Annotated in this window: 109 protein-coding genes and 1 tRNA gene (2 of these 110 only partly in view); 48 read left to right on the top strand and 62 right to left on the bottom strand. The window is 68.0% G+C overall.

Features of this window, described 5'->3' with window-relative positions; all coding sequences use genetic code 11:
• The 3 genes from EV646_RS20845 to EV646_RS20835 all read left to right on the top strand — a co-directional run.
• On the top strand, positions 1-1,443 hold the 3' portion of the coding sequence (locus EV646_RS20845) for a family 43 glycosylhydrolase (protein ID WP_241996211.1). The gene continues 726 nt to the left of window position 1, outside the view; only the last 1,443 of its 2,169 coding nucleotides appear in the window; its start codon lies beyond the left edge, outside the window; the stop codon is at positions 1,441-1,443.
• Entirely contained in the window at positions 1,444-2,352 is a 909-nt protein-coding gene (locus tag EV646_RS20840; protein WP_241996210.1) for a glycoside hydrolase family 43 protein, read from the top strand.
• A gap of 156 nt (positions 2,353-2,508) precedes the next feature.
• The gene (locus EV646_RS20835) at positions 2,509-2,871 is read left to right on the top strand and encodes a helix-turn-helix domain-containing protein (protein WP_241996209.1); all 363 of its coding nucleotides are present in this window, start codon (positions 2,509-2,511) and stop codon (positions 2,869-2,871) included.
• Between the two features lie 7 nt (positions 2,872-2,878).
• Here the strand turns inward: EV646_RS20835 and pdxR are convergent, their stop codons facing one another.
• On the bottom strand, positions 2,879-4,258 hold the full coding sequence (pdxR, locus tag EV646_RS20830; protein WP_132151043.1) for a MocR-like pyridoxine biosynthesis transcription factor PdxR: 1,380 nt from the start codon (positions 4,256-4,258) through the stop codon (positions 2,879-2,881).
• 68 nt (positions 4,259-4,326) lie between these two features.
• Between pdxR and EV646_RS20825 the strand changes: the two genes are divergently transcribed.
• Positions 4,327-5,025, top strand: a complete 699-nt coding sequence (locus EV646_RS20825; RefSeq protein ID WP_132151041.1) for a pyridoxamine 5'-phosphate oxidase family protein — start codon at positions 4,327-4,329, stop codon at positions 5,023-5,025.
• A 42-nt stretch (positions 5,026-5,067) separates the two neighbouring features.
• On the opposite strand, the gene EV646_RS20820 is transcribed toward EV646_RS20825, so the two are convergent.
• The 5 genes from EV646_RS20820 to EV646_RS20800 all read right to left on the bottom strand — a co-directional run bounded on the left by EV646_RS20820 (position 5,068) and on the right by EV646_RS20800 (position 8,864).
• Entirely contained in the window at positions 5,068-5,862 is a 795-nt protein-coding gene (locus EV646_RS20820; RefSeq protein WP_132151039.1) for an ABC transporter permease, read from the bottom strand.
• Entirely contained in the window at positions 5,859-6,818 is a 960-nt protein-coding gene (locus EV646_RS20815) for an ATP-binding cassette domain-containing protein (RefSeq protein ID WP_132151037.1), read from the bottom strand. The genes EV646_RS20820 and EV646_RS20815 overlap by 4 nt, the downstream gene beginning before the upstream one ends.
• A 164-nt stretch (positions 6,819-6,982) precedes the next feature.
• Positions 6,983-7,507, bottom strand: coding sequence for an EXLDI protein (locus tag EV646_RS20810; protein WP_132151035.1), 525 nt, complete (start codon positions 7,505-7,507; stop codon positions 6,983-6,985).
• A 139-nt stretch (positions 7,508-7,646) separates the two neighbouring features.
• The gene (locus EV646_RS20805; protein WP_132151033.1) at positions 7,647-8,255 is read right to left on the bottom strand and encodes a hypothetical protein; all 609 of its coding nucleotides are present in this window, start codon (positions 8,253-8,255) and stop codon (positions 7,647-7,649) included.
• A gap of 348 nt (positions 8,256-8,603) precedes the next feature.
• On the bottom strand, positions 8,604-8,864 hold the full coding sequence (locus EV646_RS20800; protein ID WP_132151031.1) for a cell division protein CrgA: 261 nt from the start codon (positions 8,862-8,864) through the stop codon (positions 8,604-8,606).
• Positions 8,865-8,978: 114 nt separating this feature from the next.
• Here EV646_RS20800 and EV646_RS20795 point away from each other — a divergent pair, with 114 nt between their 5' ends.
• On the top strand, positions 8,979-9,749 hold the full coding sequence (locus tag EV646_RS20795; protein WP_132151029.1) for a DUF881 domain-containing protein: 771 nt from the start codon (positions 8,979-8,981) through the stop codon (positions 9,747-9,749).
• A gap of 17 nt (positions 9,750-9,766) precedes the next feature.
• A complete protein-coding gene (locus EV646_RS20790; protein ID WP_132151027.1) occupies positions 9,767-10,384 on the top strand; it encodes an aminodeoxychorismate/anthranilate synthase component II in 618 nt (205 codons plus the stop codon).
• A gap of 47 nt (positions 10,385-10,431) precedes the next feature.
• Here the strand turns inward: EV646_RS20790 and pknB are convergent, their stop codons facing one another.
• The 6 genes from pknB to EV646_RS20760 form a co-directional block, all read right to left on the bottom strand.
• Complete coding sequence (pknB, locus tag EV646_RS20785) at positions 10,432-12,261, bottom strand: Stk1 family PASTA domain-containing Ser/Thr kinase (RefSeq protein WP_132151025.1); 1,830 nt, start codon at positions 12,259-12,261, stop codon at positions 10,432-10,434.
• Positions 12,262-12,367: 106 nt separating this feature from the next.
• Entirely contained in the window at positions 12,368-13,819 is a 1,452-nt protein-coding gene (locus EV646_RS20780) for a peptidoglycan D,D-transpeptidase FtsI family protein (RefSeq protein WP_132151023.1), read from the bottom strand.
• Positions 13,816-15,213 carry an FtsW/RodA/SpoVE family cell cycle protein gene (locus EV646_RS20775; protein WP_132151021.1) on the bottom strand — a complete coding sequence of 466 codons (1,398 nt, stop codon included), beginning with the start codon at positions 15,211-15,213 and terminating at the stop codon, positions 13,816-13,818. The genes EV646_RS20780 and EV646_RS20775 overlap by 4 nt, the downstream gene beginning before the upstream one ends.
• On the bottom strand, positions 15,210-16,610 hold the full coding sequence (locus EV646_RS20770; protein WP_132151019.1) for a PP2C family protein-serine/threonine phosphatase: 1,401 nt from the start codon (positions 16,608-16,610) through the stop codon (positions 15,210-15,212). Before EV646_RS20770 ends, EV646_RS20775 begins: the two co-directional genes overlap by 4 nt.
• A 9-nt stretch (positions 16,611-16,619) precedes the next feature.
• Complete coding sequence (locus tag EV646_RS20765) at positions 16,620-17,102, bottom strand: FHA domain-containing protein FhaB/FipA (RefSeq protein ID WP_132151017.1); 483 nt, start codon at positions 17,100-17,102, stop codon at positions 16,620-16,622.
• A gap of 10 nt (positions 17,103-17,112) precedes the next feature.
• Positions 17,113-17,943 (bottom strand): FhaA domain-containing protein, encoded by an 831-nt coding sequence (locus tag EV646_RS20760; protein WP_132151015.1) that lies wholly within the window; start codon positions 17,941-17,943, stop codon positions 17,113-17,115.
• Between the two features lie 212 nt (positions 17,944-18,155).
• Here EV646_RS20760 and EV646_RS20755 point away from each other — a divergent pair.
• A tRNA-Leu gene (locus EV646_RS20755) sits at positions 18,156-18,239 on the top strand.
• Positions 18,240-18,300: 61 nt separating this feature from the next.
• On the opposite strand, the gene EV646_RS38920 is transcribed toward EV646_RS20755, so the two are convergent.
• On the bottom strand, positions 18,301-18,459 hold the full coding sequence (locus EV646_RS38920; protein ID WP_158290992.1) for a hypothetical protein: 159 nt from the start codon (positions 18,457-18,459) through the stop codon (positions 18,301-18,303).
• A 27-nt stretch (positions 18,460-18,486) separates the two neighbouring features.
• Complete coding sequence (locus EV646_RS20750; protein ID WP_132151013.1) at positions 18,487-19,317, bottom strand: carbon-nitrogen hydrolase family protein; 831 nt, start codon at positions 19,315-19,317, stop codon at positions 18,487-18,489.
• A 72-nt stretch (positions 19,318-19,389) separates the two neighbouring features.
• On the opposite strand from EV646_RS20750, the gene EV646_RS20745 reads away from it, so the two are divergent.
• Together EV646_RS20745 and EV646_RS20740 are read left to right on the top strand one after the other, a co-directional pair.
• Complete coding sequence (locus EV646_RS20745; RefSeq protein ID WP_132151011.1) at positions 19,390-19,788, top strand: hypothetical protein; 399 nt, start codon at positions 19,390-19,392, stop codon at positions 19,786-19,788.
• A 27-nt stretch (positions 19,789-19,815) separates the two neighbouring features.
• Positions 19,816-20,703, top strand: coding sequence for a phosphotransferase family protein (locus EV646_RS20740; protein ID WP_132151009.1), 888 nt, complete (start codon positions 19,816-19,818; stop codon positions 20,701-20,703).
• A 4-nt stretch (positions 20,704-20,707) separates the two neighbouring features.
• On the opposite strand, the gene EV646_RS20735 is transcribed toward EV646_RS20740, so the two are convergent.
• Positions 20,708-21,709 (bottom strand): NsdA family TPR-like regulatory protein, encoded by a 1,002-nt coding sequence (locus tag EV646_RS20735; protein WP_132151007.1) that lies wholly within the window; start codon positions 21,707-21,709, stop codon positions 20,708-20,710.
• Positions 21,710-21,837: 128 nt separating this feature from the next.
• Positions 21,838-22,065, bottom strand: a complete 228-nt coding sequence (locus EV646_RS20730) for a hypothetical protein (RefSeq protein ID WP_132151005.1) — start codon at positions 22,063-22,065, stop codon at positions 21,838-21,840.
• 252 nt (positions 22,066-22,317) lie between these two features.
• Here EV646_RS20730 and EV646_RS20725 point away from each other — a divergent pair, with 252 nt between their 5' ends.
• Positions 22,318-22,641, top strand: coding sequence for a hypothetical protein (locus EV646_RS20725; protein WP_132151003.1), 324 nt, complete (start codon positions 22,318-22,320; stop codon positions 22,639-22,641).
• A 1-nt stretch (position 22,642) separates the two neighbouring features.
• On the opposite strand, the gene EV646_RS20720 is transcribed toward EV646_RS20725, so the two are convergent.
• Entirely contained in the window at positions 22,643-22,831 is a 189-nt protein-coding gene (locus EV646_RS20720; RefSeq protein ID WP_132151001.1) for a hypothetical protein, read from the bottom strand.
• A 210-nt stretch (positions 22,832-23,041) separates the two neighbouring features.
• On the opposite strand from EV646_RS20720, the gene EV646_RS20715 reads away from it, so the two are divergent.
• Complete coding sequence (locus EV646_RS20715; RefSeq protein WP_132150999.1) at positions 23,042-24,010, top strand: helix-turn-helix domain-containing protein; 969 nt, start codon at positions 23,042-23,044, stop codon at positions 24,008-24,010.
• A gap of 1 nt (position 24,011) precedes the next feature.
• Here the strand turns inward: EV646_RS20715 and EV646_RS20710 are convergent, their stop codons facing one another.
• Complete coding sequence (locus EV646_RS20710) at positions 24,012-27,638, bottom strand: S8 family serine peptidase (RefSeq protein WP_132150997.1); 3,627 nt, start codon at positions 27,636-27,638, stop codon at positions 24,012-24,014.
• A gap of 194 nt (positions 27,639-27,832) precedes the next feature.
• Between EV646_RS20710 and EV646_RS20705 the strand changes: the two genes are divergently transcribed.
• The 3 genes from EV646_RS20705 (at position 27,833) to EV646_RS20695 (ending at position 31,318) form a co-directional block, all read left to right on the top strand.
• On the top strand, positions 27,833-28,624 hold the full coding sequence (locus EV646_RS20705) for a PrsW family intramembrane metalloprotease (protein WP_132150995.1): 792 nt from the start codon (positions 27,833-27,835) through the stop codon (positions 28,622-28,624).
• Between the two features lie 10 nt (positions 28,625-28,634).
• Positions 28,635-29,756 (top strand): aminotransferase class I/II-fold pyridoxal phosphate-dependent enzyme, encoded by a 1,122-nt coding sequence (locus EV646_RS20700; RefSeq protein ID WP_132150993.1) that lies wholly within the window; start codon positions 28,635-28,637, stop codon positions 29,754-29,756.
• Positions 29,757-30,187: 431 nt separating this feature from the next.
• Positions 30,188-31,318 (top strand): endonuclease, encoded by a 1,131-nt coding sequence (locus tag EV646_RS20695; RefSeq protein WP_199237094.1) that lies wholly within the window; start codon positions 30,188-30,190, stop codon positions 31,316-31,318.
• 326 nt (positions 31,319-31,644) lie between these two features.
• Here EV646_RS20695 and EV646_RS20690 read toward each other — a convergent pair whose 3' ends face one another.
• The gene (locus EV646_RS20690; protein ID WP_132150989.1) at positions 31,645-34,374 is read right to left on the bottom strand and encodes an ATP-binding protein; all 2,730 of its coding nucleotides are present in this window, start codon (positions 34,372-34,374) and stop codon (positions 31,645-31,647) included.
• A 109-nt stretch (positions 34,375-34,483) separates the two neighbouring features.
• Between EV646_RS20690 and EV646_RS20685 the strand changes: the two genes are divergently transcribed.
• Positions 34,484-35,311, top strand: coding sequence for a siderophore-interacting protein (locus EV646_RS20685; protein WP_132150987.1), 828 nt, complete (start codon positions 34,484-34,486; stop codon positions 35,309-35,311).
• Positions 35,312-35,343: 32 nt separating this feature from the next.
• Positions 35,344-36,012, top strand: coding sequence for a class I SAM-dependent methyltransferase (locus tag EV646_RS20680; protein ID WP_132150985.1), 669 nt, complete (start codon positions 35,344-35,346; stop codon positions 36,010-36,012).
• Here EV646_RS20680 and EV646_RS20675 read toward each other — a convergent pair.
• Positions 35,987-36,712, bottom strand: coding sequence for a hypothetical protein (locus tag EV646_RS20675; RefSeq protein WP_132150983.1), 726 nt, complete (start codon positions 36,710-36,712; stop codon positions 35,987-35,989). The two genes, EV646_RS20680 and EV646_RS20675, sit on opposite strands and share 26 nt — an antisense overlap.
• Positions 36,713-36,729: 17 nt before the next feature.
• Here EV646_RS20675 and EV646_RS20670 point away from each other — a divergent pair, with 17 nt between their 5' ends.
• The 5 genes from EV646_RS20670 (at position 36,730) to EV646_RS20650 (ending at position 42,182) form a co-directional block, all read left to right on the top strand.
• Entirely contained in the window at positions 36,730-37,650 is a 921-nt protein-coding gene (locus EV646_RS20670) for an aminoglycoside phosphotransferase family protein (protein ID WP_422386722.1), read from the top strand.
• A gap of 12 nt (positions 37,651-37,662) precedes the next feature.
• Positions 37,663-38,124: a group II truncated hemoglobin gene (locus EV646_RS20665; protein WP_132150980.1), complete on the top strand. Its 462-nt coding sequence runs from the start codon at positions 37,663-37,665 to the stop codon at positions 38,122-38,124.
• A 94-nt stretch (positions 38,125-38,218) separates the two neighbouring features.
• A complete protein-coding gene (locus EV646_RS20660; RefSeq protein ID WP_132150979.1) occupies positions 38,219-39,277 on the top strand; it encodes a quaternary amine ABC transporter ATP-binding protein in 1,059 nt (352 codons plus the stop codon).
• Positions 39,277-41,229, top strand: coding sequence for an ABC transporter permease subunit (locus tag EV646_RS20655; RefSeq protein ID WP_132150978.1), 1,953 nt, complete (start codon positions 39,277-39,279; stop codon positions 41,227-41,229). Before EV646_RS20660 ends, EV646_RS20655 begins: the two co-directional genes overlap by 1 nt.
• Complete coding sequence (locus tag EV646_RS20650) at positions 41,226-42,182, top strand: ABC transporter substrate-binding protein (protein WP_132150977.1); 957 nt, start codon at positions 41,226-41,228, stop codon at positions 42,180-42,182. Before EV646_RS20655 ends, EV646_RS20650 begins: the two co-directional genes overlap by 4 nt.
• A gap of 26 nt (positions 42,183-42,208) precedes the next feature.
• Here EV646_RS20650 and EV646_RS20645 read toward each other — a convergent pair whose 3' ends face one another.
• The gene (locus EV646_RS20645) at positions 42,209-45,031 is read right to left on the bottom strand and encodes an ATP-binding protein (protein ID WP_132150976.1); all 2,823 of its coding nucleotides are present in this window, start codon (positions 45,029-45,031) and stop codon (positions 42,209-42,211) included.
• Between the two features lie 41 nt (positions 45,032-45,072).
• Here EV646_RS20645 and EV646_RS20640 point away from each other — a divergent pair, with 41 nt between their 5' ends.
• Together EV646_RS20640 and EV646_RS20635 are read left to right on the top strand one after the other, a co-directional pair.
• A complete protein-coding gene (locus EV646_RS20640; RefSeq protein ID WP_132150975.1) occupies positions 45,073-45,951 on the top strand; it encodes an NAD(P)-dependent oxidoreductase in 879 nt (292 codons plus the stop codon).
• 121 nt (positions 45,952-46,072) lie between these two features.
• Positions 46,073-46,669, top strand: coding sequence for a ParA family protein (locus tag EV646_RS20635; RefSeq protein ID WP_132150973.1), 597 nt, complete (start codon positions 46,073-46,075; stop codon positions 46,667-46,669).
• A 26-nt stretch (positions 46,670-46,695) separates the two neighbouring features.
• On the opposite strand, the gene EV646_RS20630 is transcribed toward EV646_RS20635, so the two are convergent.
• The 5 genes from EV646_RS20630 to EV646_RS20610 form a co-directional block, all read right to left on the bottom strand.
• Entirely contained in the window at positions 46,696-47,886 is a 1,191-nt protein-coding gene (locus tag EV646_RS20630; RefSeq protein WP_132150971.1) for an ROK family transcriptional regulator, read from the bottom strand.
• Between the two features lie 27 nt (positions 47,887-47,913).
• Positions 47,914-48,798 (bottom strand): oxygenase MpaB family protein, encoded by an 885-nt coding sequence (locus EV646_RS20625; protein WP_132150969.1) that lies wholly within the window; start codon positions 48,796-48,798, stop codon positions 47,914-47,916.
• Positions 48,799-48,813: 15 nt separating this feature from the next.
• On the bottom strand, positions 48,814-50,466 hold the full coding sequence (locus EV646_RS20620) for a PHP domain-containing protein (protein ID WP_132150967.1): 1,653 nt from the start codon (positions 50,464-50,466) through the stop codon (positions 48,814-48,816).
• 71 nt (positions 50,467-50,537) lie between these two features.
• Complete coding sequence (locus EV646_RS20615; protein WP_132150965.1) at positions 50,538-51,071, bottom strand: GNAT family N-acetyltransferase; 534 nt, start codon at positions 51,069-51,071, stop codon at positions 50,538-50,540.
• Positions 51,072-51,080: 9 nt separating this feature from the next.
• The gene (locus tag EV646_RS20610) at positions 51,081-52,376 is read right to left on the bottom strand and encodes an NsdA family TPR-like regulatory protein (RefSeq protein WP_132150963.1); all 1,296 of its coding nucleotides are present in this window, start codon (positions 52,374-52,376) and stop codon (positions 51,081-51,083) included.
• 230 nt (positions 52,377-52,606) lie between these two features.
• On the opposite strand from EV646_RS20610, the gene EV646_RS39400 reads away from it, so the two are divergent.
• Positions 52,607-52,780 carry a hypothetical protein gene (locus EV646_RS39400; protein WP_165553433.1) on the top strand — a complete coding sequence of 58 codons (174 nt, stop codon included), beginning with the start codon at positions 52,607-52,609 and terminating at the stop codon, positions 52,778-52,780.
• A 404-nt stretch (positions 52,781-53,184) separates the two neighbouring features.
• Here the strand turns inward: EV646_RS39400 and EV646_RS20605 are convergent, their stop codons facing one another.
• The gene (locus EV646_RS20605) at positions 53,185-53,580 is read right to left on the bottom strand and encodes a MarR family winged helix-turn-helix transcriptional regulator (protein WP_199237093.1); all 396 of its coding nucleotides are present in this window, start codon (positions 53,578-53,580) and stop codon (positions 53,185-53,187) included.
• A gap of 46 nt (positions 53,581-53,626) precedes the next feature.
• On the opposite strand from EV646_RS20605, the gene EV646_RS20600 reads away from it, so the two are divergent.
• Positions 53,627-54,058, top strand: coding sequence for a MarR family winged helix-turn-helix transcriptional regulator (locus EV646_RS20600; RefSeq protein ID WP_206752043.1), 432 nt, complete (start codon positions 53,627-53,629; stop codon positions 54,056-54,058).
• Here EV646_RS20600 and EV646_RS20595 read toward each other — a convergent pair.
• Together EV646_RS20595 and EV646_RS20590 are read right to left on the bottom strand one after the other, a co-directional pair.
• Positions 54,055-55,077 carry a GNAT family N-acetyltransferase gene (locus tag EV646_RS20595; protein ID WP_132150959.1) on the bottom strand — a complete coding sequence of 341 codons (1,023 nt, stop codon included), beginning with the start codon at positions 55,075-55,077 and terminating at the stop codon, positions 54,055-54,057. The genes EV646_RS20600 and EV646_RS20595 overlap by 4 nt on opposite strands.
• 14 nt (positions 55,078-55,091) lie before the next feature.
• Positions 55,092-56,006 (bottom strand): TolB family protein, encoded by a 915-nt coding sequence (locus EV646_RS20590; RefSeq protein ID WP_132150957.1) that lies wholly within the window; start codon positions 56,004-56,006, stop codon positions 55,092-55,094.
• Positions 56,007-56,107: 101 nt separating this feature from the next.
• On the opposite strand from EV646_RS20590, the gene EV646_RS20585 reads away from it, so the two are divergent.
• Complete coding sequence (locus tag EV646_RS20585; RefSeq protein WP_158290991.1) at positions 56,108-57,136, top strand: LuxR C-terminal-related transcriptional regulator; 1,029 nt, start codon at positions 56,108-56,110, stop codon at positions 57,134-57,136.
• Here EV646_RS20585 and EV646_RS20580 read toward each other — a convergent pair.
• Positions 57,129-58,577, bottom strand: a complete 1,449-nt coding sequence (locus EV646_RS20580) for an MDR family MFS transporter (protein ID WP_132150953.1) — start codon at positions 58,575-58,577, stop codon at positions 57,129-57,131. The genes EV646_RS20585 and EV646_RS20580 overlap by 8 nt on opposite strands.
• A gap of 184 nt (positions 58,578-58,761) precedes the next feature.
• On the opposite strand from EV646_RS20580, the gene EV646_RS20575 reads away from it, so the two are divergent.
• The gene (locus tag EV646_RS20575) at positions 58,762-61,044 is read left to right on the top strand and encodes an NACHT domain-containing protein (RefSeq protein ID WP_241996207.1); all 2,283 of its coding nucleotides are present in this window, start codon (positions 58,762-58,764) and stop codon (positions 61,042-61,044) included.
• Here the strand turns inward: EV646_RS20575 and EV646_RS20570 are convergent.
• A complete protein-coding gene (locus EV646_RS20570; protein WP_241996206.1) occupies positions 61,014-62,141 on the bottom strand; it encodes an MFS transporter in 1,128 nt (375 codons plus the stop codon). The genes EV646_RS20575 and EV646_RS20570 overlap by 31 nt on opposite strands.
• A gap of 55 nt (positions 62,142-62,196) precedes the next feature.
• Here EV646_RS20570 and EV646_RS20565 point away from each other — a divergent pair, with 55 nt between their 5' ends.
• The gene (locus EV646_RS20565) at positions 62,197-62,946 is read left to right on the top strand and encodes an AraC family transcriptional regulator (protein ID WP_132150951.1); all 750 of its coding nucleotides are present in this window, start codon (positions 62,197-62,199) and stop codon (positions 62,944-62,946) included.
• Here the strand turns inward: EV646_RS20565 and EV646_RS20560 are convergent.
• The 8 genes from EV646_RS20560 to EV646_RS20525 all read right to left on the bottom strand — a co-directional run bounded on the left by EV646_RS20560 (position 62,919) and on the right by EV646_RS20525 (position 73,605).
• Positions 62,919-63,530, bottom strand: coding sequence for a TetR/AcrR family transcriptional regulator (locus tag EV646_RS20560; protein ID WP_132150950.1), 612 nt, complete (start codon positions 63,528-63,530; stop codon positions 62,919-62,921). The two genes, EV646_RS20565 and EV646_RS20560, sit on opposite strands and share 28 nt — an antisense overlap.
• Complete coding sequence (locus EV646_RS20555) at positions 63,523-65,079, bottom strand: AMP-binding protein (protein ID WP_132150948.1); 1,557 nt, start codon at positions 65,077-65,079, stop codon at positions 63,523-63,525. The genes EV646_RS20560 and EV646_RS20555 overlap by 8 nt, the downstream gene beginning before the upstream one ends.
• 72 nt (positions 65,080-65,151) lie before the next feature.
• Positions 65,152-66,318: an acyl-CoA dehydrogenase family protein gene (locus EV646_RS20550; protein ID WP_132150946.1), complete on the bottom strand. Its 1,167-nt coding sequence runs from the start codon at positions 66,316-66,318 to the stop codon at positions 65,152-65,154.
• The gene (locus tag EV646_RS20545; RefSeq protein WP_132150944.1) at positions 66,315-68,432 is read right to left on the bottom strand and encodes an ATP-binding protein; all 2,118 of its coding nucleotides are present in this window, start codon (positions 68,430-68,432) and stop codon (positions 66,315-66,317) included. The genes EV646_RS20550 and EV646_RS20545 overlap by 4 nt, the downstream gene beginning before the upstream one ends.
• A 7-nt stretch (positions 68,433-68,439) precedes the next feature.
• Positions 68,440-69,993, bottom strand: a complete 1,554-nt coding sequence (locus tag EV646_RS20540) for an acyl-CoA carboxylase subunit beta (protein WP_132150943.1) — start codon at positions 69,991-69,993, stop codon at positions 68,440-68,442.
• Positions 69,990-71,111 carry an acyl-CoA dehydrogenase family protein gene (locus EV646_RS20535; protein WP_132150941.1) on the bottom strand — a complete coding sequence of 374 codons (1,122 nt, stop codon included), beginning with the start codon at positions 71,109-71,111 and terminating at the stop codon, positions 69,990-69,992. Before EV646_RS20535 ends, EV646_RS20540 begins: the two co-directional genes overlap by 4 nt.
• Entirely contained in the window at positions 71,108-72,820 is a 1,713-nt protein-coding gene (locus EV646_RS20530; protein ID WP_132150939.1) for an acyclic terpene utilization AtuA family protein, read from the bottom strand. The genes EV646_RS20535 and EV646_RS20530 overlap by 4 nt, the downstream gene beginning before the upstream one ends.
• Positions 72,817-73,605 (bottom strand): TIGR03084 family metal-binding protein, encoded by a 789-nt coding sequence (locus tag EV646_RS20525; RefSeq protein WP_132150937.1) that lies wholly within the window; start codon positions 73,603-73,605, stop codon positions 72,817-72,819. Before EV646_RS20525 ends, EV646_RS20530 begins: the two co-directional genes overlap by 4 nt.
• Before the next feature lie 308 nt (positions 73,606-73,913).
• Here EV646_RS20525 and EV646_RS20520 point away from each other — a divergent pair, with 308 nt between their 5' ends.
• The 4 genes from EV646_RS20520 to EV646_RS20505 all read left to right on the top strand — a co-directional run bounded on the left by EV646_RS20520 (position 73,914) and on the right by EV646_RS20505 (position 77,764).
• A complete protein-coding gene (locus EV646_RS20520) occupies positions 73,914-74,636 on the top strand; it encodes a GntR family transcriptional regulator (protein WP_132150935.1) in 723 nt (240 codons plus the stop codon).
• Positions 74,637-74,706: 70 nt separating this feature from the next.
• A complete protein-coding gene (locus EV646_RS20515; protein ID WP_241996205.1) occupies positions 74,707-75,339 on the top strand; it encodes a nucleotidyltransferase family protein in 633 nt (210 codons plus the stop codon).
• 72 nt (positions 75,340-75,411) lie between these two features.
• Positions 75,412-76,302, top strand: a complete 891-nt coding sequence (locus EV646_RS20510) for an N-acetylglucosamine kinase (RefSeq protein ID WP_132150931.1) — start codon at positions 75,412-75,414, stop codon at positions 76,300-76,302.
• A gap of 217 nt (positions 76,303-76,519) precedes the next feature.
• Positions 76,520-77,764, top strand: a complete 1,245-nt coding sequence (locus EV646_RS20505) for a hypothetical protein (RefSeq protein ID WP_132150929.1) — start codon at positions 76,520-76,522, stop codon at positions 77,762-77,764.
• A 15-nt stretch (positions 77,765-77,779) separates the two neighbouring features.
• On the opposite strand, the gene EV646_RS20500 is transcribed toward EV646_RS20505, so the two are convergent.
• Together EV646_RS20500 and EV646_RS20495 are read right to left on the bottom strand one after the other, a co-directional pair.
• Positions 77,780-79,759: a YhgE/Pip domain-containing protein gene (locus tag EV646_RS20500; RefSeq protein ID WP_132150927.1), complete on the bottom strand. Its 1,980-nt coding sequence runs from the start codon at positions 79,757-79,759 to the stop codon at positions 77,780-77,782.
• The gene (locus EV646_RS20495; RefSeq protein ID WP_132150925.1) at positions 79,756-80,421 is read right to left on the bottom strand and encodes an ATP-binding cassette domain-containing protein; all 666 of its coding nucleotides are present in this window, start codon (positions 80,419-80,421) and stop codon (positions 79,756-79,758) included. The genes EV646_RS20500 and EV646_RS20495 overlap by 4 nt, the downstream gene beginning before the upstream one ends.
• A 54-nt stretch (positions 80,422-80,475) precedes the next feature.
• On the opposite strand from EV646_RS20495, the gene EV646_RS20490 reads away from it, so the two are divergent.
• Entirely contained in the window at positions 80,476-81,072 is a 597-nt protein-coding gene (locus EV646_RS20490) for a TetR/AcrR family transcriptional regulator (protein WP_132150924.1), read from the top strand.
• On the opposite strand, the gene EV646_RS20485 is transcribed toward EV646_RS20490, so the two are convergent.
• Both EV646_RS20485 and EV646_RS20480 read right to left on the bottom strand, forming a co-directional pair.
• Positions 81,059-82,579, bottom strand: coding sequence for a molybdopterin-dependent oxidoreductase (locus EV646_RS20485; RefSeq protein WP_132150922.1), 1,521 nt, complete (start codon positions 82,577-82,579; stop codon positions 81,059-81,061). The two genes, EV646_RS20490 and EV646_RS20485, sit on opposite strands and share 14 nt — an antisense overlap.
• A gap of 90 nt (positions 82,580-82,669) precedes the next feature.
• Positions 82,670-83,221: a MarR family winged helix-turn-helix transcriptional regulator gene (locus EV646_RS20480; protein WP_132150920.1), complete on the bottom strand. Its 552-nt coding sequence runs from the start codon at positions 83,219-83,221 to the stop codon at positions 82,670-82,672.
• A 211-nt stretch (positions 83,222-83,432) separates the two neighbouring features.
• On the opposite strand from EV646_RS20480, the gene EV646_RS20475 reads away from it, so the two are divergent.
• The 3 genes from EV646_RS20475 (at position 83,433) to EV646_RS20465 (ending at position 86,112) form a co-directional block, all read left to right on the top strand.
• A complete protein-coding gene (locus tag EV646_RS20475) occupies positions 83,433-84,239 on the top strand; it encodes a DUF8175 domain-containg protein (protein ID WP_132150918.1) in 807 nt (268 codons plus the stop codon).
• Positions 84,239-85,609, top strand: coding sequence for a TrbL/VirB6 family protein (locus tag EV646_RS20470; protein ID WP_199237092.1), 1,371 nt, complete (start codon positions 84,239-84,241; stop codon positions 85,607-85,609). Before EV646_RS20475 ends, EV646_RS20470 begins: the two co-directional genes overlap by 1 nt.
• Positions 85,610-85,710: 101 nt before the next feature.
• Positions 85,711-86,112, top strand: a complete 402-nt coding sequence (locus EV646_RS20465) for a hypothetical protein (RefSeq protein ID WP_241996204.1) — start codon at positions 85,711-85,713, stop codon at positions 86,110-86,112.
• Positions 86,113-86,138: 26 nt separating this feature from the next.
• Here EV646_RS20465 and EV646_RS20460 read toward each other — a convergent pair whose 3' ends face one another.
• Complete coding sequence (locus tag EV646_RS20460; protein ID WP_132150916.1) at positions 86,139-86,783, bottom strand: GNAT family N-acetyltransferase; 645 nt, start codon at positions 86,781-86,783, stop codon at positions 86,139-86,141.
• 63 nt (positions 86,784-86,846) lie between these two features.
• Between EV646_RS20460 and EV646_RS20455 the strand changes: the two genes are divergently transcribed.
• Positions 86,847-87,773, top strand: a complete 927-nt coding sequence (locus EV646_RS20455; protein ID WP_132150914.1) for a hydroxymethylglutaryl-CoA lyase — start codon at positions 86,847-86,849, stop codon at positions 87,771-87,773.
• Positions 87,774-87,782: 9 nt separating this feature from the next.
• On the opposite strand, the gene EV646_RS20450 is transcribed toward EV646_RS20455, so the two are convergent.
• The 3 genes from EV646_RS20450 to EV646_RS20440 all read right to left on the bottom strand — a co-directional run bounded on the left by EV646_RS20450 (position 87,783) and on the right by EV646_RS20440 (position 89,876).
• A complete protein-coding gene (locus EV646_RS20450) occupies positions 87,783-88,136 on the bottom strand; it encodes a YciI family protein (RefSeq protein ID WP_132150912.1) in 354 nt (117 codons plus the stop codon).
• A 111-nt stretch (positions 88,137-88,247) separates the two neighbouring features.
• The gene (locus EV646_RS20445; protein ID WP_199237091.1) at positions 88,248-89,081 is read right to left on the bottom strand and encodes a helix-turn-helix transcriptional regulator; all 834 of its coding nucleotides are present in this window, start codon (positions 89,079-89,081) and stop codon (positions 88,248-88,250) included.
• Positions 89,082-89,180: 99 nt separating this feature from the next.
• On the bottom strand, positions 89,181-89,876 hold the full coding sequence (locus EV646_RS20440) for an EcsC family protein (RefSeq protein WP_132150908.1): 696 nt from the start codon (positions 89,874-89,876) through the stop codon (positions 89,181-89,183).
• Between the two features lie 241 nt (positions 89,877-90,117).
• On the opposite strand from EV646_RS20440, the gene aat reads away from it, so the two are divergent.
• Positions 90,118-90,789 (top strand): leucyl/phenylalanyl-tRNA--protein transferase, encoded by a 672-nt coding sequence (gene aat / locus EV646_RS20435; RefSeq protein WP_132150906.1) that lies wholly within the window; start codon positions 90,118-90,120, stop codon positions 90,787-90,789.
• Here the strand turns inward: aat and EV646_RS20430 are convergent.
• A complete protein-coding gene (locus EV646_RS20430; RefSeq protein WP_132150904.1) occupies positions 90,752-91,477 on the bottom strand; it encodes a TetR/AcrR family transcriptional regulator in 726 nt (241 codons plus the stop codon). The two genes, aat and EV646_RS20430, sit on opposite strands and share 38 nt — an antisense overlap.
• A gap of 118 nt (positions 91,478-91,595) precedes the next feature.
• Here EV646_RS20430 and EV646_RS20425 point away from each other — a divergent pair, with 118 nt between their 5' ends.
• Together EV646_RS20425 and EV646_RS20420 are read left to right on the top strand one after the other, a co-directional pair.
• Positions 91,596-92,066 carry a nitroreductase family deazaflavin-dependent oxidoreductase gene (locus tag EV646_RS20425; RefSeq protein WP_132150902.1) on the top strand — a complete coding sequence of 157 codons (471 nt, stop codon included), beginning with the start codon at positions 91,596-91,598 and terminating at the stop codon, positions 92,064-92,066.
• Between the two features lie 56 nt (positions 92,067-92,122).
• Positions 92,123-93,196 carry an adenosine deaminase gene (locus EV646_RS20420; protein WP_132150900.1) on the top strand — a complete coding sequence of 358 codons (1,074 nt, stop codon included), beginning with the start codon at positions 92,123-92,125 and terminating at the stop codon, positions 93,194-93,196.
• 84 nt (positions 93,197-93,280) lie between these two features.
• Here EV646_RS20420 and EV646_RS20415 read toward each other — a convergent pair whose 3' ends face one another.
• The 6 genes from EV646_RS20415 to EV646_RS20390 all read right to left on the bottom strand — a co-directional run bounded on the left by EV646_RS20415 (position 93,281) and on the right by EV646_RS20390 (position 98,588).
• Entirely contained in the window at positions 93,281-94,045 is a 765-nt protein-coding gene (locus tag EV646_RS20415) for an ABC transporter permease (protein ID WP_241996203.1), read from the bottom strand.
• Positions 94,042-95,025 (bottom strand): ATP-binding cassette domain-containing protein, encoded by a 984-nt coding sequence (locus tag EV646_RS20410; protein WP_132150896.1) that lies wholly within the window; start codon positions 95,023-95,025, stop codon positions 94,042-94,044. Before EV646_RS20410 ends, EV646_RS20415 begins: the two co-directional genes overlap by 4 nt.
• Positions 95,026-95,170: 145 nt before the next feature.
• A complete protein-coding gene (locus EV646_RS20405; RefSeq protein WP_132150894.1) occupies positions 95,171-95,866 on the bottom strand; it encodes a PadR family transcriptional regulator in 696 nt (231 codons plus the stop codon).
• On the bottom strand, positions 95,757-96,962 hold the full coding sequence (locus tag EV646_RS20400; protein ID WP_277875124.1) for an acyltransferase family protein: 1,206 nt from the start codon (positions 96,960-96,962) through the stop codon (positions 95,757-95,759). The genes EV646_RS20405 and EV646_RS20400 overlap by 110 nt, the downstream gene beginning before the upstream one ends.
• A 253-nt stretch (positions 96,963-97,215) precedes the next feature.
• On the bottom strand, positions 97,216-97,635 hold the full coding sequence (locus EV646_RS20395; RefSeq protein ID WP_132150890.1) for a GNAT family N-acetyltransferase: 420 nt from the start codon (positions 97,633-97,635) through the stop codon (positions 97,216-97,218).
• Entirely contained in the window at positions 97,635-98,588 is a 954-nt protein-coding gene (locus EV646_RS20390; RefSeq protein ID WP_132150888.1) for a GlxA family transcriptional regulator, read from the bottom strand. Before EV646_RS20390 ends, EV646_RS20395 begins: the two co-directional genes overlap by 1 nt.
• 82 nt (positions 98,589-98,670) lie before the next feature.
• Here EV646_RS20390 and EV646_RS20385 point away from each other — a divergent pair, with 82 nt between their 5' ends.
• Both EV646_RS20385 and EV646_RS20380 read left to right on the top strand, forming a co-directional pair.
• Positions 98,671-98,940, top strand: a complete 270-nt coding sequence (locus EV646_RS20385) for a hypothetical protein (RefSeq protein ID WP_132150886.1) — start codon at positions 98,671-98,673, stop codon at positions 98,938-98,940.
• A gap of 160 nt (positions 98,941-99,100) precedes the next feature.
• Entirely contained in the window at positions 99,101-99,919 is an 819-nt protein-coding gene (locus tag EV646_RS20380) for a class I SAM-dependent methyltransferase (protein ID WP_132150884.1), read from the top strand.
• 71 nt (positions 99,920-99,990) lie between these two features.
• Here EV646_RS20380 and EV646_RS39395 read toward each other — a convergent pair whose 3' ends face one another.
• Complete coding sequence (locus EV646_RS39395; protein ID WP_199237090.1) at positions 99,991-100,137, bottom strand: hypothetical protein; 147 nt, start codon at positions 100,135-100,137, stop codon at positions 99,991-99,993.
• A 166-nt stretch (positions 100,138-100,303) separates the two neighbouring features.
• Between EV646_RS39395 and EV646_RS20375 the strand changes: the two genes are divergently transcribed.
• Positions 100,304-101,161 (top strand): DNA-formamidopyrimidine glycosylase family protein, encoded by an 858-nt coding sequence (locus EV646_RS20375; RefSeq protein WP_132150882.1) that lies wholly within the window; start codon positions 100,304-100,306, stop codon positions 101,159-101,161.
• Here EV646_RS20375 and EV646_RS20370 read toward each other — a convergent pair.
• On the bottom strand, positions 101,150-101,956 hold the full coding sequence (locus EV646_RS20370) for a hypothetical protein (protein ID WP_132150880.1): 807 nt from the start codon (positions 101,954-101,956) through the stop codon (positions 101,150-101,152). The genes EV646_RS20375 and EV646_RS20370 overlap by 12 nt on opposite strands.
• Positions 101,957-102,330: 374 nt before the next feature.
• Here EV646_RS20370 and EV646_RS20365 point away from each other — a divergent pair, with 374 nt between their 5' ends.
• A complete protein-coding gene (locus EV646_RS20365; protein ID WP_199237089.1) occupies positions 102,331-102,654 on the top strand; it encodes a rhodanese-like domain-containing protein in 324 nt (107 codons plus the stop codon).
• 38 nt (positions 102,655-102,692) lie between these two features.
• Here the strand turns inward: EV646_RS20365 and EV646_RS20360 are convergent, their stop codons facing one another.
• Genes EV646_RS20360 through EV646_RS20345 form a run of 4 tightly spaced genes read right to left on the bottom strand, consistent with a single transcriptional unit; the run spans position 102,693 to position 105,493 of the window.
• Positions 102,693-103,496, bottom strand: a complete 804-nt coding sequence (locus tag EV646_RS20360; RefSeq protein ID WP_132150878.1) for a sensor histidine kinase — start codon at positions 103,494-103,496, stop codon at positions 102,693-102,695.
• Positions 103,472-103,819 carry a hypothetical protein gene (locus EV646_RS20355; protein WP_132150876.1) on the bottom strand — a complete coding sequence of 116 codons (348 nt, stop codon included), beginning with the start codon at positions 103,817-103,819 and terminating at the stop codon, positions 103,472-103,474. The genes EV646_RS20360 and EV646_RS20355 overlap by 25 nt, the downstream gene beginning before the upstream one ends.
• Before the next feature lie 18 nt (positions 103,820-103,837).
• Positions 103,838-105,010: a sensor histidine kinase gene (locus EV646_RS20350; protein WP_132150874.1), complete on the bottom strand. Its 1,173-nt coding sequence runs from the start codon at positions 105,008-105,010 to the stop codon at positions 103,838-103,840.
• A gap of 12 nt (positions 105,011-105,022) precedes the next feature.
• Entirely contained in the window at positions 105,023-105,493 is a 471-nt protein-coding gene (locus tag EV646_RS20345; protein WP_132150872.1) for a hypothetical protein, read from the bottom strand.
• Positions 105,494-105,647: 154 nt separating this feature from the next.
• Here EV646_RS20345 and EV646_RS20340 point away from each other — a divergent pair, with 154 nt between their 5' ends.
• The 3 genes from EV646_RS20340 (at position 105,648) to EV646_RS20330 (ending at position 110,743) form a co-directional block, all read left to right on the top strand.
• The gene (locus EV646_RS20340) at positions 105,648-106,307 is read left to right on the top strand and encodes a response regulator (RefSeq protein WP_132150870.1); all 660 of its coding nucleotides are present in this window, start codon (positions 105,648-105,650) and stop codon (positions 106,305-106,307) included.
• Positions 106,308-106,443: 136 nt separating this feature from the next.
• Positions 106,444-109,821, top strand: a complete 3,378-nt coding sequence (locus EV646_RS20335; RefSeq protein ID WP_132150868.1) for a phosphodiester glycosidase family protein — start codon at positions 106,444-106,446, stop codon at positions 109,819-109,821.
• A 10-nt stretch (positions 109,822-109,831) separates the two neighbouring features.
• Positions 109,832-110,743 carry a S66 peptidase family protein gene (locus EV646_RS20330; RefSeq protein WP_132150866.1) on the top strand — a complete coding sequence of 304 codons (912 nt, stop codon included), beginning with the start codon at positions 109,832-109,834 and terminating at the stop codon, positions 110,741-110,743.
• Here the strand turns inward: EV646_RS20330 and EV646_RS20325 are convergent.
• Complete coding sequence (locus EV646_RS20325) at positions 110,706-112,505, bottom strand: S9 family peptidase (RefSeq protein ID WP_241996202.1); 1,800 nt, start codon at positions 112,503-112,505, stop codon at positions 110,706-110,708. The two genes, EV646_RS20330 and EV646_RS20325, sit on opposite strands and share 38 nt — an antisense overlap.
• A 79-nt stretch (positions 112,506-112,584) precedes the next feature.
• Between EV646_RS20325 and EV646_RS20320 the strand changes: the two genes are divergently transcribed.
• Positions 112,585-113,199 carry a VOC family protein gene (locus EV646_RS20320; RefSeq protein WP_132150864.1) on the top strand — a complete coding sequence of 205 codons (615 nt, stop codon included), beginning with the start codon at positions 112,585-112,587 and terminating at the stop codon, positions 113,197-113,199.
• Between the two features lie 43 nt (positions 113,200-113,242).
• On the opposite strand, the gene EV646_RS20315 is transcribed toward EV646_RS20320, so the two are convergent.
• A protein-coding gene (locus EV646_RS20315) for an ABC transporter ATP-binding protein (protein WP_132150862.1) crosses the window boundary here: on the bottom strand, positions 113,243-113,462 show its 3' portion. 1,553 nt of this gene lie beyond the right edge of the window; 220 of the gene's 1,773 nt are visible here — the last part of the coding sequence; the start codon falls outside the window, past its right edge; its stop codon occupies positions 113,243-113,245.

Here is a 113,462-nt window from a genome sequence, read left to right as displayed (position 1 = left end):
TCACCGCGCGGCCCGTTCCTGGACGCTTCCGGTGCTTCGATGAACGAGTCCCGCGTCGGCGGTACGACGGTCATCACGCAGAACGGCAACAAGTGGATCGGCCCGGGCCACCACGCGTTCATCACCGACGCGGCCGGACAGGACCACATCGTCTACCACGCGATCGACCGCGGTACGCCGTGGCTGACCGACCCGTTCGGGATCAACCGGCGGCCGATGCTGATCGACCGGATCGACTGGATCGACGGCTGGCCGCGAACCCGCGCCGGCCTCGGTCCGTCGGATGGTCCGGTGCCTGCACCGACGACCGGATCGGCGCTCGGCATCGACTCGACCGACCCGGCCGGTGGGCTGGTTGGCGCTGCTCGGCAGCCTGGTGATGCGGTTGGTGGTCCGACGGCTTTGATCTCTGGCGCGGGTCGGACGCGTCAGGCGGCTCCTGGCGGTTCGCTGCGGGTCGAAGCCGACGTCCGCATCGGCTCGTCCTTCACCACCGTCCTTGGTGGTGGAGCGGTGGTTGCTTCGGTGTCTGGTGACAAGGTCACGATTGCCGCTGGTCGTCGTACGGCATCTGCTGCGTTGCCCGCGGACTTCGATCGCACCCAGTGGAACAAGCTCAGTGTCCAGGTGTCCGGCTCGACCGTGACCGCGCGGTTGAACGACGCCGGGCTGGGAGACGTGTACGCCGAGGCACAACTCGTCGTGCCTGGTCTGAAGTTGCCGTCGGCGCCGGTTTCGTGGCTGGGCTCGGCTGAGGTGGACAACCTGACCGTGCGTACGGTGGCGGCGCCGGCGACGCGGATGGCCGACGTACCGCGGACCGGAGACCTGCTGGCCGGTGACGAGTTCTCCTCTGGTTTGGGTGCTTCATGGTCGTGGGTGCGTCAGGACGACAAGGCGGTCGTTGCTGATGGCAAGTTGTCGTGGCCGTTGGAGAACGCTGACCTGGTCGGCGGCGGGAACAACGCCGGTCTGCTCTTCCACACGACGCCCGCTCGGGACAGCTGGATCGCTGAGACGAAACTGCACCTCGACCTGGGCGAGGGCGACATCCGCAACTACCAGCAGGCCGGGATGATCGCCTATCTCAACGACAGCGACTTCGCCCGGCTCGGCAACGTCGCGATCTGGCGTACTCGGCAGACGGAGTACGGGCGTGAGCTCGTGGCCCGGCCGTCCGACGGCGCGACGTCGTACGGTGCCGCCGCGATCGGGCGATCGGCGCCGACGCTGTGGATGCGGCTCGCGTACCACAAGAATGCCGCGAGTGAGCACGTCTATCGCGCAGGTACTTCGGTGGACGGCAAGAACTGGACGTGGGGCGCGTCGTGGGTGCTGTCTGCTCCCGCCCGGCTCGGGCTGTATGCCCACGGCGAGTTCACCGGCGCGAACCCGGCACCGGTGGCGACCTTCGACTATCTGCGCTTCTACGAAAGCAAGTGAATGATGGTGGGCTTCACCAATCCGGTCTATGACAGCAACTTCCCGGATCCGCAGGTGATTGCCGTTGACAACGGATACCTCGCCTTCGCCACCAACGGTGCGCTCGGCAACGTGCAGACCTTGAAGTCTTCCGACCTGGTCTCGTGGGAGCAGGTCGGTGACGCGTTGCCGTCGCTGCCTCCGTGGACGACGCCGGGCAAGGTGTGGGCGCCGGAGGTCGCCGTACATGCGACTGACCGTTACGTCATGTACTACGCCACCTCGCACGACGCGTCTGGCCGGCAATGCATCGGCGTCGCGGTGGCGTCCCGCCCGGAAGGTCCATATGTCGACAAATCGCCCAGACCCTTGATCTGTCAGGAAGTCGAGGGTGGGTCGATCGACGCGTCACCATTCCAGGACTCCTCCGGCCGCCGCTGGCTCTACTGGAAGAACGACGGCAACGCCATCGACGTCGACACCTGGATCTACGTCTCTCAGCTGTCGCCTGACGGCCTCACGCTGGTCGGCCCGACGCAGCGATTGATCAAGCAGGACCTACCGTGGGAGGGTCGGTTGGTCGAGGCACCGTACATGGTCGAACGCAACGGCAAGTTCCACCTCTTCTATTCCGCCAACGCCTACGACAAATCGACGTACGCCGTCGGCCACGCCCTCTGCCCTACCCCCACCGGCCCCTGCACCAAATCCGGCGACCCCATCCTCGCAAGCTCCCCAGACGCCGCCGGCCCCGGCCACAACATGGTCCTGGTGAAGGACGACCGCTACTGGTTCATCTACCACGCCTGGAACCCCACCGCCGTAGGCCTCGACCCACCCGGCCGCACCATGTGGCTCTCCGAACTCACCTGGACGGGTGACGCCCCCGTCGTACAACCACCCCAGAGGAACAATCCGCGTCAGCCTTGACCTGCCGACCGGGCAAAGCCATTGCCTGATGGACTGCCTGTGGATATGCTTTTGAAGTCATATGTCTTGGGTGTCATAGTTCCTGCGTGCAGATCGATTGGCCGACCGAGTTCGGCGTCTGGCTCGATGACCTCGAGGCACGGGTGGAGGCCGGTCATGAACAACAAGGGAACCTTTGTGCGCGGCAACGAACGACTCGACCAACTGCTGGCCAGGCCAGACATCGCCGCTGGGGTCGCCGAGGTTGAGGCCGAGGCACGGGAGCTGGACCGGGTCTACGCGGAGAACCTCGCCATGATCCGTCGAGCCGGTGACCTCACCCAGGTCGAAGTCGCGGAGAAGCTCGGGGTCGGCCAGGCGGTGGTCTCCCGCCTCGAACGCCGGCACGACATGTTGCTGTCGACCCTGGCCGACTACCTGCACGCGACAGGAGCTCAGCAGCCGCGCATCGTGGTGGTGCTCAACGGGATGGAGGTCGAGCTCGACCTGGATCAGTTCCGCGCGCCGCGCCCGGCGTAGCCGGCGCTCACGTTCGAGGGGGCTCGTGGCGTTGCAAGACCTGCACCAGGATGTCGAGTGCCTTGTGGAGGTCGGGGGTTGATGGGGTGGCGTAGCCGATGACCAGGCCGGGTGGGCCGGGGGTTGTGCGGCGGTATTCGGAGAGCGGGGCTATTACTACTCCGGCTTGGAGGGCGTCGGCGGCTAGTTGGTGGTCGTCGACGTGGTTGGGGAGGACGAGGGTGATGTGGAGGCCGGCGTCTTGGCCGATGATTTGGCCGTACGGCGCCAGCGTGGCGCAGGTGTGGGTGCGGCGGTCGGCGTAGAGGCGGCGACTGCGGCGGATCGACTGGTCCAGGTAGCCGTCGCGGAGCATGGCGAGGAGGGCGGCCTGCATCGGCCAGGCGGGCCAGTCGCCGGATTCGGCGCGGAAGTCGGCCAAGCGGGTGATCATCGTGTCGGAGGCGACCAGCCAGCCGAGTCTCAGCGCAGGGCTGAGGGTTTTCGACAGCGTGCCGAGATGGACGACGCGATCCAAGTCGAGTTGTGCGAGGGCGGGTAGCGGCGCGACGTCGTACCGGAACTCGCTGTCGTAGTCGTCCTCGATCAGCATCGCGCCGGTACGGCGTGCCCACCGGATCAACTCGTTGCGTCGGGCAACGGGTAGCCGGCCGCCGAGCGGATACTGGTGCGACGGCGTGACGTAGACCGCCGGCACCTCCAACGGAAGCTCTGACACCCGCAGGCCGTCCTCGTCCACAGGGACGTCGACTATCTCGAGATGGTGGTCGCGGGCGGCGACGACGGCGTTGAGGTAGCCGGGGTCTTCGATCGCGATCCGGTCGCCTGGCCGGCGGGTGACGGCGAGGAGCAGCCGGAGACCGTGCACGGTGCCGTTGGTGACAAGCAGATTCTCGGGGCCGCAGGCGATACCGCGGACCCGGCCGACGTGCTCGGCCAGTGCTTCGCGGAGTGCCGGCAGTCCGGCCGCTTCGTCGTACCCACGTGGCGGGGACTGTGTCGACACCTCACGCCAGGCCCGGCGCCAGCCAGGGTCCGGCGTCGCGCTGATGTACGGGATGCCCGGCCGGAGAGTCAGCAGCTGCTTCTCGACAGCCGGCGGGCGTACAGGACGTCGTACGGCGGGCTGCAGCGGAGCTACATCGGTGACGTACGTACCGGCGCCGGTGCGGCCCTCGATCCAGCCCTCCGCATGCAGCTGGTCGTACGCCGCCTGGGTCACGGACCGGGAGACCGACAGCTCGCGAGCGAGGTCACGGGTGGACGTGAGCCGGTGCCCGGCCTGCAGGCGGCCGTCCCGGATCGCGGCGCGGAACTGCTCGGCCAGCTGCAGGTGCAACGGCAGACCAGCTGTCCGGTCGAGGATCAGCGGCAGCGAACTCTCCACAAATGGACTACCTGATTCGCACGGGAATGGACCGTGCCAGCATGCCACTCATCCATGACGCTTGTTGCATGACCGTGCTTTCATCCACAGACCGGACCTCGCTGCGTCGCTCGAAGGAGCGTGCCGCCACCGACCGCCAGGCCCTGTACGACGTGCTGTACGACGGCATGTTCTGCCACCTCGGCGTCGTGGTCGACGGCGATCCGCTCGTACTCCCGACGGCGTACGGCGTGGACCTCGACCGCGGGCCTGATGGGACTCTCTATCTCCACGGCTCGGTCGCAGCTCGCAGCGTGGTGGCCGCACCGCAGCAGACCGTCTGCGTCACCATCACCCACACCGACGGCCTGGTCCTGGCGCGCTCGGCGTTCCACCACTCGGTCAACTACCGCTCGGCGGTCATCTTCGGCGTACCGCGTCTCGTCACCGACCCGGACGAGAAACTCCACGGCCTCAACCGCATCGTCGACCACCTGGTCCCCGGCCGTTCTTCCGCCGTACGCCCGCCCAACCGCAAGGAACTCGCCAAGACGTCCGTACTCGCGCTGTCGCTCACCGAAGCCTCCGTGAAGACCCGCTCCGGCGAGGCGAACGACGAGCCCGAGGACGTCGACCTTCCGTACTGGACCGGCGTGCTTCCGCTCCGGGTCGTGGCGGACGAGCCGGTCACCAACTCGGACTGCGACCTGCTGGTTCCCGCCCACGTCCGGACGCGCGCGAACCTCCTTGGCGCGCCGAGCCAAGGAGGTTCGCTTTTCGGAAACTAATCCGCACAGAGCGCAAACTTTGTTCCCGGAAAGGCCTGGGGGTCAGGCGACGGTGCCCTTGTTGTAGTTCTTTTGGGACCAGAAGTAGCCGACTACGGCGATGGCGAGGCACCAGGCTAGGGAGACCCAGCCGTCGCCGTTGTCCATCGGGGTGCCGAGCAGCAGGTGGCGCAGGGTGTCGATGATCGGGGTGAACGGCTGGTACTCGGCGAACCAGCGGATGCCGCTCGGCATCGACTCCAGCGGGATGAAAGTGTTGCTCAGGAAGGGCAGCAGCAAGCTGATCGGCAGTACGACGTTGCTCGCGCCCTCCGGAGTCTTGCTGGTCAGCCCGAGGGCGATCGCGAACCAGGTCAACGCGACGGTCAGCGCGATCAGCAACCCGCTCGCCAGCAGCCAGTCGCCGAACGACGCGTTCGGGCGGAAGCCGATCAGGAGGGCGAAGCCGACCACCAGGGCCAGGCTGACGATCGTCAGGATCACGTTGCCCAGCACGTGCCCGGTCAGCACGGCCGGCCGGAAGATCGCCATCGTCCGGAACCTGGCCACGATGCCCTCGGTCATGTCCATGCAGGCGGCGACCGCGGGCGACATCGTCCCGGACGCGATCGACATCAGCAGGATGCCCGGGGTGAGGAAGTCGATGTAGTCGAAGCCGCCGTTCGCGCCGCCGAGGCCGGCCGAGAAGGTGTCACCGAAGACGAGGCCGAACAGCAGGATCATGACGACCGGCATCCCGAGGGCGCCGAGCGACAGGCCCGGGTAGCGCAGGGCGTGCCGCAGGTTGCGGCGCAGCATCGTGGCGGTGTCGGCCATCGGGTAGGAAACCGTGCTCATTTGCTCGTCACTTTCTCGTCGGTGGTGTCGTGGGTGGGCTGACCGGTGACGGCGAAGAACACGTCGTCCAGGTCGGGGGTGTGGACGGTCAGCTCGTCCACTTCGAGCGACGCGTCGTCGATCCGGGCCAGCAGCGACCGCAGCGTGTGCACGCTTCCGTCGCTCGGCACCTGCAGGACCAGCGACTCCTCGTTCTGCGCGGCCGACGGCAGCACCTGCGCCGCCAGGGCAAACTCCTCCGGCGCCGTGAACCGCAGCCGGATGTGCCCGCCCGGCACCAGTCGCTTCAGCTGCTCCGGGGTGCCCTGGGCAACCAGTCGCCCGTGATCCAGTACGGCGATCTGGTCGGCGAGCTGATCCGCCTCGTCCAGGTATTGCGTGGTGAGGAGGACTGTCACGCCGTCGGCGACCAGCTGCCGGATCAGCAGCCACATGTTGTGCCGACTGCGCGGGTCGAGACCGGTGGTGGGCTCGTCCAGGAAGATGATCCGCGGGCTGCCGACCAGCGTCATGGCCAGGTCGAGGCGGCGCTTCATGCCGCCTGAGTAGGTCATCGCCATCTTCTGGCCGGCCTCGACCAGGTCGAACTGCTCGAGCAGCTCGTCCGCCCGGCGCCGGCCAACCTGGCGGCCGACGTGGTGCAGGTCGGCCATCATGATCAGGTTCTCCCGGCCGGTGAGCAGGCCGTCGACCGCGGAGAACTGGCCGGTGACGCCGATCGCGGCGCGGACTTCTTCGGGGTTCTGGTGCAGATCATGGCCGGCCACCCGGATCTCGCCGGCGTCGGCGGCGATCAGGGTGGACAGGATCTGCACCGCGGTGGTCTTGCCGGCGCCGTTCGGGCCGAGCAGGGAAAAGATGGTGCCTTCGGCAACGTTCAGGTCGATGCCGTCGAGCACGAGCTTGTCGCCGTACGACTTGCGCAGTCCACGGACGTCGATTGCCAGAGATGACATGTCTTCCTCGGTAAGGGTTTCGGGGCAGGGTGAACCTGGCCCAGTGGCTTCAATGGGAGGTGAGGAGGAGATTCAGGGCGTGCTGATCCGGCCGGTCTGCTTCGCTGGGTGGCCGAAGCGCCGGGGTGGTGGATCAGGGCTATTTGGTCAAGGGACTACCGGGATCAGATGTCGAGGTCCTCCACGGTGGGGTGGCTCTCGGCCTCCTCGACCAGGGCGTAGAGATCTTCGGGGATCAGGTCGCGCAGCTCCTCGACGGTTTCGAAGACCTGGAGCGTGGACTCGCCTTGCGCCACGCTCCAGGACTGGTCGGAACTCCAGTTGCCGACCCAGGAGCGCCAGCCGGTCAGGTACCGCTCGTCGTCGGCGTTCAGGGTGAACTGGTTGCGGCGGTCGGCGTGCAGGACGTACTTGCCGGTCCGGCTGCGATAGACCTTGAAGGCCTCGTAGCCGGACTTGTTCGACCGGCCGCCCTCGGCCAGCAGTACGCCGGAGAACCGTTGCTTGCGGCCGGTCCCCCGGCCCACCCGCACGGTGATCTCGTCGTACCCTTCGAGCCGGCCTTCCTCCATCTCGACGTACTTGCGCAGTGCGATCGAGATCGCGGAGGACAGGTTGCCGGCCAGCTCCTGGGCCTTCTTGTAGAGCGGCAGGTCGTCGTCCGACACGTAGATCGTCTTGTTGGGCATCGTTTGGTCTCCTCCTACACGTAGAACTATACGTAGGAGGTACGTAGATGTCTACATATATCTCTACGTAGACGCGGAGGGCACGCCGAACCGGCCGCGGGGCAGGTGCCGGCGCGGCCGGTTCGTGACCTCGTCAGGCTCAGTTGGGCGAGTAGAGCCAGGGGTGCTTGAGGTCGTAGAAGGTCGGCGGGCCGGCGGCGAGCGAGTTCATCTCGTCCATCTCGGCCTGCAGCTTCGGCGGGATCTCCTTGCGCTCACCCTCGCGGGCCTCGTCCTCGCTGGTGAAGTAGATCGCCATCGTGTAGTCGCCGTCGTCGTACATGGCGACTTCGTTGCCGAGGATCTCGGGCCGGAACGCGGCCCACTCGTCGCGGTCCTGCTCCATCAGTTCCCGGGCCCGCTGCGGGTTGCTGCCGTGGCCCTGCATGACCTGAACGAAGTGGGCGGAGTCGGGATTGCCCTGGATGTCGAGGACCACGTCCTCGGTGTCGTGGAAGGTGGCGTCCCCGCTGAGCAGCGACGAGAACTCGTGCCACCACTTGTCCTGCCCCGGCGATTCGCTGTTCCGCCGGGCAGCTTCGGCGGATTCGAATCGTGCCAGCGCGATGAACTGCCCGTCGTCGGTGACTCCGGCCGTTGTCCCCAGCCAACCGGTCGCCTCGGGTGCTTGTTCTTCGATCCACCGGTCGAACGCGGCGTGTGCGCGCTCGGCGTCTGTCACCTGTCCCTGAATGACCTGAACGAACATTGTGAGACCCTCCCCGTCTCTCTGGCCGCTGGTCGGCGTTTTCGACGTTACGCCCGGCGCCCCGCCCCGTCGACGGCTCCGTGAACGTTGTGGAAACTGGGGTGGCTCAAACGTTGGTTATCCACAGATTTTGGGGATTTTCGGGCGGGGATCGTGGAGAAGTCGGGGACAACCTGGGGACAAATCCGCGAAAAGCTGTGCACAGCTGGGGATACGGGTGTGGATAACTTCAGCCCTGTGATTACCCGATGCTCGGGTCGCCCGATCACCGGCTAGGCGTGGTCAATGCACAGCCGGCCGCGCCACGGAGGCGCGACCGGCTGCGATGTGGCGCTCAGCCTCGTACGGCTAGACCCACTGGGTCGAGACGACGAAGCCGACCGCGATCAGGCCCATGCCGATCAGCAGGTTCCAGTTGCCCAGGTCGTCCATCACCGGGATCTTGTCGCCGGCGATGTAGAAGACGACCAGCCAGGCGAGGCCGAGCAGCCAGCACGCCAGCATCAGCGGCGCCACCCAGACGCGACTGGTGGTGCGCGGCTTCTTCGGCGTCTTCTCCACCTTGACCTTGTCGGTCTTCTTCTTGTTACGACTGCTCGACTCGGGCACGACTGAACTCCTTGTAAGGACGCATAAGCTGAGCGCTGAGGGCCACCCTGTCCCGGGCCCCGTCGGGTCCGGTCCCGGGTTAGCGTAGTGCAGAGAGCAATATGGAGATCACGGGTGCGTAGGTTCAGGCGTATTTCGCTGTGGCGCGCGGCCGCGCCGGTGGCGCTGCTGTGCGCCGGTCTGCTGTTCGCGACCAGCGCCACCAACGCCCGGGGCACGGACCTGCGGCCCAGTCGCAACACTACGCTCGCCGGACTGGTGGAGGAACAGAGTCGCCGCAGCGCCAGCCTGGTCCGACAGCACGCCGCGCTGACCCAGGACATCGAGAAGCTGCAGGCCCAGCAGGGCTCGATCGACCCGAAGCTGGCGAAGCAGCTGAAGGACCTGTCCGACGAGGTCGGTACGACGCCGGTCAACGGCCCCGGCCTCACCGTCACGCTCAAGGACGCGCCGCCTGAGGTGGTCAAGGACAACCCGGACGTCGACGCCGACTGGCTGGTGATCCACCAGCAGGACATCCAGGCGGTGGTGAACGCGCTTTGGGCCGGCGGCGCGGACGCGATCTCGATCCAGAACCACCGGGTGATCTCGACCACCGGGATCAAGTGCGTCGGCAACTCCGTCGTCCTGCACGGCGTGCCGTACCTGCCGCCGTATAAGATCACCGCGATCGGGGACCGGCGGAAGCTGCAGAAGGCGCTCGACGACTCGCAGTACATCGAGAACCTGCAGGACTACGTGGTGAAGTTCCAGCTCGGCTACGAGGTGAAGACCGACTCGTCGATCGCGATGCCGGCGTACGAGGGCACGCTGGACCTGCAGAGCGCCACGGTCCCCGGCTTCGACCGCACTCCTTCGGTCAGCCCGACGGCCAGCGGCCGGTAGCTGTCACAATGGACCGCATGCCGCGGATCCTTGTCGTCGACAACTACGACTCCTTCGTCTACAACCTGGTGCAGTACCTGCAGCAGTTGCAGGCCGAGACCACCGTGCTTCGCAACGACGAGGTCACGCCTGACGACGTCACGTCGTACGACGGTGTGCTGCTCTCGCCCGGCCCTGGTACGCCGGAAGAGGCCGGGGCGTGTGTCGAGATCATCCAGGAGAAGGGCGGCCAGATCCCGATCTTCGGCGTCTGCCTCGGCCTGCAGGCGATCGGAGTCGCGTACGGCGGTGTCGTCGGCCGCGCGGACGAGTTGCTGCACGGGAAAACGAGCCAGGTGTTCCACGAGGGCGCCGGCGTGCTCGCCGGTCTGCCGTCGCCGTTCACCGCGACCCGGTATCACTCGCTCGCGATCGCCGAGGACACCGTGCCCGACGTACTGCAGGTGACGGCGCGCACCGAGGCGGGCGTGATCATGGCGGCCCGCCACCGCGATCTGCCGGTCGAGGGTGTGCAGTTCCATCCCGAGTCGGTGCTGACCGAGGGCGGTCACCGGATGCTGGCCAACTGGCTCGTCACCTGCGGCGACCCCGACGCCGTCGACCGCTCGATCGGCCTGGCCCCGATCGTCAGCTAGCCCGGAAAGACAGAAGCCCCCGCTGATGGCGGGGGCTTCGTGCGGGCTCAGCCGCCGATGATCGGTGGTGTGCCACCTGGATTCTCGGGAGTCCCCGACGGCGTCTCCGTCGGCGTCGGGCTCTCCTCCGGCAGGTTGTTGACCGTGATGGTGATCGTGGTGCCCTTCGCGACCTTCTTGCCGGCCTGGATGCTCTGCGCGATCACGGTCTGGTCCACCGAGTTCGGGTCGTTGCCTTCCTTGTAGCCGACGGTGAAGCCGAGCTCCTTCAGCGTCTTGGCCGCGTCGTCCGCCGGTACGGTGACGACGTTCGGAACCTCGACCAGCTCCTTGCCGGTCGACACGGTCAGGGTGAACTCGGTACCGGACGGGTACTGGCTGTTCTGGTCCGGGCTGATCGACAGCACGGTGCCGGCCGCCTCGGAGCTGTCCTGCTTGACCGTCTCGTCCTTGACCTTGAAGTTCCCGGCCGAGTCCTCGAGCGCCTGGCGGGCCTTGGCCTCCGACATGCCGACCACATCGGGCACCGGGAAGGCTGTCCGCCCGGCCGAGACCACCACGTTCACCGTGGAGCCCTGCTGCGCCTGGGTGTCCGCCGTCGGCGTCTGCCGGATGATCAGGTTCTTGGCGACCGTGTCGCTCTTCTCAGTGGTCGATGCGACCTTCAAGCCCTTCTGGGTGAGCAGCGCGGTCGCGGCCTGCAACGACTTGCCCGTCACATCCGGTACTGCGACCTTGGCCGGCGGCGTGGTGGTCGCCGTACCGCCCTTGCCATCGCCGCCCAGGTTCGTGAACAGGGCGTAGCCGCCGACCGCGAGGGCGACGATCGCCAGGCCGAGCAGGAAGTAGGCGAGGCCGCGGTTGCGCCGGGCCCGGGCCGCCTCGGCCTCGTCGATGCCGTCGTCCGGCGGCAGGATGTCGTCCGCCCCGGTCTGCCGGTAGGCCTGGGTCGCCGCGGTCGCGGCATACCCGGCGTTGGGGATCGCCCGGGTCTCGGCGACGGCGGCCATCGGCGCGGTCACCTGCTGTCCGGCGAGCACCCGGTGGATGTCCTGCCGCATCTCGGAAGCGCTCTGGTACCGCTCCTCGCGGCTCTTCGCCAGCGCCTTCAGTACGACGGCGTCCACCTCGGGCGGGATCTCCGGGTCGAACGACGACGGCGGCAGCGGCTGCTCCCGGACGTGCTGGTAGGCCACCGACACCGGCGACTCACCGACGAACGGCGGCCGGCCGGTCAGCAGTTCGTACAGCAGGCAACCGGTCGAGTACAGGTCGGAGCGGGCGTCGACCGTTTCGCCCCTGGCCTGCTCGGGCGAGAGGTACTGCGCCGTACCGATGACGGCGGCGGTCTGGGTCATCGTGGACGAGGTGTCCGCGACCGCCCGGGCGATGCCGAAGTCCATCACCTTGACCTGGCCGTGCGGGGTCAGCATCACGTTGCCGGGCTTGATGTCGCGGTGCACGATGCCGGCCCGGTGGCTGTAGTCGAGCGCCTCGAGCACACCGGAGGTGATCTCCAGCGCCCGCTCGGGCATGATCTTGCGGCCTTCGCGGATCAGGTCCCGCAGGGTCTTGCCGGTCACCAGCTCCATCACGATGTACGGAATGGTGACGCCAGAGCCGTTCGGGTCCGGTTCCTCGCCGGTGTCGTAGACCGACACGATGGTCGGGTGGTTCAGCGAGGCGGCCGACTGGGCCTCCCGGCGGAATCTGGCCTGGAAGGTGGCGTCGCTGGCCAGGTCGACCCGCAGCCGCTTGATCGCGACCGCCCGGCCCAGCCGGTTGTCGACGCCCCTGCGGACATCGGCCATGCCGCCGCGGCCGAGCGGTTCGCCTTCTTCGTACCGGCCGCCGACGAGACGTGCCTGCGATGTCATGACTCTGCCTTCCAACCTGTTTGGAACACACTCAATTTGCCCACGGTAGCGGCTGCCACCCGCGGACCCCCGTCGGAAAGACGCTGCCGATCATTCCGTACGACGCTCATTGGCCCAGCACCGCCTCCATCACCTTCTTGGCGATCGGGGCGGCCAGGGTGCCGCCGGCGATGTCGTTGCGCGGGATGTTCGCGTCCTCGATCATCACCGCCACCGCGACCTTCGGGTCGTTCGCCGGGGCGAACGCGGTGAACCAGGCGAACGGCGGCCGGTCCTTCGACGTCTGCGCTGTACCGGTCTTGCCGGCCACCTGGACGCCGCTGATCCGGCCGGGCTTGCCGGTGCCGTTCTCGACCACGTCGACCATCATCTGGGTCAGCTGGGCCGCGACCTCCGGGGTGACCGCTTGATGCAGCGACTCCGGCTTGGTCTCCTCGACCGTCTTCAGGTCCGCCGTCTTCACGTTCTGGACCAGGTACGGCTTCATCACGTCGCCCTGGTTCGCGATCCCGGCCGCCACCATCGCCATCTGCAGCGGGGTGGCCCGGACGTCGAACTGGCCGATCGCGGACTGCGCGGTCTGCGGCGCGTTCAGGTCGCCCGGGAACTGGCTGGCGACCGCGCCCAGCTCCGGCAACTGCCGCTCGCCGAAGCCGAACTTGGCGGCCTGCTCGGCCATCGCGTCCGCGCCGAGGTCCATACCGACGCTGCCGAAGGCGGTGTTGCAGGAGTAGCGCAGCGCGATCGTCAGCGTCGCGTTGTTGCTGCCGCCGCAGTTCTGACCGTTCTCGTTCACCAGCGGCACGGTGGTCTGCGGCAGCGGCAGCTGGGCCGGCGAGTTCACCTTCGTCTCCGGCGTGTACTTGCCGCTGGACAGCGCCGCGGCCGCGGTGACCAGCTTGAACGTCGACCCCGGCGGGTAGAGCTCCTTGATCGCCCGGTTCGACATCGGCTTGCTGTCGTCCGCGTTCAGCCGCTTCCAGGCCGCCGCGACCTTGTCCAGGTCGTGACTGGCCAGCTCGTTCGGGTTGTACGACGGCCGGCTCACCAGCGCGAGCACCTTGCCTGTCTTCGGCTCGAGCGCGACGACCGCACCCGTCTTTCCGGCCAGACCGGAGTACGCGGCCTGCTGCGCGGCGGCGTTCAGCGTCAGCGTCACGCTCGCACCCTGCTGGCGGCGGTTCGTCAGTACGTCGACCACGCGGCGGAACGCCATCGACGGGTCGGACCCGTTCAGCTCGGCGTTCTGGGTCAGCTCGATCCCGCCCCGGCCGTACAGATAGGAGTAGTACCCGGTCACCGGTGCGTAGGCCGGGCCGGAGGCGTAGGTGCGCTGGAACTGGAACCGGTCTTTGGACGCTTCGCTCTCCGCGATCGGCGTGTTGCCGATCAGGATCGGGCCTCGGTCGATCGAGAATTGCGAGTCGCGGACCCGCCGGTTGTCGTTGCGGCCGTTCAGCTCACCGGCCCGGAACGCCTGCAGGTACGTCGAGTTCGCCATCAGCGCGAGCATCAGGATGATCGCCGCCACGGCCAGTCGTCGGATCGCTGAATTCACTGCTTCTGCACCGCCATGGCGATCGTTTCGTCGGACACGGGAGCGGCCGGAGTCTGCGGCCGCCGGGCCTGGTCGCTGATCCGCAGCAGCAGCGCGATGATGGCCCAGTTCGCGACCAGCGACGTACCACCGAGCGCCATGAACGGAGTGGCCAGACCGGTCAGCGGGATCAGGCCGGTGACACCGCCGACGATCACGAAGACCTGCAGCGCGAACGACATCGCCAGACCGGTCGCGACCAGCTTGCCGAAGATGTCGCGGCAGCCGAGCGCCGTCCGGAGGCCACGCTCGATGATGAGCGTGTAGATCAGGATGATCGCGATCACGCCGGTCAGGCCCAGCTCCTCGGCGAACGAAGAGATGATCATGTCGCTCTGCCCGTACAGCGTGAGCTCCGGCCGGCCCTGGCCGAGACCGCGGCCGAGGACGCCGCCCCAGGCCTGGCCCATCAGCCCGCTCGCCACCTGGCCGCCGTCGATCGAGAACGGGTCCAGCCAGTCCTGGATCCGGCGGTGCACGTGGCCGAAGGTCTGGTACGCGAAGTACGCGCCGCCGGCGAACAGCAGGCCACCGATGATCAGCCAGCCGGCCCGCTCGGTGGAGACGTACAGCAGGAACAGGAACAGGCCGAAGAACAGCAGCGACGAACCGAGGTCGCTCTCGAACACCAGCACACCCAGGCTGACGGCCCAGGCGATCAGGATCGGCCCGAGGTCACGGGCCCGCGGCAGGTCGAGTCCGAGGAACCGGTGCCCGGCGAGCGTCAGTACGTCCCGCTTCACCACCAGATAACCGGCGAAGAAGATCACCAGGCAGACCTTGGCGAACTCACCGGGCTGGAAGGACATCCCGGCGAGCCGGATCCAGATCCGGGCGCCGTTCAGGTTCACGCCGAGGCCGGGGATCAGCGGCAGGACCAGCAGCACCAGACCGGCCAGGCCGGCGGTGTAGGTCAGCGCCTGCAGCCGACGGTGATCCCTGATCACCAGGATGACCACGAGGAAGAGGACGACGCCGACCGCGGTCCAGGTGATCTGCTGCGGCGCCGCTGGTGCTTTCGGGGTCCGCCCGTTCGCCTCCGCTACTGCGGCCAGACCAAGATCGATCCGGTGGATCATCGCCACACCGAGACCGTTCAGGATGACCGCACAGGGCAGCATGACGGGATCGGCGTACGGCGCTCGATAGCGCAACGCGAAGTGGGCGATCAGCGCGAGCAGCCCGATGCCGGCAGCGTAGTAACCGGTGCTGGCCGGGATCTTGTCCTGCACGGTCAGGCCGATGTTCACGTACGCGCCGACCGCGACGGCGATCGCGACGATGAGCAGCCACAACTCCACCCCGCGCCGGGTGCGCGGGATGATCTGGATGACGGACGTGGACGCGATGCTCATCGGACGCCGTCACAGTCGTTCGGGTCGACCGAGCCCGGTGTACTCGAGGGAGTTGTCGACGGTCGCGCGGTCGTCGGCGCGGTCGTGGGTGGCTTGGCCGTCGCCGGTCTGCTCGTTGCCGGAGCCGTCGGCTTGGGAGTTGTCGACGGCTTGGTGGTCGGTGTCGGGCTCGGCGTCGGCTTGGCGCACTCATCGGCGGCGCGCTGCAGCTCGCTCACGATCGCCCGTGCGCCGGCCAGGTCGTCCGCCTGGATGTTGCCTTCCACCTGCTGGCGGCTGTACGTCGGCAGCTTGTCCACCTGCAGCGTCTGCTGCTCGTACACCTTCGACAGGGCGATCCCGGGGATGTCCGCATCGACGCCCTTGAAGATCGCCACGTAATCGCCGTCGGTGCCGACGTAGTACTGCTTCTGCGTCCAGCTGTACGCGAACCAGCCGCCGCCGCCGATCAGCCCGAGAATCACGAGCAGTACGGCGATCCGTCGCAACCACGGGAATCGCTTCGGCGCCCGCGGCGCGTACCGCAGCTCCTCCGGATCGAGAACCGCGCCGCCGCCGCCACCGCCATGCCCACGACCACCCGGTACGGCGATCGTCGTGTCGCCCCGGCCGGTGCTGCCCTGAGCGAGCTCCGCGGCAGCGCCGACGAGTTGCGGCGTCGTCCCGCTCGTCGGCGGTGTCTCGACCACGTCCGCGACGACACAGGTGACGTTGTCGTTGGAGCCGGCTTCCAGGGCGTGCGTGATCAGCTCCACCACGACCGAGTCCGGCGTACCGCCGGCCATGGAGGCGGCGATCACGTCGTCGCTCACGTAGTCCGGCAGGCCGTCGCTGCACAGCATCAGCCGGTCGCCGGCCTGGACGTCGAGGATCTCCAGGTCCGGATCCGAATCCGGCCGGCCGTCGAGGACGCGCAGGATCAGGTTCCGGTGTGGGTGGGTGAAGGCCTCCTCCTTGGAGATCCGGCCCTCGTCCACCAGCGACTGGACGAACGTGTGGTCATGGCTCAGCTGGTAGAGCTGTCCGTCCCGCATCCGGTACGCGCGGGAGTCGCCCAGATGGGCCAGCCCGAGTTGCTGCCCGTCGAACATCAGCGCGGTGACGGTGGTGCCCATCCCCTCGCGCTCCTGGTCCTCCTCGACCAGTTCCGACAGCCGCTCGTTGGCCCGGTGTACGGCGCCGGCCAGCGCCTCGATCATGTCCTCGCCGCTGATGCCGGGCTTGTCCAGCCGCCGTACCACCTGGACCGCCGCCGCGCTGGCGACCTCGCCCGCCGCGGCGCCGCCCATCCCGTCGGCGAGCAGCAACAGGTGCGGACCGGCGTACGCGGAGTCCTCGTTGTTGCGGCGCACCCGTCCGACGTCGGACAGTGCGGCGTAATCGAGCGACAAGGTCATGGGGCAGGCCTACTTCGCGATGTTCAGCGTCGTCCGGCCGATCCGGATCGAGCCGCCGATCTCGGCCGGGACCGGGCGGGTGACCCGCTGGCCGTCCAGATACGTGCCGTTGGTGGAGCCGAGGTCCTCGACCCACCACTGGCCCTCGGACAGGAACAATCGGGAGTGCCGGGTGGACGAGTAGTCGTCGTCGAGCCGGATCTGGCAGTCCGAGCCGCGGCCGATGATCACAGGTTCCTCGACCAGGGTCGCGCCGACGCCGGCCTGCGGTCCGTCCGCGATCGTCACCGAACCCGGCAGGCCCTTGCGCTTCTTGACCGGCTTGGCGGCCTTCGGCGTCCGGGAGTTGTTCGGCGCCAGGGAGGCCGCCGTACGGCTGTCGATCTTCGCGCCGAACAGGTCGGACCTGATCACGGACAGCACCGCGAGGACGAACATCCACAACAGGGCCAGGAACCCCAGTTTGATCAGGGTCAGGGTCAGTTCCGACATGGAAGGTCAGTCACCACCCGCTGCTCGGCGGCTGGGCGAGCGGCTCGTCCGCCAGGCGCAGCGTCATCGTGGTGTTCCCGATCCGGACGGTCGAGCCGTCGACCAGGTCGGCCTCGGTGGTCCGCCGGCCGTTCACCAGCGTGCCGTTGGTGGAGCCCAGGTCGACCAGCACCACCCGGATGCCCTCGGGGCCTTCCGGCATCAGCCGGATCTCCGCATGCCGCCGGGACACACCCGGGTCGTTGATCTGGATGTCCGCGTCGGTCCCGCGGCCGAGCACCACACCCGGCGGGTTGACCGGCCGGCGGCGGCCGTTCACCTCGAGCATCACCTGTGGGTGACCGCGGCGCGGTGGCTGCTGCTGCACGGGCGGTGGGACCGGGGCGCTCTGCAGCACCGTCTGGCCGTCGTTCGGCGGCACGTAGGGCTCCTGCTGGTAGGGCTGGGGCTCCGGTCTGGGCCGCTGTGGCGTCCCGACCGTTTTGCTGACCACCGCGAACTTACCGGTCGGGAGGTCGTCGTGCTGGGTCAGCTCGATCTCGATCGGCCCGGAGAACGTGTACCGCTGGATGTCCGCGTGGTCGCGCAGCTCGTTGGCCAGCTCGTTGTTCAGCGTCCGGCCGTAGGCGGTCAGCCGCTCGAAGTCCCCGGGGCTGAGCTCGATGACGAAGTGGTTCGGGACCAGTCGCCGATCCCGGGACAGGATCCGCGCGGTGTTGTCGATCTCACGCTTGAGTGCTGCCGCCAGCTCGATCGGCTCCACGTCTCCCTTGAATGCGCGCGCGAAGACACCGCTCACGATGCCTTCCAGGCGTCGCTCGAAGCGCTGCAGCGGTCGCACGCCTCCTCCTCCACGGTCGGTCGCCGGCTGTTGCCAACGATCGTGCCTGCCGTCCGGCGCCCTCAGCAGGCACGCCGTACGCCGCGTCCACCGGTCTGGTGCACACACCGGGTACGACGATCGATCGTATCGGGAGGTTCGACCGAACCCGCAATGTGAACCTTCCGTTGGACCCGTGCTACTGTTCTTCCTCGGTTGCAGATGCAACCAGCGCGCGGGTGGCGGAATAGGCAGACGCGCACGGTTCAGGTCCGTGTGCCCGAAAGGGCGTGGGGGTTCAACTCCCCCCTCGCGCACAGAAAGTCCCGGTCAACCGACCGGGATTTTTTGCTTTCCGGTGTGTCAGTTGTCACCCGCTCAACGCCCGTACAGGCGCTCAGGATGCTGTGCGGACACGAGGTACTTACGCCCCGTCCCGCTGTCCTCGACGGGTTCCTCGGTCCACCCCTGCTGCTCGGCAAACCCTTCCGCCGCAGCCCAGTCACGCTCCTTCAACACCAGCCGTCGCGTACGCATGCACGCCATCCTTGCGCGGGTGAGGGTTCAGGCGGTGGTGCGGTTCTGGGAGCGGGGGTCGGTGACGGCTCGAGTTCGGTAGATGTCGCCTTTGAGGGCGGTGGTGCGCCAGGGGCGGGCGTGCTGGAGAGGGATGGTGAGGTCGGGGTCGTCGCGGTCGAGGGTGGCGATGGCGAGCTCGGACTTGCCGGTGACCTGGGTGGCGTAGGTGCCGTTGGGGGTGATCAGACCAGACGGCATCAGGTCGCGGGTTTGGGCCGGCAGCGACATCGAGACCCAGTAGCAGTTGATCGCTGCGTACGCGCGGGCCTTGACTTCGAAGACCGTGTCGACCGGGTACGCCGACAACAGCAGACATTCGACGCCGAGACGCTCGTACTGGCTGAACAGCTGCGGGAAGTTGATCTCGACGCAGATCACGCAGCCGAACCGGTAGCCGTCGACGTCGAACACGACCGGGTCGAAGCCGGGCGTGTAGAAGTGGTTGATCTCGGTGTGCGAGCAGAACCGCTTGTCGTACCGGTCGACGATCTCGCCGGCGTCGGAGATCACGTACAGGCTGTTGTGCGGCCGATGCGGCGGCGTGAGCGGATGCGCCGACCCGAGCACCACCCATACCTTGAGCTCGGCGGCCAGCGCCATGATCAGCTCGAGTTCTTCCCGTACGACGTCCCAGTCCACGTGCGACCAGTCGGCGATCTGCTCCTTCGCATATCCGCTCAACAGCCCCTCGGGAAACTGCACCACCCGAGCCCGCCCGGCCGCCGCCTTCCGCATCAACCGCCGAACCGTCTCCCCGTTCACCCGCGCGTCCGCACTGATCACAGGCTGAGCAACAGCAATCCGAATCCCCGTCATCGCCCTACCGTCCCACCCACCACCGACAGTTCGCGGGATCGGCGCGGACCGATCGAGTGCGAGGATCAGCGGGTGCCGCCCCAACTGCTGTGGACTCTGAAGAACACCGACGTCACCACCGACGGATCCTCCGGCCCGATCGACCCGACCCAGGTCGACTCGCTCTGGCTCGCAGTCACCGTCGTACGCCCACCCGGCAAGATGGGCCAGCACGGCGCCTGGTTCGATATCAGGCTTGAGGTGCAGGACGCCGGCGGCGTCTGGATCCCTGTGCTCTACCTGCTCCCGGGACTGGATGCCGACGGTCGTGGCCTGGCCTACGGCTCGATCGGCCCGTCCCTCCCCGCCAGCAACAACAACCGTGTCAGCACCGTCCCCATGGTTCTCCCCGCGCAAGCTCGTATCACCTGGTCCGTCAAAACCACCCCCACCATCTTCGGCGACACCACAATCACCCTCTACGGCCGCTGACCTAGCCGAGCTGCGTAGGCTGCAGGCATGGCGGTTGAGCGGGCGGCGGCGTTCGCGGTGGTGCGGACGGTTGCCGCGCAGCTTGGCCTCGATAAGCCCGGAGCCGAGCTTCTGGGGCCGATTGCCGATAACGCGGTCTTTCGTCTGCCGGGTCGGACTGTTGCCCGGATAGCGACGTCCGCGGAGGGTGAGAGGGCTCTCCGCGAGGTTCGCACCGGGAGGTGGCTCGCGGCTCAGGGTGTGCCGGCGGTGAGGCCGTTGGAGTCGATCGCGCAACCGGTCGCGGTCGACGGCCATGTCGTCACCTTGTGGCACGAGGTTCCTGAAGCGTCCATGGCCAGTACGGCGGAACTCGCGGAGCTGCTGCGTCGCCTGCACACACTCCCGGTGCCGACGGACTTCAACATCCCCGTGCTGGACCCGTTCGTCCGGCTGGCTGAGCATCTGGCCGCCGCCGATCCCGCGCTGGACGCGAGCGACCGGAGCTTCCTCGCCGAGCGACTCGAAGAGCTTCAGGCTGACTACGCACGCGTGAGCGAGGGCCTGCCGGTCTGCGTGATCCACGGCGACGCCAACCGCAAGAACGCGATCCGCGGCAGCGACGGGATCGCCGTACTGCTGGACCTCGAGCGCTTCAGCCTCGGCCCCCGCGAGTGGGACCTCGTCGTACCGGCTGTCTACCAGCGACTCGGCTGGTACTCCGACCCCGAGTACGACGCCTTCGTCACCGCCTACGGCTGGGACATCCGCACCTGGTCAGGCTTCACGACGTACGCCGCCCTCCGCGAGTTCCGCATGACCGCCTGGCTCCTCAGCCGCCTCACCCGCGAACCCCGCCTTAGAACCGAAGCCAACAACCGCATCGCCTCACTCCGCGATCCGGAGGCGCCCCGGTCGTGGACGCCCGGCACCTGACCGTTCAGGACGCAACGGCCAAGATCGTCCGTGCCCGCTCGCGAAAGTCCGTGATCGATCGCTGGCGCCCGAAGTCATTCAGCCGACGGTCGAACATCCGCACGTACTTCCGGACCCTCGCGGACTTGATCCTCCCCGCGGCAGCGGCCGCTTCTGCCGCCGTGTCGCACGCACGCGGAACGTCGCCTGCGTCGAGGTACGAGGTGGCAAGGGAGATCCGGCAGAAGGTGCGGCTGCGCGGATGCAGGTCGGAAGACTGGCCCAGGGCGAGAGTCGCGTGTTGCTCGGCATTTCGCGGCGAACGGAGAGCCGTGAAGCAGTGGGCGAGCTCATCCTGCAGCTCAGCTAGATCGAAGTACCCGATCCAATCCGGTTCGTCAGCCCCGGACGCCTGCGCGAAGTTCGCCTCGGCTTGCTTCATCATCCGTAGGCAGGCGCGCTTGTCCCCGATACTCGCCAGTCCCCGGGCTTCCATGGCGGCGTACATCGCCCTAACCCGCGGAGTCGCGCGGCTGCCTGCTCCGAGCGCGGCGGCTCGCGCCAGATCGACGGACTCCTGACACTCGCCGAGGTAGTTGGCCTGATGACTCATGAGAGCCAGCACCTTGCCACCCAGCGGCCGGTCCCCCGACGCGTGAGCCAGACTCAGCGCCTGGACGAAGTATCGACGTGCCAGACCATGCAGCCCTACGTCGTACGCCATCGCGCCGGTCTTGTACGTGAACTGAGCCGCGACCGAGAACAACTCACGACCGACCGCATCCGTGTAGCTCGCATGAAGGAGCGGCGTTACCGCGTCGCTGAGGTACTGGACCGCCGCCGTACGGGCGTGCCCACCGCCGAACTGATGATCCAGGCTCTCGAACATGTGCAGCGTCGCTCGTACGGCGGCGACGTCGTCGGCGCCGACCCGTCGCGAACCACTCGTCCCGTACGGCGGATCGGCCGGCGGCGACACCAGCCACCGCGCCATCGGGGTGGTCAGCGTGCCCGCACTGACGGCCATGCGGAGGAACTCGGAGCGTTTCAAGTCTTCTGTCCAGAGCATGCGAGAGGTTCGGATCGTCGCGTCGCGCGATTCGGAGAACGACAGCGCGAGCGTCAACGGCTGTCCGCCGGTAAAGCCGAGATCGCTCAATGACAGGCACGACCGAGGCGTCGGCCAAGTGCCTCGGCGATCAGCGCAGGCTTCTCGCCGCGCGGCACCATCCCGTTCAGCCACCGGCCGACGTCAACATGATCGCAGCGGACATCCCTGATCCCTCGCGCCGTGGCCAGCGTGCGGATGTCGCGGGCAAGCGCGCTCCGTGAACAAGCAGCTTCATCCAACAGCGCGGCGAGCAACTCGTTGGGCGTACTCATGCAGCCTCTTCACCATTCCGGACCGAACCACTCACAGTAGTCGGAAGATGGCGGAGCGAACAGCCATTTCGCCGGGAGGTTTGCTCCGTAGTGCACACGTTCTGCACAGGGTGTTGCTCAGTGCACGGTCTCTGCATCTGTCGGCTGGTCGGCCTGGCGGCTGAGATTGGTGTCGTTCTCCTGATCGGCGGGGCCGGCGTTGTGAAGACCCTGACACCGGCGTCGGCCCCGTCTACCACGAAGGACTACGACATGGATCCAACCCTCGCGGTGGGGTATCTGCGGCAGTACCGATCGATGACCTGCTACCAACTGGCTCGAGCTCACGACCAGTTGACTGCAGTCGCCGAACGGGAAGGGGTCGTCTTGTGCAAGGTATTCGTGGAGCACTTGCCCACCGACCCAGCTGCCTTCGACGCGCTGATCAGGTCGGTGAAGCGCCGCAGAATCGCAGCCGTGATCGTCCCCACCGAGGCCCACCTCAGCGCAGTCGGCAACGACCAAACCAAACTCGAGCGCCTCCACCGCGAGACCAGCGCTCGTGCACTGGCCGTCGATGGATCAATCCCTACCTGAGCTACTTGCTTGTGCGGGTTGCGCGTACTGGGTGGGTGGGCTTTGGGAGGCGGAGGGTCGGAGTGCCGCGGTGGCGGGCGAGGTGCGTGGGCGCGGTGTGGGTGAGGTCGGGGGCGCCCAGGAGCATCCAGAGGGCTAGGACGGCCGCGGCGAACAGGCCGGCTAGGCCGGCGTAGTCGGTGAGGGTCATGGTGGGTCTCTCTTGTATGGCGGAGGCTCGGCGGCGGCGAGGTCCGCGAACGGCTGACCGGGGAGGGACGCGGGCTCAGGCCAGGTGTGATGGCACTGTGGTGTCAGGTGCGGGGGGTGATGATGTGGCGCGGTTGTGACAGGGAAATTGGTCGCGCCAACGTTGGAATGGGTGGTTGGGTGGCGGGTACGCGCGGGAGGGGGCGAACGGATGCAGGATGGCTCGTTGCTTGATGGGCGGGAGGAGCAGGCCTACCGGTTGCTGGTGGGCCTGGCTGCTGCCCGGTCGACGGAGCTGGCCGAAGTGGCCGAGCTGACGCAGCAGGAGGCGGATGAGGTGCTGCAGCGGCTGCAGGCCAAAGGGCTGGTGCACGCGGATGAGGCCGTGTTCCGCCCACTCCCACCCGACGTTGCGCTCGGTACGACGTTGCTCCGCCGGCAGGAGTCACTCGAAGCGGCCCGCAAGACCGTGGCGGCGCTCAGCGAGGAGTTCCGGGCCAGCGCGAGTCGCCGGGACGCCCACCACCTGGTCGAGGTGATCGTCGGCGCCAAGCCGCTCCGCGAGCGCCTGCGCGACCTGCAGGAGTCCGCACGGGAGGAGATCCTCTGGTTCTGCCGCGCCAACCCCCTGGCGATGCAGGGCGCCGAGAACACCGAGGAGTACGGCGCTCTGAGCCGAGGCGTCAGGTATCGCGCCATCTACGAGCGGGCACTGCTCGAGACCCCCGGTGAGCTCGACACCATCGCCGAGGGCGTCAGCTGGGGCGAAGAGGCCCGCACCCTGCCGACGCTGCCAGTGCGGCTGGCCATCGTGGATCGGTCGACCGCCGTCTGCCCGCTCGTCCGGGACGACGAGCTGGGCATCGGCGAACCCACTGCCGCGGTGATCGGTCGCGGTCAGCTACTCGACGCGCTGCTGGCACTCTTCGAGAGCCACTGGGAGCAGGCGACACCGGTGAAGCTCCACGCCGGGGACTCCGGCGACACAGAGGGCCTCGACGACTCCGAGCGGTTCCTCCTCTCCTTGCTGGTCGCAGGTGTGCCGGACAAGTCGATCGCCTCCCAGCTGGGCATCAGCCGTCGTACGGTCCAACGCCGGCTCGACCGGATGATGGCCCTGGCCGGCGTCGACACCCGCACCGGCCTGGCCTTCCAAGCAGCCAAACGCGGCTGGATCTGAGTCACCGCACGCCGTACGCGCGGATGACGGTCTGGGTGACCGCTGTGTCAGCCGACGTGGCTCGGACCTTCAGCGACACCGTGTCGTGGGCGTTCGGGACCACGGCGAGGTAGTTGCCTAGAGCACCTACGACCGAGAGTTGCTTCCAGGTCTTGCCCTCGTCGTAGGAGGCCCAGGCCTGCAGCGTGGTCGGGCGGGCTGCGCCGGCCTGCTGGTGGACCTTGAAGCCGACGACATGCGTGCGGGCGGATACCCGGCCGGTGAGATCCGTCGGGACCGTGTAGTCGACCTGCAGGAGCGACAGTGGCACAGCCTTGTCCTCCGGCTGCTTGGCCGAGCGGAACTCCCAGGAGGTCTGCGTGCGAGTCCCCCAGTTCCACTCGCCATCCTCGTCGATCCGCTCAGTCGAGAGATCGAGCTTGTACGACGCGTCGCCGCTGGACGTGACCACGTCCTCCCAGGCGTCCGGCAACTCAGCCACGACCGCACCGTTTCGCGACAGCACCGCCGAGCGCGACGTGGTCTCGCCGACCGTGTAGTGCCCGGCGGCGTCTACGAACGACGGGATCCGCAGCGACAGCCGGTCCCCGGTCCGCGTCGACAGCACTCCAGGCGCCGCCGCCGGCCGCACCACCGGACCGAACCACGTCTCGCTAGACGGGCCGCTCTTGTATGAACGCGGCACAGACGTCATCCCACCGGCGAGCGGGTTCATCGTGTCCCAGGTGTAGAGGTGGTGCACCCGGTGCTGCCAGAGCGAGTCACCCGACGTCACCCACTCCTCCCGCACCTTCGGCGTCTCGACGAACCGCTGCGAGTCGTTCCAGGAGTACTCCTGCCACGGCCGCCACCCGAACCGCTGCTCCTTGGTCCAGTTGAAGCCACCGTTGTCGGCGTACCGGGTGGTGATCCGCGCGCTGTTCGACGGCGTGACCTTGTAGGTGATCTTCGCCGGGATGTATCCGCTCGACACCTGCTGTACGTCGTACAGGTACGGGCTGGAGGTGGTCAGCGTCAGGTCGATGGTTGCCCCGCCCTGGCGAGCGCGGTTGATCAGCTTGAGGCCGTCCTTGGCTGTGGTGACCATCGCCGGGATCGGCTCGCGATCGCCGGTCGGCCGCCAGACTGTCCAGGCCGACCAGTCCGCCGGCCGCACGATGATGACAGCCGCAGCGCCGGCCTCCGCGGCCGCCGCGATCTGATCCTGCTCACTGCCGTTGCCCCAGCCGTCCTCGCTGGAGTTGATCACCGCCAGCGCGCCCTTCACACCCTTCAGCGAAGAGTCGGCGTACACGAGCGGGAACCGCTTCTTCCCTTCGTACGACGGCGACTGGTGCAGCAGGTTGATGTCGAGCGGCCCGGTCACCCCCTGCACCGACGCCTGGACCATCGGCGCGACCAGCTGCCAGCGGGACGAGAACTCGAAGGTGCCGTTCGTCACCGGCTTGGTCGGCGTCACGTTGACCTGCTTGACCGTGCTGAAGTGCATCACGCCGTGGCTGATCGACCGGCCGTTGCCGTACACGCGGTGCACGTAGTAGCTCAGCACCGCCTGCTGCTCCGACGGCTTCGGCGTCTCGATCGTGATCGGAGCCGCCTTGCGCGCGTCGATCAGCACCTCGATGTCCTTGCTGACGACGATGTTGGGGTCGGTGAACAGGCTGACCTGCTCGTTCTGCGGATCGCCGTTCTCGACCAGCGAGTGCAGCAGGTAGGTGCCTTCCTCGACTTCCGCGGTGTAGCTGGAGCCGTTCGGGATCCAAGCGAGCGTGTCCGAGCGCGAGTTGTCGCCGTACAGGGAGACGACCGGGACACCTGTCGGCTGGCCGTCCAGGCCGACCGCGCGGAGCGTGACGGTGTGCTTCGGCCCTTGCCGCAGTGCCCCGACGGCGGTGTGAGTGACGACGCCGTTGGTGCCGGTGGCAACGATCCAGCCGCTGTGCAGACCGCGGTCGAGCTTGGCCGCATCCAGGTTCACCGGTACGTCGATGCTGCCGTGCGCCGGAATCGTGACACTTGCCGGAAGCCCGAACGCGTCCGTCTCCGGCTTGCCCGCGTCGAGGTTGCTTACGGCAACGGACAGGGTGAGCGTCACCGGTGTCCCGGAGTCGTTCCGGTAGGTGACGGTCTTGCTGCTCGCGCCGGTGGTCGTCTGCAGGCCGAAGTCGGCGACGCCCGTCGCGAACACCTGCTGCGAGACCGCCCGGCTGAGGTCGACCCGGCCGGCGCCCTGGGCGTAGACAGTCTGGTTCGGCTGGGTCTTCGCGGTGCTGACCAGCGCGTTCTTCAGCTGGTCGGCCTTCCAGTACGGGTGTTGCTGCGCGAGCAGGGCTGCCGCACCGGCGACGTGTGGCGCGGCCATCGACGTACCGGAGGCGGCTGTGTAGAGGTTGTCCACAGGGTCGCCCATGGTGGTGCCGGCCGCCCGCGCCGCGATGATGTCGACGCCGGGCGCAGTGATCTCCGGCTTGAGTCCTGCGTCACCGAGGCGCGGGCCGCGGCTGGAGAAGCTCGCCAGCGCGTCCGTGCGGTCCACGGCTCCGACTGTCAGCGCTGATGCGGCGGCTCCCGGCGTACCGATCGACTCGTCCTGGCCTTCGTTGCCCGCCGATACGACGAACAGCGTGCCGGTCCGGGCGGTGATGTCGTTGACGGCCTCGCTCATGGCGTCGGTGCCGTCGGTGGCGTCACCGCCGAGGCTCATGTTGATCACCCGCGCGCCCTCGGCCGCGGCCCACTCCATCCCGGCGATGATCCAGGAGTCGTAGCCGTACCCGTCGTCGCCGAGTACCTTGCCGACCAGCAGATCGGCCTTCGGCGCGACACCCTTGCGCGTACCGCCGGCGCCCGCACCCGTACCGGCGATCGTCGCGGCAACGTGCGTGCCGTGCCCGAAGTGGTCGACGGTCCCGGACGGGCTGCCGGAGAAGTCCTGCGCCTCCTTCACCTTGCCTGTCAGGTCCGGGTGCGTCGCGTCCACGCCAGTGTCCAGTACGGCGACCTGGACGCCAGAGCCCTCGTAGCCGGCCTGCCACGCGGCGGGCGCACCGATCTGCGGCACGCTCTTGTCCAGCACCGGGCGTACCTTGCCGTCCAGCCAGATCTTGCTGACGCCACTGCTCAGGACGCTGGGCCCGACCAGTGACTTCCACAGCTCCGGCAGCTGATCCTTGGCCGCGTCCAGAGCCGCACCGCCGATCGAGTCGAGCTGCCGTGTGGTCGTCGTACCGGCTAGAGACTGGCTGCTGCGGAAGCCGCTGGAGTATTTGACGATCAGCGGGAGTTCCCCGGCGGCCGAGTCGCCGTAGCCGTCGGCGATGAGCTCGTCCACGTCGAACAGGTCGACGTCGAGGACGCCGGCCGAGACGAGCGGTACGGCGTCGCTGGGCAGCACGCGGAGGCCGCCGTCGACCTCGATGGTGTGGAAGGAGATGCGCTCGCGCCCGGCCGCCGGCCGTACGCTGGCCGCCTTCTTCCCGGCGCCGGCGTCGCTCACCTCCACGACGTCGCCGGTGATCAGAGTGACCGCCGTACCGGTGACCTTCGCGGGCGGGGCTGAGGAGGCCGGGACTGCGGTGACGGCACCGAGCACCAGCGCTGCCGCGAGGGCGATGCGTAGGGAGGACATAAGGGGCTCCTTCGAGAGGTCGAGCGGGCAGGCACCTCTTCCGGTTGAGTCTGCAATCCCGGCGCCGGGATCCGCCCTGTCCAGCACTGCCGTCCCTGCGACATGGCGCAATCACGCCAAACTCCCAGCCGTGGCCGACGTGCGCCAACCGACACGCAAGACAGCGAGCAGGTCAGCCAGCCATGATTCATCCCATGACGGCACAACAGGTCGCCCGCCGGTGGGCGTGGATCGGCACGTTCCTGATCGGCGCGGCGCTCTACCTCCTGGTCCTCGGCGTCCTCACCGACACCGGGAACCCGAACCTCTTCCCGACGATGATCCTGCTCGGCGCGCTCGTCGTACCGCTGACCTTCGTGACCTTCGCGGCCGGCCGGTCCGGCCGCTGGCTGATCGACGGTCCCACGCTCGGCGGTTGCCTGCTGTTCGGCGGCGTCGTCGGTGTGGTCGTCGCCGGATTGCTCGAGTACGACGCGATGCGCCGGCTCGGGACCTTGCCGATGGTCCGGGTCGGGCTGATCGAGGAGGCGGCGAAGCTGGTGGTGCCGGCGATCCTGGTGGTGTTCTTCGGGCACCGGTACCGGGTCTCGCTCGGCAAGGGCATCGTCATCGGGGTCGCGGTCGGCACCGGGTTCGCCGTACTGGAGACGATGGGGTACGCGTTCGTCGCGCTGCTGCAGTCGGGCGGGAACGTCGGGGCCGCCGAGCAGACACTGTTCATCCGCGGCCTGCTGTCGCCGGCTGGGCACGCGGCCTGGACCGGGCTGACCTGCTGGGGACTTTGGCGCTTCGTGATCGCTCCGACCGGCAAGCACTTCCTCGGTTTCCTCGGCATGTACGCGCTCGCCGTCGCGCTGCACACGACCTGGGACGGGATCGGCGGCCGAGTTACCTACGCCATCGTCGGCGCGATCTCGATCGGGCTGCTGCTGATCGGCCTCAAGCGCGCCCAGCGCACCGACAACCGGGTCGCCGTACCCGCCTAGACTTGGCCAAATGCCGACCCTGCCCGACTTCCGGCTGGAGACGTACTTCGCGCGGTGGGAGTTCAACGCTCGCTACCACCTGACCGCGTCGGACGCGCAGACGCACAGCTTGTCCGAGTTGCTCGCGCTGGCCGATGACGACGGTCGCGAGCGGTGGGAGTCGCTGGCCCTCGGCTACACCGAGACGCGCGGGCTGCCCGCTCTGCGCGCGGAGATCGCCGCGACCTATGACGATGCGGCGCCCGAGGACATCTTGTGCTTCGCCGGCGCGGAGGAAGCGATCTACCTCGCGATGCGGACGCTGCTCGAGCCGTCCGACCACCTCGTCGTACTGACGCCGAACTACCAGGCGGCCGAGACGATCCCGCTGGCTGTGTGTGAGGTGTCCGGAGTCGCGCTACGTGCCGAGGACGGCTGGGCGCTGGACGTCGATGCGGTGGAGCGCGCGCTTCGGCCGAACACGCGGATGGTGTCGGTCAACTTCCCGAACAACCCGACCGGAGCTGTGCCGTCGCTCGAGGCCTGGCTGCGGCTGGTTCGGTTGTGCGACGAGCGCGGGATCACGTTGTTCAGCGACGAGGTGTACCGCGGCCTCGAGCTCGACCGACCATCGTTGCCACAAGCAACAGACCTCTCGGGTACGGCGCTGTCCCTCAACGTGATGTCCAAGGCGTACGGGCTGCCCGGGCTGCGGATCGGCTGGATCGCCTGCCGGGATCACGCCGTACTGGACAAGCTCGAACGTGCCAAGCACTACACCTCGATCTGCAACTCGGCGCCGAGCGAGGTGCTCGCGCTGATCGCGCTGCGAGCTCGCGATCACTTGCTGGACCGGAACCGGCGGATCGTCGCGGAGAACCTGCCGCTGTTCGCTGAGTTCTTCGCGCGGTACCCGGACCTGTTCGAGTTCACGCCGCCCGACGGTGGGTGTGTCTGCTTCCCGCGCTATCTCGGTCCGGAAGGCGTCGAGGCGATGTGCGCCGAGCTGGTCGAACGGGCCGGCTTACTGCTGCTGCCGTCGAGCATCTACCGATCCGAGCTGACCGAGACGCCGACGGACCGCTTCCGCGTCGGTGTCGGCCGCCGCGATCCGTCGGAGGCTCTCGCCGCGTGGGCAGCCTGGCTGAAATGACAGTGCGCTAGACCAGTCCGCTGTGCGTTCAGTGACCGGTCAGTAGCGTGAGACAGTTTCCGGGATCCATGGACAAGGCGTGGTGATCTGAGTACGGTCCGTTAACGGCGTCCGCCTCACGCCACGTCCGGAGGACCGCGTGACCTCCCTCTGTGTCGGTGGGGTGCTGCCCGCCAGTAGCGCCTCACTGGTGGATGGGCAGAGCAGCCCGTGGCGACGCGTCGCGGGCTGATGGGGGCCCATGCACCTAGGTGGGGCGGCGAGCGTCACTCACACGCTCCCCGCCCCACCGATTCAACCTCTATCCGCGCCAGGAGCCACGGATAGAGGTTGGAACTCTTCACTTGAAATTAGTGCTTTTGAAGTTCGGATAGCGGATAACCAGGGCAGACTGAACGGCGACCGGTCCCCAACCGCCCCTGGGAGATGCCGTGCTTCGTTCCCGTGCACTTCGTCCGGCCCTCATCCTGACCGTCGTACTCGCGCTGCTCGGCTTCGGCGTGACAGCGTCGACGGCCGCCACCACCGCATCGATCACCGTCAGTACGGCGATCGGCCGGCAGGACGGCTCGACCGCCACCGTCGAGGGCTACGTGGTCGGGCAGCCGACTGCGACCAACACCGTTGTCCGGAGCAACTTCCCGAACGACTACGCGCTGGCGCTTGCCGACTCGGCGTCACAGACCAGTACGTCGTCGATGCTGTACGTCCAGATCACGTCGGCGTTCAGGTCGTCGTACGGGCTGCAGAGCAACCCCGGGCTGCTCGGTCAGAAGATCACCGTGACCGGCAAGCTGAGTGCGTACTTCTCCCACGCCGGTCTGACGAGCACGACGGCGTTCAGCGGCGGCGGTTCGCCGGACCCGGATCCGGATCCCGGTGACTACTACGCCGGCGCGGAGGGCAAGACCGGCGCGGCGCTGAAGTCCGCGCTGCACACGATCATCTCCAACCAGACCAAGCTCAGCTACGACCAGGTCTGGAACGCGCTCAAGGACACCGACCAGGACCCGGCCAACACGAACAACGTGATCGAGATCTACTCCGGCCGGTCGATCAGCAAGAGCCTCAACGGCGGTGACGCCGACGACTGGAACCGTGAGCACGTCTGGGCGAAGTCCCACGGCGACTTCGGTACGGCGACCGGCCCGGGTACCGACATCCACCACCTCCGCCCCGAGGACGTCTCGGTGAACGCGGCCCGCGGCAGCCTCGACTTCGACAACGGCGGTACGGCGGTTTCCCAGTGCTCCGGCTGCACCGCGGACTCCGACTCCTTCGCCCCCCGCGCGGCCGTCCGCGGCGACGTCGCCCGGATGATCTTCTACATGGCCGTCCGCTACTCCGGCGACGACGGCTTCGCCGACCTCGAACTCAACAACTCGGTCGGCAACGGCACTGCGCCATACATCGGCAAACTGTCAGTCCTGAAGGCCTGGGCCGCCGCCGACCCGCCGGACACCTTCGAGAAGCGCCGCAACGAGGTCATCTACACCACCTACCAACACAACCGAAACCCCTTCATCGACCACCCCGAATGGATCACCTCCATCTGGCCGTAAGCCCAATCTGCCCCAACCTGCCCCACGATCTGCCCTTCGCACCACCCACCAGGTGCCTCCACAGTGGTGGAGACACAGTTGAAGGAGAGATCGTGGACGCAGTAGACAGGGGCGCAGAAGACGGGGACGCGCCGGTGCCCGGACCGACCAAACTGCAGAGGCTGGTGGCTGAGGGACTTGCGCGGCCACCGCTGCGACCGAAGAGGCCAGCGCGAATTCCGCGGGTGGCCGGGGGCATCGTCAGCGATCTGATCGCCGAGCAGAGGCGATGATCTAGGCCGCAGAGAGCCGGGGCCTTTATGTCGCGGACGTCAACGAGTTGGAGTTCAGCGGTTGAGGTTGAATTTTCGGTTGTTGTCGTCGTTGGTCAGGCCTTTGTCGTAGCCGGTGACCGTGGCCTGGCTGATGATTCGTTGGCTCATGGCGGCGGTCGGGGCGGTGGGGAGGGCTACGCCGGCGTGGGCGGCGGAGTGGCCCAGGCGGGTTTGGAGCCAGTCCTGGAGGCCGGGGTCGGCGACCTCGATGCGGTGTTCGCTCTTCCGGAGCAGGCCGCGGGAGATCAGGTTCTGGGCGGCGTTGTCGAGGTCCCACCGCCCCGGCCCGTCCGCTGCCGCCACCGATTGCGTCGACAACCCGCGGGAACCGCGGAGGGCGGCCTTCCTGAGCAGCTCCATTTCGGCGTCGGTGCACCTGTTCCAGGCGGCCTGGTACAGGACCCTCGATCGTTCGTTCAGCTGGGCCATCGCAGCCTTCGCCACGTCGACGGTGAGTCCGGCCTGTGCATCGGCCAGCTCGAGAGCGTTGGCAGCAAGGTCGCCCAGCCGGCGGGGGCTGCCGTTGGCCGCCTTGGCCAAGATGTCGACCGCCTCCTGGTCGTACGGGATCTCGGCGTCCCGGAGCGGCTCGGCGAGGACCTGACGGAGCTGGTCGTCGGCCAGTGGTTCGACTTTGCGGCGGTCGAAGCGTTCCATCACCGTGGTCTCGGCCCCGGATCGCCCGCCGGAGGCCTTCATCATCCGCGAGATGACGCGCTCGCCGCCGGCCCCGATCAGGAAGAGCGGCGTGCGATTTTCTTCCAGCCGCTTGGAGAGCTGGGTCAGCGCCTTGAGATCGTGATCGGAGGCGGATTCGAGGTTGTCGACCATCAGCATGATCGGTTCGCCCTTTTTCGCGGCGACCTTGCCGAGGTGATCCGCCAACTCCAGCAAGGTGCTGCCGACGGTGTCCTGAGACGAGGAGTCCCACTGCACCTTGCCGACCATCTGAAACATTCCGGGGATGCCGGCCCGCCCTTCCGCCCCGCTCTGGGCGCTCCGCGTGCGCCTGGCCAGGTCACCCACGAGCCTTTTCGTTGTCCGCGCGGCGGCATGTCCGTACCGCTCGCGGAACGTATCGAGATCCTGAGTGATCGCACGAACGAACCGATACTCCAACGGCTCGCGCGGTGAGGCATCCACCCGGATCGCCGTCCAGCCTTGCTTGTCGGCCAGCGCCTGGGCACGATCCAGTTCGAGACTCGTGCCCATGCCCGGTGCCCCGGTGAACAGGACCGAGGTTCCATCGGGGATCCGCAGATCGAGCGAGATCGGACGGCCGTCCTTGTCCGTCCGGCGGACCGGGTCGGTGGGACTCCGCAGCCTGTCGAGAACCTGGTCGACCTTCGCCTGGTCGAGCGCCGGTTGTGATGGCCCGGCGCTTTGGCCGACTGCCCGCGCCGAGCTGGTGGACGGTGCGCCCTGTGCGGCCGCCGGGGTTTGCCCGAGGTGGGCATTGACCCAGTTCTGGAGCCCGGCATCGGCGAGGTGGACGCGTTCGCCATCCTCGCGAAGGATGCCACGGGCAACCAGGTTCTGGCGCGCCCGGTCGATCACCTGCCAGTGGCCGGGGCCGGAGGGCTGAGTCTCGGCCGGCATCCAAAGCCCGTTCGGGCCTTGTGCGGCGACCTTGGCCAGCAGGTCTTTCTGAGCGTCGTCGCAGTTGGTCCAGGCGCCCTGGTACAGGTCCGCGGCCCGCGCACTGACCCGCTCGATCGCGGCCCTAGCTACGTCGACGGTGAAGCCGGTTCGCGGATCGGTCAGCGCGAGCGTGCCCTCGGCGAGATCGCGCAGGCGGCTCGGGTCGCCGTTGGCGGCGCGCAGCAGCTCGTCGATCGCGTCGTGGTGGTAGGGGATGCGCGCGTGGTTGAGCGGCTCGGTCAGCGCCGGCCGGAGTTCGTCGTCGGTCAGCGGGGCGAGTTCGCGGATGTCGAACTGGTTCGTGACCGTGGTGCCGATGCCTGGCTCCTGGTCGGATTCGGCCTCTTCTTCATCCTCGTTCGGATCCTTCTCCGGTTCGCCCGCGGCCATCAGCAATGTGACCGCCTTGGCGCCGCCAGCGGCGATCAGGTGCACCGGCAGGCCGCGCCGTCGCAGATGTGCGGCGAGCTCGTTGAGCCCGGCGAGGTCGTGTTTGGAGCCTGCGTCGACATTGTCGACCATCAGCAGAATCGGATCGGCTTTCTGCCGACCGGTGCGGCGCCGCAGGAGACCCTGGCGCGGACCGCGCCGGGCGAGGGCAGCGAGCTGGTCGGCGAAGTCGTTCAGCGTGGTGCCGATGTTGTCGTGGGCGGTCGCGTCCCATTGATGCTTGGCGATGAACTGCACCGGCAGCGGAGCGCCCAGAGCCCGTATCTCCGCGCCGAACTGGGTGTTGCGGGGACGCCGGGTCAGGCCACGGACGGTCTGCCGGAGTTCGCCCAGCCGTCCGTACCGGCTGTGGAGTTTCTTGAGGTCGTCGTTGATCGCTCGGGTGAGGCGGTTCTCCAGCGAGTCGTCCTCGGAGGCCTCCACCCGGATCGCCGTCCAGCCCCGCTCTTCGGCCACTGCCTCGGCCCGATCCAGCTCGAGGCTCTTGCCGATGCCGGGCGGGCCGGTGAACAGGGTCGCGCTGCCGTCCGGGAGATCGTCGTACGAGATCGAGCGGCCGAGCCGGTCCTTACGCGGGATCGTGTACGCCGGGCGCCGCGGCGTACCGAAGACCAGGCTCATGGACTCCAGCGTGCGGACAGTAGCCGTCATGGACACGGGCTGTATGTAGCCAGTGGGTGAACTGGCGTTGAACGTAGCGTCGTTGGAGTGATGGGCTAGCCTGAGTTAGGTAAACCTAACTTGAGAGGACTGTGGTCACGTGGCCAGCCCTGCACCCCGCCGTAACCGCGTCTGCAAGCGCGCGGTTGTCCGCCGGACCGAGCGGATCACTCCGCACATGATCCGGGTCGTGTTGACCGCCGACGAGTTCGTGGACAACGGCACCACTGATCACTACGTGAAGTTGCTGTTCGGCAAGCCAGGCGTCGAGTATCCGCAGCCGTTGGACATGGGCGTGGTCCGCGAGACGTACCCGTCGGAGCAGTGGCCGACCATGCGTACGTACACAGTCCGAAGCTTCGATGCGGAGACGCACGAGCTGACCATCGACTTCGTGTACCACGGCGACGAAGGCATCGCCGGGCCGTGGGCCGCCGCGGCGAAGCCGGGTGACGTGCTGTGGTTCAACGGACCGGGTGGCGCGTACGGGCCGGACGAGGCGGCCGACTGGCATCTGCTGGTGGGTGACGAGAGCGCGCTCCCGGCGATCGGTGCCGCGGTCGAACAGTTGCCGGCCGGGGCGCGGGCGACCGTGCTGGTCGAGGTGGAGGACGAGACCGAGGAGCAGAAGTTCGGCGGGTCGGGCGAGGTGGACGTGAAGTGGTTCCACCGTACGGCGAGCAACGCCGCCCGCGGTGACGGTCTGGTCGCGGCAGTCGAGGCGCTTGAGTTCCCGGCCGGCGACGTACAGGCATTCGTGCACGGTGAGGCCGGCTTCGTCCTCCGCATCCGCAAGAACCTCTTCGAGGACCGCGGCCTTCCCCGCGACCGCGTCTCCCTCTCCGGCTACTGGCGCCTCGGCAAGAACGAGGACGGCTGGCAGGCCGAGAAGGCCGAAACCGCCCGCAAGGAACGCGAAACCGCCTGAACCATCACCCTGCGTACGGCGTCGTACGCGACATGACCGACCCAGCATCGTTCGACCGCTTCGCCGAGGACTACGACCGCTTCGTCAGCCTGCAACCCGGGCAGCACACGTCATGGGTTGCCGGGCTGGGGCTGAGTGGTGAACGCGCGTTGGACGTGGGCTGTGGATCGGGGCACACGGCTGAGCGACTGGCCGACAGCTACGAGCACGTGCTCGGCGTCGACCTCAGCGAGCCGATGATCGCCATCGCCCAGCGGAAGCGTCCGCGGCCGAACCTCGACTACCGGGTGGCCGACGCATTCGCGGTGGACGACAACGGCTTCGACCTCGTCTACAGCCACACGATGATGCACCACTTGCCGGACTACCGGGCCGGTCTCGAGCACCTCAAGTCGCTGGTCCGGCCGGGTGGCACGGTCGCGGTGGTGGACAACGTCTGCGATCTCTACCCGACGCCGCCGCGGTCGATGTATCTGCTCGGTGCCTGGCTGGGATTGCCCCGCCAGATCAGGCGGCTGGGTTGGCGGGATGCGTGGTTCGAGTTCCGGTTCTGGCACAGCAAGCCGTGGCTCGACCATCTGGCGAGTGATCGGTATCTGTCCCGCGCACAGTTCCGTGAGTTGTACGGCGACGTTTTCCCCGGCGCGCAGTACGACGATCTCGGGTTCGCGCTGGCTATGCGGTGGACCGACGGCGATTGAGCAGCTCGATCAGGGTCGAGGCCTGGTTCGTCGGCAGGACCCAGTCGTCGCCGGAGGCCTGGACGATGACGGCCGGACCCGCGGTCACCACCGGCGGGTGCGGAATCGCGATCGGGAACTTCAGCCGCTCCACCCCACTGAGCGCGACCTCGAAAACCCCCGTGATCGCGCTGAGCGAGTAGGTCCGCGCGTCCGTGGACTGTGAGCGCAGTACCGGCCGGCTCTGGATCGTCACGCTGTCCGCGCCAAGCAGCACCGCCGTCAGCTGCAGCCCACCCAGCCGGAAGATCAGCTCGTACGGCGTATCCGCCAGCTCCGGCACGACCGGCACCAGCAACACCCGATCGGCGTACCGGGCCAGCGCCGAACCCGCGACGATCCCCACCAGCAGCGCCGGCAATGCCAGGAACGCAGGCCACCAAACGCCCACCGCCAGTGGATAAAGCGTCACGACCAGCCCGGTGACAGCGCCGAACAGCGCACCGATCCCAGCCCACCACCGCGGCTGGTACCGATGCCGCCGCCGCAGAATCCAGCCGATCACCAGCATCCCGACCGGCACGACACAGCCGAGCCACAGCAACGGCGACCCGGCCGTGCTGATCCACGCAACGACCACCAGCAGCACCACCGGGATCCCCAGATAGATGCCCGCGACAACACGCTGCACCCGCCGGTCCCGGCGCTCCATCTCGCTCACGAGGAAAACCCAAGCACATCGCCGCCGAACCACCTACTGTGCCGAGGGTGATCGAGATTCCGGCGAAGCTGATCAGGAACCACGGCGAGAAGTCGGCCGAGTGGCTCGCAGGGTTGCCGGGCGCAGTCGCGGAGTACGTCGATCGGTGGCAGCTGACGGTCGACGGTGAGCCGCTGAGCGGAGAAGCCTCGCTGATCCTTCCCGTCGTACGGCGGGACGGTCGCCAGGCGATGCTGAAGCTTCAGCCGTTCAACGACGAGAGCGAGGGCGAGGCTCTCGCGCTGCGGACCTGGAACCGGGACGACGTCGTGGAGGTGCTCGAAGACGACTATGCGACCTCGACGCTGCTGCTCGAACGGCTCGAGCCGCGGACGCTCGACGATCTGCCCGACCACGTCGACGCGACCCGGATCCTGGCCGAGTTCCTGGCCCGGCTGAGCGCCGTACCCGCGCCTCCTGGGATCCGTCGGCTCGAAGACGTTGCCGGCGCCATGGTCGACGACGCGCCAGGCCTGATCCCGTTGCTGAGTGATCCGGCCGAGCGGCGGTTGGTACGGCGTTTCGTCGCGCAGGTCGAGGAGTTGTTGCCGGACTCCGGCGACCGGCTGCTGCACTGGGATCTGCACTACTACAACGTGATGGCCGCACAGCGGCAGCCGTGGCTCGTGATTGACCCGAAGCCGCTGGCCGGGGATCCCGGGTTCGAGGTGTTCCCGGTGTTGTGGAACCGATGGGACGACCTGGTCGCGACGGGTGATCTGCGGCGCGCGATTCGGGACCGCTTCGACCTGATGCTCGAGGTGACCGGGATCGACCGCGACCGCGCGCTCGGGTGGACGGCGGGCCGCATCCTGCAGAACGTGCTCTGGTTCACCGCGGACGGAGCGACCCGGATCGAGCTGGAGCTGGCCGCCGTGGCCGATGCCCTGTTCTCGTGATTACATGATTACATGACGACTCCGACGCTGTACGAATGGGCCGGCGGGCACGAGGCGCTGCTGCGGCTGACCGAGGTCTTCTACGACAAGGTGCTGGCCGATCCGCTGCTCGCGCCGGTGTTCGCGCACATGAGCGACAAGCATCGCGAGCACGTGGCGATCTGGCTGGGCGAGGTCTTCCGCGGTCACAGCCGGTACACCGACGAGCTCGGCGGCTACCCGGCCATGCTGTCCCACCACCTCGGTCTCGCGCTGACCGAAGAGCAACGGTCCCGCTGGGCCGCGCTGATCGCCGCCAGCGCCGACCCGGCCGGCCTGCCCGACGATCCCGAGTTCCGCTCGGCCTTCGTCGCGTACGTCGAGTGGGGCACCCGGATCGCGCTCGCCAACTCGCAGCCCGGCGCGACCCCGCCCCCGAAGGCCCCGGTCCCACACTGGGGCTGGGGCGAGGCACCGCCGTACACCCCTAGTTGACCTTTCAGACACCCGGGACCGCGCCGGGGGACTGTGGGTTGGATACAGTCGCGGTTCACGACGAATCCGTGCGCGGGGATGCGAGGGTGATCCAGTGACCGCTCAGCTCGAGTATCCCGGGGTCCAGGACAGCGACGCGCTGTTGTCGATCGAGGGCCTGTGGAAAGTGTTCGGTCCGAAGGCTCAGCGCGTGCCGCGTCGCCCCGACCTGGCCGCTCTGGACCGCGCCGCGCTCTACCACCAGACCGGATGTACGGCGGCCGTCCGCGACCTCAGCTTCGACGTCGCTCCGGGTGAGGTCTTCGTCGTCATGGGCCTGTCCGGCTCCGGCAAGTCGACCTTGGTCCGCTGTCTGACCCGGCTGATCGAGCCGACCGCCGGCAGCCTGATCTTCGAGGGCGAGGACCTCCGGGCCGCCGACGAGAAGCGGCTGCGGACCCTGCGGCGGAGCAAGTTCTCGATGGTGTTCCAGCACTTCGGCTTGCTCCCGCACCGCAAGGTGATCGACAACGTCTCGTACGGCCTGGAGATCCGCGGCGAGAGCAAGCCCGACCGCCGCCGGCGCGCACAGGAGGTGATCGACCTGGTCGGCCTGGCCGGCAACGAGCACCTCTACCCCGAGCAGCTCTCCGGCGGCATGCAGCAACGCGTCGGCCTGGCCCGCGCGCTCGCGAACGACCCCGACGTACTGCTGTTCGACGAGCCGTTCTCGGCGCTCGACCCGCTGATCCGGCGCGAGATGCAGACCGAGGTCGTCCGCCTGCACCGCGAGGTCGGCAAGACGATGGTGTTCATCACCCACGACCTGTCCGAGGCGCTCAAGCTCGGCGACCGGATCCTGCTGATGCGCGACGGCGCCGCGGTCCAGCTCGGCACCGGCGACGAACTGGTCGGCGCCCCGGCCGACGACTACGTCCGCGAGTTCGTCCGCGACGTGCAGCGGGCCGACGTACTCACCCTGCGCTGGATCTGCCGCGAACCGCGACCCGACGAACCCCTGGACGGGCCCGAGCTCGGCCCGGACGTCCTGGTCCGGGAGGCGACGCGGCTGGTTCTCGAGGCGGATCGCCCGGTGAAGGTGGTGGCCGGCGGCCAATTGCTCGGCGTGATCGGTGACGAGGAGATCCTCGCCGTCGTCGCGGACACGAACTGATGGCTGCCATCACGAGCGACATGGAGATCGAGGTACGACGACCTCGCCGGAGCGTGGTCGTCGGCGTACTGCTGCTCGTCTGGGTCGCGGCGTACTTCGTCCTCCGTGGCGTCAACACGCTCGTCCTGGGCGGCCAGGAGACGACGGGCTTCCACGACTGGTTGACCGAGCACCGTGACGACGTCGGTCAGGGCAACGCCTTCTTCGACGCGATCCGGATCGCGGTCGACCACTTCGTCGTACTGCTTCAGGACGTGATCTCGCAGCCGTCGTTCGACCGGCCGGTGCCGGTGATCGGATGGCTCGGTGTGGTCGCGGTGTCGGCGTACTTGGCCTGGGCCTTCGGCAACTGGAAGGTCGCGGTGCTGACGGCGGCCGGGCTCGGGTTCGTCGGGTTGCAGGGGTTGTGGCAGGAGAGCATGGACACGCTCGCACTGACCATCGCCGCCGTCCTGCTGTCATTGCTGGTTGCGATCCCGCTCGGCATCTGGGCCGGGTTGTCGGATCGGGCCTATAAGGTCGCGACGCTCGTACTGGACCTGATGCAGACGCTGCCGACGTTCGTGTACCTGGCGCCGCTGACGTTGTTCTTCGCGATCGGGCCGGCCGCGGCGACGATCGCGACGCTGATCTACGCGGCGCCGCCGGCCGTCCGGCTGACCGCGCACGCGATCCGTTCGGTCCCGCCGGAGAGCGTCGAAGCGGCGCGTTCGCTCGGGTCGACGCGCGGGCAGACGCTGACCAAGGTGCTGCTGCCGATGTCGCGATCGACCGTTGTCGTCGGCATCAACCAGACGATCATGGCCGCGCTGTCGATGGTGACCGTCGCCGCACTGATCGACGCACCTGGTCTTGGGCAGACCGTGCTCAAGGCCCTGCAGACGCTGGATGTCGGCGTTGCCTTCAATGCCGGCCTGGCGATCGTCGTACTCGCGATCGTGCTCGACCGCGTCACCACCGCGGCCGGCGACCGGCCCTGGCGTACGGCGAGCATCCGCCGCAAGGTCCTCCTCGGCGCGGGCGCGGTCGGTGTGCTGGTGGCGATCTGGTTCTCTCGCACCTACGTGTGGGCGGCCGAGTTCCCATCCTCGCCGAATGTCGGCTCGCGGATCGCGGTCGTGACCTCGGACGTGACCACCTGGGTGCAGGACGTCTTCGGCGGTTTCACGTACGGCGTCCGCGACGCCGTCACCAACGGGCTTTTGAACCCGCTGGAGGCGTTGCTCACCGGGTCGCCATGGTGGCTCGTCACCGCGGTGGTCGTCGCGCTGGCCGCCGTACTCGGGGGCTGGCGTGGAGCGCTGCCGGCCGCGGTGTGCTTGCTGTTGCTGGTGGCAACCGGAGTCTGGCACGACAGCATGATCACGCTGGCTTCGACAGTGCTCGCGACGGTTGTGGTGGTCGCGGTCGGTCTCGTGCTCGGTGTGTGGGCCGGACGCAACCACCGCGTGGACACCTGGATTCGGCCGGTGCTCGACGCCGGGCAGACGATGCCGCCGTTCGTGTATCTCGTGCCGTTCCTCGCGCTCTTCGGCACCAGCCGGTTCACCGCGATCGCGGCTGCTGTCGTTTTCGCCGTACCGGTGACGACCAAGATCGTTGCTGACGGCATCAAGGCGGTGCCGGTCGCGACGGTCGAGGCGGCGAACTCGGTCGGCTCGAGCACCTGGCAGGTGATCAGCAAGGTGCAGCTGCCGGTGGCTCGCCGGGCCATCACGCTGGCGGTGAACCAGGGTCTGATCTACGTCCTGTCGATGGTCGTCGTCGGCGGCCTGGTCGGGGCGGGTGCCCTCGGGTACGGCGTGGCCGCCGGCTTCGCGCAGAGCGAGTTGTACGGCAAGGGGTTGGCCGCCGGACTGGCTATCGTCCTACTCGGCGTTCTGCTTGACCGGGTCACGCAGGCCGCGGCTCGTCGTACGGGGCAATTCAAAGGTAGAGGAGAAAAGCGGTGAAGAAACTCCGGTACGCCGGTGTCCTGACGGCCGTCGCGCTCGCGCTGGCCGGGTGCGGTGGCGAGAAGGTCGGTGCGGAGACGCCGGCCACCACCGGCGGCAAGGAGTGCGGCACGTTCAACCTGACCGTCAGCCCGTGGGTCGGGTACGAGGCGAACGCGGCCGTGGTCGCGTACGTGGCGACCAAGGACCTCGGCTGCAAGGTGGTCAAGAAGAACCTGAAGGAAGAGATCGCCTGGCAGGGCTTCGGCACCGGTGAGGTCGACGTGAACCTGGAGAACTGGGGTCACGAGGACCTGAAGAAGAAGTACATCGAGCAGGAACAGGTCGCGGTCGAGGCCGGCTCCACCGGAGTCAAGGGCGTGATCGGCTGGTATGTGCCGCCGTGGATGGCGCAGACCTACCCGGACATCACGGACTGGAAGAACCTGAACAAGTACGCCGCTCTGTTCAAGACCTCGGAGTCTTCCGGCAAGGGACAGTTGCTGGACGGCGATCCGTCGTACGTGACGAACGACGAGGCGCTGGTGAAGAACCTGTCGCTCAACTACAAGGTGGTGCAGAGCGGGAGCGAGACCGCGCTGATCCAGGCGTTCCGGGATGCGGAGAAGAACAAGAAGCCGCTGCTGGCGTACTTCTACCAGCCGCAGTGGTTCTTCAACGAGATGAACCTGGTGAAGATCAACCTGCCACCGTACAAAGCCGGCTGCGACGCCGTCCCGGCCAAGATCGCCTGCGACTACCCGCCGTACGACCTGGACAAGATCGTCTCGAAGAAGTTCGCCGACTCCGGCAGCCCGGCGTACACCCTGGTCAAGAACTTCCAGTGGACCAACGAAGACCAGAACGATGTCGCCCGCATGATCGCCGTCGACAAGCTCACGCCGGACCAGGCCGCGGAAAAATGGGTCAAGGACAACGAGTCCAAGGTGAATGCCTGGCTCGGGAAGTAACTACAAACTCCAACAGTTTGCAGTACTCATCTGTCGTCGTGGCGGGATCGAATGCGGTTGATGTCGAAGTGTTCGGCGGGTGGGAGGGGTGCGCCTACCTTTGCGCGGAGGGCTTCGGCTTTGGTGAGGAAGGCTTGGGCCTGGTCGGGGTTTTCCGTGGCGCCGGCCAGGCCTTCCAGTGCGAGAGCGATGGCTCGTTCGTCGCCGACGGTTCGGGCTGCATCGAGGGCGCGTTGGTGGAGGGCTTGGGCTCTGGTGAAGTTGCCGCGTTGTTCGGCGATGTAGCCGAGTTGGGTGAGGATGAAGGCGATGCCGGGGGTGCCGCCGATCTGGGTGAGCCAGTCGAGCCACTTGGTGAAGTGGGCCTCGGCGTCGTCCAGGCGACCCTGGCGGCGGGCGGTCAGGCCTAGGCCGACCTCGGCGTACTCCTCGGCCGACTTGTTGGACTGCTCGATCGCCAGTCGCCGCGCACGTTCATGCAGTTCATCGGCCCGCGCGTAGTTGCCGGTGAGGTACGCGATGCGGCCAAGGCCGGCGGTCCGGAAGGAGACCTCGGTCCAGAGTCCGAGGTCCTCCGCACGGCGTACGGCGTCCTCGAGATAGCGGACTGCCGTCGGGTAGTCGCCGCTGATCTCGGCCGCCACGATCAGCGAGTACGTCGCCTGCAGCCGGCCCCAGTCGTCGCCGAGCTCGTCGAACAGCTCCAGGCTCCGGTGACCGTCCCGCAGCATTGCATGCAGGTCGGCGTGGACGATGTTGAGCTGTGCGCGCGTACTCAGCGCAGCCGCGAGGCCCCAGCGGTCACCCTGTGAGGTGAACAGCTCGATCGCCCGCTCGGTCCGCTGCATCAGTACGACGGGGTCGCCGTACGCCCACTGCGTCATGGTCAGGAACCACAGCGCCCGCGGGTCGTCGCCGGCGAGCGTCAGCGCCTCCTCAGCCGCTGCGGTGAGGTTGCTGCCCTTGGCATCGGTCGCAGTCATTCCGACCTGCCAGACAGTCGCAGTCGCGCGGTCTGCGGCGTCCTGGCCCGGTACGGCGAGTGCCGCGGCGATGGAGCGGCGTGCTTCGCCCAAGCGCCCGCGGAGGTACCAGTACCAGGCCAGCGCATTGACCAGCTTGAGTGAGGGAGCCGCGTCCAGGGCGGCACGGAAGTTGGCTGCCTCCTGGTCGAGCCGGTGCAACCAACTGCGCTGGTCCGGTCCGCGCAACTCTGCTTGCGCAGCCAGCCTGAGGTAGAAGGCCGCATGCCGCTGCCGGGTCTCCACCTCTTCACCAGCCTCCACCAACCGCTCGAGGCAGTACGCCGCCACAGACTCCAGCAGCCGGTATCGTCCATCCACCGCGACGACCAGCGACTTGTCGACGAGAGCCAGCAGTGCGTCGTTCTGCCCGACCTCGGTGGCTGCCTCCAGCGAGAAGGTACCGGCGTGCACAGCCAACCGCCGAAGCATCGCCCGCTCCTCGTCGTCCAGCAGGTCCCAGCTCCAGTCGATGGTGGCCCGCAGCGTCCGCTGCCGCTCCGGTACGCCGCGACCACCGGACAGCAACCGGAACCGGTCATCCAGCCGATCCGCTAGCCCTTGCACTCCAAGCGCCCGTACGCGCGTAGCCGCGAGCTCTAGCGCCAGCGGGATACCGTCCAGCCGCCGGCAGATTGCTTTGACCTGCTCTGAAGCATCTACCCCGGCCCGCGCAGCGAACAGCTCGGCTGCCGCCGGCAGCTCCAGGGGTGGTACGCCGAGCAGCCGCTCACCAGGCAGTCCCAACGGCTCCCGGCTGGTCACAAGCACCCGCAACCCGGGTGCCGAGCTCAGCAAGCGCCGTACGACGTCTGCCACGTCCAGGTGCTCGCAGTTGTCCAGGATGAGCAGGAGCTGCCGAGAGCTCAGCGACTCGGCCAGACGCGGCAGCAGGTCGCCCGACTCGTCACGGAGGTCCAGTGCGGCCGCCAGTGCTTCCAGTACGTCGCCCTGCCGCAGCGGGGCGAGTTCGACCAGCCGCACATCGCCGGTCTGGTGACGACCGAGCTCTAGAGCCAGTCGGGTCTTGCCTACGCCTCCTGGTCCCACGAAGGTGAGCAGGCGGTTCCGCTCTAGCAGCGTGGACGCTTCCTCAAGCAGCTCACCGCGGCCGATCAGGTCGTTGAGTGGAGCGGGCAGTCGTATGGGCTGCAGGGATCCGTCATGACGCAGGATCGCCGCGTGCAGCTCGACGAGCTCCGGTCCGGGATCAGCGCCGAGCTCGTCTGCCAGAGCCATGCGGAGTTCGTCGTACGAGCGCAAAGCCTCGTCCTGACGGCCGGCCCGGTACAGAGCGCGCATGTGGAGAGCGCGAAGTCGTTCCCGCAACGGGTGAAGACGTACCAGCTCGGTCAGACCGGGGAGGTCGGCGATCTGTTCCAGCAGGACTAGGCGGAGCTCCTCCAGACGGTCACGAGCAGCGCGGGCGAACTCGTGGTCGGCGACGTCGGCGTACGCCGGTCCGCGCCAGAGGTCGAGCGCCTCGCGGAGCCGGCCGCTCGCCATTAGCTGTTCGAAGATGTTGCTGTCGACAACTTCAGCGGTCAGGGTGTAGCCGGCCGGTCCGTGGGTGACGAGTGCGCGACTGCCTGGCTCGGCCCGGTCGAGCGCCGTACGCAACTGGGAGATGCGGGCCTGGAGGGTGCCAGTCGCGTTGCGCGGCGGCCGCAAGCCCCAGAGGTCGTCGATCAAGCGATCCGCGGAGACCGGCGTACCGCGGTGAACCAGCAAGTCGAGCAACAGCGTCCGGACCTTGGTGTCGGGGATGGCGACCGGTTCGCCGCCGTCGGTCCGCACCAGCAGCGGACCGAGCACCCCGAAGTACATACCCGTAGTAAACCCGTAGCGGGCTCTCGCACGATCGGCGCATGAGTTCTCGAGAAGCAGTGACAGTGATCGGCCTCGGCGCGATGGGATCCACCATGGCCAAGGTCTTCCTTGCTGCCGGCCACCAGACCACCGTCTGGAACCGGACTCCGGGCAGGGCGGCGAGCCTGAGTGGCGCAGTGGTGGCGCCGGCCGCGGCCGAAGCGGTGGCCGCCAGCAACCTCGTGGTGATCAGCCAGGTCGACTACGCGGCAATGAACGAGTCGCTGGCCGAGGCGGACCTCACCGGCCGGGTGCTGGTCAACCTCAGCTCCGACAGCCCGGATCGGCTGCGTACGGCGAGCGAGTGGGCGGCCGAGCGCGGTGCGACCCTCGTGACCGGCGGCATCATGGTCCCGCCACCAGGGATCGGCCAGCCGGGTGCCTATGCCTTCTACAGCGGTCCCGAAGGCGTTGTGGACCAGCACCGCGAGACCCTGTCGGTGCTGGGCCGGGTCGACTACATGGGCGCGGATCCAGGCCTGGCGATGCTCTACTACCAAGCCATGCTGAACATGTTCTGGACGACGCTGGTCAGCTACTTCTACTCGACCGCTCTGGTCGGTACGGCCGGTGTCAGCCCCGAGCAGCTCAGGCCGTACGCCGCCGGTCTGCTCGCGGACCTCACCGACGACGGGCCGATGGGGTTCCTCAAGATCCTCACTGCCGAGCTGGAGAAGGGTGAATACCCGGGCGCTGAGAACAATCTGCACATGCAGGCCGTCGGCAGCGAACACGCCGCCGCTGCCTTCGAGCAAGTCGGCCTGGACACCGGCATGCCACGTGCCCTGGCCACCCTCTTCGCCCGCGCCGACGCCGCCGGCCACGGCCCCGAAGGCCTCAGCGCCCTCATCGAGGTGATCCGCAAACAGGCTGACTGAGGCTGCTAGGCGTTCTCAAGCGTGGTTGAGCTTGTTCGGCGCCGGGGGCAACTATCACGAAGTGGGCAGGCAACGCCGATGACACGCCGGAAATCGGACAAAACCGGGTAAGTTCGGTCCCATGATCATCGTGACAGCTGCACTGAAGGGCGGGGTCGGTAAGACAACCACGTCGGTGTACTTGGCCGCGCTGGCATCTTCCAACCGTCGCACAGCCACTCTGGTCGACGCCGATCCACAAGGCAGCGCTGCCGACTGGGTCGCCGACTCCGAGGACGACCACCTGGCCAGGATCGAGATCGAGGAGGCGCCGACCGAGCGCCTGCTGAACAAGGCGCTGGACAAGGTGCCGCCGGAGGGCATCGGCATCGTCGACATGCCGCCGTCGCACGAGCGGTTGCTGAACAAGGCGCTCGAGCGGGCCCGGATCGTGGTCCTGCCGACCCGCATCGGCGGCGTGGAGACACCCCGGGTCAAAGCGGTGCTCGACCTGGTGCCCGACCACATCCCGGTCGGCCTGGTGATCTGCTCGGCGCGGACCTACACCCGCAGCTACCAGGAAGCGATGCAGCAGTACGCCGAGGAGAACATCCCGGTCTGGGGCACCATCCCCGAGCGCGTCTCCATCACCGCCGGCCCGTCCGGTCCCCTGGCCGCCGACGGACTGGAGTCCTACAAGAAGGTCTGGCGCAAGATCCTCGCCGCCGCCCGGACCTGACACAGCGCCGGTACAGGACCCCCGCTTCAGCGTTGGAGCGGGGGTTCGCCGCGGACGTACGAGCGGATGACGGTAGCCGCGGCACCGCGGGCCCAGTTGTCGAACGTGTGTGAGCGCAGCATCAGGCGACAGGCTCCAGCGGCGCCAAAAGCGTGGTCCGCAAAGGCCTGCCGCATCCGCTCCTCGTAGAGGTCGTACTCCGCCACGCCCTCGCCTGCGATCACGACCAGCTCGGGCCCGACCAAGTTCACCATGGCGGCCAGCGCCGACCCGATCACCTCGCCGGCCCGGTTGAACGCCTCCCGCGCGTGCTTGTCCCCCGCGTGCGCCAACTCGATCGCCCCAGCCAGGTCCAGATCGGCACGCCCGGTCGTCTCGCGGGTCCGGGCCAGGATCGCGTCCGACGAAGCCACAGTCTCGACGCAGCCCCGCCGTCCACAGGTGCAAACCAGCTTCCCGGGCGCCAGCGGCAGATGCCCCAGCTCGCCGGAGACGCCGTACGCCCCGGACACCACCTCGCCGTTGATGTAGAGGCCGCACCCGATCCCTGAGCCGATCGTCACCACCGCGAACGAGTCCGCGTCCACCCCGACGCCGAACCAGTGCTCGGCCACCGTCAGCGCGCGTACGTCGTTCGTCACCACGACCGGGACCTTGAGCCGCTTGCCCAGCAACTCGGCGACCGGCACGTCGCGCCAGCCCATGAACGGCGAGTCGCGCACCACACCGTGTCGGCCGTCGACGTCACCCGAGACCGCGACGCCGACTCCGATCAGCGGACCGGCGGTCTTGAGCGAGCTGATCAGTTCTTTCGCCAGGTCCGACAGCCGCTCGATCACGCTGTCCGGCGAGGTGTCGTCCAGCCGCTGGTGCCGGACGGTCTGGATCCCGGCGGTGAAGTCCGTGGTCACGCCGATCAGGGCCGTCGGCGTCACCTTGAGCCCGATCACCGACACGCTGTTCGCGACCACCGTCAGCGGGCTCACCGGCCGGCCGATGCCGAGCTGGTTCTCCGCCTCGATCGGAGTGGACGGCTGGTCGGTGACGAATCCGGCCTCGATCAGCGGTGCGACCGCCTTCGTGACGGCCGCCTGCGACAGCCCGGTCCGGCGCGCGATCTCGACCCGCGGGATCGGCCCCTGGGTCAGGATCCTGGTCAGCACCTCGACCCCGGCCGGCGTGGCCAGTGGGAGTGGTCGATGCGGACGCTGCGGCACGAGAACAACCTACCGGCGCGTCGGTCGCTAATCCTCGATATCGCCCAGGATCGGCGAGGTCAGTGCCCACCGGATCGTCCAGGTCAGCCCTTCACCGGCCGCCCGTACGACGGTTGCCTCGGCCAGCGGCAGGTACGGCAGCCGCAGCGGCCACCGGGTCCACCACGGCAACAGCCCGACCGCCGCGGCCGTCAGCACCCCGTACGCCGGGCGTGCGGCCCACGGGACCGGCGGGTGCACGAGCATGAACCGCGCGGCCTGCCGAGCCTCCGTCGTCCCACGCAGCTCCGGGCGGTACTCGTCCAGTGCCTGCCGCAGTTCAGCGACTGTGGTCGGCGGGTCGACCACTCCGAGCTTGCGGGCGACGAGTGCGGCGTCCTCGACATACAGGTCCTGCTCCTCGGCGTTGAGTGGCTTCACGCCGTACCGCTGGTGTGCGGCGAGGAAGCTGTCCACCTCGGCGATGTGCACCCACTTGAGCAGGTGCGGGTCCGACGCCCGGTACTTCACACCGTCCGGACTGGTCCCGCGCACCCGCTCATGCACCGCCTTGACCCGTGCGATCCCTTCCTCCGCGTCGGAGATCGCGCCGTACGTCGTGATGGCCAGGAAGTAGCTGGTACGTCGCAGTCGGCCCCACGGGTCGCCGCGGTAGCCGGAGTGTGCGGACACGGCTGCCATCGCGAGCGGATGCAGCGACTGCAACAGCAGCGCCCGCAGTCCGCCGGCGAACATCGAGGCGTCGCCGTGCACCCGGCGGATCGGGCGATCCGGAGCGAACCACCGGGGTCCGGGGGTGTTGTGGACTCGGCTGCGTTCAGCGGACGGGTCCGGGCCCGCCACCTTGGTCATGATCATCCGCGCCAGCCCGTCCCTCAACGGGTCCAGCGGTCCTGCGATGGTGGCGGCCATACCCCCAGTGTGCTCCTAGCTCACATCCACGAAGATCGGGTTCGTGTAGAGCCAGGTGTCGAGCCATGGGTCACCGTCGTTCGGCGGGTGCTGGATCGGTCCGGCCGGGTCGATGTGACTGCCCAGGTACCCGGGCCCGTTGCGCCGCCCGTCGCTACCCCGCACCCGGACGTAGTGCGACCGCTCGGCCTTCCCCAGCGGGATGCGGAGCTCGTAGGTCCCGGTGCACCGTCGTACATCGACCTGCTCGATCACCCGCGTGTCCGGCGCCTTCCAGCTGTCCTTCGTCTCGGTCGGCCCGGTCACGACTCCACGGATGACGTCCACATGCGCAAGCTTCGGGAGCAGACCGTGATAGTTGGGCCGGGTCGCGCTGGTCACCGTCACGCGCAGCTCCAGCCGATCGGTACGCCGTACCCGCAGACGTCCGCCCAGCGTCACGCCACGCTGCGAAGAGCCGACCGCAGCCAGCCGTACGTCGATGCCGTCCACAAGCTGGCCGTGGTCGACCCAGACGCGACCGGCACGCAGCCCGGCCATCACTTCGAGGTACCCGTACCGCGTGACGCCGACGTGGGTCCGGCTGAACTGGCCAGGCCAGAAGTCGCTGCCAGGCTGCGGAACGCCGGAGTCCGTCGGTGACGGCTTCCAGCCGAGACTGTCGAAGTTCTGCCCGGCTGGGAACTCCCCGTCCTTCCAGGTGTCCCAGATGGTCCGGTGGTTGTCGCTGTTCGAGGTGATCGAGAACAGCGTGCCCTCGGCCAGCAGGGAGTCCCACAGCCCGCCGACCGTCGCAGTAGCCCAGTCGAAGCCGCCGTACGTGCGGTAGGCGTCAGCTGGGTAGCCCGGGAAGCTGTTGGCGCTCGGCGCGTTGACGTACTCGCCGCGCTGCGCATTGGTGGACCCGCGGTACGCAACCCACGCCGGGTCGGCGTCACCCTGCGAGCCGGGTGCACCCTCCATGCCGATGCAGACACCGGTATCGCGCCAGCCGCGCAGCTCGTAGGGCGCGTCGATGCCCAGCCGCAGCGGGTGGTTGGCGAGTACCAATACGTCGTCGACGTACCCGCTCTGCTTCTGCGCCGCGAGCCATTGCAGCGCCTTGATGGCGTGCTGCTCGTTCGCCGGAGTGCTGTCCGCTCGCCCGGTCAGCTTGCCGTCGTACTCGCGTTCGAACTGCTGCAGCAACGCCACGTTGTTGGGGCCGGGAGCGACCAGGACAGTGCCGTGCTCGGCGGCCGGGATGTACCACTCCACGCCTTGGAAGATCAGCATCCGGGGGTTCTCGTCCCGTGCCTTCAGCACCTCGGCGTTCTCGGCCGCGGCGCCCTTGTCGGCATGCCCGAAGTTGCTGTGCTCGGTGAACGCCATCCAGTCCAGCCCGAACTGCGCCCCACGCTGCGCCAGCTGACTGAAGTCGTACTTCGCGTCGTGGCTGTACCGGCTGTGCACATGGTGATCCCCGACCAGATAGACGAGCTCAGGATCACTGACGTACGACGTACTCGGTGCTGCGGCGGCTTCGGACGAACCCACGGCCGCGGCGGCGAAGCCGGCTCCCAGCAACCCGGCGCCGCGGATCAGATTCCGCCGGGACACGCCCTGCGGGTCCAGCGCCTCTTCCCGTACCTCAGGATCGGCCCACTCCGGCACCTGCTGCTTCGACATGACGAGCAAATTTGCTGGTCCTGACAAATGAAGTCAAGGCTTCAGTCGACCAGCGGATGAACGTTTGGCGCTCAGCCGGAGTATTCGTGCTCCAGGATCGAGTAGAGCAGGGAGTCGCGCCAGTCGCCGTTGGTGAAGACGTGGTGGCGGATGTGGCCCTCGTAGCTGAAGCCGAGGTGCTTGACCACGGTGATGGAGGGTTTGTTCTCCGGGCCGATGGCCGCGCTGACCCGGTGCAGGCCGAGAGTGCCGAAGGCCAGCCGCAGCATCACGCGGGACGCGTCGGTGGCGTAGCCACGACCCCAGTGGTCCGCGTTGATCGCGTAGCCGAGGTGGGCGGCCTTGACCCCGGTCGGCCCGAGCCGGGCGAAGCCGACCACGCTGTCGCCGTCCCGGCGGGTGACGGCGAGCAGGTAGTCCGGCCGGTCCTCCTGCATTGAGCGCTCGACGATCGCGGTCAGCGCCTTCTCGGCCTCGGCCCGGTCGCGGCTGTCGAACGACAGCCACGCCGTCACCCGGTCGTCGCCGACGATGGCCAGGTAGTCCTCGAGATCGGATGTCCGGAACTCGCGCAGCGTGGTCAGTTCACCGGACAGTGGATCCATTGGCGCAGGCTACCGGGGGAACGTCTGCATCGGGGTCCGGGTGAACATCTCGATCTCTTCCTGCAACTCGCGGGCGTTGTCCGCGTTCCCGGACTGCCGCAGCGCCTGGTGGACCCGGCGGGCCGAGTGCACCACGCCGTTGATCCGGCGCTCGGCCGGCAGGCCCAGCACAGGCGCGATCGCGTCGGCAGCCCCGTCCAGCTCGCCGCTCGCGATCCGGGTGATGGCCATCGCGGCCTGGCTGCCGGCGGCGTCGCCGAAGGCCCACTCCGGGTGGTTCATGTCTGTGTAGGCGTCGACTGCCTGGCTGGAGTACCGCTCGGCCTGCTCCACTTCACCGGGCAGCCAAGCGAGCGCGTCGGCGGCGTAGTACAGCTGCCGGTTGCGGCCGAAGGTGCACAGGCCGCCCATCTCGTCGAGGTCGTCGTTGCGGACCGAGTTCCAGGCGTCCTCGGCGCGCTGCAGCGCGTGCCGGGTGGCCTCGGGGTTGCCCAGCGCGGCCCAGGCCCGGGCTTCGCTCACCGGGAGCCACACGCTGGTGGTGCTGTTCGCCTGCTCGGCGTAGCCGGCGCCGAGCTGCGCGTAGCGGACGGAGTCGTGCGGGTTGCCGGCCCAGTAGGAGACCAGCGACTGGAGGCCGCGCACCCAGGCGCGCAGGCCGTGGTGGTCGGCGTTGTCGGCGCACAGGAATGCTGTCCGCGCCTGGGTCAGGGCGGCGTGGGGGTTGCCGAGGTCGTGCGATGCCTTGGCGAGCAGACCGCCGGTGACACCGCCGAGGAAGTACAGCTGCCGCAGGTGCTCCGGACGTTGCCGGCTCTCCAGCAGGGCGAAGACCAGATCCTGGGTCTCGACCAGCTGGCCGAGGATCTCCGGCAGCGGGCGCTGCGGGTATGCCTTCGCGACGTGGCGCACGTCGTCGTACACCTGTTCCATGGCCTCGCTTCCGAGACCGGACTGGGCCGCGAGGGCAAACGCCCTCGCTCGGCTGGCAGCCATGTCGAGAACCTCCATCTCAGTACCTGTCGTGATCCGTCCACTCGCGGCAGGTGCCGGCACCACCTGGGCGGCCTGCTCGGGGACGTACGGGGCGAGGAGCTCCTCGACCGGCTTGCCGAACATGCGTTGCAGGGTGCGCCGGGTCTGAGGAGTGGTCCCTGCGCGCTCGCCCGATGCGAGGCGCCGCAGGTGCCGCTCGGTGATGGTTCCACCCAGCTCGACGAACTCGGCGACGATCTCGGAGTAGGTCTGGTTCCGGCGCTGGATCAGGTGCGCCAGGACCGTCTTTGGCGTGTACCTACCCGCCATCGTTCCTCCCGTTCACGTCAGTTCAGACGTTGTCTCGACTGAATGCCCCACGACAAGGTGCTGTCCCCCAGATGTCCGCGAGAGGTCCGGAAGAGGTCCGGCAAAGGTCCGGTCCAGGTCCTAGAGCGGTCACGTTGGGCTCGTGCACCATTACTGCCATGACAACCAGTAAGTCCAACTGGTTGCAAGGCCTGAGAGTTACGGGGTGAGAGGTAGTGACCATCGCGGAGATGACGTCGAGGCAGCACCGGCGCAGGGTGCGGGTCTGGTTCGGCGAGCATGTGATCGCGCAGTACGTCGCGGAGGCGCCCCTGGCGGCCCGCTACGAGCAGGCGATGCGGAGGCGTTTCGCCGGTCTCCGGGTCACCAACGACGTACTCGGTCCACTCGACAGCACCGACTGAGCAACCTGAAGCTTCCGGGTCCTCCTCAGACCCGGTACCGCTGCACCTGGAGTCTCCTCACGTCCAGGAGCAGCATCTGGAAGGTCCGGAGCAATCCTCAGCACCGGACGAAACCCAGGTGCGGTCCGGAGTCCTCCTCAACTCCGGACCGCACCGCCCACCGACCCGGCTGGGCTTGGCGGTTGAGTTCCCTGTATCGCCGCCGCCCAGCCGTTCCAAACCACCTCCTGGCCGACACCTCGGGCCAGACCGGGGCACGTGTCCTGGGCGGTAGGACACCGTGTGGCTCCTGACACCTCACCAGGAGCCACCCCCGTCGAGGTGGCCGGCCTCCGCTGTGTGACCACCGCGCCTGGGTGGTCACACAGCGGAGCCATTTCTGGCCCACTGGTCACACGAGGTGATCAGTCGACGAGGTTCTGAGCCATTTGCCGGAGTACGCCGATCGCCGCGACGTACTCCTCGTCGGAGACGCCCGACGTGACCCGCCGGCGCTGGAGCTGGACCTTCTCCGTCAGCGCCGTGAGCGCTGCCCGGCCCTCGTCCGTGAGTCGCTCGCCATCGAGCCAGCCGCGCGCAACCAAGGGGTCTGTGACCGTGGCGAGCTCCGCGGGATCACCGGTCAGGAACGGCGCGAGTGCGGTGGCGATCGAGTCAGGTCCGGCGGCTGCGTTCAGCGCCTGCCACTGGCGACGGTTCAGCCCGTCCGCCGCGAGGACCTGCTCGAACGACGCCTCCAGCAGCCGGTCCACCTCCTTCAGCCACCACCCGATAGGCTTGTTGTCATCTGACATATACATGTCAATGAACATATATCCCGAGCGGGTTGTGGACAAGGGAGCGGTTGTGGACAAGCCTGACCCGGTGGCCGCGGTGGAAACGGCGATGATCACCATCCGCCGCCGCCAGACCCGTCGTACCTTCGCCGTGCAGGCAGGCGGACCCGACCCGGTCCAGGAGGTCCTCGACGCGATCGAGGCGGCCGAGCCGGACGCACTCGGCGTCAACGGAGTCGCGGCGGCCCTCGGCGTCGACCAGCCACGGGCGAGCAAGTTGGTAGCCGCCGCGGTGACAGCAGGCCTGGTACGACGTGAGGCTGACCAGCAGGACGGGCGTCGTACGACCCTGGTCCTGACCGCGGACGGCCGCCGGCAGCTCGATTGGGTGCACACCTACCGCCGGGAGCGCTTCGCCGCCGCCATGGATGGCTGGACCGACGACGAGAGGCAGACCTTCGCGGACCTGTTGACCCGCTTCCTGACCGGCTTGGACCGTTAGATGTCCGCTTGAGGTCCAGTGGTCACGTAGACGGCGAAAGGAGCGTCCGGGCGGACCTCGTCGGACCCCTCGACCAAACCCTCGGTCCTGATCTCTCCGGCATACGTCATCCCGAGACGCTCCATCACCGCGCGGGAGGCGAAGTTGTGCCGCTCGGTGAACGCGATCACTGCCTGAGCCGCCAGCGTGCGGAACGCGAACTCCAGTCCTGCCCGCCCGATCTCGGTCGCGAGTCCGCGACCACGGGCCGACGCGACCAGCGCCCACCCGAGCTCCAGCCGGTCGGTCGCCCAGTCCGGTCCGGCCAACTCGCTGATGGCCGCAGTCACCGTGCCGTCGGCCGGCATCCGGGATAAGCCACCGCGTCCGGCCAGCACTCCGCTCTCGCGCTCGTATGCCATCCACTTGCTCACGCCGTCGGCTTCCCAATGGGCCTGAGCCTGGGTAGCACGCCGTACGGCGTCGTCCTCGGACAAGGTCTCGGCGTACCAGTGAGCGACCCGTGGGTCGGCATGCAGCGCGACCAGGTCCGCCGCGTGTCCGGGCAGGACCTCGCCTGGACCTGTGAGTGGTTCGAGGCGGAGCCGGTCGGTGAAGCGGGTCCGGACCGCGTGCGCCACGATGTCCCGCAGCCGCCGGTCGCCGTCCGTGCGGTTCACCATCAGCAGCTCGAGGTCGTCCGGGCCGACCCACGCAGCCGCGTCGTGCTTGCCCTCCTCGAGCCGCGGCCGGCTCAGGTCCCCGTCGACCGCGATCAGGTAGTCGAGCTCACGCCGTACGCGGCCTTCGTGCTCCCACTCCCAGTCGGAGACGGTCCACACGATGTCGCGGACCTTCCACCCGGTCTCCTCCTCGACCTCACGAGCCAGCGCCTGCTCCGGCGTCTCGCCCGTCTCGAGGTGTCCCCCGACGATGTCCCAGATCCCAGGCAGCAACCGCCGCTCCGCCGTACGCCGCTGCACATAAACCCGGCACTGCTCATCCCGAATCAACGCGCCCACACAGTCAACCCCACGCATACACGCAACCTAGATCACCAGGTTCGTGGACCCCAGTCGATGAAGCGTGGGGCGACCGGCAGGGAGAGGATGGTCTGGGAGCAGCCGTGGCCTGTGGCCGGGAGCTTGGCGATGGAGTACTTGCCGTGGTTCTCGAGGCGGTAGACGATCCAGCGCCCATCCGGTGAGTACGACCCGGTCAGCGCATTGACCTCACCGCCCGTGTAGTGCGTGAGCATCCGCAGTCCGGTGCCGTTCGGGCGGATCGTGGCGACGTTGGCCGACGTACCCGGTGGCTGGTGGTCGGCGTTCGCGATGATCGCGATCCGCGACCCGTCCGGAGCCCAGTCGTGCTTGACCCCCACATCCAGCGAGTACGACGTCAACTGGCGAACGCCGCTGCCATCGATCCGCATCGAGAACAGAGCGTGCTCCTTGTCGGGCACCTTGACCCGGACGAAGGTGATGTACTTCCCGTCCGGTGACACGTTGGCGTCGGTGTCGTAGCCGGTGCCTGGGAACGGGGTGCTGGTCAGCTGCCGCCGGCCGCTGCCGTCGGCGCGCATGATCGCGATGCCCTCATCGGAGTCGAAGACGATCTTCTTGCCATCAGGAGTGAACGACGGGTTGCCCTGGAACCCAGTGGGCGTCAGGTCGCGCAGCCCGGTCCCGTCCCGGTTGATCAGCATGACTCCGGCGTGCGTCTCACTGCCGAACTCGAAGACCAGCCGCCGCCCGTCCGGCGACCAGTCCGCGTGGGCCGCGTCGCCCTCGACCGAGGTCAGCTGCCGTACGTCGCTGCCATCCGGACGGACTGTGAAGAGCTGCAGACCCGCACTGGTCTCAGCGGAGTACACGATTCGGCCGTTGACCCCAGGTGTCGTCGCTTGCGCTGTCGGTGCCGAGATGATCGCCAGTACGGCGGCCAACGGCAGCCAGAGCAGTCTCATGGCTCCCCCTCATCCTTTTGACTACCGGCAGTGTCGGCGCCCGGCACCGCGCTCTGCACTCCCCACTTCTCGGGATGTCGCCGGACTGCCACCATGAATGGATGGGGGATACCATCCGCACCGCGAGGTGGGAGATCGCGGAGACCGCGCAGGAGAGTCTGCCTGGCGGCCCGTTCGCGGACGCCGTGATGCGGTCGGTGCACCACGCTGTCGGCTTCGACGGCTACTGCCTGTTCGCAGTCGACCCGGTGACCGGTCTGCGGTGTGCGATGTTTTCTCAGCACGGGCTCACGGTGCCGACCGAGCGGCTGGTGCACAACGAGACGATGGAGCTGGACTTCAACCGCTACACCGAGCTGATCCGGCGGCCCGGACATGCGGGTGTACTCGCGCTGCACGCCGTACCGGAGCCGCCGAGTCCTCGGCTGCACGAGATCCTGCGTCCCGAGGGCTATCTGTCGGAGCTCCGGCTGGCGCTGGTCGACGGACATCAGTACTGGGGCGCACTGTCGCTGTTCCGCGACTCCAGGTGGCAGCCGTTCACCGACGCGGACGCCGCCGTGGCGGCCGAGCTCGCGGATCCGTTGTGTGCTGCGCTCCGGCGACACCAAGTACGCCGTACTGACGGCCAACACGAGGCACGGCCTGCCGGAGCGATCCTGGTGGGGCGCGCAGGGCGGCTCCTCAGCGTGAGTCCGGAGGCGGAGTGCTGGCTGGGAGATCTGACGTCCGGAGGTCCTGCGGGCGTGACTGTCGACGACGCAAGCCGGGTGGTCTATGAGGTGGCCCAGGCAGCGACTGCCGGTCGTACGGACGCGCTGTCCCGGGTCCGAACGCGGGACGGTCGGTGGCTGGTCATCAGCGGTACCAGGACACCTGCGGAACCGGTGGAGGTGACCGTCGTCGTTCAGCCGGCAGACGTGAGTCAGGTGCTCCCGGCGTTCGCTGCCTGGTGTGGCCTGACGCACCGCGAGGCCGAGGTGCTGGACCTCGTCGGAGCTGGTCTCGCGGCCAAGCAGATCGCGCGTCGGCTCGGTCTGTCCGTACTGACCGTCAACGATCACCTGCGCTCGACGTACCGCAAGACAGGAGTCAGCAGCCGCGACGAGTTGCTTGCGTTGACTAGCTGAGGGGTCGCTCGACGATGCGGTTGGGCATGAAGAGTACGGCGGCCACCAGGAGTACTGCAGCGCCTGCGGCTCCGTAGTACACGTCGTGAATGGCAGGCGCGAGTACCTCGCCCGGCAACTGCTCTAGGTCAGCGTGACTGTCGCCGAGTCGTGCTGCGACCACGCCGTTGGCTACCGCGCCGAAGACAGCGACACCGACCGCACTGCCGACGGAGCGGGCGAACATGTTCGCACCGGTCACCACGCCTCGCGTCTGCCAGTCCACCGACGACTGCGCGGCCACCACCGACGGAGATGCCGAGAAGCCCAGCCCCAGACCGATGATGAAGCAGGCCGCTGCCAGCTGAAGTACGGCGCTGCGCGCGTTGACCGTGAGCAGCAGAACAGCCCCGAGTACGACGATGATCGAGCCGCCGAGCATCGTCGTACGGAACCCGACCCGTAGGTAGATCCGGCCGGCCAGCGACGCTGCGAGCGGCCAGCCGAGGGTCATCGCGGCCAGCGCGAAGCCGGCGACCAGAGCCGACGTACCGAGGACGCCTTGCGCGTACAGCGGCACGTACGTCGACAGGCCGATCAGCAGCACGCCGATCAGCAGGGCGGCGGAGTTCGCGGCGTTCAAAACGCGCTGGCCGAGGACCCACAGCGGCAGGATCGGTTCGGCGGCGCGGCGCTCGACCAGGATGAAGGCGGTCAGCAGGACGACCGACGCGGCGAGGATCCCGATGCTGGTCGGTGAGTCCCAGGTCCACATCACGCCGCCCTCGAGCAGACCGAGCAGCAGTAGCGAGCCGCCGACCGCGAGCAGGATCGCGCCGGCGTAGTCGATCCGGTGCTCCGTCTTCTTGGTGATGTTCTCGTGGAAGCGGCGGAACAGCGCCCAGGCCGCCGCGACGCCGAGCGGCACGTTCACGAAGAAGATCCAGCGCCAGGAGATGTAGTCCGAGAACACGCCACCCAGCGTCGGACCGACGACGGCCGAGATCCCCCACACGCTGGCGATGTAGCCCTGCACCTTCGCCCGCTCGGCGAGCGTGTAGATGTCGCCGACGATGGTCATCCCGATCGGCTGGATCGCGCCGGCGCCGAGACCCTGGATCAGCCGGAACGCGATCAGCGCCGGCATGTTCCAGGCGAACCCGCACAGCACCGAGCCGAGCACGAACAGCCCGACCCCGAGCAGCATGATCGGCTTGCGGCCGCGCAGGTCGGCGAGCTTGCCGTAGATCGGCACCGAGATCGCCTGGGCGAGCAGATAGATCGAGAACAGCCAGGGGAACTGGGTGAATCCACCGAGATCCTCGACCACCGACGGCACCGCGGTCGCCAGAATCGTCGAGTCGATCGCGACCAGCCCAACGCTGAGCATCACCGCCAGCAGAACCGGCCCACGCTCCGACCGCAGCCCCACACCCGTCTGGTCGGTCCGCTCGGTAGTCATAGCACCAGCCAACTTACGTCAGGTGCAATCAATTCCCACACTGCTGGTCTGTCTGGTGGACCGGAGAAGAAAGGAGGCGGGTGGGGAAGCGCGCTGTCTGTCTGGTGGACCGGGGCTGGGGTTGGGGAAGGAGACGGCACGCGGGCTGGGCACGGTGGGCTAGGGGGCGGCTACGCTCCGGGGGGTGAGGATTCCGGACGGTGTGCTGCGTGCTGTCGTGCTCGTGGTGACCGTGTCGCTCACGCTGGTGTTGTTGCCGATCGCGATCAACGTCGGCACCGGCGGCACCGCGCCCAGCTTCCTCGCGCCGTACGTCGCCTGGACCTGGCCGCTGATCGGTCTGCTCTGGCTGGTCGCGATCATCACCGCGCTCTTCGAAGTCCGCAGCCGCCGACTCCCGACGGTGTCCCGCTCGGCCGACCAGCCGCGCAACCGCCCGAACGCGTTAGCCCGCGTCGACCGCTACCTCTCTCAGCGCGTCGCCGGCTCACTCGCCTCCCGCACCCGCATCGAGCTGGCCTTCGACGAACTGCCCGAGGCCGTCGTGCGCCCGTACGACCTGCTCGTCCAGCCGCTCGACAGCACGCCACGCCAAGTCCCCGACGACGCTGACATCGCCAGCGTGTTCGACGAGCTGCAGGACTCCATGCTGATCCTGGGCGCTCCAGGAGCCGGCAAGACCACCCTGCTCCTGGACCTGGCTCGCACCCTGTCCGCACAAGCACATGCCGACGTGAACAAGCCGATCCCCGTCCTGATCGACCTGGCCGGCTGGACGGCTCAGCAGTCCCGGAGAGCCGACGACGACCCACTGGACAGCGCAAACCTCGCAGGCTTCGTCCGCTGGCTGCTCAACGAGCTCAACGCTCGCTACGGCATCCCACCCGCTGTCGGCCGCACGTGGTTGCGCCGCGGCCGCCTGGCGCTCCTGCTCGACGGCCTGGACGAGATCGTCAAAGCGGACCGCGACAAGCTCGCACCGGTGCTGGAGGAGCTCCGCCGCCGCTATCTGGTCGGCAAGCTGGCCATCACCTGCCGCACCCAGGACTACCAGCTACTGACCCACAAGCTCAGCCTGTACGGCGCTGTGCATATCAGGCCACTCACGAGGCAGCAGGTCCTCGATTACTTCGCAGCAGTAGGACCCGAGCTGGACGGCGCCAGAGCCGCGATCGAGCAGGATGACGCACTCTGGGACCTGGTCAACTCACCACTGATGCTCAACGTGATGATCCTCGCCTACCAGGGCCGCGAACCCGAGGAGGTCGTCGCAGGCGGTGTCGCCGACCTCCGCCGCGAGCTGTTCGACACGTACATCTCCGAGGTGCTGGCCCGAGACCGTTTGACCAGCCGTCAGTACGACCCCAGCACCGCCGTCCGCTCTCTGTGGTGCCTGGCCTGGTGGACTCGCAGCCGCGCCGGCGACCGGACCGCCGTACCAAGGTGGCTGGTGCCCAACGGCTGGTACGGACTGTCGCTGCATGAGGTGGACTACCTCGCACACGTGATTTTCCTTCCCACACTGTTCGCCGCCCTGACTGCCGGCGCGACTCTCGCCACCATGGCGCAGTACGGCGTACTAGCTGGGCTGGCTGTGGCTGCGGCGGCGCTCCTGCTGGTTCACATCCGGCCGCACAGCTGGCAGGAGTCCTCACCACCAGAGAGCAAGCTGCACCGGGCACCACTGCTCGCAGTCACCCTTGCTGTCGGTACGGCGACAGCCGTCATCCTGGTCGTCGCGGTGATGGGACTGGTCGAGCTGCTGCCACCCTGGCTGGCGCTTGTTGCCGAGGCCGCCGCCATCGCAGCGTCGTACGTGATCGAGCTGATCGTGTCTGACAACAACCGGCGGCGGGGTCTGCTCGCGGTGCGGGTGCTCGTGGTCGTCGTCGCGAGTGCACTCACTCTCGAGCTCGGTGCCGCACCCCGCGATTTCGCCAGCGGTCTCGCGATCGGGTTGATCGTTGCTCAGGGCATCAGAGTGGTGAAGCACCTGCCGAGCGATCACCTGGTCCACCACGCGATCGCCACCAGTCGCGGGCACGGTTGGCGGATGGACCCCTGGGTGCTCGGCGGCGCGCTGCTTGCCGTACTGCTGGCTCTAGCGCTCGGTGCCGACCTCGCGTCGCCCTCACTCGAGGCGGTGGTGGGCGTACTTGTCGGAGCCGTTGCTGCAAAGGCCTGGCGTCGCCGAGCCCCCGTGCTCGCCGGTCCGCTCTCCCGCTTGCTCCACGACTTCCTGCTGCGGTGGACCGGCTACTTGCCCTGGCGCCGCCGTGCCTTCCTCCGCTACGCCGCCGACCGCTACGTCCTGGCCCGCACCGGCCGCGGCGAGTACTCGTTCATCCACCTACTGGTCCGCGACCACCTAGCCGAATGCTCCCCCAACCACCTAGCCGCCAAGGTCGACCACCGCATCGCCGAGCGCGCGGCTGGTCATTCGACGACCGGTTCCTTCAGCGCATAGCCGATGAGTGAGCTGGTGAGGGCGAGGGCGATCAGGGTGGTGAGGGCGACGCGGAGGGACCACTCCTCGGCGATGGTGCCGAGGACCGGTGTGGCGATGCCGCCGATGCTGACTGCGAGGCCGAGGGTCATGCCGCCGGCGGTGCCCACGCGGCCGGGCAGGAAGTCCTGGCCGAGGGTGACGTGCAGCGAGAACGGGATCGACATCGCGATCGCGGTCAGCGCGAGGAAGCCGAAGAACGCCGGCCCGGGGACGAAGACCAGACCCGCGATGGCCGGTACGGCGACGGCGTACGACGTCCGCATCGTCCGGACCCGGCCGTAACGGGTGGCGAACCGGCCGCCGAGCAGCGTGCCGAAGGCGCCGGCCGCGAAGAGGATGAACAGCGCCACCCCGCCGGTCGTCGTACCGCCGCCGACCCGCTCACCGGCGTACAGGGCGATGAACGTGCCGAGCCCGACGAAGACGATCGACCGGCACACCATGATCGCCGACAACCGCAGGAACGACGGCCAGTCGTCGCTCCCCGCTCGCTGCGGCCTACCAACCCCCGCAACCGCGCCTCGGATTGCGAGCGACGTGATCAGGGCGCCGACCAGCGCGGGCACGACGAGCACCGGCGTCAGCGCCAGACCGCCCGCAGCGATGAGAGGCGTGACCAGCACCGGCGCCAGCGCGAACCCGACGTTCCCGCCGACCGAGAACCAGCTCATCCCGACATGGCTCCCACCACTCACCGCCCGCGCCATCCGCGCCGCCTCCGGGTGATACGCCGCCACACCGAGCCCAGACAACGCCGCAGCCAGCCACGCGGCCCAGTACGAGTGGCCGACGCCGAGAAGCGCGATCCCCAGACCCGCCGTCGTCATCGCGACCGGAATCAGCCACGCCAGCGGCCGCCGATCGGTCAGTACGCCGAACACCGGCTGCACCACCGACGACAACAGCGTCGCCGCGAGCGTGATCCCCGAGACAGCCACATAGCCGAGACCCCGCTCGGCGACCAGAAACGGGACCAGTGACGGTACGGCGCCCTGGTAAACATCCACACACGCATGCCCGATCGCCATCAGCCCGATCGGTCGAAGTCTCCTCACGGCATCGATCCTGCGCGGCGGACAACCTGTCTGACTTCCGATAAAATGCCAACCTATGCCGGAAACCCGCCAACGCCATCCCGCAAACAGACGCCGGTCCGCGAACACCGGCTTCCGGCCGATCCCGGCCGGAGGCGGCATCGAGGCGCACTGGCACGACGAGCACCAGATCGTCTACGCCGGCCGCGGCGTCCTGTCCGTCACCACCGACGCCGGCAGCTGGATCGCACCGGCGACCAGAGCGATCTGGGTCCCGGCCGGCACCCTGCACCAACACCGCGCGTACGGCGAGACCGCACTGCACACTGTGGGTCTCACCGACAACCCACTCGGGCTGGACATGCCATCGGCCCTTGTCGTCAGCCCACTGCTGCGAGAGCTGATCCTGGCGTACACAACCGCGCAAGGCGAGGCAGATGAGCGTGACCGGCTCCGCGCCGTACTGCTGGATCAACTCAAGCGGTCCCCGCAACGGCCGACCTATCTACCCACAGCGCGCGACCAACGGTTGGTAGCGGTGTGCGAGCTGCTGCGGGAGGACCCTGCCGACAACAGAACCCTTACGGAGCTTGGGCGGGAGATCGGAGCGAGTGAGCGCACGCTGAGCCGACTCTGCAAGGCAGACCTCGGCATGACCTTCCCGCAGTGGCGCACGCAGCTCCGGCTGCACGAGGCCCTACGTCTACTGGCGGAGGGCGACGCGGTGACCCGGGTGGCTCACCAGTGCGGCTGGGCCTCGACCAGTGCATTCATCGACACCTTCCGGCGGGCCTTCGGTCACACTCCCGGAGCGAGCAGAACCTGATCGAGGATGCGGCTCCACTGCCGCACTATCCCCTGCCGCCGTTTGCTGTCATCGGTGAGCAGGTCTGCCAGCCCCAACCCGCGTGCCATGTCCAGCACACCTTGCACTGTCTCCCGCACGCCAGGAGTCCGCTCACTGACATCGAGCACTTCCAGCAGCGCCCTGTGCGCCTGACGGCCGACATGTGCCTCCAGCCCGACGATCTGCTTCCGCAACGTCTCCTCGGTCGACGCTGCCACCCACAGGTGCAGCGCGGCTCGGAACAGCGGCCCGGTGTACACGTCGGCCAGCATCTCGACGATCGCCTCGGTCCGCCCGGGTCCACTGGGCAGTGCGGCGGCCTGTGCCCTGATCTCGGCCAGCCGCACCTCGGTCATGTACTCGACCGCCGCCGCGAACAGGTGCGCCCGCGTCGGGAAGTGGTGCTGAGCTGCACCCCGCGAAACCCCAGCCCGGGCCGCGACGACCGACACCGTCGTCGCGGCGTACCCGACCTCGGCCAGCGACTCCACGGCCGCCTCGAGCAACCGCTGCCGGGTGGCCCGGCTGCGATCCTGCTGGGGTTCTTTGAGGGCTTCACTCACGAGCGGCAGCCTCCCGGGCTCTGAGCTCACGCCGCAGGATCTTGCCGGAGGCAGCCTTCGGCACCGCCTCAATGAACTCCACCTGCCGAACCTTCTTGTACGGCGCGACTCGCGCGGAGACGTACTCGATCACGTCGTCCTCGGTCAGCTGCACCCCCGGCATCGGTACGACGAACGCCTTCGGCACCTCGTTGCCCTCCGACTGGACCCCGATCACCGCCGCGTCGGCGATCCGCTCGTCGGTCAGCAGCACGGCCTCGAGTTCGGCCGGCGGCACCTGGTAGCCGTGGTACTTGATCAGCTCCTTGACCCGGTCGACGACGTACAAGTAGCCGCGGTCGTCCATCCGGCCGATGTCGCCGGTGTGCAGCCAGCCGTCGCGATCGATGGTCGCCTCGGTCTCCGCCGGCCGACCCAGGTATCCCTTCATCACCTGCGGCCCGCGGATCCAGATCTCGCCCTCCGCCGCGTCGTTGCCATCGGCACCGACCAGCCGCATCTCGGTGGACGGGAACAGCTTGCCCACGGCACCGGGCGGCGGCTCCTGGTCGTCCTGCGGCACCGAGTGCGTCCCAGGCGACAGCTCGGTCATCCCGTACGCCTGGAGCACCGCATGCAACCCGAGCCGCTTCGCACACGCCTCGGCCAGCTCACCATCGAGCGGAGCCGCCGCCGACATCACATACTTCAGCGCCGACAGATCCACGCCGTCCACGGCCGGGTGCTTGGCCAGCGCCAATACGACGGGCGGCGCCACGAACGCCCGGGTGATCCGCTGCGCCTCCAGCGTCTTGAGGAACTGATCCAGGTCGAATTTCGGCAGTACGACGACCGTCGCGCCGAGCCGCAGCGGCAGGTTCATCAACACGGTCAGCCCGTAGATGTGGAAGAACGGCAGGATCGCGATGATGCGCTCGTCCTCGGCGACCTTGATCATCACCTCGGCCTGCGCGATGTTCGTCGCGATGTTCCGGTGCGTCAGCATCACACCTTTGGCCGCGCCGGTGGTCCCACTCGAATACGGCAGTACGGCGACGTCCTCGGCCGGGTCGATCGTCACCTCCGGCTCGGGCCCGGTCGACGCGACCAGCTCCATCACCGAGCGATACCCCTCGGCCGCGTCGCAGACGAAGATCTCCGTCACGTCCGTGCCCTCGACGGCCGCGGTCGCGACCGGCAGGAACAGCGAAATCGTCACCAGCAACTTCGCCTTCGAGTCCACCAGTTGCTTGTGCAGCTCGTCCGCGGTGTAGAGCGCGTTCACCGTGGTCACCGTCGCGCCGGCCCGCGTCGCGCCGTAAAACACAACCGGGTAAAGGATTGTGTTCGGGCTGTAGAGGGCGATCACGTCACCGTGCCGGATGCCGAGCTCGGCGAACCCGGCCGCGACCCGCCGGCTCATCACGTCCAGCTGGGCGTAGCTGATCTCCTTGCCCGTCACGCCGTCCACCAGCGCCGGGCGATCGCCGTACTCCTGCGCCCGGCCGAGCACGGCATCGTGAATCGGTACGTCGAGGATCTCGACCGGTGGGAACTCGCTGGTGATCATCTGTCCTGATCCTCTCTGCGCCGCCGCGTGGTGGCAGGAACTGTGGCTTACCCGGGAGTAATACGGAAGAGCTCAGTACGACTTGGGTAGCCCGAGGCTGTGCTGGGCGACGAAGTTGAGGATCATCTCCCGGCTCACCGGCGCAATCCGGGTCGCTCGCGCCGCCGCGACCAGCGACGCGACGCCGTACTCGACTGTCATGCCGTTGCCGCCGAGTGACTGGACCGCCTGGTCGGTGGCCCGGACCGCGACCTCGCCGGCGGCGTACTTGGCCATGTTCGCCGCCTCGCCCGCGGCGATGCCATCACCGTCGTCGCCGGCGTCGTACAAGGCGGCGGCTTTCTGCTGCATCAGGCGGGCCAGCTCCAGCTCGATCTTGACCTGCGCAAGCGGATGCGCGAGGCCCTGATGCGCGCCGATCGGGGTCTTCCAGACCTGCCGTTCCTTGACGTACGCGACCGCCTTGTCGAGCGCGTGGCGGGCGATCCCGATGGCGAAGGCCGAGGCCATGATCCGCTCCGGGTTGAGGCCGGCGAACAGTTGCAGCAGCGCCGCGTCCTCCGCCCCGACCAGCGCCTCGCGCGGCAGCCGTACGTCGTCCAGGTACAGCGCGAACTGCTTGTCCGGGCTGATCAGATCCATCTGGATCGGCTGGAACTCCACGCCAGGCGCGTCCACCGGCACGATGAACAGCGCGGGCTTGAGCTTCCCGGTCCGTGCATCCTCGGTCCGGCCGACGACAAGGACGGCGCGAGCGACATCCAGGCCGGAGATGAAGACCTTCCGGCCGGACAGCGACCAGCCTTCGTCGGTACGACGCGCGGTCGTGGTGATCTCGTGCGAGTTGGAACCGGCGTCGGGCTCGGTGATCGCGAAGGCCATGATCGTCGAACCGTCGGCCAGGCCGGGGAGCCAGTGCTGCTTCTGCTCGTCGGTGCCGAAGCGGGAGATCACGGTGCCGCAGATCGACGGCGAGACGACCATCATCAGCAGCGGGCAGCCCGCGGCGCCGAGCTCCTCCAGCACGATCGACAGATCACCCATGCCGCCACCGCCACCGCCGTACTGCTCCGGCAGGTTCACCCCGAGATACCCGAGCTTGCCCGCCTCCAGCCACAGCTCGGTGGTGTGCCCACCGGTCCGCCCCTGCCGGTTGAACCACTCATACCCGTACTTCTTGCCGAGCTCACCGACCGCCTTCCGCAGCGCCTGACGTTCCTCGGACTCGATGAAGTTCATGCGTCCTCCCCAACTACGGCCAGTACGGCGCCGACCTCGACCTGTTGACCTGCTGCAACACAGAGCTCGGCGACAACCCCATCGGCCGGCGCGGAGATGGTGTGCTCCATCTTCATCGCCTCCAGCCACAGCAAAGGCTGCCCCTGTTTGACCTCATCACCCACCTGTACGCCGACCCGCGTCACGACGCCAGGCATCGGCGCCAGCAAAGACCCCGCCGACACCTGGTGAGACGGATCCGTGAACCGCTCCACCGGCGTCAACGCGACCGACCCCAGCGACGAGTCCACACACACCAGCCCGTCGTACGCCGCCACGTCGAAGGACCGCCGTACGCCGTCAACCTCCAGCAGCACCTGATCCGGGGTGCTGCTCAACAGCTTGACGTTGCCATCAGCAACCAATCCGTCACGGGTCAGCCGATAGGCGACCTCATGCGTGGTGTCACCCACCCGGTAGCTCTTACGCTGCGGCTGAGACGGAAGGTTCCGCCAGCCACTGGGCACGCCCCGCGCGCGGCCGGCGGCATCGGCCAACGCCGCCGCCAGCGCCGACACCTTGACTACCTCGGCATCAATGGCCGGCGAGATCCCGTGGCGCTCGAAGAACCCGGTGTCGGTGTCCCCGGCCAGGAACGCGGGATGCCGCAGAATCCACACCAGCAGGCCGCGGTTGGTCCCGACCCCGTGGATCCGGGCGCGTTCGAGCTCACCCGCGAGCCGTCTCGCCACCGTCGTCCGGTCCGACCCCGATGCGATCACCTTGGCCAGCATCGCGTCGTAGTACGGCGACACCTCCGACCCGTCGACGACCCCGGAATCGACCCGCAGCCGTGGCCCAAGCCAGCCGCTTTCCGGAACATTTCGGTCGCCAGGAGCCTGTTGCAAAATAGATCTCGGTCTCTCTGTCCACACCAACACGCCGCGACTTTTCTCGCCGATGCGGCGCTCGCGCTCCACTCGGCCTGCGGATTCGGCGTACGTCCCTCGGTCCGTCCCCACCAAGCTCGGACGCTGGGGAATTCTGCAACAGGCTCCAGGTGCAGTTTTTGTTCCGGAAACCACCGCGAAGCGATGGAGGCGACCGGTTTGCGGCTGCCAGTCGTGCGCCGGATCCTCGGCGTACAAGCGCACCTCGATCGCGTGGCCGACCGTGGGCGGAGGGTCAGCCGGTAGCCGGTCCCCGGCTGCGATCGCGAACTGCAGCTCGACCAGGTCGAGGCCGGTCGTCTCCTCGGTGACCGGATGCTCGACCTGGAGGCGCGTGTTCATCTCCAGGAAGTAGAAGTCGCCAGCCGAGTCGGCGAGGAACTCGACCGTGCCGGCGCCGACGTACCCGATCGCGGCCGCCGCCTTCCGGGCCGCGTCGAACAACGACGCCCGCATGGACGGAATGCGTTCGACCAGCGGCGAGGGGGCTTCCTCGACGACCTTCTGGTGGCGGCGCTGGATCGAGCACTCGCGCTCACCGACCGCCCAGATCGTCCCGTGCTGATCCGCCATGATCTGGACCTCGATGTGCCGGCCGGCCTCGAGATAACGCTCGCAGAACACTGTCCCGTCGCCGAACGCCGACAACGCCTCCGCCGACGCCGCCTCGATCTCGCCCGGCAGATCCTCGAGCCGCGAGACCACCCGCATCCCACGCCCGCCGCCACCCGCGGAAGCCTTCACCAGCACCGGCAGATCGGCCGCCGACACCTCCGCTGGAGTGAGCTCCGCGAGTACCGGCACCCCCGCGGCCGCCATCAGCTTCTTCGCCTCGATCTTCGAGCCCATCGACGAGATCGCGTCCACCGGCGGCCCGATCCAGGTCAGCCCGGCGTCGATCACCGCCTGCGCGAACCCGGCGTTCTCCGACAGAAAGCCGTAGCCGGGGTGTACCGCATCGGCACGCGCCCGCAACGCCGCCTCGATCACCAACTCGCCCTGGAGGTAGGTGTCGGAAGGCGCGTTTCCCGGCAGGTGCACCGCTGCATCCGCGTCTCCGACGAAGGGCATCGCGGCGTCGGCCGTCGAATGGACGGCGACCGTGGAGAGCCCGAGCGAGCGGGCCGTGCGGAAGATCCGCCGAGCGATCTCGCCTCGGTTGGCGACGAGCACCGATGTGATCATCCGCTCCTCACATCCTGAAGACGCCGAAGGACGACGTGCCTTCGACCGGGCCGGAGTGGATGGCGGAGAGGCAGATGCCGAGGACGGTTCGGGTGTCGCGAGGGTCGATGACGCCGTCGTCGTACAGGCGTCCGGACAGGAACATCGGCAGCGACTCCGCCTCGATCTGGCCTTCGACGTACGCGCGCATCGCGGCGTCGCCGTCCTCGTCGTACGGCTGGTTCTTCGCGGCCGCGGCGGCTCGCGCCACGATCGACAGTACGCCGGCCAGCTGTTGCGGACCCATCACCGCCGACTTCGCCGACGGCCAGGCGAACAGGAACCGCGGATCGAACGCGCGACCGCACATCCCGTAGTGCCCGGCGCCGTACGAGGCACCCATCAGGATCGAGATGTGTGGCACCTTCGAGTTGGCCACCGCGTTGATCATCTGCGCGCCGTGCTTGATGATGCCGCCCTGCTCATACTCCTGGCCGACCATGTAGCCGGTGGTGTTGTGCAGGAAGATCAGCGGCGTGTTCGCGCGGTTCGCGAGCTGGATGAACTGGGCCGCCTTCTGCGACTCCTCGCTGAACAGCACGCCCCGCGCGTTCGCCAGGATGCCGACCGGATACCCGTGCACCGTCGCCCACCCGGTCGCCAGCGACGACCCGTACAGCGGCTTGAACTCGTCGAACACCGACCCGTCCACCACCCGGGCGATCACCTCCCGCGGATCGAACGGCGTCTTCAGGTCCGGCGGCACGAGGTCGAGCAACTCGTCCTCGTCGAAGAGCGGTTCGTCGTACGACGGCAACGGTGGCGGGCCGAGTTTGCGCCAGTTCAGCCTGGACACGATCTGCCGGCCGAGGCGGATGGCGTCCTGCTCGTCGACGGCAAAGTAGTCGGCCAGGCCGGAGATCCGCGCGTGCATCGACGCCCCGCCGAGCGACTCGTCGTCCGCGTCCTCCCCGGTCGCCATCTTCACCAGCGGCGGTCCGGCCAGGAACACCTTCGCGCCGCCGTCGACCATCACCACGTAGTCGCTCATGCCGGGGATGTACGCGCCGCCGGCGGTCGAGTTGCCGAACACCAGCGCGATCGTCGGGATCCCTTCGGCCGACAACCGGGTCAGGTCCCGGAACATCGCACCGCCCGGGATGAAGATCTCCTTCTGCGTCGGCAGATCCGCCCCGCCGGACTCGACCAGGCTGATCACCGGCAGCCGGTTCGCCCGAGCGATCTCATCGGCCCGCAACGCCTTGCGCAGCGTCCAGGGGTTGCTCGCGCCTCCCTTGACGGTCGGATCATTGGCCGTGATCAGGCACTCGACGCCTTCCACGACCCCGATCCCGGTGACCAGGCTCGCGCCGACGGTGAAGTCCGAGCCCCACCCGGCCAACGGCGACAGCTCGAGGAAGGCCGAGTCCGGGTCGAGCAGCAACTCGATCCGCTCCCGCGCCAGCAACTTGCCGCGCTTGTGGTGCCGTTCGACGTACTTCTCCCCACCACCCGCCAGCGCCTTTGCGTGCTCAGCGTCGAGTGCAGCCAGCTTCTCCAGCATCGCCTCACGATTGCTCATGCGGTGAACCCCAGTCGTTTCGCGGCCAGGCCGGTGAGGATCTCGGTCGTCCCGCCGCCGATGGCGAGGATCTTCTGGTCGCGGTACTGGCGTTCCACCTCGGCTTCACGCATGTAGCCGAGACCGCCGTGCAGCTGAAGCGCCTGGTCGCACACCCACTGGCCGGCCTCGACGGCAGTGTTCTTCGCGAAACACACTTCCGCGATCACGTCCGCGCCAAGGGCTGCCCGCTCGGCGATGTGATGCACGTACACCCGCGCGACGTCGATCCGCCGCGCCATCTCGGCGAGCGTGTGCTGCACGGTCTGCCGCGAGATCAACGGTCGCCCGAACGTCTCCCGCGCCCGGCACCACTCGACAGTCAGATCCAGCGCCCGCTGCGCTCCCGCATACGCCTGTACGGCGAGCGTCAACCGCTCCGCCACAAAGTTCACCGCCAGCTGGACAAACCCGGACCCCTCCGCACCGACCAGGTTGCCAACAGGCACGCGTACGTCGGTAAACGAGAGCTCGGCCGTGTCCGAACACAACCAACCGAGCTTCTCCAGCCGCCGCGACACCTGGAATCTCGGCAGGCTCTTGTCGATCACGAGCAGACTGATCCCATCCGCGCCAGGCCCGCCCGTGCGGACAGCGGTGGTGACGAAGTCCGCCCGGCAGCCCGACGTGATGTAGGTCTTCGCGCCGTTGACGACAAACCAGTCACCATCGCGGCGGGCCGTCGTACGGAGGGCAGCGACATCCGAGCCGCCGTCAGGTTCGGTGATCGCCAGCGCGCCGATCAACGCGCCGTCGAGGGTCGGCCGCACCCATCGTTCGACCTGCTCCTCGTTGCCCCCAGCAACAATGTGCGGAAGCGCGATCCCGCAGGTCAGCAGCGAGGCGACCAGCCCACCGGACCCGCCGGCGTAGTGCATCTCCTCGACCACCGCGATCGTGTCCAGCAGCGATCCACCGCCACCGCCGACCTCTGCCGGGAATCCGACCCCGAGCAGCCCGAGCTTCCCGGCCTTCTCGTGTAGATCCCGCGGCAACTCCCCGGCCCGCTCCCACTCGTCCAAGTAAGGCAGTACCTCGGCCGCCATGAACCGCCGGACGGACTCCCGGAAGTCGTTCACAGCAGCACCTCCGGCACATCGACGTACCGGGATCGCAGCCACTCGCCGACCGCCTTCGCCTGCGGATCGAAGCGTGCCTGTGACGCCACGCCCTCACCCAGAAGCCCCTCGACGACGAAGTTCAAAGCCCACAAGTTCGGCAGCAAATACCGCGTGACCGTCAGGTCCTTGGTCTCCGGCAGCAACTCCTGGAACAGCTCGACCGTCAGTGTGTGCGCGAGCCAACGCCACGCCTTCTCCTGCCGCACCCAGACTCCGACGTTCGCGTCGCCGCCCTTGTCGCCGGATCGCGCCCCGGCGATCCGGCCGAGCGGGACCTCACGTGTTCGCGGCCGCCCGCTGGACGCGAGCTGCGGCAACGGCATCGGCAGCCCGTCCTCCTCGACCTCGGTCAGCGCCAACGTCTCCGCCGCCGGCTCGATCACCTTGCGAGACCCGTCCGGCAGTACGACGACCTGCGAGACCTCGCGGATGTCGACGTACCCAGCCTTGAACACGCCGTACGGCGATCCGTCGCCCGGCGGAGCGGTGACGTGGAACCCGGGGTAGCTCGACAGCGCCAGCTCGACCGCGGCGCCGGAGAACGCGCGGCCGACGACCTTCGGGTCCGGGTCCTTCACCGCGCACCGGAGGAACACGCTCGCCTCCTCTTCGGAGTCGGCGTTCGGCTTCTCCGTCCAGGCGAGCGTCCACTTCAGCTCGGCCGGTCGCGTCGGCAGCGCCTGCTCGAGCTGCCGCTGGACGAGCTCAGCCTTCGCCTCGAGCTCGAGCCCGGTGAGTACGAAGTCCACCTCGTTGCGGAACCCGCCGACGCTGTTGAGCGAGACCTTGTACGTCGGCGGCGGCGGCTCCCCGCGGACGCCGGTGATCCGGACGCGGTCGGGTCCGTCGATGCTGAGCTCGATGGTGTCGATGCGGGTGGTGACGTCCGGGCCGGCGTACCGGGCACCGGTGATCTCGTAGAGCAGCTGCGCCTTGACCGTGTCGATCGTGACCGCGCCGCCGGTGTTGTCGTGCTTGCTGATCACGCTGCTGCCGTCGGCGTGGATCTCCGCGATCGGGAACCCGGGCCGGCCGAGGTCGCGGATCTCGCCGAAGAACGCGTAGTTGCCGCCGGTCGCCTGGCAGCCGCACTCGATCACGTGTCCCGCGGCGACGGCGCCGGCGAGTTCGTCGTACTGGGTCCGCTTCCAGCCGTGGTGTGCGGCGGCGGGGCCGACGATCACCGAGGCGTCGGTGACGCGGCCGGTGACGACGACGTCCGCGCCGGCTTGGAGCGCTTCGGCGATGCCCCACGCGCCGAGGTACGCGTTGGCGGTCAGGGGTGTGCCGAGGTCGAGCTCTTCGGCTCTGCTGAGGAGGTCGTCGCCTTCGACGTACGCGATCTTCGGCTGCAGGCCCAGTTTGCCGGCGAGCGTTTGGATGGCGGCGGCGAGTCCGGCGGGGTTGAGGCCGCCGGCGTTGCTGACGATCTTGACGCCGCGGTCGAGGGCAACGCCCAGTCCGGTCTCGAGCTGCTTGAGGAAGGTCCGTGCGTACCCGAGGTCCGGATCCTTCTGGCGGTCGCGGCCGAGGATCAGCATGGTCAGCTCGGCCAGGTAGTCGCCAGTCAGTACGTCGAGCGGCCCACCGGTGAGCATCTCCTCGAACGCACTGAACCGGTCGCCGTAGAAGCCCGACGCGTTGCCGATCCGGATGGGCTGGGTCATCTGAACTGCCCAGGCTCGCGGCCCTTGCCGGGCAGACCGGCGAAGGCCTGAATGATGCCGAGCCACTCCTCCGCGTCCGCTCCATCAGCCTGTACGGCGAGGTCGTCGCGGTGACGGCGTTGGGTCGCCAGCAGGCAGAAGTCCAGCGCCGGGCCGGTGACTCGCTGCTGGGCTTCGTCCGGACCCCAGGCCCAGGTGTCGCCGTCGGGGCCGGTGAGTTCGACGTGGAACGGCTCGGCCGGTGGAGTGCGGTTGTTCAAGAGGTAGGCGAAGTCGCGGGTGCGGATCGCGAGGTGAGCGACGTGACGCAGCCGGTTGGTCGGTTGACGCTGTATGTCGAGCGCGTCGAACACGTCCTGACCGTGCGCCCAGGTCTCCATCAGCCGGGCGGTCGCCATCGAGGTCGGGCTCATGGGAGGGCCGTACCACTGAACCCTCTCGCCGGCTGGCACCTTCTTCAGAGCCTCCGCCACCTCCGCTCGGGTCTCACGCCAGTACGTCAGCAACTGGTCAGGCGGCAGGGCGGCCGTCTCGGCGGCACCCTCGTCGACGTACGTGTTCGGGTTGGCGGCCGCCTTCTCCAGCGACGCCTTGAAAGCCTCCGGATCAGTGGCGGCCTGGTGGGCGGCCTCGTCGGTCCAGGCCAAGTGGGCGATCTGATGCGCGATCGTCCAGCCTTCGGCCGGCGTCGGCGTGGCCCAGCCCTCGGCCGGCAACCCACCGACGAGCCGGTCCAGCTCGGCGCTCTCCGCCCACAGATCCGCCAGCACTTCGTCCAGTTGCATCCGCTGCACTCCCTGGATCGCCGTTTGCAGCCGAGCCTGGCACGCCGAACAAAAAGAATCAACCGTGCTTGTTTTTGCCCCGCCCCCAGCCGCCCGCATTCCGCTGGGCAATTTGATGGGTCCACCCACCAAGTTGTGGGTCCACCCCTCGTATTCGGGCGGGGAACCCACAACGACGTAGGTGAACCCACCAAAGGGGTTGAGGAGCCGGGGATGGAAGTGGTCTATGGCGTCTTGCTGCCAGCCGTGGCCTTTCGACCGTGGTGGAAGGGCTTTCCGGGGCTTGCGGGGCGGTGTAGGCAAGACCAATGCATCGTTCGCTGCCCGGGAAGGCCGCCGAGATCAGGGCGCTACTGCTCAGCCTGATCGACACCTTGCCCGAGGGTGCCGCGCTGCCGCCGGAGCGAGAGCTGGCCGCCCGCTGGGACGTCGCCCGGATGACGTTGCGCCGCGCGGTCGACGAACTGGTGATCGAGGAACTGCTCGTCCGCCGTCACGGCAGCGGCACGTACATCACCCGCCCGAAGGTCGCCCGCTGGCTCGGCCTGATCGGCTTCTCCGAGGACATCCGCCGCCGTGGCATGCGCCCGGGCACCACGATGCTCGAGTTCCGCCACCACAAGGCCGAGCGCCCCGCCGCCCGTCGGCTGCGCATCCCGGTCGGCGATCCGATCATCAGCTTCACCCGGCTCCGCCTCGCCGACGACGTACCGATGGTGGTCGAACGCACCACCCTCCCGGCCACCTACGTTCCCGGCCTCGACGCCGACGACCTCACCGGCTCTCTCTACGACCTGCTCATGTCCCGCTACGGCATCGACCTCGTCGGCGGTACGTCGAGACTCGAACCGATGCTGCCCGACACCAAGACCGCCGGCTGGCTCGACATCGCCACCACCCAGCCCTGCCTCGCCCTGCACGGTGTCAGCTTCGACCGCCACGACCGCGTCTTCGAATACACCTCCGCCACCTACCGAGGCGACCGCTACGCCTTCACCACCAACCTCCGCACCACCCCCGCGCCGGCCTGACCACTTGATTGCCCACGGCAAGGGGATGGTTACGCTGTGTCTTCGAGTGATGACTAGTGTGGGCGAGGTTATGGATCTCAGGAATCCGATCAGCACTGTGGTGCCGTCGTTGGATGGGCCGGTGTTGCAGGTGCTGGCGCGGAGCGAGCGGGGGTTGTCGGGGCGCGAGGTTCACAAGCTGGCCGGCACGGGGAGTGTGGCCGGGGTGCGGCTGGTGCTGCAGCGGCTGGCGACGACCGGGCTGGTGCATGTGGACGATGTCGGCAACTCGCTGCTCTACCACCTCAACCGCAAGCACCTCGTCGCGCCGGCGGTCGAGTTCCTGGCCGACCTCCGCAGTACGCTCACCAGCCGGCTCTCCGACGAGATCGGCGGTTGGCGCATCCCGCCTGTACACGCCAGCCTGTACGGCGCGATCGCGCGCGGCGACGGTGAACTCGACAGCGACATCGACCTGCTGCTGGTCCGGCCGGACCAGATCGACACCGGCGACATCCTGTGGGAGGAGCAGGCCGGCCGCCTGATGCAGTCCATCGTGGACCTCACCGGCAACCCGGCCCACATCTTCGAGCTCAGCCGCACCGAGCTCGCCGACCACCTGACCCAGCAGGAGCCGATCCTCAACGACTGGCTCCGCCCCAGCCTCGGCCTCTACGGCCCACCCGTCACCACCCTGGCCAGCCGTCACCTGACCCCGCACTAAACCAGCCGCCACCTGACGCCGCACTAAACCAGCCGTCACCTGACCCCGCACAAGACGCCTAAGCTCGGCGGCATGAGCCGCATCGCGATCGACGGCGGGCAGTCCGCACTCAGGCTGCGCGTCGTGCCTGGCGGTCGCGTCGGTCAAGGGCCCGGCCATATCCATGGGCCTGACAACCTGCAGCAGATGCTGTCCGCCATCCGCACGGCCGCCGACGCCGCTGGAGTGCAGGATGACGTCGAAGTCGTCGCACTAGGCCTGACTGGCTTCCCCGCGGCCCGCGAGGTCGCGGAAAGCTTCGCCAAGGATGTCGCGGAGCTACTACGGGCCGACGAGGTCCGGCTGACGCAGGACATGGTGACAGCACACGCAGGCGCGTTGCCAGACGGTTACGGCGTAGTGGTTGCTGCTGGCACCGGACTGGTCTGTCTGGCCGTGGACCGCGACGGGTCATGGCACAAGGTCGACGGCCACGGCTACCTGTTCGGCGACTCCGGGAGTGCGTTCGCGATCGGCCGGGCCGGGCTGGTCGCCGTACAACGGGCTCGGGACGGTCGGGGGCCGGCGACGAAGCTGGCGGAAACCACTCTGGACCCAGTGCTGCTCTACAAGTCGCCGACGCTGGTGGACGACGTCGCGCGGTTCGCTCCGAAGGTACTGCGGTGTGCAGCCGAAGGTGACACGGTCGCGGCCGAACTCGTCGTACGCGCGGCCGGAGACATCGCCGAGACGATCGGTACAGCGGCCGGAACGCTGGCAGGCGAAGGACCCGTCCCGGTCGCGTATGTTGGTGGACTGTTCGACGGCGCCGACGAGCAACTGCTGGCCCCAGTGCGTGCAGCCCTACCCCCACGCGCGCAGCTGATCAAGGCTGCCGGCACTTCGCTGGACGGAGCCGAACGCCTGGCGACCAACTCGCCCGGACCGTACGCCGACCTGATCATCACCCACCGGCGCCTTTAGACCAAAGCCGGACTGCTGTCGTACGCCGACGTACGGCGATCACCCAAGCCAGGCAGGGATCACATCCCACTTCGTGGACCCAGTGTGCTCTTTGTAGACCGTGCGAGTGGTCTAGTCGATCTTGCCCGAATCAGCTCGAACGTCGACTCATCCCCTCGATCCGCCGGTGCGAGCGGACTATGTTGCCAGCACCGGTACAACTCGCTGGAGCGTGTACGTGAGCGAACTCCTCCTGGCTGCGACGTCCTTGGACGTCACGCCATCGCCCGGCCATCGCATGGACGGCTATGCCGCCCGCATCGCCTACTCGACCGGAACCGCCGACCCGCTCCGCGCCACCATCATCTGGCTCGGTACGGCGGACGACCCCGGCGTACTCTGGCTGAGCCTGGATGCGATTGCCGTAGGCAAGAATCTTTGCACCGAGCTGGCCGAGGCCGCCGCAGCCGCGGCAGGCATCCCGGCGTCGCGAGTGGTGGTGTCCGCCTCCCACACCCACTCCGGTCCGTCCGGCTGGTCCGGCGAGATCCACCCGGTCATCCCGGCTGAACGCGAGCCCGACCTCTACGAGCCCCTGATCGCCGCGGTCGCGAAAGCCTCGCTGCCCCGTCGCCCGGTCACGGCCTCATGGCGGTCGGTCGAGGTCACCGGCGTCGGCGCCAACCGGCATCGCAAGCACGGCCCGCACGACAACACTGCCGGAACGCTGGCGCTGCACGCGCTCGACGGATCGCTGGCCGCGGTCCTGCTCGACTTCGCCTGCCACCCGACCACGTACGGACCGGAGAACCTGCGCTGGTCCGCGGACTGGCCGGGCGCCGCGCGGGCTGCCCTCGGTCCGGCTGTCGTCGGCTACCTCCAAGGCGCCGCAGGCGATGTGAGCCCACGCTTCACCCGCCAGGGTCGCGGGGCCACGGAGGTGACCCGGTTGGGCGGCCTGCTCGCGTCACGGGTCCGTGAGGCGCTGGCCGGTACAGGGCTCGAGCTGTCGCAGTCCGCACCGGCCATCCGTCGTACGACGATCTCGCTGCCGGTGCGGGACCTGCCGTCAGCCGATGAGGCGGCGTCGATCGTCACGGCGGCGGCGTGTGCGGTGCCTGGACGTGTCGACAATCCTTCCGGGCGGATCGCCCAGACGCGGCTGGACGGCGCGCGCGGCCAGGCGCTGATGGCGACGGCCGCGTTGCCGCCGATGCTCGAGCTCCCGGTCAGCGTGGTGACGATGGGCGACGTGTGCTGGATCAATCTGCCGGTCGAGCTGTTCGCCGTACACGGCGCCAGCTTGCAGGCGGACAGTATGCACCCGATTACCCGAGTGGTCGGCTACACCGACGGCTACTACGGCTACATCGTCGACAAGGCCGCCGCCGAGTCCGGCGCCTACGAAGCCCTCATCACCTTCTTCGACCAACCCACCACAGACCGCCTCCTGACCGAAACCGTCACTTTCATGAATAGCTAGGCCGTGTCTGACGGCCTAGAGCGCAATCTCCGGCTGCAGCTTCTTCACCGACCACACTCGCTGCTTCCGGGCGGCCATGGTCGACGCGGCGAGGGCGGCGAGGAGCCAGGTGCCGAGGACGAGTAGGTCCCGGCCGAGCGATGTGCCCGATCCGCCGTACATGAGATGGCGTACGCCGTCGATCGCGTAGCTCATCGGCAGTACGTGGTGGAAGAAGTACAGCGGCGCCGGGATCGTCTGCCACGGGAACGTGCCGCCGGCGCTGACCAGCTGGATCACCATCAGCACCAGCCCGAGGAACTTGCCGATGGCACCGAACCAGGCGGACAACGCGTGCAGGATGGCGACGAATGTGAGCGACGTGAGGATGAGGAAGCCGACGGTCGGCCACGGATGCGCGGCGTTGATGCCGAGCCCGAGTGAGACCGCGGTGAACAGGAGCGTCGCCTGGATCGCGCCGAAGAGTGCCGGCGGCAACCAACCGCCGAGCGCGACCCGGAGTGGCGACTGCAGCGCGGCAAGCGCCCGTGGTGAGAGCGGCCGGACCAGCAGGAAGAGTACGTACGCGCCGATCCAGCAGGCCAGGCTGAGGAAGAACGGCGCGAGGCCGGCGCCGTAGCTGTCTGCTGTCGCCTGCGAGACGTTCTGTAGCGTGACAGGTGCGCCGAGCGTCTCGGCGACCGCCTTGCGCTGGGAGGCTGACGGGTTCGGTATCTGCTTCACGCCGTTCTCGAGACCGGTGTGCAGGTCCGTCGCGCCGGTCTTGAGCTTGGTGATTCCGGTGTTCAGGCTGGTCACGCCGGTGAGCAGTTGTCCCTGTCCGGTGACCGCTTGCTTCTCGCCGGCTGCGAGCTGCTGCGCACCGGTGTTGAGCTGGTTCGCGCCACTGGCCGCCGTACTGATGCCGCTCGTCAGAGCAGGGGTCGCCTTCGCAAGTGCGGCGGCGCCGTTCGACACCTTGCGGGCCCCAGTGGCGAGCTGGTTGAGCTGCTTGGATGTCGACTGGATCTTGGTGTTCGCGGTGACGACCGGTGCGCGCAGCTTGGCCGTTTCCGCGAGTACCTGGTTGATCTGGGGTTGGGTGAAGCCTTGTGCCTTCAGCCGAGTGGCGAGATCGCCGTCGAGGGTGCTCAAGTCCTTCACCAGCGTGCTCGACGCGGTCGCCACCTGGCGGCCGGTGGTCGCGATCTTCTCGTTGCCATCGGCAACCTGATCGGCGCCGGAGGCCAGCGCCTTGGTCTGCTTGGGAAGGGTTCTGGTCTTCTGCTGCAGGGTGCTGAGGCCGGTGTCCAGCTTGCTCGCGCCGGTCGCCAGCTTGGTCGCGCCGGCGGAGAGCTGCTTCTGTGCGGTGTTGAGTTGGGTCGCGCCGGTCTGGAGCTTGGCGGCGCCGGACGCTGCGGTGGTGAGCCCGCTCTGCAGCTGGGCCGCACCGGTGGCAGCCTCGCTGACCTGGGTGTGGATCGTGCTGTACCCGGCCAGCAACTTGCTCGCCGCGGTCTCGCTCACCTCGGAGGCGACGGTCTTGGTCACCTGTGCGACGACCTGGTTGGCCATCGTGTGGGCGATGTAGTTGTTGGCGTCGTTGGTGATCAGCTCGAGATTCGCCTGCTTGGGAGTGAACTCGGCACTCGACGCGAGGTCTGCTGAGAAAGTCTTCGGCAACACCACGGCGAACTCGTAGGTTCCGTCCGACACGCCCTTCGTCGCCGTCGTACGGTCGACCTCGTGCCAGTCGAAGCTCTTCGACTTCACCAGCTCGCCGGCGACCTGTGTTCCGACGTCCAGCTTCTCGCCGTCGGAGAGCGTCGTACCTTCGTCCTCCACCACGACCGCGGTCGGCACCTTGTCGAGGCGGCCGTACGGGTTGTGGTTCGCGTAGAGGTACAGGCCGCCGTACAGGACCGGGACAATCAGTAGCGCGATCACCGCCAGCTTCGGCAACCGGCCGGCGGTCAACCGCCGGAGCTCACTCAACGCCATCCGCAGCGCGGTCACGCCTTGTTCTCCTCTAGCTCTACGAGTATCTGAATGGGCTCCGGCTGATTCAGGGAGCCGAGTTGGGCAGCCGGTACGCCGAGGAGCCGGGCTGACGCATCGGCACAGGTGATGATCACGCCGTACCCGCGGGACGCCAGGTCGCGGCCGACGTCGTACCACTCCTGCGGATCCTCGCCATGGCGGTCAGGCATGGTCAGGATGACCACCTTGACGTCAGGCCGAGCGACAGTGAGCTCGGCGAGCAGTTTGGTCCGTGCAGCGACCGGCAGGTGCTCAAAGCGCTTGTCCGCGTGTTCGGCGGCGCCGTGCTCAGTCAGCCAATCCAGCACTGCCTTCCGGCCCGCCTTGCGACCAGCGATGGCCAACTCCTCGCCCACAACCGTTTGAACCGGCAGTGCATCGTCAGGCTCGGTGATGCCGGGTGCGTCGACCACGGCGACCCGGCGGCGAAGCAGCTTGGCGTCGGGGTTGCCGTCCAGCCGCGCCCGACCTGTGTCGGGCTGCAGCCGTCCGGACAATGCGAGCGACGCAGCCACGTGCCCAGGACCGGGATAGCCCGCCAGCAGGACCAGTTGATGGTCGGCGACGCGCACCGATGTCGCATTCAGTACTGGCGCATGTGGACCGCGCACGCTGATCGCGTGAGCTACGAGCTCCATCCCGGCTCCGTTCAATACGGTTGTGTATTCAATACAGAACTGTATCCTATGATCATGGAACCGCCCAAGCGCCGCCGCTCCAACACCCGGGCCCGCCTGCTCGAAGGCGCCCTCGAGGTCTTCGCCGAGCGTGGCTTCAACGGGGCGTCGGTGGAGGACATCTGCGACCGGGCGGGGTTCACCCGCGGCGCCTTCTACTCCAACTTCGCCTCCAAGGACGAGTTGGTCCTTGCGCTCTTCCAGGCCACCACCGACCGTTTGCTCGAGCAGATCAGTGCGCTGCTGCCGGAGCATGTGGATCAACCCGTCGCTCTGCTGGACGCCGTACTGGGTCTGCTCGACGACGCGCCGCCGGACCAGCGGCGTTGGCATCTGATCTCGACCGAGTTCACGCTGCATGCGCTGCGCAATGCGGAAGCGGCGCGGGCGCTGAACGAATGGCGAGCTCGGTTCCGGGGTCAGTTGACCCAGCTGGTCTCCCAGAGTGGTCTGACGTGGTCTGTGCCGCCCGAGCAGTTCGTCCGGTTGGTGATGGCTCTGCATGAGGGGGCTCGGTCGCAGAGTCTGCTGGAGCCGCGGAAGGTGCCGTCCGGTTCGCTGGAGCGCACGTTCCTGCCGATGGTGCTGTCGGCTGTGACTAGCCGATCTTGACGTCTACCGTGTGCAGCCCGGTCGCGCCGTTCGGTGCCGGCGGAGCCGAGGCCTCGATCTGAGGTTTGCCCTTGGCGTCGAACGCGCGTACCTGCAGAACGTGGTTTCCGCGCGTCGCGTTCCAGGTCCAGTGCCACTGCCTCCAGGTGTCGACCGACGCGTCCGTCGCCAGCGTCGCCTGTTGCCAAGGGCCGCCATCCACGCGCACCTCGACCTTGGACACGCCGACGTGCTGGTCCCACGCGACCCCGGCCACGGTCACCTGACCAGCCGGCGCCTTCGACCGCGGTACGTCGATCCGCGACGACAACTTGATCGGCCCGAGCTCCGACCACCCGCGCGGCGTCCAGTACGCCTCGAACCGGTCGAACCGCGTTACCTCGATATCGGTCAGCCACTTCGTCGCCGACACATAGCCATACAGCCCTGGTACGACGATCCGCACCGGGAACCCGTGCTCGACCGGCAACGGCTGGCCGTTCATCGCGAACGCGAGCATCGCCTGCCGATCATCGAGCAGCGTCGGGAGCGGCGTACCGGCGGTGAAGCCGTCTTTCGACATCGATTGGATCGCGTCGGCGTCCGTGGACGGACCAGCCTCCTCCAGCAGGTCCTTGAGCAGCACCCCGGACCACAACGCGTTGCCGATCAGGTCGCCGCCGACCTCGTTGCTGACGCAGGTGAGGGTGACCCACTTGTGGACGACTTCGCGCTTGAGCAGGTCGTCGTAGGTCAGTTCCAGCTCGCGTTCCACCATGCCGTGGATGCGCAACTTCCAGTCCTCCGGCAGGATCTGCGGAACGGACAGCGCGGTGTCGATGCGGTAGAAGTCATCGTTGGACGTCACCCACGAGGTGGCGCCATCTGCTTGTACGCCGGCTGGGGCGCCACGACTCGGCGGTTGTGGAATCTGCAGCGCTTTTCTCGCGTCGGCCACTGCGGCGCGGTTGCCGCCCACCAATCTGCCGAGGGCGCCGATCGCGGCCGCACCGAGCGCGACACCGGCGGACAGTTGCAGGAATCCTCGTCGGCTCACGCCGTCGTCGGGCGTATCGAGCAGCGGCTCCAGCCGCCGCGAGTACAAACGCAGAATCCCCAGCGCCGTGAGACCGGCGACTGCTGACGGCACGAACCCGGTCTGTCCGGCATCGGCCCGCGTTGCCGCCGCGGCTACCGCCAGCCCCGCGAGTACGACGGTGACGAGTGAGCCGGCCCAATAGCGTCGTACGGCGAGAACACCGCCGACTGCGGCGAGCGCGAGCAACACGACGAGGATGCCGACTCTTAGAGCTGTCTTGTCATGGGTGCCGAACCAGTTGACGGCCAGGTCCTTCAACCACGGCGGCACTCGATCGATGAACGCCGAGCCGATCGCGACCACCGGCGTCTGCCGCGTGCCCAGCAATCCGGCCGCGACACTGCCGACTGCCAACCCGGCCAGAGCGGCCAGCACGCCGCCGACCGCTCCGCGCCACTTGGTCCCGCCCCTGGCTGGTGTCTGCTTCACCTCTCAACCATTACGCGGCGGGGCGCCCGACACCAGCCGAGCGCCCCATCCGTTAGTCGCGGGTAATGCGGTACTTCCAGTTGTTCAGATTCAGATGCGTTCGGGAGTGATCGGTCCCAGGTTCGGCCGGCCGTTCGGCCAGCGGCGGGCGTTGTCGCGAACCCGGCGAAGCTTGCCGAGCACGACCTCCCGCTCGTCCGCCAGTTGGGACATCCACAGGCTGTCGATCTCCAGGAGGTGGTCCGGCAGTGCTTCGCGCAGCCGGCGCTTTCCCTCCTCCGTGAGAACCGCGAACGAACCGCGGGCATCGTCGGGGCAGGGTTCCCGACGTACCAAACCGAGGTTTTCGGCGCGATCGACCAGCCGGGTGATGCCGCCGGTGGTGACGGTCAGCTCCCGGGCAAGGGACGTAAGACGCTGCTTCTCACCGTGGCTGCGAGCAAGCCGCAGCAACAGTTCGAACATTGCCATTTGCAGACCACTGCGCTTGAGGGAATGCCGCATCAGCTGATCGAGTTCGGCCGCTGCTTCACGCAGCAGTCCGTACGCACTGATGACGTCGCTTTCCCAGGGTTCGGCGGCGCGAGTGGGTTCTGCATCGGCGAGCGCTAGGGGCGAGCAAAGCGAAGGCGCGATGGTCATGGGCGGACTCTATTAGCTGACTAGGTCACTTCGCTACACGGGGTGACCCCTTGGCTACAGATCGACCCACAACCGCAAACCTTCCCAACGGTATCCCCAGCCTCATCCGCCCCTCTGGGCACCCCCTGCCTGTGGATAACTTCCGCGGCGACCTGACGATCTTTGCCAGCCTTGATCCATGAGGTTTTCAGCCGGCAGATCGGGGAGCGAGATGAGTGAGACCGAGGACCAGTCACCGTTCGGCCGCGGCTTCATCGCCGCGTGCATTGTCATCGCCGCCGTACTGCTGTGCGGCGCCCTCCTCCTCATCACCGGCCTGACCACCGACCCAACAGCCGCATCCGCGAGTACGGCGTCGTCCGCGGCCGACGGCTCGGGCAGCGTTGGCGGATCGGTCGCGGGCAGCGGCGAGCCGAGCGATCCTGCTGCGACTCCGTCGAGCTCTGGAAATCCAAGCGCAGCCGGCGACGGCGCCAGATCGGGCGGCTGTGCGCTTCCCGACGGCGATCAGGCGATCCCGTCGAAGGCGCCGTCTGTCGACGGCTGGGACGTCAGCCGCCGAGTCGTCGTACCCAGGTCGGCCAGCTACGGCCCGGCCAAAACCGACACCGACGGTTTCCGCCGGTGCTTCGCCCACTCGCCCACCGGCGCGGTCTTCGCCGCCTACAGCGCGGTCGCAGCTCTCGCCGACCAGCGCCAGGCGATCCCCACCGTCCAGAAGCTGATGGTCCCCGGCCCCAACACCCAGGCCCTGATCCGCGAACTGACCAAGGAAGAGCCGAGCACGGACTCCGAGGCCAGCCAGCTCGCCGGCTACCGGATCCTCGACGCCGACCAGGACCGCGCCACGATCATGCTGGCCGTCCCGGTCGAGTCGGCGTACATGAGCCTCACCCTGACCCTGATCTGGCACGCCAACGACTGGCACCTGCAGCCACCCCCACCCGGCGAACCAGTCGGAGCGCCGTACTCCCAACACCGCAACCTCAACGACTTCGTCGCTTGGAGTGGTGTCTGATGTGCCGCCCGACAGACCTCGGCTGCCACATCACCAGCGGCTTCGGCGCGGCCGCGACGAACGCGCTCCAAGGGGTCGCCGAAAGCATCGGCAAGGGCGCGACCGAGGGCATCAACGCCGTCGCCACCTTCTTCTTCGAGAAGCCCAGTCCGACACTGGCCACCGAATCCGGCCAAGCCTGGCAGAGCAGCGATTCGGTGAAGTTCCTGCAGGACAACGTCTTGTGGGTCTCCGCTGTCGTCTTCACCGTGGCGATGCTGATCGCCGCCATCCGGATGGCCTGGGAGCAGCGCGCCAAGCCGCTCCAGGAGTTGCTGAAGGCCATGATGATCTTTGTCGCGGTCGGAGCGGCCGGTACGGCGACGCTGCAGTTGCTGGCCGAGTGGTCGGACGATTTCGCCAAGGAGATGGTCCGACAGGTGGCGCCCGGTGAGCAGGCCTTCTCGGCCGGACTCGGCTCGCTGGTGATGCAGGGCAGTCTCTCGATGGCGACCGGGAACCCGGCGCCGAGCCTGATCATGATGTTCGCGGGTGTCGTGGTGATCTTCGCGGCGCTCATCCAGGTCGTGCTGATGGTGGTTCGCTCCGCGATGCTGATCCTGCTGGCCGGCACGTTCCCGCTGGCCGCGGCCGCCACCAATACCGAAGTGGGCCAGACGTGGTTCAAGAAGTACTGCGGCTGGGCGCTGGCGTTCATCGCCTACAAGCCCGCTGCCGCGCTCATCTACGCGGCCGCGATGAAGATGAACGAGAAGGGCGTGATCACGTCCAAAAACAGCTTCGTGCAGACGACGACTGGGCTGATGATGTTGCTGCTGGCGATCTTCGCGCTGCCGGCTCTGCTGCGCTTCATGGTGCCGGTGACCGCGGCGGTCGCCGGTGGGAGCGCAGGGATGGGGAGCTCGGTCGCCGATCCAGGCGGCTTGGCGACCGGCGCGCTCAACATCGGCCGCTCCGCTCTGGGACGCGGCGCGGGCGGTGGCGGGGCCTCCGGCTCCGGGGCAGGTGGTGGTGCGACGGGGGCCGTCGCGGCTGGGCCTGCGAGCATCGGCATCGTTGCCGCGGGCGCGGCGCTGAACGGCGGCCGCAAGCTGGCCGGCGGAGTCGCCGGCGCCGCAGCTCACTCGGCCGGTGAGGCGGGCGGCGGATCCGTCACCCCCACGTCGTCGTTCGGGCCGATTTCTCGCGGTGGTTCGAAGTCTGGTGCGCGAAGCTCGTCGTACAGCTCGGGCAGCGTTGCGTCCGGCGGCGGTCCCGCCGGCAGCAGCCCAGCCAGCGGCCGCTCCCCCGGCGGCCGCCCAATGGGCGGCCCGGCATCCCCCGTCCCAGAACGGATCCCCGAGCCCGCAGGCCCGAGCGGCAGTCGGTAGTGGAGATTGGTTGTCGGCTGAGTATCGCCGGATGAAAGCATGAGGGTCATGGGGCTGGAGCGGATCGCGCTGATCTGGACGTTCACGGGAATCTGACCGCATTGGAAGCAGTGCTCGCCGACATCGAAGGGTTCGAGAACGCCGACGCGACCGGCGACGGCCCAATCCCGACCGTGGTCGGCTACGCCGACACCCACGACCCCTTCTACGAGAACGATCTCGGCCGGACCCTGTTCAATATCGGCTCGGTCGGCAACAGCCTGAGCGATCCCACGCCCGTCTACGCCATCCTCGAGGGCGTTCCCGATTCACCCACCCCGGCCCCGTTCTCGATCCAGTTCGTCCGCGTCCCGTACGACGCCCACGCCGAACTCGAGGTCGCCCGCACCCTCGGCATGCCCGAACTGGCCGGCTACGAAGCCGAAATCATCCACGGCCTCTACCGAGGCGACCTCTACGCCGATCAACCCCGCACCTACCACCGCCACCCGCGAACCGCCTGAGCGACCGCGCCCGTACGGCGGTGGGGTCAGCGGACGAGGAGGGCCTCGGAGCCAGCTGGTTTGTACCCGGCGGCGAGGAAGGCTCGGAGGGAGGCGGCGTTGCCGGGGGTGACTTGGGCCCAGATGTGAGTGCCCGGTGGGATCAGGGCGCGGGCCGCGCGGGCGAGGTGGCGGCCATGGCCTTTGCCGCGCGAGTCGTCCGGGACTTCGACCGCGCATTCGAGCCGGTTGGCGAGGCCGCGTCCGGTCAGCACGAGTCCGCCGTACTCGTCGCCGTACACCTGGACCTCGTCGCGATAACGCCAAGCCCGCTCGACGCGTGGGTGGTTGTGGTCGGTCAGCTCGGTGAGGCCGGCCGCGGCGGCGGCGCGTTCAGCCGGGTCGGCGATGGCGGGCGCGAGCAGCATCGCGTCGATCCCGTTCACGCGCCGCCCGGTGGCTTCTTCGAGGGCTGAGAGGAACGGCGGGTTCAGCGGCGCCGAGAGATCGCCCGGCGGTACTCGTTCCGCGACCCACGCCGCGTCGACATCGGCCGCGACCACGATGTGACCGGTCAGCGCGACCACGCAGGCCTCCCGCGGGGACGGCGCCGGTACGACGGTGATGCCGAGGTCCGGGGCGGGGAAGACCCCGGCTTCGATCCCGCGCAGAATGTCAGCCAAAGTTGTCATCACGAGCCATTGTGGAGGAGACCCCTTCCCGGCTCGCCCACGGACGCGACGGAGGCGACACACATGCGGAAGCCGCAACTGGTCAGGGCCGACGGACTGCCGGACCGGGTGACGATCTACGAGGTCGGACCCCGCGACGGGCTGCAGAACGAGTCAGCGATCGTCGATGTGGCGGTCAAAGCGGAGTTCATCCGGCGGCTGGTGGATGCCGGGCTGACGACCGTCGAGACGACCAGCTTCGTGCACCCGAAATGGGTCCCGCAGCTCGCCGACGCCGCGGAGTTGCTCGCCGCGCTGGAGCTGCCGGACGCCGTACGGGCGCCTGTCCTGGTACCGAACGAACGCGGGCTGGATCGGGCGCTGGCCGCGAACGTCCGCGAGATCGCCATCTTCGCTAGCGCTACCGAGACCTTCGCGGCGAAGAACCTGAACTCGACGCTGGACGACCAGTTCGCGATGTTCACCCCGACGATCCAGCGCGCGCTGTCCGCGGGTCTCGCCGTACGCGGGTATGTCTCGATGTGTTACGGCGACCCGTGGGAGGGCGACGTACCGATCGATCAGGTGGTCAAGGTCGGCGCCAGGCTGGTCGAGCTCGGCTGCCACGAGCTGTCCCTCGGCGACACGATCGGCGTGGCGACACCGGGTCAGGTGACGGCGCTGATCGAGGCGTTCGCCGCGGCCGGGGTCGGCGTCGGCAAGCTGGCCGTGCATTTCCACGACACCTACGGCCAAGCCCTCGCCAACACGCTGACCGCCCTCCGCGCAGGTGTCACCACAGTCGACAGCTCAGCCGGTGGCCTCGGCGGTTGCCCGTACGCCGAAAGCGCCACCGGCAACCTCGCCACCGAAGACCTGATCTGGCAGCTCGACGGCCTCGGCATCGAGACCGGCGTCGACCTCGATCGCCTGGTCGCCGCCAGCGTCTGGATGGCCGGGCAACTCGGCAAGCCACCCGTCAGCCGGGTGGTCCAAGCCCTCGCCGGCTGAGGCCCTGCATCAGCGCTCTAAGTCAGTACGCCGGAACGGGAAGAACTCGCGGACGTCCTGCGCACAGCGGCACGCGACCGCGACCTTCGCGGCCCACTCCAGGGCCGCCTCAAAGGTTGGTACCTCGACGACGAAGATGCCGCCGATGAGCTCCTTGGTCTCCGGGTACGGGCCATCGGTGATCATCCCGTCCGTGTCCACCACGGCGTGCTTCTGCCGGTAATCCAGCCCGCCGGTGAAGACGAGCACGCCGGCGTCCTGGGCCTCCTGGACCACCGCATGGGCGGCGTCGGCCACCGCGGGCAGGTCCTCCTCGGGGAAGTCCATCGCGCCGTCTTCGAACGAGATCAGGTACTTCGTCATCTCTTCACTCCTTGTCCCGACGGCCACCCTCCGGCCGCCTTTCACCCCTGCAACGAACGCCTCACCCCAGATCCGACAAATTCCTGACGATCAGTTTGTGGGTGGTGCGCATCAGGCGGGTGCTGGGGCTCTACGGGTTCGGGTGAGGCGGGTGCGGGTTTGCTCGTCGGTGGGGGTGTCGACGAAGAGGACCAGGTCCGGGTGGGCGGGGAGCGCGAGTTCGGTGACGGTGAGGTGCAGTTCGCCGGCGGCCGGATGCAGGAGGTGGCGCGGGCGTGGGGTGCAGGGGGCGACCTCGTGGCGTGACCACAGCGCGGCGAACTCCGGGCTGAGCTTGCGCAGCCGGGCGAGGTCCGTTTCCCAATCCGGGTCGCCGACGTGTTCGCCGTACGCCGATCGCAGCCGAGCGACCAGGTAGGGAACCTCCTGGTCGTAGTTCAGCAATTGCTGCCGGGCGCGCGGCTCGGTGACGATGCACCAGAGCAGGTTCTTGTGGATGCAGGGCAGCGTGTGCCAGTCCCAGAAGAGATCGGTGGCGGCCTGGTTCGACTGGATGATGTCGAACCTGGTGTTCGTGATCAGCGCCGGCAGCGGATCCAGCGCGGCGAGGATCTCGGTGAAGACGTTCTCATTCGCGCATGCGCTCGCCTGCGGCGCCCGAACCGGCGTCGCCTCCGCCAAGCGGTAGAGGTGTTCACGCTCGATCGAGCTGAGCCGAAGGGTGGTGGCGACGGCGTCGAGCACTTGACCGCTGACGTTGATCGGGCGGCCCTGCTCGAGCCACGTGTACCAGGTGACTCCCACTCCGGCGAGCTGAGCGAGCTCCTCCCGGCGCAGACCCGGCGTACGACGACGTCCGCCGGCAGGCAGGCCGACATCCTCGGGGGACACCCGCGCGCGACGCGCCTTCAGAAATTCCCCGAGCTCAGCCCGCCGAGTACTCACTCGCGCATCCTGACACAGCCCACCGACATTTCTTGATGAGCGGCGTACGACGGAGGGGCCGGATGCCGGCGTGGGGTGCTGCCGGGCGTCGTCCTGGGTTCAGGGTTCGATGGGGCGTCGGATTCGGCGGACCAGACTCTTGTCGGCGTACTCGCCGATTCGATACGTCGACCAGCCGTCGACGCCGGCGCCGACCGCGCCGCCGAGCAATGGGACGCGGCGGGTGATTGTCAGCGCCATTCGCTTGCCGCTGATCCGGGCGATCAGCTCGGCGACCACTTCGCCGGACACCTGGCGGTCCAGCTCCGGGTCGAACACCGGCGCGGTGGCGATCGCCAGCGGAGACGTCGGCAGGCTCGACTTCTTCAGCCGGTCCAGGACGCCTTCCTCACCGAGCATGCAGGTGATCACCGCGGTCCGGACGCGCGGATCGTCGAGGTCGTACCCACGCAGATGCGCGATCGCGGCCACCATCCGTGCCTGTACGACGGCGATGCCGGTGAGATTGGCCGGGAGTGAAACCGGCAGCGTGACCAGACCGCCGACGCTGGTGACGAAACCCTGTACGCCGGCCAGCCGGATGTGCTGATCGATCACCGCATCGATCGCGAGCTGGGCGTCACCACCGGATCTACCGAGCTTCGACTCGGCGATCTGCTCGGCGCCGGGGAACCGTTGGTAGCCGTCGATCGCGATCTCGAGGATCTGACGCAGCACACCCGCTGCGGCCTGTGGAGCGAACCGCTGCGCGGCGGGCGCAAGACTACTGGCGACAAACCTGGCTACTCCGGCCACGGTGCTCCTTCCGACCCCGCCCGCGTCGGAGGCTGGGCGTGCTTCAACTCTACGTGCCTCCCCACATCCCGCCACTCGGGAGAAACCCCGGCCAACCCCGAACCGCCGCACCATCGCGTCCACGTGGGTGCCGCGAGGGCTTTACGGATAGTTCTGGTCGTTGGGCGCAGGTTTGTTTCCGATGATCGGTTGAGTCGAGGGGCGAGGGAAGCTGGGCCGCCGGGTAGGTCAGGATGGGGGTGTGCCTGTGGAACCGCTTGCTTCTTTGTGGGAGTTTCCGCCTGTGGAGGTGGCGGGGCCGAAGGACGTGGTTGCGGGTGGGGCGGATCTGGAGCCCGGCACCGTGCTTGCGGCGTACCGGCGGGGGCTCTTCCCCATGCCCGACCACCGCGGTTCGCTGCTCTGGTGGTCGCCGGTGGACCGCGGTGTGATCGAGGTCGCCGGCTACCGCCCGACGCGCTCGCTGCGCCGGGCGCGGAGCAAGTACGAGATCCGCGTGAACACGGCGTTCGACCAGGTCATCCGCGCCTGCGCCGACCCACGTCGTACTGGCGCCTGGATCGACCAAGGCATCATCGCGTCGTACACCGAACTGCACCGGCTCGGCTGGGTCCATTCAGTCGAGGCATGGGATGGCGACGAGCTGGCCGGCGGACTGTACGGCGTCGCGATCGGCGGGCTGTTCGCCGGTGAGTCGATGTTCCATCACAAGACCGACGGGTCGAAGGCGGCCGTTGCCGGGCTGATCGAGCTGCTGGACGACGAGTACGCCGAGGACCGCGTCTTCGACATCCAGTGGGTCACCGACCACCTCGCCACCCTCGGCGCGATCTCGATCCCCCGCGATCAGTACGTCCGCAAGGTCCGGCGTGCCGTCACTCTCCCACTGCCGCGAGCCTTCGCAGGCCGATGAACTCAGCCATCTGCCTGGTCGCCGCCGCGAAGAACTCGTCCGCCGGATCCATCGTCCCAACCAGCTGACCGAACAGCTCGAAGCTGATCATCCCGAACAGCTGCGTCCACGCGATCCCCACCCGCAGTAGCGTCTTCCGTGGTACGCCGGGGGCCAACTCGGCCAGCACATCCACTTGATCAGCCAGTACACCGTCGACCTCGGGAGCGCTGCGGAGCGGAGACAGCCAGCCCTCGGCGTGAGCTCGGCTCAGCAGACCGAGCAGAACGATCGGCACCCGGCTCGCCGGCTCGACCGTCGTCTGCGGGGCCTTGTATCCGGTGACCGGCGACCCGTAGATCAGGGCATACTCATGCGGATTCGCCCGAGCCCAATCCCGTACGGCGGAACACACAGCCGTCCAGGTCGCCAACGGGTCCCAGGGGTAGTCGTTCTCCGATTCCTGGGCTGCCGCCTCCGCGGTCGCGCCGAGAGCGTCGTACGCGTCGATGATGAGGGCGGTCAGGAGGTCGTCCCGGCTGGGGAAGTAGCGGTAGAGCGCCGAGGAGACCATGCCGAGCTCGCGTGAGATGGCGCGCAGCGACAGCCGCTCGGCGCCTTCGGTGGCGAGTTGGCGGCGGGCGGCGGCCTTGATCTCGTGGGTGAGCTCGGCGCGGGCCCGGTCTCGTGCGGTGCGTCCGGCGTTCATGCGACCCAGTCTGCCACAAAACCGAGAGCAGTGCTCTTGACAGTGAGCACTGTTCCAGTGTTCACTGATCACAACAGAGAGCACCGCTCTCGCAAAGAGTCGAGAAAGGCATCCCGCCATGGAGTTCACGCAGGAGTACAACGAGAAGCGCCTGGTCACTGCCGGCGAGGGCAGCATGCGGATCTTCAACCGGATCGTCGCCCGCCTGACCAAGCTCGGCATCAGCCTGATGGGCAGCCGCGTTCTGTCGGTCCGGGGCCGGAAGAGCGGCGACTGGCGCAGTACTCCGGTCAACCTCCTCGTCCTCGACGGCCAGCGCTACCTGGTCGCCCCGCGCGGTCACACCCAGTGGGTCCGCAACCTGCGAGCGAACACCGAGGGACGGCTCCAGCTCGGCCGCAAGATCGAGACATTCCGCGCCGAAGAGCTCGCCGACGCCGACAAGCCCGAAATCCTCCGCCTCTACCTCAAGAAGTGGGCCTGGGAAGTAGGCACCTTCTTCGGCGGCGACGTCCGCGCCGACTCCCCGCTCGAGGTCCTCCTCCACGTAGCCCCCGGCGTCCCAGTGTTCAAAATCCACGCAGCCTGACGTACCTCTCCCAGGCTGTTCGGGTGGTTGTGCGGTTGGCCTGACAAGATGGCGGGATGATCAGTCCGGAGCAGTTGGTCGAGGCGCCGAAGGTTTTGTTGCATGACCATCTGGATGGTGGTTTGCGGCCGGAGACCATCGTGGAGTTGGCGCGGGAGATCGGGCACGAGTTGCCGCGGAGCGACTCGGCCGAACTGGGGCAGTGGTTCGTGGAGTCGGCGGACTCCGGGTCGCTCGAGCGGTATCTGGAGACGTTCGATCACACCGTGGCGGTGATGCAGAACGCCGAGGCGATCACCCGAGTCGCGAGTGAGTGTGTGCAGGATCTGGCCGCGGACGGGGTGGTGTACGCCGAGATCCGGTACGCGCCCGAGCAGCACCTGCGCGAGGGGCTCAGCCTGGAGCAGGTGGTGGAGGCGGTGCGCGCCGGCTTCGAGCACGGGATGGCGAACGCCGAACGCCCGATCGTCGCGCGGCAACTACTGACCGCGATGCGGCACCAGGCGCGGTCGATGGAGATCGCGCGCCTCGCGGTCGCCTATCGCGACGCCGGGGTGGTCGGGTTCGACATCGCCGGGGCGGAGGCGGGCTACCCGCCCACCCGGCACCTGGACGCGTTCGAGTACCTGCAGCGCGAGAACGCCCACTTCACCATCCACGCCGGCGAAGCGTTCGGGCTCCCGTCGATCTGGCAGGCGATCCAGTGGTGCGGCGCGGACCGGCTTGGCCACGGCGTCCGCATCATCGACGACATCACGTACGACGAAACTGGTGAAAAGGCTGAGCTCGGCCTACTGGCGGCGTACGTCCGGGACCGCCGGATCCCGCTCGAGATGTGCCCGAGCTCGAACCTCCAGACCGGCGCGGCCACGTCGCTTGCCGAACACCCGATCGGCCTGCTCGCCAAACTCCGCTTCCGCGTCACCGTCAACACCGACAACCGCCTGATGAGCGGTACGTCGATGAGCCGCGAACTCGCCCTGCTCGCCGAGGCCTTCGACTACGGCCTGGCCGACTTCCGCTGGTTCGCCATCAACGCGATGAAGTCCGCCTTCCTCCCCTTCGACGAACGCCTCACCATCATCGACGAGGTCATCAAACCCTGGTACACCAAAGCCCTCGCCGGCTGAGGTTGTGATGGCGAGAGTTCGGTACGCCGGAGGTGGCTGAGCTGTTGACCGAGGGGGCGGCGGCTATGGAATGCAAGAGACCCGTCAGATCGAGCGCTGGTAGGTGCGGAAGGCTCGAGTGGAAAGCCAGCCGACGATCAGCGTGAAAGCGACCAAATACAACCCGTGACGGGCCACCGACGACCAGTCCGGAGCGGCCGACAACGCCTGGCGCGCGGCGAGAGCGGCCCAGTCGACCGGGTTGAAGCGAGCCGCGACGTTGACCCAGTGAGGGGCCACCCGAGGATCGATCATGATCGACGACATGAACGTCAGCGGCAGCGAGACGAACTGGAAGATCCCGATCAGAGCCTCGTCCTGCCGAGTCAGCAGCGCGACCGCGTTCGACAGCGACCCGAACGCCGTACCGACCAACATCGCCGCAAAGACAGTGATGGCATAACCACCGGCACCACCGTCGTACCGAGCACCCGCGGCGAAGCCGATCGCGAACACCAGGATGGTCTGGATCACCGTCGTGGTCGCGTTGCTGATCAGCTGGCCCGCCATCAGCCCGCCGCGACTGACCGGCGACGCGAGCATCCGGTCCATCACGCCGCGCTCCATGTCGGCGATGAACGTCGTACCGCTCCAGCCGCTGTTCATCAGCGCGGTCATCATCACGATGCCCGGCGTCAGGAAGGCGATGTACGACGAGTCGCCGAACCCCGGGATGTTCACCACCCCCCGGAACAGCTGGCCGAACAGCAGCAACCAGATCGCGGGCTGGACCAACGTGAAGGCGATCAAGGCCGGCTGCCGGTACTGCGCCCGCAGCCAGCGGCCGGTGATCAAGGTGGTGTGAGTCACGCCGCCTCCCCTTCGACGGAACGGAAAGATCGGCCGGTGTAGCGCAAATACACATCGTCCAGCGACGGTCGCGACACCGTCACCGCCGTCACCGGAACCGCCTTGTCCTCAAGGGCTCCCAGTACGGCGGGAACCGCGGTCGCGCCGTGGTCGACACGCGCCCGCAAAACATTGCCCTCGACAACAATCTCGCCGACGCCGGGCAGATCGGACAGCAGCCGATGCACCAAACCATCCGTGTCCGGAGAGACCAGCTCGACGTGCACGGAGTCGCCGCGCAGCTCCGCCTTCAGTGCCTCAGGGGTGCCTTCGGCAACGACCTTGCCATGGTCGACAATCGCCAGCTGATCGGCCAGCCAGTCCGCTTCCTCAAGATAGTGCGTGGTGAGCAACACGGTCAGGCCTTCGTCACCCGACAGCCGGCCGACCTCGTTCCAGAGCTCCGCGCGCGCTTCCGGATCGAGCCCGGTCGTCGGCTCGTCGAGAAACAGTACGCGCGGCCGATGCACCAGCCCGAGCGCGACGTCGAGCTTGCGCTGCATCCCGCCGGAGTACGTCTTGACCGGACGATCGCCGACCGCGGTCAGCTCAAACCGCTCGAGCAACTCGGAAGCACGTCGGACCGCCAAGGACCGCGACAGCCCGTAGATCCGTCCACTCAGCACCAGGTTCTCGACCCCGGTCGCCAGTGGATCGGAGCTCGACTTCTGCGGCACGTAGCCGATCGAGCGTCGTACCTGCTCCTGCGAGCGATTGACGTCGTACCCGACCACGCGCGCCGTGCCGGAGTCGGCGCGGGACAAGGTGGTGAGGATCTTGACGGTGGTGGACTTGCCGGCGCCGTTCGGGCCGAGCAGACCCAGTACGACGCCCTCCGGAACGCTGAAGGTGAGACCGTCGAGCGCGCGCAGGCGTGGTTTCTTGCGGCCGGCCGGGTACGTCTTGACCAGGTCGACCGCTTCGAGGGCATCCGTAGCCATGTGCTGACTCCCTTGTGGTGATGGGAGCCGATCCGCGGCTGGCTATCCTGATGAGTGCGCCTTGGGTGCCAGGTCTGCGGACCGACTCGAGGAACTGCGGCCCTTGACCCCGTGGTGTTGCCGCACCTGGGGTCGAGGGCCGTCTCTATCTGGCTTCCGGCGGGATCGCCTGCATCCAGGCGAACTCCGTCCCGAAGTACTTGACCGGATCCTTGAGTTGATCGACTGGAGCGATCCCTTCCTCCTCGTACAGCTTCCAGGCCTTCCGCCAGAACGCCGAACCGTCCAGCCGGTCGCTCCGGATCTCCTCGGCGAGTTGATGGACGTACGACGACTCGGCCTTCAGCAGCGCCAGCCGGAACTCCGACTCGACCCAGAAGATGCGCGGGAAGTCGATCGACGCCATCTGCTCATGAGCCGCGACGATCTCCTCGATCTCCGCGTCGACCGCCTTGAGCCGCTGCTCGAGCAGCTCGGCCACCCGATCGGGCGGCAGGCCAGGGAGGTAGGCGAGACCGGCCTCGAGCGGATGGAACTCGCGGGCCGGCGTCCCGATCAGCTCGGTCAACCAGTCGGCGAACTCCTCCTGGCCGCTCTTGGTGATCTGGTACACCGTCCGCTCCGGCCGGTTGCCTTCCCGGATCGTCTCCAGCGCCTCGATGAACCCGTTCTTCTCCAGTGCCGAGACGACGGAGTAGAGCGAGCCGTAGTTCAGCTTGATGCTCTGGTCTTTACCGCGGGCCCGCAGCAACGTGGAGATCTCGTACGGGTGCATCGGCCGCTCGACCAGGCTGCCGAGCACGGCGAACGCCAGCGGGTTGCTCACCTTCCGCCGGGCCATCCGACACCTCCCCGATCTCAATTACTCGAAATCGAGTATTAGCGGGCGGGTATCCGATGTCAAGTATCTCTCGCCGACGCCGACGACGCAGCGGCCGCCTGATCCTGGCCAGCCACCGAGCGCCCGTGGTCGTCAAGAACTTGTACGCCGGCTGCTCGACGTACTTGGTCAAGAGCCACGCCAGTACGACGACTGCCGCCACTGTGCCCATGATCTGCCCGAGCCGCCCAACCCCCAGCTTCATCAGCCAGTAGGCGATCACGTACCCGCCCTCCTGATTCATCAGGTAGACGCCGAAGGAGATCTTGGCCAGGAACTGGATCTGCCTGCGGACCGGGGTGAACACCAGCCAGTCCGGACCACGAGTCGCCAGGACGACGACTGCGGTGAGCAGCCCGAAGCCCACCGAGGAGTGCAGGTCCGCGGTGTGGGCGAATTGCGCATACATAGTGGCGACGAGAAGCAACGCCAGATGCGGCAAGCCGATCCGGCGCTGTGCCCACAGCCAGATTCCGATGCCGATGGCAAACAGTTGCAGCCGATGCAGCCCGAGGCCGTTCCAGGCCATCTGGATCCAGAGCGGTGAATGCAGGATCCGGTCGTTCCACTGCAGGATCACCGGTACGACGATCATTGCCCAGAGCAACACCTTGATCCGCCGGCCTACGCCAACGCCCGCCGGCCAGAGCAGCGCCGCGAACGTGAACGCCATCAGTTGCAGCGGCAACGTCCAGTACGAACCGTCGATCAAGCTCACCGAGGGGTCGAACGACGCCGTCAGCAACAGGTTCGCCCACAGATCACGCGTCGTCGGCTGTCCCCACTCGGCCGGCCTGAACAACACCAGGATCGCGAACGTGAACAACACCGCGACCGCGTACGGCGGCAGCAGCCGGGAAACCCGGGACCACCACCACAGCCCGGTGGAGCCCTTCCGGATGGTGACGCAGATGAAGTACGCGCTGATCACCAGCAGCGTGCTGGCGCCGACCTGCATCGGGTAGCTGTACAACGGTTCGCCCAGCTCAGGATGCAGGACTGGGCCCTGAAAAGTCGTGTGATGAAACACAACGGCAGCTACGGCAAGGACGCGCACGACGTCCCAACTGAGCCGCCGGGGAGGCCTTACCACGAGTCGCTCCAATACCAGTGCCTCGTCAAGGAACGTTCGGCACCTTTAGCGGCGCCCCAGACGCCCGCTGGCGGCGTTGTCGTCGTCGCGCAATGCTCCGCATTGCTCTCCTCCTCCGCCTTGCCAGCGAACGACTGGACCACCGCTAAAGGCACCAACGCCCCTCGACGAGGCACACGCTCGTTCGTTCGCTTCGGTCGCCCCCCGGCTCGTCCCGTCAGCTCAAAGGCTTCACCCAGCGAGACCATTCGGGTTGTGGCGCGTACCCGGCAGCGTGCCAGGCGCCGTGGGCCTGAGTGTTGTCGTCCAGCACCATCGCGTCCGCACGCGTTCCGCCGTACGACGTGAATCGCTCTTCAGCCAGTGAGATGAGCTGCCGGCCGATGCCTTGGCGACGGTGGGTCGGGGCGACGGCCAGCCGGTACAGATGGCAGCGCCAGCCGTCCCAGCCGACGATGATCGAGCCGACGACGGCTTCGTTGTCCACGGCAACGATCAGGGCGTCCGGATCGCGTGCGATCAGCCGCAGTACGGCGTCGGACGAGTCCGGTGGACGGTGTGCGTCCTCAGCGGCGGTGGCCCAGAACTTCATCACGTCGTCGGCATCGGCCGCGACGGCGTTGCGGTATTCGACCATCAGCCTGCGGTTCGGAAGGTACGGCGGTAATCCTGTGGCGGCACGCCGACTACTCTACGGAAGTGGTGCCGCAACAGCGCAGCCGTCCCGAATCCTGACTCCGACGCGATCTGCTCGATGCCCATCCGCGTCTGCTCCAGCAGGGTTCTCGCCCGCAGGACGCGCTGGGTGGTAACCCATTTCAGCGGCGTCGTCCCGGTCTCGGCGACGAACCGCCGGGCGAACGTCCGCTCCGACATCTGCGCCCGCCGAGCCAGCGCCGGGATCGTGTGGTCGATGGTCAGATTGTCGACCATCCAGTCGAGCACCGGCTGCAGGCTCTCGCCCGTCGACTCGGGCACGGGGACCTCGACGTACTGGCGCTGACCGCCGTCGCGCTGTGGTGGGACGACCATCCGGCGGGCGATCCGGGTCGCGACCGCGCTGCCGAGCTCGCGCCGGACCAGGTGCAGGCAGGCGTCGATGCCGGCCGCGGTGCCGGCGCTGGTGATGATGTTGCCGTCGTCGACGAACAACACATCCGGGTCCAGCTTCGCGGTGGGGAACTGCGTGGTGAACTTGTCGACATAGCGCCAGTGGGTCGTGCACTGCCGCCCGTCGAGCAGGCCGGCCGCGCCGAGCACGAATGCGCCGGAGCACACCGTCAGCAGGATCGCCCCACGTGCCTCGGCTCGACGGAGCGCCTCGAGGATGCGCTCGTCGTACTCGTGCCGCCAGGTGGTCGCCGGGATCCCGATCAGGTCGGCGTCCTCGAGCTCCTCCAGCCCGTACGGCGCGACCACCTGGGAGTGGCTGCTGGTCTGCAGCGGTTCGCCCGGCCGGGTCGAGCACACTTTGAAGTCGAACGGGGGCACACCGTCATCGGTCCGGTCGATGCCGAACACCTCGGCCAGCACGCCGAACTCGAACAGGGCCACGTCCTCCATCAGGACGACGGCGATCTTTTCCAGCATTCCGCCAGTATGGCAGAAATTTGTGGAACTCTGTCAATACTGCCAATGGTGGCTGGATCTGGTTGGTAGCATGATTACTGCCATGACCGGATTGATTCTTCTCGCAGTACTCGCACTGGCCGTGATCGCAGCCCTCGAGCTCAGCAACAGGCGTCACTCCACCGGTCTCGCGACCGGCACACGTGGCTCCTGGGTGACCGACGACCGTGATCTGGCCCGGACCAAGCTGGACCTGCTCGCCCTCGGCGGCGCGGCCCAGCCCCTCAACCACAAGCCCGCGTCGACCCCCGGCACCATCCACGCCATCCACCGGGCGCGCACCCTCACTCACCACGGCCGGCACGCGGCCTGAGCAGGTTGCTCCCGGCGCCACCGGGACACGGCACCGGGACCCAACCCATAAGACCGCCGGGGATCTCCTCCCCGGCGGTCTTTCACGCCCTGGACTTTCACCTGCTCCGACGGCGGTAATTAGGGGGCGGGGGCAACGGACGGTATGGGAGGGTCGGGCCGTGATTGACTACCGGGATGTGAATCGGGCCAGTTGGGACGAACGGGTGCCGGCTCACGTGGCATCACCCGACTACCACGTGAAGCAGTTCGAGGCGGATCCGGAGTACCTCAGCGGCGTGGTCCGGTTCGATGTGCCCAGGCTGGGCGACATTTCCGGGCTGCGGGGTGTGCACCTGCAGTGCCATATCGGCACCGACACGGTTTCGCTCGCCCGGCTCGGCGCCCGGATGAGCGGTCTCGACTTCTCGCCGCCGGCGATCGAGCAGGCTCAGTCGCTCGCGGATCGGCTCGGGCTGCCGGTCGACTTCCATGTCGCCGATGCGTACGACGCTGTCGAGGTGCTCGGCGCGTCGTACGACTTGGTCTATACGGGAATCGGCGCGATCTGCTGGCTGCCGGACATCGCGCGCTGGGCGCGGACCGTCGCCGGCCTGCTGAAGCCGGGTGGGCGGTTGTTCCTGCGCGAGGGTCACCCGATGCTGTGGGCGCTCGACTCGGCGCCGGAGGATCCGGTGCTGAAGCATCCCTACTTCGAGACCGAAGAGGGGATCATCTGGAACGAGGGCGGGACGTACGTCGAGACCGACGTGGAGTTCACCGCGAACACGACCCACGAGTGGAACCACGGCCTGGGCGAGATCATCACGGGGCTGCAGAACGCCGGCCTGGTCTTCGACTCACTCACCGAACACGACAGCTCGCCGTGGAACGCGCTGCCCGGTCTGATGACCGTGGACGAGGCCGGCGAGTGGCGCCTGACCCGCAATCCCCACCGCCTGCCCGCGACCTACACGCTCCAGGCTCACCTGCCGGCTTGATCGCACGCTTCAAGCCCGGCGGCGCGGAACCTCCGCGCTCCGCCGGGCTGAAGCTTGGCCAGAACGAATCGCTAGTGCGCCCCGCCGCGACGCTGCTGCACCTTCTGGAACGCGTCCTTGATCTTGCGCTGGTTCTCAGGCTTGCTGAGCTCGCGCTGCGCGATCTGCGCCAGCTTGGCGACGACCGCACCCTTGACCAACGTCTTCACAAACCCCATCAGGGCCTCCCTACTCTCTTGCCCTAAGACGCTACCGCCCACCGTCAACAAACACCTGCGGGTTCACCCCACGAACCCCCTGTTCCCACCCTGAAGCCCCGATCCGCGGGCCGGTGGATCGAGGCTTCGGCCGGAAAATGTCCGTGGCGTCAGGCACACTGGGACGGTGCCTGAGTTGCCGGAGGTCGAGTCGCTGGCGGGGTTCCTGCGGGAGCGAGCCGTCGGGCGGGCGTTCGTACGCGCGGACATCACGGCGATCAGTGCGCTGAAGACCTACGACCCGCCGATCTCGAGCCTGGTCGGATTGCTGATCGACGACGTACGGCGGCATGGGAAGTTCCTCGACATCGAGGCGCAGGGCGTGCACCTGGTCATCCATCTGGCCCGGGCCGGGTGGTTGCGCTGGAAAGAGGAGCAGTCGACCACGTTGGTGCGGCCCGGCAAGGGGCCGATCGCGCTGCGCACGGTGCTGGACGACGGCTCCGGTTTCGACCTGACCGAAGCCGGCACGCAGAAGAAGCTCGCGGTGTACGTCGTCCGCGACCCGGCCGAGGTGCCCGGGATCGCGCGGCTCGGGCCTGACCCGTTCACGCTGTCGCTGGAGGACTTCAGCGAGATCCTCAAACGCGAGGGCCGCGTGCAACTCAAGGGCGTCCTGCGGAATCAGTCGGTGATCGCCGGCATCGGCAATGCGTACTCCGACGAGATCCTGCACGTCGCCAAGATGAGCCCGTTCAAACCGGCGTCCAACCTGTCCGAGGACGAGCTGCAGATCTTGTACGAGGCGATGCGCGACACCCTCAAGGACGCGGTCGACCGGTCGGCCGGGCTCGCCGTGCAGGATCTGAAGTCGGAGAAGAAGTCCGGTCTGCGCGTGCACGGCCGCAAGGGTGAGAAGTGCCCGGTCTGCGGCGACATCGTCCGCGAGGTCAGCTTCCACGACTCGTCCCTGCAGTACTGCGCCACCTGCCAGACCGGCGGCAAACCACTCGCCGACCGCCGACTGTCGAAGCTACTGAAGTAAGTACGGCGCTGATGCCGAGCGGCGGCCGGCATCGAGTTGGACCCGGAGTTCGCCGGATCCGCTGACGGCCGCCGGCCAGCTGACGGACGCACCCGGTCTGAGGTCCTCGAAGGCCCATCGGCAGCGCCCGGTAGGCAAGGGCAGCACCGCCTCGCCGTGCGCGACCGTACGCCCGAAGTTCGTCACGACGACCGACACTCCACCGTCGGCCGGATGAATCGACGCCACCACCGTCCCCACCGGCGCCACCAGAATCCGCCGTACCGAAGCTGCCTCGACCGTCAACGGAACCACCAGCCCAGCCGGCACGGCGAACGGCCCGACGGTCCGACCGAGATCGGGTACGACGTACGACTGGTGCGCCAGCTCAACCCGCGAATCCCCGTCGGCATCCCCGAACACCCGTACAGCGACGTCCGCGGAGCGGCGGGCGACGAGGTGTGACGTCGCACCGGTCGGGGTGAGCACCCAGACGCCGTCAGCGTGGGCGGTGACGGTGTCGGGCGGGACGATCCGCAGCTTGCCTTGCAGAGCGACGCGGACGATCGAGGCGCCGGAGACGGAGTCAGAGTGGGGCAGCCGGACGACCAGGTCGTCGCCGTCGCGGCGCCAGGTCAGGGCTCTGCCGGTGCCGTCCTCGACGACGTGGCGCGGGGTGGTGGCGAGACCGGGCAGACGTACTTCGTGATTGGCGGGCCGGCGGGTGATCCGGAGTAGCAGCTCGCAGCTGCGCAGCACAGCCTCACCCCAAGGTTGCGGTCCGAACTCGCCGGGGATGCCCTGAATCAGTGCCAACGACCGTCGCCTCCTTCATCTGACATTCGGCAATCGGCCGGGTGCGTGTCAACGCACGATCCACGCCTCGGGCAACCGCCTTCCCACCGCCCGCCCACCACTCCCTCCGCCACCGAAGCCACCGTGCCCGCCGAAAGCCCTCACCACTGAAGCCACCGTGCCCGCCGAAAGCCCTCACCACTGAAGCCACCGTGCCCGCCGAAAGCCCTCGCCACCGAAGCCACTGTGTCGAGTGAAAGGAGTTGGGTGCTGGCCAACCCTTTCCGCAGGCCAGGTGACTTCACTCGAGTGGACCGGCGTGCCCGAGTTGCCTGCATCGGCTGAGATCTGCAGGTGGAAGGTGGGCGGGTTGTGAGCTCTGCCATGATTTAGGCATGTTCCAGAACCAGGAGATTCCGTCGGTCGTGGTGGCCGACTTGGACGATGCCTTGCTGGCCGAGGCGTTCGTATTGGATGTGCGTGAGCCGGACGAGTGGGACCGCGGACACATCGAGGGTGCGAACCACATCCCGCTCGGTGAGCTGCAGGAGCGGGTCGGAGAGGTGCCGCTGGACCAGAAGGTGCTGTGCGTCTGCGCGGTCGGCGGCCGCTCCGGAATGGCAACGCAGTACCTGAACCAGCTAGGCCGCGAGGCCGTGAACCTCGACGGCGGCATGCACGCCTGGCAAACCTCGGGCCGCCCCGTCAGCACTGCCTGACGACACCCGCGACGAACTTGGCACGTCGGGTTCGAGGGTCACCCTCGGCGACCTCGAACCCGGCGACCGTCCGGCAGGGTCGCCTCGACCCGCCAGCCGCCGCCGGGGGTCGGTCCGGCGACCAGCCGGCCACCCAGTTCTTGCACACGTTCCCGCAGCCCGACCAGCCCATGACCCGTGCCGGCCAGACCTGGCCGCTCCTGGATCGAGTGATCGTTCTCGACGCTGACGATCATTTCCCGACCTGCCCCGTTGACCAGCACCCGCACGGCCGCCCCCGGCGCGTAGCGGAGCGCGTTGGTCAGACTCTCCTGGACGACGCGAAAGGCGACCTGGGCGGTCGGAGCGGCCAGGCCATCGCCTTCTCCCTCGAACCGGCAGGACACGTTCAGCCCGCCACGTGCGGCCCGGGTCACTACCTCCTCGATCAGCGACAGATCCGGGCCTCCGACTTCTGTTCCGCCGAGCAGCTCGACGAGCCGCTGCAGGTCGTCATGGCCCTGGCGCGCCGACTCCGCGATGGCGGCGAAGGCCTGTCTGGCCCGGTCCGGGTCATGGTCGACCAGCCGCTGCCCCGCCGCGGCCTGGATGACCATGACGCTGATCGCGTGGCCGACGATGTCGTGCAACTCCGACGCGATCCGGGCCCGCTCACGGCGTACGGCGAGATCGGCGAAGAGCTCGCGTTCCTCCTCCAGCTCCCGGCCGCGCTGGGCCAGCGCGTCGGCTGCCTCCCGGCGTAGCCGCAGGATCGTGCCCGCGAAGAAGCCGGGAACGCTGAACATCACCAACGCGACCGCGCTGGTGTTGCCGAGGATCAGCCAGAGAACAAACAGATACACCACCAGACCGAACCCGACCACCCACGCGGCGCGGCCGGGCCAACCCAAAGCTGCCACCTCGCGAGCAGCGCCATGATCGCGAACGCGGTGTCAGGGAACCAGCCGTAATCGCCGAGCAGAGCGACCAGCAGCCAGGCCGCACCGCCCAGAACGGCGACCAGACGGGGATGCTCCCGCCACCACAGCAGCGTGAGCCCGCTCGCCAGCAAGAGTGCGGTGAAGGCGTTCCCAGCGACCGTGGTCGGCCAGCCGTGGATCGCCGTCGGCAGAGCGGCGACGAGGGCCACGAGGACGACGATCCCTACCCGCTCCAGTCTGTGCACGCGCCGAACCCCCTCGGATCAGCCGAGGACGGGCAACTGGGGCACGGCGCCCGCGCGGCCCCGGGCGACCTTCACGTCGACCGAGCCACCGAGTAGCTTGGCGCGCTCCCGAGCACGGGCGACGGCCGCCTTCAGATCCGCGGCTTTGTCCACCAGGCCGTTCACCCGGATCTCGAGGGCATCGGCCTCGAACCGCACCGCGACCTCGATCGGGGTGTCGGCCTGGTCGGCGAGCGCGGTGATCAAGTGCTCGACGATGCGGTACGCCGAGAGTTCGACCGACGCCGGCAATACCCGGGGGTTGCCCGTCACGGTCAGCCGCGAGCGTCCGGTGCGAAGCCGTGCGAGCAGCGTGTCGAGGTGGGCGACGGTCGGCACCGGCGCCAGGGCCGCGTCGTCGCCGCGGAGCAGACCGACGATCTCACGCATGTCGTCCAGGGTCTGCCGGCTGCGGGACTCGATGGATTCCAGCACCGCCTTCGCCTGCGCCGGCGGGAGCCCGTCCGCCGACTCCGCAGCCGTCGTCAGCTGGGAGAGCCGCTCTTGCAGCAGTCCGTCGAGTTGCTGGGAAAGCAGCGCCCGGTCATCCGCGACCTCCAGCGCGGCACGTTCGTCGCGGAGCCTCCGCAGTTCCGCTTCGCGAACCTCGAGCTCGCGGTTCAGCGCGGTCCGGTGCCGGGCGGCCCGGCCGACACCGAAGACGACCGCCAGGACGGGCAAAGCGAGCAGTACGGCGCCCGGACCGGTGGTGGCATCCACGACCAGCACGAGCACGGTCAGCAAGGAGACGAGCGCGGCGATGATCCACGCAGTCGCGCGCTCGGACACGAGTGCGCCGAGAAACGCCAGTACGAACGCGAGTGGGAGGCCGGCGCCGCAGCGAGTCACCCAGCCGAAGATGACGTCATGCAGCGCCATCACCACGACGGAGACTGTGGTGACGGCGACGACGTTGCGCCGCCACCACAGCACCGGAATCGCGGCGCCGGCGAAGACCGGGATCATCCAGACTGAATGCGAACTCATCGGGTGCGCCATCGACCCCTCCGCGATGGCTGCCCGGACCTGATCGTCGGACGTCCCGATGTTGGACCACATCAGGTAGACGCCGAGCGCGGTGAGGCCTCCCGCGAGTAGCCAGTCACGGACCTTGATGCCGCGACTGTGTCCTTGCTGATTGGCCTCACTCATCACTTGACCCCCTCAGGCGGCCGCGCGCTCGTTGACCACTGCGACACGCGCGGACTGCTTGGTGACTCGATTCTGCACGAGCACGCCGATGCCGTAGAAGAGCGCGATGCCCGGAAGGGCAATCGCCAGGCCGCCCGCGACGGTGTCGATCGACGCGTCCCTGACCAGCATGACGACCTGCAGTACAACGAGGCCGGCGAGCCCCGTCACGTGGTTCCGCCAGGCCCCGGCGAACCGGGCGACGGCGTACGCCAGGGCGAACGCCAGCGGGATGACGACGCCGCAGCGTGTGATCCAGCCGAACGCGGGCAGCGTGACGAGCAGGAAGACCGGCAGGATCGCCCACGAGGTCGTCGAGAGCTGGTGCGGCAGATCCTCGTCCGTCAGCGAGATGTTCTCGTACATCAGGAACGCACCCGCTGCGGTCATGAGGCCGGCCAGCAGATAGTCGAAGGGCCGGATCCCCCTGAAGATTGCGTTCATCGCTTTTCCTTTCCCTCCGGGTCACCCCTGGACCCTGATGCTGCGACGGTAGATTCCGGCGCGCGTCAACCACGTCTGGCGGCAGGACGATTGGCGTCCTCCGCAGGGATGACGGCAGTCGCCAGAGGGATGACCCGCCGGGCACAATCGCGGTGTGTCCGAGAAGATCCGCGTGCTCGTCGCCGACGACCAGACCCTCGTCCGCACCGGCTTCCGGGTGATCCTGGAGGCCGAGGGCGACATCGAGGTGGTCGCCGAGGCGGACACCGGAACCGAGGCGATCCGTCAGGCCCAGCTGGCCGAGCCCGATGTGATCCTGATGGACATCCGGATGCCGGAACTCGACGGCCTGTCGGCCACCGAGGCGATCCGGCGCCAGCCGAACCCGCCGACGATCATCGTCCTCACCACGTTCGACCAGAACGAGTACGTCTACCGCGCGCTGCGCGCCGGTGCGGCCGGGTTCCTGCTCAAGGACTCGCCGTCGACCCGGCTGATTGCCGCCGTACGCGCGGCAGCCACCGGTGACTCGTTGATCGAGCCGGCGATCACTCAGCGGTTGGTGGAGCGCTTCGTCGAGCCCGCAAAGCCGCAGGGTCTGCCCCAGGAGCTGGCCTCGCTGACCGAGCGCGAGCTCGACGTACTGCGGTTGATCGCGCGCGGACTGTCGAACGCGGAGATCGCCGCCGAACTGGTCGTGGCCGAGACGACGGTGAAGACGCACGTCGCGCGGGTGCTGACCAAGTTGCGCGTCCGCGATCGCGTCCAAGCCGTGGTGCTTGCTTACGAGACCGGGTTCGCCGGCGGCCAGTAGTGAGAAAAACCTTCCGATTGAAGCTGGGAGACGTTACTTTGTCACCGGTCGGTTGACCGGCGTACATCTGTGTCTCATGTGGCGGTAGAGCGCACGGCGTCGGATGGCCGCGTCCGTCCACGCTGGGGAGGCTGCTATGTCGCTCTACCGAACTCTGACCACTGCGCTCGGAGTGGGCGGCCTGCTCGCAGGTGCCGCCCTGACTCCGGCCTTCGCTCAACCGCAGGCCGAGCCGCAGCTCATCCCCGATGCCGCGATCGCCGGCGACGGGCTGGTGGCGAGCCGCGAGGACAGCCCGGTCGCGCCGGGCGTGAACTACACGTCGTTCGAGCGCCTGGATCCGAAGGGCTGGCTCCGCGGCGACATCCTCGCCGCCGACCTGGACAAGCACGGCGTGACCGTCGACTACGTCAACACCGGCAAGGTCTCCGGTGGTACGCCGCTCAGCCAGCAACTCGCCCGGAAGGGCGCGATCGCCGGCGTCAACGGTGACTTCTTCGACATCAACGACACCACCGCGCCGCTCGGCGTCGGCATCGAACGCGACGGCCGGCTGATCAACGCACCGGCGGCCGGGCACAACGACACCGCGGTGATCGGCAAGGACGGCCTCGGCCGGATCGCGCAGCTCTTCCTGCAAGGCAGCGCGACCGACGATGACGCGACCAAGCTCGAGCTGACCAACCTCAACTCGCCGACCGTCAACTCCGGCGGCATCGGCCTCTACACGCCGGAGTGGGGCGACGCGGCCCGCACCAGGACCGTCGACGGCCTCCCGACCGTCCGCGAGGTGATCCTTCGCGACGGAGTCGTCGTCTCGTCTGCGACCACTCCGGGCACCACTCCACTGGCCGCGAACGAGCAGGCGTTGATCGGCCGCGAGGCCGGCGCCGAGTCGCTGGCCGCCTTCGAAATCGGCGACAAGGTCGAGGTGCAGTACGGCGTACGCCCGGACGCGGCGGACGTCGCGGTGGGTGTCAGCGGCAACTACCAGCTCGCCAAGGACGGTGTGGTCCCGGCCGACGTTCCGGATGCGGACCTCGCGCCGCGGACCGCGGTCGGCTTCGACGCCGACGGCAGCCGGATGATCCTGCTCACGGTCGACGGACGCGCCACTGGTTCGCGGGGTCTGTCCCTGAAGGAGATGGGCCAGCTGATGATCCGCCTCGGCGCCGACGACGCCCTGAACCTGGACGGCGGTGGTTCGTCGACGATGCTGGCCCGCTCGCCGGGCGAGGCGTCGCCCCAGGTGGTCAACGATCCATCCGACGGCGGTGAGCGGGTAATTCCGAACGGACTCGGTCTGCTTCCGGTCAAGGGTTCAGGCAAGCTCACCGGCTTCCAGATCGAGGCTGCCGGCACCTCGGCCGAGGACGCCGACGCGGACCTGTCCCGCAGCTCCCGCGTCCTGACCGGTCTCAGCCGTGTCCTCACCGCGACCGGCCACGACGAAACCTACGCGCCGGCGACGGGTACGCCGTACTGGTTCGCCGGGAGCAATGTCAGGGTCGACCAGCAGGGTGTGGTGATTGGCCGGAAGGCTGGTGATGCAGTGGTGTCGGCAGTTCGCGGTACGGCGCTCGGCCGGTTCCCGCTGACGGTTCTCGGTACGCCGATCCGGCTGGCGCCGTCGACGCGGCAGGTGTCGTTGTCCGACGCAACCTCCAAGGGCAACTTCTCGATCGACGGATACGACGCCGACGGCTTCTCGACCTGGGTCGAACCGCGCGACGTGACGCTCGCTTACGACCCGGCCATGGTCAAGGTGGTTGCTAAAGGCAATGGATTCGAAGTGAATGCCCTCAGCAACGACGCCGTGTCGACTGTGATCACCGCGAAGGTGGGCGATCTGACCACGCAGCTCAGTGTTACGTCCGGCCTGAGCAGCACGGTGATCGACGAGGTCGACGACCTGTCGCGCTGGGCGGCGAACGCCGTACCGGCCGGAGCGGCGACGGCGTCACGGTCCGCGGCGGAGGGGCACGATGGTGGGCAGGCGATCGCGCTCGACTACTCGCTGACGGGCACTACGGCGACGAGGGCGGCGTACCTCTCGGTGACGCCGCAGCTGACGCTGCCTGGTCAGCCGCAGAAGCTGGGAGCGTGGGTCTACGGCGACGGCAAGGGTGCGTGGTTGCGGGCGAACGCCTACACCGCGGCCGGCGGTTCGCCGCAGACGCTGAACATCGCGGCGTCGGTGGATTGGACCGGCTGGAAGTACGTCGAGGCCGACATCCCGCCGGGGTTGGCGATGCCGCTGCGGTTCTGGCGGATCTACGTCGTGGAGACGGTGCCGACCCGGCAGTACTCGGGCCGGATCATCGTCGACGACCTGACCCTGCGCGGTGCGCCGCCGGTGGACATGGCGCCCGCGGCGAAGGTGGTCGACCCGCTCGTGGTCACGGACGGGACCGTGGCAACGGGCGGCCGGTGGCGCTTCGCTGTCATGTCGGACGCGCAGTTCACCGCGGACGACCCGAACTCCGACTTCGTGAAGCAGGCCCGGCGGACGATCCGCGAGGCACTCGCGCAGAACCCGGACTTCCTGGTGATCAACGGTGACTTCGTCGACCGCGGTTTCGCCAATGACATCGCCTTGGCGAAGCAGATCATCGACGAGGAAGTCGCGGGCAAGGTGCCGGTGCATTACGTGCCGGGCAACCACGAGAGCTACGGGCCCGGCGATCTGTCCGAGTGGACGAAGGTCTTCGGGCCGCCGACCAGCACGTTCGACCACAAGGGGACGCGGTTCATCCTGCGTGATTCGTCGCTCGGGTCGCTGCGAGCGGGTGGATTCGCGCAGATCATGGACCTTCGCAAGCAGCTGGACGAGGCTGCGACCAGCAAGTCGATCCGCAACGTCGTGGTGATGGCGCATCACCCGATCAACGACCCGTCGCCGACCGCCAACTCGCAGCTCGGCGACCGCAAGGAAGCTCAGCTGCTGGTCAAGTGGCTGGCGGACTTCCGGGCTTCGACCGGCAAGGGTGCGGCGTACATGGCGGCCCACGCCGGTACCTTCGCGGCGAGCCGGACGGACGGCGTACTGCTGCCGCTGACCGGCAACTCAGGCAAGGGCCCGGCGTCCGCACCGGACGACGGCGGCTTCACCGGATGGGCGCTGGTCGGGATCGACCCCAAGGCGGGTGCTGCCCCAGCCGGTGAGCGGCAGTGGTCGGCGCCTGAGCGCTCCTGGTTCCAGGTGGAGATGCGCCCGCATGTGGACTCGCTCGAGCTCACCGCTCCCGCGACGCTCCACCGTGGCGAGACCGGCACGGCTGCGGCGACCTTCGTACAGGAGGCTCGCCGGGTGCCCGTGGCTTACCCGGTGTCGTCCGACTGGTGGGGCTCGTCGCTGCTGCACATCGGTCCGGCTCGCACCGCTCCGTTCTGGGCCGTGGCGTCGTACGACCCCTCGACCGGCCAGGTAACCGCGCTGCGTCCGGGCACAGTCCAGCTGGGGGTCACTGTCAACGGGGTCTCCAAGACCGCCACGATCGAGGTCAGTTGGTAGCGTCTTCGGCGTGACTGACGTGAGGGTGCCGCGGCCACTCGTGGCTGGAGACCGGGTGGCCGTGGTGGCGCCGTCGGGGCCGATTCGGCCGGAGCGGCTGGAGATCGGGACGCAGTACCTCAAGGAGTGGGGCCTTGAGGTCGAGGTGATGCCGTCGGTGCTGGCTGGGCACGAGGGGCTGGACTACCTGGCTGCTGAGGACAAAGCACGCGCCGAGGACCTGCGGAACGCCTGGCTGGACTCCAGCTTTCCGGCGGTGTTCTGTGCCCGTGGTGGGTACGGCGTGCAGCGGATGCTCGAGTACGTCGACTTCGACGAACTGGTGGCGCTGCCGAAGTGGTTCGTCGGGTTCAGCGACATCACTGCGCTACACGAGCCGCTGAACGCGCGTGGGCTCGTCACGATCCACGGACCGATGGCTGCCGGGGTGGAGCAGTTGGGCAACGCGGTCGGACGCGAACGGCTGCGCGCGCTGCTGTTCGAGCCGCAGAGCGTCACCGACCTGCTCGATGGTGCGTTGACTGTGGTCGATGGTGTCGCCGAGGGACGCCTGCGTGGCGGCAATCTCGCGTTGCTCGCGTCGAGCATCGGTACGCCGACCTACGCGCCGCCCGCGGGTGTCGTCGTACTGGAGGACGTCAACGAGGACGCATATCGGGTGGACCGGTTGCTGACCCAGTTGCTGCGAGCCGGCTGGTTCGACCAGGTCACCGGCATCGTGGTCGGGGACTTCAGCGAAGCGAGCGACATCGAGGTGGTGGTCGCCGAGCGGCTCGAGCCACTCGGCGTACCGATGGTGGACAGTGTTGCGATCGGGCATGAGGCGCTGAACCTGGCCGTACCGCTGGGACTGCCGGTGCGGCTCGATGCGGCCGCGCGGACCCTCACTCCGCTGTGGTCAGGTGCTCCCGCAGGAAGGTGAAGGCCTTCGGGTAGGCGTCGAGCTTGTTGTCCAGCTTGGCGAGGCCGTGGCCCTCGTCTGAGTAGACGAGCAGCTGGCAGGGGATGTCTCGCTTGGCCAAGGCCTCGGTGATCTGCTCGGCCTCCGACAGTGGCACCCGCGGGTCATTGGCGCCATGGATGACGAACAGCGGTGCGCGGATGTCGTCGACTCGGCTGAGCGGACTCGCTTCCTCGAGGAAGTCCCGGTCGGTGGCCAGGTAGCCGTACTCGCGTTCGCGGGTCGCTCGCCGGTAGTCAGAGGTGTTCTCCAGGAACGTCACCAGCGAGGCGATCCCGACGATGTCCACACCGGCTGCCCACAGCGTCGGCTGGAACGCGAGACCGGCCAGCACCATGTAGCCGCCGTACGAACCACCCCACAGCGCCGCACGAGAAGGGTCGAGGCCGATCGACGGCAGCCAGGCGTGGATCGCGGCCAGGTCCTTGACCGAGTCCAGCCGCAGCTCCCGGTCGTCCAGCGAGTACCAACGCTTCCCGTACGACGCTGAGCCGCGAACGTTCGGTACGACGACCGTGTGGCCCTCTGCAGCGAGTGCGGCGACCACCGGGTTCCAGTTGCGCATGGCCGCGCCCTCGGGACCACCGTGCACGTGGACGATGGTCGAACCCAGGTCAGGCCCGGTCGGACGGTAGACGAACACCGGCACTTGCTCACCGTCGAACGACGGCACTCGATAGCTCTCCGGATGCGTCAGCTCAGCGGGCAGCTCCGGCATCCCAGGCGGTCGCATGGCAACCACCTCGCCGCTCGCCAGCGTGTAGCGGTACACAGTCGGCGGCTCGACCGACGAGCCGTAAGTCAGCACCGCGAAGGAGCCGTCGGGCGACCACAGCGGGTCCGGAGTCATCATGGCCCGCGCTGCCGTACCGCCCGCAGGCAGATCGAGTGGCGCGACCAGTGCGCCGTCCGCAAGCTTGTGCAGCTCCAACGACACGACGCCGTCGTCTGTCACCGCCACCAGCAGGTGCTCGCCGTCCGGGCAGACCCAGCCGGCCAGGTCGCGCTCGTCGTCCACCAGCAGGTCTGACCAGGCCGCAGCGTCGAGGTCATAGCGCCGTACCGCCAACCGGTCCCGCCCCGCGTTGCTGGAGACGACGAACCCGGAGGAGTCCGGCAGCCACGACACCGCCTGCTGGTCGTTGTGAGCGTCGTACGGTGTGAGCTCGGTGACGGCTCGGCTGGTCGTATCCACGAGCAGGAGCTGCATGGAGTTCGCCGGGGCACTGGCCAGCGACAGCACGACCCACTTGCCGTCCGGGGACGGCTTGACGCCCATCACCCAGCCGCCGCCTTCGTACACCACTCTCTCGACTCCGGTGGACAGCGCCCGCGCCACCAGGTCGAAGTCGGTCCCATTGCGCCGGTTGGTCGTGTACAGCACGCGATCCGGCTTGGCGTCGACCGGGTTGTGCTTGAACGCGCGGTCGTGGACAAGCGCCACGAGGGCTGGCGGCGCACTCTGGTCATCCAGGTCGAGCATGGACAGCTGACCGCGCTCGCTGCCGCCGAAGTCGTGTTCGACGACGACCCGGCTGCTGCCCGGGACGAACCGCGCAGTCCGGACGGTGTCGTCGAGTGCGGTGAGCGCCCGCCAGGACCCGTCCGGCATCACTTCGTTGATCTGCCTGGTGCCGGTCCCGTCGTACAGGACCAGCAGGCGGCCTTCGTCGTCGACGTCGAGGGCCATCGTCGTGGGCAGCGAGAAGAAGTCCGTCAGCACGCTTCATCCTCACACGTCAGCGGTCAACTGGTCAGGAATCAAGAAGCTCCGATCGCCCAGCCGCCATAGCGTGATGGACATGGCATCCATCGAATTCGTCACCCTCGACGTGGCCGACATCACGGCCGCCAACCGCTTCTACACCGCCGCTTTCGGGTTGGACACGCAGCTGCGCCTGCGGGCCTCGGAAGCACCCACCTCCGGCTTCCGTGGCTTCACCCTGGCGCTCACGGTGTCCCAGCCGGCCAACGTCGACAGCCTCATCAACGCCGCGCTCGAGGCCGGCGCCACCACGCTCAAGCCCGCCACGAAGTCGCTCTGGGGGTACGGCGGCGTCGTACAGGCGCCGGACGGTGCGATCTGGAAGGTCGCGACCTCGGCCAAGAAGGACACCGGCCCTGCCAGCAAGCAGATCGACGAGTTCGTGGTCCTGCTGGGGGTCGCGGACGTGGCCGCGAGCAAGAAGTTCTACGTCGACCAGGGCCTTGCCGTGGGGAAGAGCTTCGGCCGCATGTACGTCGAGTTCGCGTCGAGTCCCGTCAAGCTGGCGCTGTACAAGCGGCGCGCGCTTGCGAAGGACCTCGGCGTCTCACCTGAGGGCACCGGGTCGCACCGGCTCACGATCGGCGGCGGGGCCTTCACCGACCCGGATGGCTTCGCCTGGGAGACCGCCTCACTGGCGGCCACGCCCTGAAGGGTGCGGCGGTCAGCCGGATCAGCTGACCGCCGCACATCTGTCACCCGTGCCAGGAACGCCAAAGCGCCGCATAGGGGCCCTGGGCATCCACCAGTTCGTCGTGGCCGCCCAGTTCGACGATCTTGCCGTCCTCGACCACGGCGATCACGTCCGCATCATGCGCGGTGTGCAGCCGGTGAGCGATCGCCACCACGGTCCTGCCTTCCAGCACGCCGGCCAGCGACCTCTCCAGATGCCGAGCCGCCCGCGGGTCCATCAAC

The sequence above is a fragment of the Kribbella antiqua genome (assembly GCF_004345665.1).
GTDB classification, from domain to species: Bacteria; Actinomycetota; Actinomycetes; order Propionibacteriales; family Kribbellaceae; genus Kribbella; species Kribbella antiqua.
Note: the sequence above shows the minus strand (reverse complement) of the source record. Positions and strands in the feature narration are given on the sequence as shown.

Excerpts from the sequence above, each read along its gene's own strand:
- EV646_RS20840 (WP_241996210.1), top strand. The coding sequence starts at position 1,444 with ATGATGGTGGGCTTCACCAATCCGGTCTATGACAGCAACTTCCCGGAT.
- EV646_RS20835 (WP_241996209.1), top strand. The coding sequence starts at position 2,509 with ATGAACAACAAGGGAACCTTTGTGCGCGGCAACGAACGACTCGACCAA.
- EV646_RS20825 (WP_132151041.1), top strand. The coding sequence starts at position 4,327 with ATGACCGTGCTTTCATCCACAGACCGGACCTCGCTGCGTCGCTCGAAG.
- EV646_RS20820 (WP_132151039.1), bottom strand. The coding sequence starts at position 5,862 with ATGAGCACGGTTTCCTACCCGATGGCCGACACCGCCACGATGCTGCGC.
- EV646_RS20815 (WP_132151037.1), bottom strand. The coding sequence starts at position 6,818 with ATGTCATCTCTGGCAATCGACGTCCGTGGACTGCGCAAGTCGTACGGC.
- EV646_RS20810 (WP_132151035.1), bottom strand. The coding sequence starts at position 7,507 with ATGCCCAACAAGACGATCTACGTGTCGGACGACGACCTGCCGCTCTAC.
- EV646_RS20805 (WP_132151033.1), bottom strand. The coding sequence starts at position 8,255 with ATGTTCGTTCAGGTCATTCAGGGACAGGTGACAGACGCCGAGCGCGCA.
- EV646_RS20790 (WP_132151027.1), top strand. The coding sequence starts at position 9,767 with ATGCCGCGGATCCTTGTCGTCGACAACTACGACTCCTTCGTCTACAAC.
- pknB (WP_132151025.1), bottom strand. The coding sequence starts at position 12,261 with ATGACATCGCAGGCACGTCTCGTCGGCGGCCGGTACGAAGAAGGCGAA.
- EV646_RS20775 (WP_132151021.1), bottom strand. The coding sequence starts at position 15,213 with ATGAGCATCGCGTCCACGTCCGTCATCCAGATCATCCCGCGCACCCGG.
- EV646_RS20770 (WP_132151019.1), bottom strand. The coding sequence starts at position 16,610 with ATGACCTTGTCGCTCGATTACGCCGCACTGTCCGACGTCGGACGGGTG.
- EV646_RS20765 (WP_132151017.1), bottom strand. The coding sequence starts at position 17,102 with ATGTCGGAACTGACCCTGACCCTGATCAAACTGGGGTTCCTGGCCCTG.
- EV646_RS38920 (WP_158290992.1), bottom strand. The coding sequence starts at position 18,459 with ATGCGTACGCGACGGCTGGTGTTGAAGGAGCGTGACTGGGCTGCGGCG.
- EV646_RS20750 (WP_132151013.1), bottom strand. The coding sequence starts at position 19,317 with ATGACGGGGATTCGGATTGCTGTTGCTCAGCCTGTGATCAGTGCGGAC.
- EV646_RS20740 (WP_132151009.1), top strand. The coding sequence starts at position 19,816 with ATGGCGGTTGAGCGGGCGGCGGCGTTCGCGGTGGTGCGGACGGTTGCC.
- EV646_RS20735 (WP_132151007.1), bottom strand. The coding sequence starts at position 21,709 with ATGGCCGTCAGTGCGGGCACGCTGACCACCCCGATGGCGCGGTGGCTG.
- EV646_RS20730 (WP_132151005.1), bottom strand. The coding sequence starts at position 22,065 with ATGAGTACGCCCAACGAGTTGCTCGCCGCGCTGTTGGATGAAGCTGCT.
- EV646_RS20725 (WP_132151003.1), top strand. The coding sequence starts at position 22,318 with ATGGATCCAACCCTCGCGGTGGGGTATCTGCGGCAGTACCGATCGATG.
- EV646_RS20720 (WP_132151001.1), bottom strand. The coding sequence starts at position 22,831 with ATGACCCTCACCGACTACGCCGGCCTAGCCGGCCTGTTCGCCGCGGCC.
- EV646_RS20715 (WP_132150999.1), top strand. The coding sequence starts at position 23,042 with ATGCAGGATGGCTCGTTGCTTGATGGGCGGGAGGAGCAGGCCTACCGG.
- EV646_RS20710 (WP_132150997.1), bottom strand. The coding sequence starts at position 27,638 with ATGTCCTCCCTACGCATCGCCCTCGCGGCAGCGCTGGTGCTCGGTGCC.
- EV646_RS20705 (WP_132150995.1), top strand. The coding sequence starts at position 27,833 with ATGACGGCACAACAGGTCGCCCGCCGGTGGGCGTGGATCGGCACGTTC.
- EV646_RS20700 (WP_132150993.1), top strand. The coding sequence starts at position 28,635 with ATGCCGACCCTGCCCGACTTCCGGCTGGAGACGTACTTCGCGCGGTGG.
- EV646_RS20690 (WP_132150989.1), bottom strand. The coding sequence starts at position 34,374 with ATGACGGCTACTGTCCGCACGCTGGAGTCCATGAGCCTGGTCTTCGGT.
- EV646_RS20680 (WP_132150985.1), top strand. The coding sequence starts at position 35,344 with ATGACCGACCCAGCATCGTTCGACCGCTTCGCCGAGGACTACGACCGC.
- EV646_RS20665 (WP_132150980.1), top strand. The coding sequence starts at position 37,663 with ATGACGACTCCGACGCTGTACGAATGGGCCGGCGGGCACGAGGCGCTG.
- EV646_RS20655 (WP_132150978.1), top strand. The coding sequence starts at position 39,277 with ATGGCTGCCATCACGAGCGACATGGAGATCGAGGTACGACGACCTCGC.
- EV646_RS20645 (WP_132150976.1), bottom strand. The coding sequence starts at position 45,031 with ATGTACTTCGGGGTGCTCGGTCCGCTGCTGGTGCGGACCGACGGCGGC.
- EV646_RS20640 (WP_132150975.1), top strand. The coding sequence starts at position 45,073 with ATGAGTTCTCGAGAAGCAGTGACAGTGATCGGCCTCGGCGCGATGGGA.
- EV646_RS20635 (WP_132150973.1), top strand. The coding sequence starts at position 46,073 with ATGATCATCGTGACAGCTGCACTGAAGGGCGGGGTCGGTAAGACAACC.
- EV646_RS20625 (WP_132150969.1), bottom strand. The coding sequence starts at position 48,798 with ATGGCCGCCACCATCGCAGGACCGCTGGACCCGTTGAGGGACGGGCTG.
- EV646_RS20620 (WP_132150967.1), bottom strand. The coding sequence starts at position 50,466 with ATGTCGAAGCAGCAGGTGCCGGAGTGGGCCGATCCTGAGGTACGGGAA.
- EV646_RS20615 (WP_132150965.1), bottom strand. The coding sequence starts at position 51,071 with ATGGATCCACTGTCCGGTGAACTGACCACGCTGCGCGAGTTCCGGACA.
- EV646_RS20610 (WP_132150963.1), bottom strand. The coding sequence starts at position 52,376 with ATGGCGGGTAGGTACACGCCAAAGACGGTCCTGGCGCACCTGATCCAG.
- EV646_RS39400 (WP_165553433.1), top strand. The coding sequence starts at position 52,607 with ATGACGTCGAGGCAGCACCGGCGCAGGGTGCGGGTCTGGTTCGGCGAG.
- EV646_RS20605 (WP_199237093.1), bottom strand. The coding sequence starts at position 53,580 with ATGTATATGTCAGATGACAACAAGCCTATCGGGTGGTGGCTGAAGGAG.
- EV646_RS20595 (WP_132150959.1), bottom strand. The coding sequence starts at position 55,077 with ATGCGTGGGGTTGACTGTGTGGGCGCGTTGATTCGGGATGAGCAGTGC.
- EV646_RS20590 (WP_132150957.1), bottom strand. The coding sequence starts at position 56,006 with ATGAGACTGCTCTGGCTGCCGTTGGCCGCCGTACTGGCGATCATCTCG.
- EV646_RS20585 (WP_158290991.1), top strand. The coding sequence starts at position 56,108 with ATGGGGGATACCATCCGCACCGCGAGGTGGGAGATCGCGGAGACCGCG.
- EV646_RS20580 (WP_132150953.1), bottom strand. The coding sequence starts at position 58,577 with ATGACTACCGAGCGGACCGACCAGACGGGTGTGGGGCTGCGGTCGGAG.
- EV646_RS20565 (WP_132150951.1), top strand. The coding sequence starts at position 62,197 with ATGCCGGAAACCCGCCAACGCCATCCCGCAAACAGACGCCGGTCCGCG.
- EV646_RS20555 (WP_132150948.1), bottom strand. The coding sequence starts at position 65,079 with ATGATCACCAGCGAGTTCCCACCGGTCGAGATCCTCGACGTACCGATT.
- EV646_RS20550 (WP_132150946.1), bottom strand. The coding sequence starts at position 66,318 with ATGAACTTCATCGAGTCCGAGGAACGTCAGGCGCTGCGGAAGGCGGTC.
- EV646_RS20545 (WP_132150944.1), bottom strand. The coding sequence starts at position 68,432 with ATGATCACATCGGTGCTCGTCGCCAACCGAGGCGAGATCGCTCGGCGG.
- EV646_RS20540 (WP_132150943.1), bottom strand. The coding sequence starts at position 69,993 with ATGAGCAATCGTGAGGCGATGCTGGAGAAGCTGGCTGCACTCGACGCT.
- EV646_RS20530 (WP_132150939.1), bottom strand. The coding sequence starts at position 72,820 with ATGACCCAGCCCATCCGGATCGGCAACGCGTCGGGCTTCTACGGCGAC.
- EV646_RS20525 (WP_132150937.1), bottom strand. The coding sequence starts at position 73,605 with ATGCAACTGGACGAAGTGCTGGCGGATCTGTGGGCGGAGAGCGCCGAG.
- EV646_RS20520 (WP_132150935.1), top strand. The coding sequence starts at position 73,914 with ATGCATCGTTCGCTGCCCGGGAAGGCCGCCGAGATCAGGGCGCTACTG.
- EV646_RS20515 (WP_241996205.1), top strand. The coding sequence starts at position 74,707 with ATGGATCTCAGGAATCCGATCAGCACTGTGGTGCCGTCGTTGGATGGG.
- EV646_RS20510 (WP_132150931.1), top strand. The coding sequence starts at position 75,412 with ATGAGCCGCATCGCGATCGACGGCGGGCAGTCCGCACTCAGGCTGCGC.
- EV646_RS20495 (WP_132150925.1), bottom strand. The coding sequence starts at position 80,421 with ATGGAGCTCGTAGCTCACGCGATCAGCGTGCGCGGTCCACATGCGCCA.
- EV646_RS20490 (WP_132150924.1), top strand. The coding sequence starts at position 80,476 with ATGGAACCGCCCAAGCGCCGCCGCTCCAACACCCGGGCCCGCCTGCTC.
- EV646_RS20480 (WP_132150920.1), bottom strand. The coding sequence starts at position 83,221 with ATGACCATCGCGCCTTCGCTTTGCTCGCCCCTAGCGCTCGCCGATGCA.
- EV646_RS20475 (WP_132150918.1), top strand. The coding sequence starts at position 83,433 with ATGAGTGAGACCGAGGACCAGTCACCGTTCGGCCGCGGCTTCATCGCC.
- EV646_RS20470 (WP_199237092.1), top strand. The coding sequence starts at position 84,239 with ATGTGCCGCCCGACAGACCTCGGCTGCCACATCACCAGCGGCTTCGGC.
- EV646_RS20460 (WP_132150916.1), bottom strand. The coding sequence starts at position 86,783 with ATGACAACTTTGGCTGACATTCTGCGCGGGATCGAAGCCGGGGTCTTC.
- EV646_RS20455 (WP_132150914.1), top strand. The coding sequence starts at position 86,847 with ATGCGGAAGCCGCAACTGGTCAGGGCCGACGGACTGCCGGACCGGGTG.
- EV646_RS20450 (WP_132150912.1), bottom strand. The coding sequence starts at position 88,136 with ATGACGAAGTACCTGATCTCGTTCGAAGACGGCGCGATGGACTTCCCC.
- EV646_RS20430 (WP_132150904.1), bottom strand. The coding sequence starts at position 91,477 with ATGAACGCCGGACGCACCGCACGAGACCGGGCCCGCGCCGAGCTCACC.
- EV646_RS20425 (WP_132150902.1), top strand. The coding sequence starts at position 91,596 with ATGGAGTTCACGCAGGAGTACAACGAGAAGCGCCTGGTCACTGCCGGC.
- EV646_RS20420 (WP_132150900.1), top strand. The coding sequence starts at position 92,123 with ATGATCAGTCCGGAGCAGTTGGTCGAGGCGCCGAAGGTTTTGTTGCAT.
- EV646_RS20410 (WP_132150896.1), bottom strand. The coding sequence starts at position 95,025 with ATGGCTACGGATGCCCTCGAAGCGGTCGACCTGGTCAAGACGTACCCG.
- EV646_RS20405 (WP_132150894.1), bottom strand. The coding sequence starts at position 95,866 with ATGGCCCGGCGGAAGGTGAGCAACCCGCTGGCGTTCGCCGTGCTCGGC.
- EV646_RS20395 (WP_132150890.1), bottom strand. The coding sequence starts at position 97,635 with ATGGTCGAATACCGCAACGCCGTCGCGGCCGATGCCGACGACGTGATG.
- EV646_RS20390 (WP_132150888.1), bottom strand. The coding sequence starts at position 98,588 with ATGCTGGAAAAGATCGCCGTCGTCCTGATGGAGGACGTGGCCCTGTTC.
- EV646_RS20385 (WP_132150886.1), top strand. The coding sequence starts at position 98,671 with ATGACCGGATTGATTCTTCTCGCAGTACTCGCACTGGCCGTGATCGCA.
- EV646_RS39395 (WP_199237090.1), bottom strand. The coding sequence starts at position 100,137 with ATGGGGTTTGTGAAGACGTTGGTCAAGGGTGCGGTCGTCGCCAAGCTG.
- EV646_RS20365 (WP_199237089.1), top strand. The coding sequence starts at position 102,331 with ATGTTCCAGAACCAGGAGATTCCGTCGGTCGTGGTGGCCGACTTGGAC.
- EV646_RS20350 (WP_132150874.1), bottom strand. The coding sequence starts at position 105,010 with ATGAGTGAGGCCAATCAGCAAGGACACAGTCGCGGCATCAAGGTCCGT.
- EV646_RS20345 (WP_132150872.1), bottom strand. The coding sequence starts at position 105,493 with ATGAACGCAATCTTCAGGGGGATCCGGCCCTTCGACTATCTGCTGGCC.
- EV646_RS20335 (WP_132150868.1), top strand. The coding sequence starts at position 106,444 with ATGTCGCTCTACCGAACTCTGACCACTGCGCTCGGAGTGGGCGGCCTG.
- EV646_RS20320 (WP_132150864.1), top strand. The coding sequence starts at position 112,585 with ATGGCATCCATCGAATTCGTCACCCTCGACGTGGCCGACATCACGGCC.